This is a genomic window from Streptomyces sp. NPDC031445, from assembly GCF_055581365.1.
In genome coordinates, this window is sequence record NZ_JBVIJO010000004.1 from 153195 (window position 1) to 266158 (window position 112964).

The following is a 112964-nucleotide window of genomic DNA, read 5'->3' on the forward strand; positions in this document are numbered from 1 at the left end:
CTCGGACTCGTGCGCCCGGCGCGGTGGCGTGTCGGAGGGCGGCTGTTCCGGCGGGCGCTGCCGGGCGGGGCCGGTACCGGGGGTGCCGTCGTCGTGCGCGGCCGGAGCGGACGTCACGCGCCCTCCCCGGCCGTACCGCCGAGGTGGACGTCACCGGTGACCTGCCCGCCGGAGACGCCGTGCTGGTCGCCGGCGACGAGGCTGCCGCCGAACCGGGGCGAGCCGCCGCCGAAGTCGAAGACGACACCGCCCGCGGGAGCGGTGGGCCGGGGCCCGGACGCGGGTGCCGCGGGACCGGGCGCCGCCGGGGCCGGACGCGGTGCGGCCGGCGCCCCCGGTGCCGGGACGTCCCCCGACGTTCCCGGCACCGGGGTTTCCCCCGCCCCCGTGTCACCGTGGTCGTCGCCGGCGCGCGGGACCGGCCTGTGGAGCCAGCCGCGCAGCGGGCCGTTCTTGCTGGTCAGGGTCACCGGGTGGAAGTCGGCGGCCGGGACGCCGTGGTGGTCGTGGCGCACGATGCCGGTGTGCACGCTCTCCGAGACGCACAGCGCGAAGCCGTTGTCCCGCTCCCGCAGGGCGGCACGCAGGAGCGGGGCGTCGAGCAGCCGGCAGGCGTGGTTGAGGTCGGACCCGACCCAGCCGCCGTGCTCGTCGACGGCCACGTATCCGGTGGCGACCACACCGCGCAGCCGGATCTGGGCGGAGCTGGACGCCAGCCGGTTGTACCCGTGCAGCTGGGCGGGCACCTCGGTGAGCAGGGCGCGCAGGAGGGCCGGGACGGACGCGGCGGCGTCGATCAGCTCCATGACGGAGTCGCCGCGGTCCGCCCGGCGCCGCTGCGTCCCGTCGATGCCGGCGCGGGCCAGGGCACGGTCGGCGATGTCGTAGAGGACGCGCCGCAGGTACGCCTGCTCCACGTCGTCCCGGTCGCTGTACTTCTCGATGTCGAGCAGGAGCATCGTCCGGCTCACAGGGTCTTTCATGCTCGCCTCTCGGTTGGTCACCGTGGGGTCCGTCCGCTGTCAGCAGGGTGGCGCGGGGGACCCCGGGGGCGTGAGGACGGATGACGCACTCGGACTGTGACCGTGTGCACAGAGGGCGCGCGAGCCCGTCGCGGGCGTCGCGTGCGGGTCGTTCACTCCGTCGTCTCCGCCCGCGCGATCCGGCGCAGTACGTCCGGCCGCACGATCACCAGCTCCCGGCGGCCGGTGCGCACCACGTCGCGCTCCCGCAGTTCCTTCAGGAGGCGCTGCACCGCCTCCCGGGAGGCGCCCACCGAGCCGGCCAGTTCCTGTTTGCTCAGCGGCACGGAGAGTTCGACGCCCTCGCCGGTGGTGCGGCCGTGGGTGCGGGCGAGGTCGAGCAGCAGGGTCGCGAACCGTTCCCGGACGGTCATGGAGGCGAACTCCAGCCGGCGCCGGTCGGCGGCGCGGGTGCGGTCCGAGGTGAGCCCGAGCAGGGCGAAGGAGACGGCGGGGGAGTCGGTCAGGAACGCCGTGAAGCGCTCGCGGTGGACCGCCACGGCCCGTACGTCCTCCAGCGCGGTCACGGTCGCGGAGCGGGTCCGGCCGGTCAGCGCCGCCGACTCGCCGATGACGTCGCCCGGCCCGCGCAGGGCCAGCAACGCCTCGTAGCCGTTGGCGGCCGACGCGGTGACCTTCGTCCAGCCGCGCAGGACGAACAGCACGTGCGAGGAGGGCTCCCGCTGGCGCAGGAGCACCGCCCGGGGCGCGAAGTCCAGCTCGGAGCCCAGCGCGAGCAGCGCGGCCCGGTCCGGCTTCTCCAGCCGGGCCAGGAACGGCACCCGGTCGCCAAGCCCATCGTCCCCCGGTGTCTCGTCCGGCGTCTGCCGCGGTGACGTGTGCGGTGCGTCCCCCGTCATCCCATCCTCGCCCCCAAGCGCTACTGCGACCGCTCAACGTACCGACGTGACGGGCCGGCTGCGGGGCGTCGGACGGGATTCGCGCGGAATGGCCACGGACCCCGAACGGGGAACCGGGACAAGTCCGGCGTGTCGAAGCCCACCCCATTTGTTTTGACCGAAGTCCGTGAGGTAGGTACGCTCAGACCTTGTGCCTGGGGTGTGCCCTGGCTCCTGTGCGTGCCTGCAAACCGCATGGCGAGCTGTCAGCGGCCACCGTGATCTGCGCCCTTCCCGCCTTGCGGTGGGAGTCTGGCGGATTCGACACACCCGACCGCGTGGGTCGGCGACGTTCCAGGTTAGCTGTACCCATCGGCACACAGAAACCGGAGAAGTAGTGCCTACGATCCAGCAGCTGGTCCGTAAGGGCCGGCAGGACAAGGTCGAGAAGAACAAGACGCCCGCACTCGAGGGTTCCCCTCAGCGTCGTGGCGTCTGCACGCGTGTGTTCACGACCACCCCGAAGAAGCCGAACTCGGCCCTCCGCAAGGTCGCGCGTGTGCGTCTGACCAGCGGCATCGAGGTCACCGCTTACATTCCGGGTGAGGGACACAACCTGCAGGAGCACTCCATCGTGCTCGTGCGCGGCGGCCGTGTGAAGGACCTGCCGGGTGTTCGCTACAAGATCATCCGCGGCTCGCTCGACACCCAGGGTGTCAAGAACCGCAAGCAGGCTCGCAGCCGTTACGGCGCCAAGAAGGAGAAGTAAGAATGCCTCGTAAGGGCCCCGCCCCGAAGCGCCCGGTCATCATCGACCCGGTCTACGGCTCTCCTCTGGTGACCTCCCTGATCAACAAGGTGCTGCTGAACGGCAAGCGCTCCACCGCCGAGCGCATCGTCTACGGCGCCATGGAGGGCCTGCGCGAGAAGACCGGCAACGACCCGGTCATCACGCTCAAGCGCGCTCTTGAGAACATCAAGCCGACCCTCGAGGTCAAGTCCCGCCGTGTCGGTGGCGCCACCTACCAGGTTCCGGTCGAGGTCAAGCCCGGCCGTGCCAACACCCTGGCGCTGCGCTGGCTGGTCGGTTACTCCCGCGCCCGTCGCGAGAAGACCATGACCGAGCGTCTCCTCAACGAGCTTCTCGACGCCTCCAACGGCCTCGGTGCGGCCGTGAAGAAGCGCGAGGACACCCACAAGATGGCCGAGTCCAACAAGGCCTTCGCGCACTACCGCTGGTAGTCGCTACCCACATCGAGACCGAGAGAAGACTGAAGCCTTATGGCTACCACTTCACTTGACCTGGCCAGGGTCCGAAACATCGGGATCATGGCCCACATCGACGCGGGCAAGACGACCACCACCGAGCGGATCCTGTTCTACACCGGTGTGTCTTACAAGATCGGTGAGGTCCACGACGGCGCTGCCACCATGGACTGGATGGAGCAGGAGCAGGAGCGTGGCATCACGATCACCTCTGCTGCCACCACCTGTCACTGGTCGCTGGAGGACGTCGACCACACCATCAACATCATCGACACGCCGGGTCACGTCGACTTCACCGTCGAGGTGGAGCGTTCCCTGCGCGTGCTCGACGGTGCTGTGACGGTGTTCGACGGCGTCGCCGGCGTGGAGCCCCAGTCCGAGACGGTGTGGCGTCAGGCGGACCGCTACGGCGTTCCGCGTATCTGCTTCGTCAACAAGCTCGACCGCACCGGTGCCGAGTTCCACCGCTGTGTCGACATGATCTCCGACCGTCTGGGCGCGCAGCCGCTGGTCATGCAGCTGCCGATCGGTGCCGAGGCGGACTTCAAGGGCGTCGTCGACCTGGTGAAGATGAAGGCCCTGGTCTGGTCGGCCGAGGCGACCAAGGGCGAGATGTACGACACCGTCGACATCCCCGCCACGCACACCGAGGCCGCCGAGGAGTGGCGCGGCAAGCTGGTCGAGGCCGTCGCCGAGAACGACGAAGAGATCATGGAGCTGTACCTGGAGGGCGAGGAGCCCACCGAGGAGCAGCTGTACGCCGCGATCCGTCGTATCACCATCGCGTCCGGCAAGGGCACCGGCACCACCGTCACCCCGGTGTTCTGCGGTACCGCGTTCAAGAACAAGGGCGTCCAGCCCCTGCTCGACGCGGTCGTGCGCTACCTGCCGTCCCCGGTCGACATCGAGGCCATCGAGGGCCACGACGTCAAGGACCCGGAGACGGTCATCAAGCGCAAGCCGTCCGACGACGAGCCGCTGTCCGCGCTGGCGTTCAAGATCATGAGCGACCCGCACCTGGGCAAGCTCACCTTCGTCCGCGTGTACTCCGGCCGCCTGGAGTCCGGCACCTCCGTGCTGAACTCCGTCAAGGGCAAGAAGGAGCGCATCGGCAAGATCTACCGCATGCACGCCAACAAGCGTGAGGAGATCGAGTCGGTGGGCGCCGGCGACATCGTCGCCGTCATGGGCCTGAAGCAGACCACCACCGGTGAGACGCTGTCCGACGACAAGCAGCCGGTGATCCTGGAGTCCATGGACTTCCCGGCGCCGGTCATCCAGGTCGCCATCGAGCCCAAGTCGAAGGGCGACCAGGAGAAGCTGGGCGTCGCGATCCAGCGCCTGGCCGAGGAGGACCCGTCCTTCCAGGTCCACTCGGACGAGGAGACCGGCCAGACCATCATCGGCGGCATGGGCGAGCTGCACCTCGAGGTGCTCGTCGACCGTATGCGCCGTGAGTTCAAGGTCGAGGCCAACGTCGGCAAGCCGCAGGTCGCGTACCGCGAGACCATCCGCAAGGCGGTCGAGAAGGTCGAGTACACCCACAAGAAGCAGACGGGTGGTACCGGTCAGTTCGCCCGCGTCATCATCGCGATCGAGCCGATCGAGAGCGGCGACGCCTCGTACGAGTTCGTCAACAAGGTGACCGGTGGCCGCGTGCCGAAGGAGTACATCCCTTCGGTCGACGCCGGTGCGCAGGAGGCCATGCAGTTCGGCATCCTCGCCGGTTACGAGATGACCGGTGTCCGCGTCACGCTGCTCGACGGTGCCTACCACGAGGTGGACTCCTCCGAGCTGGCGTTCAAGATCGCCGGTTCGCAGGCCTTCAAGGAGGCCGCGCGCAAGGCCAGCCCTGTGCTCCTTGAGCCGATGATGGCCGTCGAGGTCACCACGCCCGAGGACTACATGGGTGAGGTCATCGGCGACATCAACTCCCGCCGTGGCCAGATCCAGGCCATGGAGGAGCGGGCTGGTGCCCGCGTCGTGAAGGGCCTCGTGCCCCTGTCGGAGATGTTCGGCTACGTCGGCGACCTCCGCAGCAAGACGTCGGGTCGCGCAAGCTACTCGATGCAGTTCGACTCCTACGCCGAGGTTCCGCGGAACGTCGCCGAGGAGATCATCGCGAAGGCCAAGGGCGAGTAACGCACCGCGTTCACACGCCGTAGGCTTGACTCCGGAGCCTCCAGGGGCAAACGTCCGCAATCGTGAGCGTTTGCCCCGGGTTCCGGGCCTTTACAGCAAAGATCACCTGGCGCCGATGAAGTAAGGCGTACAGAACCACTCCACAGGAGGACCCCAGTGGCGAAGGCGAAGTTCGAGCGGACTAAGCCGCACGTCAACATCGGCACCATCGGTCACATCGACCACGGTAAGACGACCCTCACGGCCGCCATTACCAAGGTGCTGCACGACGCGTACCCGGACCTGAACGAGGCCACCCCGTTCGACAACATCGACAAGGCTCCTGAGGAGCGTCAGCGCGGTATCACCATCTCCATCGCGCACGTCGAGTACCAGACCGAGGCGCGTCACTACGCCCACGTCGACTGCCCGGGTCACGCGGACTACATCAAGAACATGATCACCGGTGCCGCGCAGATGGACGGCGCGATCCTGGTGGTCGCCGCCACCGACGGCCCGATGCCGCAGACCAAGGAGCACGTGCTCCTGGCCCGCCAGGTCGGCGTTCCGTACATCGTCGTCGCCCTGAACAAGGCCGACATGGTGGACGACGAGGAGATCCTGGAGCTCGTCGAGCTCGAGGTCCGTGAGCTCCTCTCCGAGTACGAGTTCCCCGGCGACGACGTTCCGGTCGTCAAGGTCTCCGCGCTCAAGGCCCTCGAGGGCGAGCAGGAGTGGGTGGACTCCGTCCTCAACCTGATGAAGGCCGTCGACGAGTCGATCCCGCAGCCGGAGCGCGACGTCGACAAGCCGTTCCTCATGCCGATCGAGGACGTCTTCACGATCACCGGTCGCGGTACGGTCGTCACCGGCCGTATCGAGCGTGGTGTCCTGAAGGTCAACGAGACCGTCGACATCATCGGCATCAAGACCGAGAAGACCACCACCACGGTCACCGGCATCGAGATGTTCCGCAAGCTGCTCGACGAGGGCCAGGCCGGTGAGAACGTCGGTCTGCTCCTCCGTGGCATCAAGCGCGAGGACGTCGAGCGCGGCCAGGTCATCATCAAGCCGGGCTCGGTCACCCCGCACACCGAGTTCGAGGCGCAGGCCTACATCCTCTCCAAGGACGAGGGTGGCCGCCACACGCCGTTCTTCAACAACTACCGTCCGCAGTTCTACTTCCGCACGACGGACGTGACCGGCGTGGTGACCCTCCCCGAGGGCACCGAGATGGTCATGCCGGGTGACAACACCGAGATGAAGGTGGAGCTCATCCAGCCCGTCGCCATGGAAGAGGGCCTGAAGTTCGCCATCCGTGAGGGTGGCCGCACCGTGGGCGCCGGCCAGGTCACCAAGATCGTCAAGTAAGTCCGCTTGCTTGAGGCTTGACGGCCCGAGGGTCAGTACTTGACCCGAAGGTCTCGACCTGCGAGAGGCCCGTACGACTCCGGTCGTACGGGCCTCTTCGCGTGTCCGCCCCTTACGGCGGCCGGTGCGGTGCCAAGGGCTGCCACCACCGCCCACCGCCGGCTACGGAAGCCGTCCCGCGCCCCTGGCCGCTTTCACCGTCGGCCTACTGTTCGCCCCCGGGTCTGAAGGGGTCGCTGGAGCCGTCGCGGACCCTGAGCGATGAGGGCGTCGCCGTGGAGACAGAGGGCTTTCGGGGGCTGGTCGGCGGAGCGCACGGCCTGCCGGTCACCTGGGCCACGCCGCGAGGTGCGGCACCGGGGACACCGGGTGTCCGTGCCGCTGGAGGCGCTGTGCCCCGGACCGGACGCGAAGACCGTGGTGCACGGGATCCAGCCGCCGGTCGCCTCCTCGAACACCATCACCGGGCAGCCGGCCTGCACCCTGACGGTGTCGGTGCGCGACCCGGGGGTGGTCAGGGGCGGCGCAGCACGATCGGCCTCCCGCCGGGCGGCAACCTGCTCCGGGCGAACAACCCGGTGCTGGAAGACGGCCTCCTGTTCGCGGGCGCGGCCCACTGACGGCTCCGAAAGTATTCGGCGTGTACGACCCGTTCCCCCCGCCCCCGCCTCCCCCCACTATTTGTCATGCCGATGAGCAAATAGATGCGGAAGCGGCTGGAGGGGTGAGGTATGTCGTCTGCGCACGTCAGCCGTAGGACGGTGCTCGGCGGGACGGTCCTGGGCGCGGGGCTGGCCGCGATGCCCGTGGGGGCGTCGGGGACGGCGGCCGCCACCCCGGGGGACGGGCTCCGGGTGACGGAGCCGGGGGCGTACATCTCGTTCACGGGCGGGGTGTTCTCGCTGGTCGGCGCGCCCGTGGTGGTGAGCGCGGAGGACCACCCGGGGGTCGTACGGGTGGCCGGGGACCTCCGGGACGACCTGGCGCGGGTGACCGGCGTGCGCCCGGGCACGACGATCGGCCGCTTCCCGGTCCTGCTCGGCACGATCGGCCGCAGCCCGCTGATCGACGGCCTGATCCGGTCCGGGAAGCTGGACGTCACGGGCGTGCGAGGCAGGTGGGAGACCTCGCTCCAGACGGTCGTGGAGCACCCCATGCCGGGTGTGGAGCGGGCGTTCGTCATCGCGGGCAGCGACCCGCGGGGCACGATCTTCGGGGCCTACGACGTCTCGTACGGCATCGGCGTCTCACCCTGGCACTGGTGGGACGACGTACCGCCGGCCCGGCGCGACGCGGTCTGGGTGACGGCCGGACGCTTCACCCAGGGCACCCCGGTGGTGAAGTACCGGGGCGTCTTCATCAACGACGAGAACCCGGCGCTCGGCACCTGGGCACCGGCGTACTTCGGCGAGGGGAAGGCACCGGGGTACCCCGGCGGCTTCACCGCCGACTTCTACGCGAGGGTCTTCGAGGTCCTGCTGCGCCTGAAGGGCAACTACCTGTGGCCGGCGGTCTGGGGCCGGGCGTTCGCGGAGGACGACCCGGACAACCACCGCCGGGCGGCGGAGTACGGCATCGTCATGGGCACGTCCCACGAGGCGCCGATGATGCGGGGCATCGAGGAGTGGAACCGGCACGCCGGCTCCGGGACCGACCCCTACGGGGGCACGGGCGAGTGGTCGTACCGCCGCAACCCCGAGGCGATCCGCGCGTACTGGCGCGCCGGCATCCAGCGCATGGCCGACCAGGGCTTCGAGGGCGTCGTCACCCTCGGCATGCGCGGCAACGGCGACACCAGCCTGCCCGACGGCGACGGCATCGAACTGATGCAGCAGATCATCGCCGACCAGCGCCGCATCATCGAGGAGGTGACCGGCAGACCGGCGGCCGAGACCCCCCAGGTCTGGACCCTCTACAAGGAGGTCCAGCGCTACTGGGACCGCGGCCTGCGCGCCCCCGACGACGTCACCGTGGTCCTCACGGACGACAACTGGGGCAACATCCGCAAGCACCCGGACAGCCCGCGCACCGGCGGCTACGGCCTGTACTACCACTTCGACTACGTCGGTGCCGGCCGCAACTACAAGTGGGTCGACACCGCGAACCTCAGGAACGTCTGGGACCAGCTCCACCAGGCGCACGCCTACGGCAACCACGGCCTGTGGGTGGCCAACGTCGGCGACCTGAAGGGCAACGAGCTGCCGACGGAGTTCTTCCTCTCCTACGCCTGGAACCCCGACGCCTGGCCGCTGGAGCGCCTCGGCGCCTGGGAGGAGCGCTACGCCCGCCAGAACTTCGGCGAGGCCCAGGCGAAGGAGATCGCCTCCCTGCTGGCGGACTACGGCCGGCTCCAGGGCCGCCGCAAGCCGGAACTGCTGAACCGCCGGATCACTCTCGTGGGCGACCAGGTCGTGTACGACGACCGGCAGAGCCCCTACTACTTCGCGCACCGGGAGCTGGAACGGGTCACCGAGGAGTGGCGCGCGCTGGGCCGCCGCGCGGAACGCGTCGAGCGCAGACTGCCGGAGCGGCTGCGGGACGCGTGGTTCGAACTGGCCGGCTACGCGGTCACGGCGACCGCGAACCTGTACGCGCTGCGGGAGGCGGAGTTCACGAGCCTGCTGTACGCGGCACAGGGCCGGGCCGCGGCGAACGACCTCGCCGCGCGGGCGGAAGCCGCACTCGGCCGGGACTTCGCCCTGGCGGACCGTTTCGGCTCCGGTGTCGCCGGCGGCAAGTGGCGGGGCTTCCAGACCCAGCCCCACATCGACTACGGCGACGTCGACCGCTACGGACCCAACGCGGGCTGGCAGCAGCCGGAGAAGGACAACGTGGCGCTGCCGGACGTGCTGTTCCCCGCGGTGCGGCGCGTCGAGGTGCCCTCGGGCGCGGAGCTGGGCGTGTCGGTGGACGGCGCGGAGGACGCGGGGGAGTGGTGGCCGGGCGGCTCCTCCTCGGCCGCGTCCCTGCCGCCGTTCAGCCCGTACCAGTCCCGCCCCCGGCAGTACGTGGAGATCTTCAACCGGGGCCGTACGCCCTTCCCGTACGAGGTGTCGGTCTCGGCGCCGTGGCTGCGGGTGGACCGCCCGCGCGGCCGGGTGGACCAGCAGGTCCGCCTGGAGGTGGAGGTGGACTGGTCACGCCTGCCCGCCGGCCGCGCGGAGGCGACCCTGACGGTGCGCGGCGCGGGGGCGTCGGTGCCGGTGCGGTGCGTGGCGGAGCGACCGTCGGGCGTGCGGGCGCGCGGCTTCGTGGAGGCCGGCGGCTACGTGGCGATCGACGCCGGGCACTACGACCGGGCGGTCGGCCAGTGGCGCCGCATCGACGGCATCGGACGGACCGGGGCGGGCGTGACACCGTGGCCGGTGACGTCCCCGAGCCGGACCCCCGGCGGCTCCTCCCCGCACCTGGAGTACGAGGTGACACTGCTGTCCGCCCCCGGCGAGGTGACGGTGTGGGCCCACCTGTCCCCGCGCAACCCGGCCCTCCCCGGCGTCCCGGGCCTGCGCTACGGCATCTCGCTGGACGACGGCCCGGTCCGGACCGTCGACATCACCGCGGGCGCGGACGACGGCGCCCTGAACACGGTCTGGGCCCGCCACACCTCGGACAACGTCAACGCGACGGCGACCACGCACACCGTGACCGAGCCGGGCGTCCACCGACTCAGGTTCTGGATGGTGGACCCGACGGTGGTGGTGCAGCGCCTGCTGATCGACACGGGGGGCCTGCCGGCGCTGTACCTGGGGCCGGTGGAGAGCCGTCGGGCGGAGGAGGGCCGGCCGTAGAGCGGCATAAGCTCTGGTACGACTGCACGTGAACGACTGGCGGCGGGCCGTGGCCGGTCATCGTTGGACGGTTCGTGAGGGCTGCTGCTTAGCTGGACGCCAGGACGAGCCGGGCCGGAGCGAGTGAGAGAGGTGCGCGCGGTGGAAACCCCCCGCCTGGAGGAGGTGCGCCTGACCTCTTTCAAGAGCTTCACGGGCCAGCGTCTGCCGTTGCAGGACCTCACGGTGCTGATCGGACGCAACGGCAGTGGCAAGTCCAACGCCCTGGACGGACTGATGGTGCTGTCCCGCCTGGCGCTGGGCGAGCCGGTGCGGGATGCGCTGGACGGGCCGAGAACCGGCACCGAGGAGCCCATCCGGGGCGGGGCCGAGGGGTGCGCGCCCCTGGGGAACGACAGCTTCCAGCTCGGTTGCCGCGTCCGCTCGGGCCAGGCGGTCTTCGATCTGGACGTGGAGATCGCGGTACAGCCCGAGGTGCGGATCCTGAGGGAGGAACTGACGGCGGTCGAAGGCGTCCCCTACGGGGGGCGCAGGCTCGCAGCGGGCCGTTCGCTCCTGGCCAGCGACCCGGCGGACCCGCGCCGCAGCGATCTCAAGGTCCGGTACTTCAACGGGCGCCGGGGCCTGGACCCGGGTATTCCGTTCGCCGCCGACCGCCTGCTGACCAGCCAGGTGCCGGTACGTCTGCCCGCGACCACGGAAGCGACCAAGCTGGTGCACAGGGCGGCACAGGACGTCCTGGCCGTACTGCGTGAGGTCTTCCTGCTGGACCCGGTGCCTCACCTCATGAGGCAGTACGTCAACGCGCGCGACACGGAACTCCGGCGCAGCGCCGACAATCTGAGCGCGGCGGTCGAGGGGTTGCGGGAGACCGACCCCGCTGCCTTCGCGCAGCTCACGGAGCTTGTGGCGGGCATGCCCGAGTATCCGGTGAGAGACATCAGCACGGTCGACACCCGGCTCGGTGACGTGCAGCTCGTACTGCGCGAGTCGGGCTACCACGGTACTGACCACGACGTGCCGGCACGGCTCCTCAGCGACGGCATGCTGCGCTTCCTGGCCTTCGGCACGGCCCTGCTCAGCGCCCCGGTCTCCGACGGGGACGACGGGCCCCTCCGGGCCCAGCGGCACCTGGTGATCGAAGAGGTGGAGAACGGCCTGTACCCCACGCAGGCCGCGCGGGTGCTGCGCCTGATGAAAGCGGAGTCCGAACGGCGCAGCATCGACGTGCTGTTCACCACGCACAGTCCCGCGCTGCTCAATTCCCTTGAGGCGCAAGACCATTCGGGGGTCGTCGTGTGCAGCAGGGACCCGGAGTCGGGGGAGAGCGTGCTGGCTCGCCTCACAGAGCTCCCCGGCTATGTGGACCTGCTGGCCGCGGGAGACCTGGGTGACGCGGTGACGAAGAACCGCCTGCCGGATGCCGTGCGCCCCCGGCACACGGGCGTGGCCAGCGTCGAGGACTTCCTGAGGAGCCTGTGAGTCTTGAGCAGACAGCACCGCTCGGGGCTCCGGCTCCCTGTCGTCGACTTCCTCGACACGTCGGTCTTCGTCGAGATCCTCGATGTGCCTCACATGAACGGTCACCGTCCGCGGATCCTCGCGGAGATGGACGACCGGCTCAAGGCGAGGGTCCGGTTCGTGCTGCCCACCGCGACGGTGGTGGAGACCGGCAACCACGTGTTCCAGATCAAGGACGGTGCGGCACGCCGCACCTGTGCGGGGACCTTCCTGAGCATGCTGCGCAAGACCGCGGCGGGTGAGGCTCCCTGGGTGCTGCACGAGCGCACCTGGGACGGAGCGTTCCTCGGCTCGTTGTGCGACGGCGGTACGACGGGGATGGATCTGGCCGAGCACGCCGTACGCCAGCAGCTCGGCACCGGTGATCTGAGCATCGTCGCCGAGCGGGATCTGTACGCGGCGCGCGTCCTAGCGGAGGTCCGGATCTGGACCCTGGAGGCGACGATGGGGACGTGGGCCGAGCTGCCGTGAGTGATGCGCTGGGGAGCTTGCCGACTCGACCGCCTTCGTCGGGTACGCCGCACGCGCCTCGGTTTGACCTACGTCACCTTCGGGGTAATCTCTTCGGCTAGATTGGCGGTCTGCCTGCCCCATATGGCAGACTGTCCGAGTTGCTCGGTCGAGTGTTGATGCTGCGCGCCTCCCGCCGGGAGGACCGGAAGCGAGTCCCACAGTACTCGTCGTCCTAACTGCCCCAGGGCAGCACTGGGACGGACGTACGGGAATCTTCCGGGAAGCGTGGGCGCGGCACCGGCCAGGCGCCCGGTGGGCCCGAGGTCCCCGGTCCGCGGTTCCGGAAGGGCCGTGTCAATCCCGCAGGGATGTTCGAACAAGGGACATCTGTGTCAGCGGGAGTACGACACGCCCGACCGCGTGGGTCGGAGAACGAGGGAATGCAGGAACCACCGGGTTCCAGAGCGTGAGAAGAGACAGGACTACTGAGTAGCCATGGCGGGACAGAAGATCCGCATTCGGCTCAAGGCCTACGACCACGAGGTCATCGACTCCTCGGCGAAGAAGATCGTCGAGACGGTGACCCGTACCGGTGCGTCGGTCGCGGGCCCGGTGCCGCTGCCCACTGAGAAGAACGTGTACTGCGTCATCAAGTCGCCGCACAAGTACAAGGACTCGCGCGAGCACTTCGAGATGCGCACGCACAAGCGCCTGATCGACATCCTCGACCCGACCCCCAAGACCGTTGACTCTCTGATGCGACTCGACCTCCCGGCCGGTGTCGACATCGAGATCAAGCTCTGAGGCTGGTGGGCTGAGAATGGCTAAGCAGATCAAGGGCATCCTGGGCGAGAAGCTCGGCATGACGCAGGTGTGGGACGAGAACAACCGTGTTGTTCCGGTCACCGTCGTCAAGGCCGGCCCCAACGTCGTCACCCAGGTCCGTACGAACGACGTCGACGGCTACGAGTCCGTCCAGATCGCGTTCGGCGAGATCGACCCGCGCAAGGTGAACAAGCCCCTCAAGGGCCACTTCGCCAAGGCCGACGTCACCCCCCGTCGCCACCTCGTCGAGATCCGCACCGCGGACGCCTCCGAGTACACGCTGGGCCAGGAGATCACCGCTGAGGTGTTCGAGGCCGGCGTGAAGGTCGACGTGACCGGCAAGAGCAAGGGCAAGGGCTTCGCCGGTGTCATGAAGCGTCACAACTTCAAGGGCCTCGGCGCCGGACACGGCACCCAGCGCAAGCACCGCTCCCCCGGTTCCATCGGTGGCTGCGCCACCCCGGGCCGTGTGTTCAAGGGCCTCCGCATGGCGGGTCGCATGGGCAACGAGCGGGTCACCACCCAGAACCTGACCGTCCACGCCGTTGACGCGGAGAAGGGTCTGCTGCTCATCAAGGGCGCGGTTCCCGGTCCGAACGGCGGCCTCGTCCTGGTCCGCACCGCGGCCAAGGGGGCCTGAGGTAACCGATGAGCACTGTTGACATCCTTTCGCCGGCGGGCGAGAAGGCCGGTTCCGTCGAGCTCCCCGCGGAGATCTTCGACGCCAAGGTCAGCGTTCCGCTGATCCACCAGGTCGTCGTCGCGCAGCTGGCCGCTGCCCGCCAGGGCACGCACAAGACCAAGACCCGCGGTGAAGTCCGTGGTGGCGGCAAGAAGCCGTACCGCCAGAAGGGCACCGGTCGCGCCCGCCAGGGTTCGACCCGCGCGCCGCAGTTCGCCGGTGGTGGCGTCGTGCACGGTCCCGTGCCGCGCGACTACTCGCAGCGCACCCCGAAGAAGATGAAGGCCGCCGCCCTGCGCGGTGCCCTCACCGACCGGGCGCGCCACAACCGCATCCACGTCGTCTCCGGCGTGGTCGAGGGCGGGAACGCCAGCACCAAGGCCGCCAGGTCGCTGTTCGGCAAGATCTCGGAGCGCAAGAACCTGCTCCTGGTCGTCGACCGCGCCGACGAGGCCGCGTGGCTGTCCGCCCGCAACCTGCCCCAGGTCCACATCCTGGAGCCGGGCCAGCTGAACACGTACGACGTTCTCGTCTCGGACGACGTGGTCTTCACCCAGGCCGCTTTCGAGTCCTTCGTCGCCGGCCCGAACAAGGCCAACGACACCGAAGGGAGCGAGGTCTGATGGCCATCCGTCACCCCGCCATTGCCTCGAAGGCCGCCAAGGCCGCCAAGGCCGCGCGCGTCGCCAAGGCGCGCCGCCACGCCACCGAGGGCAAGAACACCGTCGAGACCCCGCTGAGCAAGTCGTACACGGACCCCCGTGACGTCCTGCTCAAGCCGGTCGTCTCCGAGAAGAGCTACGCGCTCCTCGACGAGAACAAGTACACGTTCATCGTCGACCCGAACGCCAACAAGACCCAGATCAAGCAGGCCGTCCAGGCGGTCTTCGACGTCAAGGTCACCGGGGTCAACACGATCAACCGCCAGGGCAAGCGCAAGCGGACCCGCACCGGCTTCGGCCAGCGCGCGGGCACCAAGCGCGCGATCGTGACCCTCGCCGAGGGCGACCGTATCGACATCTTCGGCGGTCCGACCGCGTAAGCGGGTCGGATCGTCCGATATCGGACGAGGACTGAGAAATGGGAATCCGCAAGTACAAGCCGACTACGCCGGGCCGTCGTGGCGCCAGCGTCGCCGACTTCGTCGAGGTCACGCGGTCCACGCCGGAGAAGTCGCTGGTCCGTCCCCTGCACAGCAAGGGCGGCCGTAACAACGCCGGTCGTGTGACCGTTCGCCACCAGGGTGGCGGACACAAGCGCGCCTACCGTGTGATCGACTTCCGTCGTCACGACAAGGACGGCGTGCCGGCGAAGGTCGCGCACATCGAGTACGACCCCAACCGCACCGCGCGCATCGCGCTGCTGCACTACGCCGACGGCGAGAAGCGCTACATCCTCGCCCCGCGCAACCTGCAGCAGGGCGACACCGTGGAGAACGGTCCCGGGGCCGACATCAAGCCGGGCAACAACCTGGCCCTCCGCAACATCCCGGTCGGTACCACGATCCACGCGATCGAGCTCCGTCCCGGTGGCGGCGCCAAGTTCGCCCGCTCCGCGGGTGCCTCGGTGCAGCTGCTCGCCCGTGAGGGCGCCATGGCGACCCTCCGCATGCCGTCCGGTGAGATCCGCATGGTGGACGCGCGCTGCCGCGCCACCGTCGGTGAGGTCGGCAACGCCGAGCAGAGCAACATCAACTGGGGCAAGGCGGGCCGCAAGCGGTGGCTGGGCGTTCGCCCGACCGTCCGTGGTGTGGTCATGAACCCGGTTGACCACCCGCACGGTGGTGGTGAGGGCCGGACCTCCGGTGGTCGCCACCCTGTGTCCCCGTGGGGCAAGAAGGAAGGCCGTACTCGTTCGCCCAAGAAGGCGTCGAACAAGTACATCGTCCGCCGCCGCAAGACGAACAAGAAGCGCTAAGGACGGGTTGAGATGCCTCGTAGCTTGAAGAAGGGGCCCTTCGTCGACGACCACCTCATCAAGAAGGTGGACTCGCAGAACGAAGCCGGCACCAAGAACGTCATCAAGACCTGGTCCCGTCGCTCGATGATCGTCCCGGCGATGCTGGGCCACACGATCGCGGTGCACAACGGCAAGACCCACATCCCGGTGTTCGTCACCGAGTCGATGGTCGGCCACAAGCTCGGCGAGTTCTCGCCGACGCGCACCTTCCGGGGTCACGTCAAGGAAGACCGGAAGTCGAAGCGCCGCTAGCAGCGGATCGCATTCAGACACGTAAGTAACTGAAGGGACAACCATGGAAGCCAGGGCCCAGGCGCGGTACATCCGCGTCACGCCCATGAAGGCCCGCCGCGTGGTGGACCTCATCCGTGGCATGGACGCCACGGAGGCCCAGGCCGTCCTGCGATTCGCTCCGCAGGCCGCCTCGGTGCCGGTGGGCAAGGTGCTGGACAGCGCCATCGCCAACGCCGCGCACAACTACGACCACACCGATGTCGACAGCCTCTTCATTTCCGAGGCCTACGTCGACGAGGGCCCGACCCTGAAGCGGTTCCGTCCGCGTGCCCAGGGCCGTGCCTACCGGATCCGCAAGCGGACCAGCCACATCACCGTGGTCGTCAGCAGCAAGGAAGGAACCCGGTAATGGGCCAGAAGGTAAACCCGCACGGGTTCCGGCTCGGTGTCACGACCGACTTCAAGTCGCGTTGGTACGCCGACAAGCTGTACAAGGACTACGTCAAGGAAGACGTCGCCATCCGTCGGATGATGACGTCCGGCATGGAGCGCGCCGGCATCTCCAAGGTCGAGATCGAGCGCACCCGTGACCGCGTGCGTGTGGACATCCACACCGCTCGTCCGGGCATCGTCATCGGCCGCCGTGGCGCCGAGGCCGACCGCATCCGCGGTGACCTCGAGAAGCTCACGGGCAAGCAGGTCCAGCTGAACATCCTCGAGGTCAAGAACCCCGAGACCGACGCTCAGCTCGTGGCCCAGGCCGTCGCCGAGCAGCTCTCCTCCCGCGTCTCCTTCCGTCGGGCCATGCGCAAGAGCATGCAGTCCGCCATGAAGGCCGGCGCCAAGGGCATCAAGATCCAGTGCGGTGGCCGCCTCGGCGGCGCCGAGATGTCCCGCTCGGAGTTCTACCGCGAGGGCCGCGTGCCCCTGCACACGCTCCGCGCGAACGTGGACTACGGCTTCTTCGAGGCCAAGACGACCTTCGGCCGCATCGGTGTGAAGGTCTGGATCTACAAGGGCGACGTCAAGAACATCGCCGAGGTCCGCGCCGAGAACGCTGCCGCCCGTGCGGGTAACCGCCCGGCCCGCGGTGGCGCCGACCGCCCGGCCCGTGGTGGCCGCGGTGGCGAGCGGCGCGGTCGCAAGCCGCAGCAGGCTGCCGGTGCCGAGGCCCCCAAGGCCGAGGCCCCCGCCGCCGCTCCGGCTGAGAGCACCGGAACGGAGGCCTGACCGTCATGCTGATCCCCCGTAGGGTCAAGCACCGCAAGCAGCACCACCCGAAGCGCAACGGTATGTCCAAGGGTGGGACGCAGGTTGCGTTCGGCGAGTACGGCATCCAGGCGCTGACCCCGGCCTACGTGACGAACCGCCAGATCGAGGCGGCTCGTATCGCGATGACCCGCCACATCAAGCGTGGCGGCAAGGTCTGGATCAACATCTACCCGGACCGTCCCCTCACCAAGAAGCCGGCCGAGACCCGCATGGGTTCCGGTAAGGGTTCCCCGGAGTGGTGGATCGCCAACGTCAAGCCCGGACGTGTGATGTTCGAGCTGTCGTACCCCAACGAGAAGATCGCCCGTGAGGCGCTGACGCGTGCGGCCCACAAGCTGCCGATGAAGTGCCGGATCGTCAAGCGCGAGGCAGGTGAAGCGTGATGTCGGCCGGTACCAAGGCGTCCGAGCTGCGCGAGCTGGGCAACGAGGAGCTTCTGGCGAAGCTCCGCGAGGCCAAGGAAGAGCTGTTCAACCTCCGCTTCCAGGCGGCGACGGGTCAGCTCGAGAACCACGGTCGGCTGAAGGCCGTCCGCAAGGACATCGCGCGGATCTACACCCTGATGCGTGAGCGCGAGCTGGGCATCGAGACGGTGGAGAGCGCCTGATGAGCGAGAGCAACGTGACTGAGCAGAACACCGAAGCCCGAGGCTTCCGCAAGACCCGTGAGGGTCTGGTCGTCAGCGACAAGATGGACAAGACCGTCGTCGTCGCCGTCGAGGACCGTGTGAAGCACGCGCTGTACGGCAAGGTCATCCGCCGTACGAACAAGCTCAAGGCCCACGACGAGCAGAACGCCGCGGGTGTCGGCGACCGCGTCCTCCTCATGGAGACCCGGCCGCTGTCCGCGACGAAGCGCTGGCGCGTCGTCGAGATCCTCGAGAAGGCCAAGTAATTCTCCTGCGGGGCGCCCCTCGCAGGACAGTTCCGCCAGGCTCCGGGGGCCGCTCGCCGAGCGGCCCCCGGGGAACCGGCAGACGATCAGGAGATAGACGTGATCCAGCAGGAGTCGCGACTGCGTGTCGCCGACAACACTGGTGCGAAGGAGATCCTTTGCATCCGTGTGCTCGGTGGCTCCGGTCGCCGCTACGCGGGCATCGGTGACGTCATCGTCGCCACCGTCAAGGACGCGATCCCCGGTGGCAACGTGAAGAAGGGTGACGTCGTCAAGGCGGTCATCGTTCGCACCGTCAAGGAGCGCCGCCGTCCGGACGGCTCGTACATCCGCTTCGACGAGAACGCCGCCGTCATTCTGAAGAACGACGGCGACCCTCGCGGCACCCGCATCTTCGGCCCGGTCGGGCGTGAGCTGCGCGAGAAGAAGTTCATGAAGATCATCTCGCTGGCTCCGGAGGTGCTGTAAGCATGAAGATCAAGAAGGGCGACCTGGTCCAGGTCATCACCGGCAAGGACAAGGGCAAGCAGGGCAAGGTCATTGCCGCTTACCCGCGCGAGGAGCGCGTCCTGGTCGAGGGTGTCAACCGGGTCAAGAAGCACACCAAGGCCGGTCCGACCGCCACCGGTTCCCAGGCCGGCGGCATCGTGACCACCGAGGCGCCGATCCACGTCTCCAACGTCCAGCTGGTCGTGGAGAAGGACGGCCAGAAGGTCGTCACGCGTGTCGGCTACCGCTTCGACGAAGAGGGCAACAAGATCCGCGTTGCCAAGCGGACGGGTGAGGACATCTGATGGCTACCACCACCACTCCGCGTCTGAAGCAGAAGTACCGCGAGGAGATCGCGGGCAAGCTGCGTGACGAGTTCAAGTACGAGAACGTCATGCAGGTCCCGGGCCTCGTCAAGATCGTGGTCAACATGGGTGTGGGCGACGCCGCCCGCGACTCCAAGCTGATCGAGGGCGCCATCCGCGACCTCACCACGATCACCGGTCAGAAGCCGGCCGTCACCAAGGCCCGCAAGTCCATCGCGCAGTTCAAGCTGCGTGAGGGTCAGCCGATCGGCGCCCACGTCACGCTCCGTGGCGACCGCATGTGGGAGTTCCTGGACCGCACCCTGTCGCTCGCGCTGCCGCGCATCCGCGACTTCCGCGGCCTGTCCCCCAAGCAGTTCGACGGCCGTGGCAACTACACCTTCGGTCTCACGGAGCAGGTCATGTTCCACGAGATCGACCAGGACAAGATCGACCGTGTCCGGGGTATGGACATCACCGTGGTCACCACGGCGACCAACGACGAAGAGGGCCGTGCCCTTCTCCGTCACCTCGGCTTCCCGTTCAAGGAGGCGTGAGCGAGATGGCGAAGAAGGCTCTCATCGCGAAGGCTGCTCGCAAGCCCAAGTTCGGTGTGCGTGGCTACACCCGCTGCCAGCGCTGCGGCCGTCCCCACTCCGTGTACCGCAAGTTCGGCCTCTGCCGCGTGTGCCTTCGTGAGATGGCTCACCGTGGCGAGCTGCCGGGCGTGACCAAGAGCTCCTGGTAATCCCGACTTTTAGGGATTCCTGGACCTCTCGGTAAGCAACCGGGACGGCAGGGGCGCCTGCCCTCATGGCTTAGGCTAGGAGGGTTGGGCCTCTGCCGCCCTGAACGCCCGCGGACAGAGTCCGCTAACGATTGCTTACTACGCCGTAGGTCCCCGCACCGCACCCGTCCCGTCCATGTACGGGGAGAGGGATGGCGCATATAGGAAACCCCGGCGAGAAAGGCCACAGGCCAATTCATGACCATGACTGATCCGATCGCAGACATGCTGACGCGTCTGCGGAACGCGAACTCGGCGTACCACGACTCGGTGTCGATGCCGCACTCCAAGATCAAGTCTCACATCGCGGAGATCCTCCAGCAGGAGGGCTTCATCACGGGCTGGAAGGTCGAGGACGCCGAGGTCGGCAAGAACCTCGTCCTGGAGCTGAAGTTCGGCCCCAACCGTGAGCGCTCCATCGCGGGCATCAAGCGGATCTCCAAGCCCGGTCTCCGGGTGTACGCGAAGTCCACCAACCTGCCGAAGGTGCTCGGCGGCCTCGGCGTGGCGATCATCTCCACGTCGCACGGGCTCCTCACCGACAAGCAGGCCGGCAAGAAGGGCGTGGGTGGGGAAGTCCTCGCCTACGTCTGGTAGCAGAAGGGAACGGAGGAAACAGCTATGTCGCGCATCGGCAAGCTCCCCATCGCGGTTCCCGCCGGCGTGGACGTCACCATCGACGGCCGGACGGTCTCGGTCAAGGGCCCCAAGGGCTCGCTGACCCACACCGTTGCCGCGCCGATCGACATCGCTAAGGGCGAGGACGGCACCCTCCAGGTGACCCGCCCGAACGACGAGCGTCAGAGCAAGGCCCTGCACGGCCTCTCCCGCACGCTGGTGGCGAACATGATCACCGGCGTGACCCAGGGTTACGTGAAGAAGCTCGAGATCAGCGGTGTCGGTTACCGAGTGACCGCCAAGGGTTCGAACCTGGAGTTCGCTCTCGGTTACAGCCACCCGATCCTGGTCGAGGCCCCCGAGGGCATCACCTTCAAGGTGGAGACCCCGACCCGTTTCTCGGTCGAGGGCATCGACAAGCAGAAGGTCGGCGAGGTTGCGGCCAACATCCGCAAGCTGCGCAAGCCCGACCCGTACAAGGCCAAGGGCGTCAAGTACGAGGGCGAAGTCATCCGCCGCAAGGTCGGAAAGGCGGGTAAGTAAGCCATGGCATACGGGCAGAAGATCCTCAAGGGCGACGCCTACAAGCGCGCCGCGATCAAGCGCCGTCACATCCGGATCCGCAAGCGGATCGCCGGTACGGCGGAGCGCCCCCGTCTGGTCGTGACCCGCTCCAACCGCCACATCGTGGCGCAGGTGATCGACGACCTGAAGGGCCACACCCTGGCGTCGGCGTCCACCCTGGACGCGTCGATCCGTGGCGGCGAGGCCGACAAGTCCGCGCAGGCCAAGCAGGTCGGCGCCCTGGTCGCCGAGCGTGCCAAGGCCGCCGGTGTCGAGGCCGTCGTGTTCGACCGTGGTGGCAACCAGTACGCCGGGCGCATCGCCGCCCTGGCGGACGCCGCCCGCGAAGCCGGGCTCAAGTTCTGAGCCGCTTGTAGCTAGCGGAAAGAGAGAGGTAATCCAATGGCTGGACCCCAGCGCCGCGGAAGCGGTGCCGGTGGCGGCGAGCGGCGGGACCGGAAGGGCCGTGACGGCGGCGCTGCTGCCGCCGAGAAGACCGCGTACGTCGAGCGCGTCGTCGCGATCAACCGCGTCGCCAAGGTTGTGAAGGGTGGTCGTCGCTTCAGCTTCACCGCGCTGGTCGTGGTGGGCGACGGTGACGGCACCGTGGGTGTCGGTTACGGCAAGGCCAAGGAGGTGCCGGCCGCCATCGCCAAGGGTGTTGAGGAGGCCAAGAAGCACTTCTTCAAGGTCCCCCGGATCCAGGGCACCATCCCGCACCCCATCCAGGGTGAGAAGGCTGCCGGCGTCGTGCTGCTCAAGCCCGCGTCCCCGGGTACCGGTGTGATCGCCGGTGGTCCGGTGCGTGCCGTGCTCGAGTGCGCCGGTATCCACGACGTGCTGTCGAAGTCGCTCGGCTCCGACAACGCCATCAACATCGTGCACGCGACCGTGGAGGCCCTGAAGGGCCTGCAGCGTCCCGAGGAGATCGCGGCCCGCCGTGGTCTGCCGCTCGAGGACGTCGCCCCCGCGGCCCTGCTGCGTGCGCGTGCCGGGGTGGGTGCGTAATCATGGCGCAGCTCAAGATCACGCAGGTCAAGTCCTACATCGGCAGCAAGCAGAACCACCGTGACACCCTGCGCTCCCTTGGTCTCAAGGGCATCAACACGCAGGTCGTCAAGGAGGACCGCCCCGAGTTCCGCGGCATGGTGCACACCGTCCGCCACCTCGTGACGGTCGAGGAGGTCGACTGATCATGGCGGAGCAGAACCCGCTCAAGATCCACAACCTCCGTCCCGCCCCGGGCGCCAAGACCGCCAAGACCCGTGTCGGTCGTGGTGAGGCGTCGAAGGGTAAGACGGCCGGTCGTGGTACCAAGGGCACCAAGGCCCGCTACCAGGTTCCGGAGAGCTTCGAGGGCGGCCAGATGCCGCTCCACATGCGCCTCCCGAAGCTGAAGGGCTTCAAGAACCCGTTCAAGACCGAGTACCAGGTCGTGAACCTCGACAAGCTGGCCGCGCTCTACCCCGAGGGTGGCGAGGTCACGGTCGAGGGTCTGGTGGCCAAGGGTGCCGTTCGCAAGAACAGCCTCGTCAAGGTCCTCGGCCAGGGCGAGATCTCCGTGGCGCTGCAGGTGACGGTCGACGCCGTCTCCGGCTCCGCCAAGGAGAAGATCACCGCCGCCGGCGGCACGGTCACCGAGCTCGTCTGAGTCCCTCGGACGACGCCTCGATGACGTAAACGATCCCGACCGGGGATACCTCACAATGAGGTATCCCCGGTTGGTCGTTCCTAGGGGGCAGTGTCGCCGGTATGGTGGCCTGCACTGTTCTTTTTCGTATTCGTCGAACCTCAGACCGTCACCCTTGACGCAGTTGCGCGGGGGTCGCAGGAGGCACCGTGCTCACCGCGTTCGCCCGGGCGTTCAGGACGCCCGACCTGCGCAAGAAGCTGCTCTTCACGCTGGGCATCATCGTGGTCTACCGGGTCGGTACCCACATCCCGATCCCCGGCGTGAACTACAAGGCAGTCCAGACCTGTGTGAACGAGGCCCAGGGCAACCAGGGCCTGTTCGGCCTCGTGAACATGTTCAGCGGTGGCGCGCTGCTGCAGATCACGGTCTTCGCGCTCGGCATCATGCCGTACATCACGGCCAGCATCATCCTTCAGCTGCTGACCGTGGTCATCCCGCGCCTGGAAGCCCTGAAGAAGGAGGGCCAGGCCGGCACGGCGAAGATCACGCAGTACACCCGCTACCTCACCGTGGCGCTCGCCATCCTCCAGGGCACCGGCCTGGTCGCCACCGCCCGCAGCGGCGCGCTCTTCAGCGGCTGCTCGGTCGCCACGAGCATCGTCCCGGACCAGGCGATCTTCACCACGATCACCATGGTCATCTGCATGACCGCGGGTACGGCGGTCGTGATGTGGCTCGGTGAGCTGGTCACCGACCGCGGCATCGGCAACGGCATGTCGATCCTGATGTTCATCTCGATCGCCGCGACCTTCCCGTCCGCGCTGTGGGCCATCAAGAAGCAGGGCACGCTGGCCGGCGGCTGGATCGAGTTCGGCACCGTCATCGCGGTGGGCCTGATCATGGTCGCGCTCGTCGTCTTCGTCGAGCAGGCCCAGCGCCGCATCCCGGTGCAGTACGCGAAGCGCATGATCGGACGCCGTTCCTACGGCGGCACGTCCACGTACATCCCGCTCAAGGTGAACCAGGCGGGTGTGATTCCCGTCATCTTCGCCTCCTCGCTGCTCTACATCCCGGCGCTCGTGGCGCAGTTCGCGGGGGGCAAGTCGGGCTGGAAGACCTGGGTCGAGCAGAACCTCACCAAGGGCGATCACCCGATTTACATCGCTTCGTACTTCCTGCTCATCGTTTTCTTCGCGTTCTTCTACGTGGCGATCTCCTTCAACCCCGAAGAAGTAGCCGACAACATGAAGAAGTATGGTGGCTTCATCCCGGGCATCCGGGCTGGCCGACCGACCGCTGAGTACCTGAGCTACGTGCTCAACCGGATCACCTGGCCGGGCTCGCTGTATCTGGGTCTGATCGCTCTCGTACCGACAGTGGCGTTGGTGGGCTTCGGGGCAAGCCAGAACTTCCCCTTCGGCGGGACCAGCATCCTCATCATCGTGGGTGTCGGCCTCGAGACGGTGAAGCAGATCGAGAGCCAGCTCCAGCAGCGCAATTACGAAGGGTTCCTCCGCTGATGCGTATCGTCCTCGTCGGGCCGCCGGGTGCCGGTAAGGGAACGCAGGCCGTCCGGCTCGCAGAGAAGCTGGGCGTCCCGCACATCTCCACGGGCGACCTGTTCCGGGCCAACATCAGTCGGCAGACGGATCTGGGCAAGCTCGCGAAGTCCTACATGGACGCCGGCAACCTCGTTCCCGACGAGGTGACGATCGCGATGGCCAAGGACCGCATGGAGCAGCCCGACGCGGAGAACGGCTTCCTGCTGGACGGCTTCCCGCGGAACGTCTCGCAGGCCGAGGCCCTGGACGAGCTGCTGCAGACCGAGGGCATCACGCTGGACGCGGTGCTGGACCTGGAGGTCCCCGAGGACGAGGTCGTCAAGCGCATCGCCGGCCGGCGCATCTGCCGCAACGACTCCTCCCACGTCTTCCACGTGACGTACAGCCCGCCGAAGCAGGAGGGCGTCTGCGACGTCTGCGGCGGCGAGCTGTACCAGCGCGACGACGACTCCGAGGAGACCGTCCGCAAGCGGCTGGAGGTCTACCACACGCAGACCGAGCCGATCATCGACTACTACAAGGCGCAGGGCCTGGTCGTCACGATCTCCTCCCTGGGCCCGGTGGACGAGATCACGCGGCGGGCGCTGGAGGCCCTCAAGCGCGAGAAGGCCGAGAAGTAGCTCCCGGCCCTTCCGGCCGCGGTGCCCTCCCCGGGGCGCCGCGGCCGTACTGTTGTACAGGTATCCCCAGCCGATCTGAGTGACGGAGAGCGCAGGCCCCCATGGTGCAGATCAAGACCCCCGAGCAGATCGCGAAGATGCGGGCGGCGGGCCTGGTCGTAGCCGCCATCCACGCGGCGACGCGCGAGGCCGCGGTGCCGGGCGCCACCACCAAGGACCTGGACGAGGTGGCCCGCAAGGTGCTCGCCGAGCACGGCGCGAAGTCGAACTTCCTGGGCTACGGCGGCTTCCCCGCGACCATCTGCACCTCCGTGAACGACGTGGTCGTCCACGGCATCCCCTCCGACGACGTCGTCCTGAAGGACGGCGACATCATCTCCGTCGACTGCGGCGCGATCGTCGACGGCTGGCACGGCGACGCGGCCTACACCGCGTTCGTGGGCTCCGGTCACGCCCCGGAGCTGATCGAGCTGTCCCGGGTGACCGAAGAGTCGATGTGGGCCGGTATCGCGGCCATGAAGCAGGGCAACCGCCTGGTCGACGTCTCCCGGGCGATCGAGACGTACATCCGCCGCCAGCCCAAGCCGGGCGGCGGCCGGTACGGGATCATCGAGGACTACGGCGGCCACGGCATCGGCACCGAGATGCACATGGACCCGCACCTGCTGAACTACGTCGACCGCCGGCGCGGCAAGGGCCCCAAGCTGGTCCCGGGCTTCTGCCTCGCGATCGAGCCGATGGTGTCGCTGGGCACCCCGCGCACCGAGGTCCTGTCGGACGACTGGACGGTCATCACCACGGACGGCACCTGGTCCTCCCACTGGGAGCACTCCGTCGCCCTGACGGAGCAGGGCCCGCTGGTGCTCACCGCCCCCGACGGAGGCAGGGCCAAGCTCGCCGAGCACGGCGTCACCGCGGCACCGGACCCGCTTGCTTAACGATCTCCCCCGTAGGGCAGACTTCCTCGATTCGCCTTTCGGAGTGCGCCGACGTAGACTGACTCGTCGGCTCTCGTGCACCCGCATGTCCGCATGCTCCCGCAAGGGGATCCCAGGGATCGCCTGAGAGTCGATCAAGGTAGTCGATTCGAAGGGCGAAGCGTGGCCAAGAAGCAAGGTGCCATCGAGATCGAGGGCACTGTCGTCGAGTCTCTGCCGAACGCCATGTTCAAGGTCGAGCTCCAGAACGGCCACCAGGTCCTGGCACACATCAGCGGCAAGATGCGTATGCACTACATCCGCATCCTCCCTGACGACCGGGTCGTGGTGGAGCTGTCTCCGTACGACCTGACGCGTGGCCGGATCGTCTACCGGTACAAGTAGATCTTGCCCGCGCCCCGGGCCCGCCCGGTGCGATGGCACTGACCCGGAGAACCTCACCCCATGAAGGTCAAGCCGAGCGTCAAGAAGATCTGCGACAAGTGCAGGGTGATCCGCCGTCACGGCCGGGTCATGGTCATCTGCGAGAACCCGCGCCACAAGCAGCGCCAGGGCTGACGCACGACCATCACCCTCTGCACCTCTATCGCAGAGTCTTCGCGCGACGCGAGCTGAATATGTTCATACGCAGAGCCCGAGCCCACCAGCTCGACACCCCCGGTTCGGAGGCCGGGGACCCGGTTCGTACCTAGTACGGCGGCCGGGAGCCGGTTCTGTGGAAGACCTCCGAAGAGTCACCAGGAGCCATTGAATGGCACGCGTTTCCGGTGTCGACATCCCGCGCGACAAGCGCGTGGAGATCGCCCTCACCTACGTGTTCGGCATCGGCCGGACCCTCTCGAAGGAGACGCTGGCTGCGACCGGCGTCGACCCGAACACCCGCGTCCGCGACCTGACCGAAGAGCAGCTGGTCGCGATCCGCGAGTACGTCGACAACAACATCAAGACCGAGGGTGACCTCCGTCGCGAGATCCAGGCCGACATCCGCCGCAAGGTCGAGATCGGTACCTACCAGGGTCTCCGTCACCGTCGCGGTCTGCCCGTCCGCGGTCAGCGCACCAGCACCAACGCCCGCACCCGCAAGGGCCCGCGTCGCGCCATCGCCGGCAAGAAGAAGCCGGGCAAGAAGTAGTCCGCAGCGGACACCTGTCCACGGTCTTCGCTGTAGGACCGACCACCTCCCTCTAGGAGTTTGTAGATGCCCCCCAAGGGACGTCAGGGCGCTGCCAAGAAGGTGCGCCGCAAGGAAAAGAAGAACGTCGCTCACGGCCACGCGCACATCAAGAGCACGTTCAACAACACGATCGTGTCGATCACGGACCCGTCCGGCAACGTGATCTCCTGGGCCTCCGCCGGCCACGTCGGCTTCAAGGGCTCCCGGAAGTCCACGCCGTTCGCCGCGCAGATGGCCGCCGAGTCGGCCGCCCGCCGCGCCCAGGAGCACGGCATGCGCAAGGTCGACGTGTTCGTCAAGGGCCCGGGTTCCGGTCGTGAGACCGCGATCCGCTCCCTCCAGGCCACGGGCCTCGAGGTCGGCTCCATCCAGGACGTCACCCCGACCCCGCACAACGGCTGCCGTCCGCCGAAGCGTCGTCGCGTCTGACGCTTCCCGGGTCGCTGGTCGCGGGCGGTACGGCTCCTTCGGGTCGTGCCGCCCGTACCCTTGCAGTACCCGCGCTTTACCCGGGCGCGGATTCCGTCGGGCGTCAAATAGCGGGCGTCCACGAAAGAAGGATCTGATCCACACATGCTGATCGCTCAGCGTCCCTCGTTGACCGAAGAGGTCGTCGACGAGTTCCGCTCCCGGTTCGTGATCGAGCCGCTGGAGCCGGGCTTCGGCTACACCCTCGGCAACTCCCTGCGCCGTACCCTCCTGTCCTCGATCCCGGGTGCCGCCGTCACCTCGATCCGGATCGACGGCGTGCTGCACGAGTTCACCACCGTGCCGGGCGTCAAGGAGGACGTCACCGACCTGATCCTCAACATCAAGCAGCTGGTCGTCTCCTCGGAGCACGACGAGCCGGTCGTGATGTACCTGCGCAAGCAGGGCCCGGGTCTGGTCACCGCCGCCGACATCGCGCCCCCGGCCGGTGTCGAGGTGCACAACCCCGACCTGGTCCTCGCCACGCTCAACGGCAAGGGCAAGCTGGAGATGGAGCTGACGGTCGAGCGCGGCCGCGGTTACGTCTCCGCCGTGCAGAACAAGCAGGTGGGCCAGGAGATCGGCCGCATCCCGGTCGACTCCATCTACTCGCCGGTTCTCAAGGTCACGTACAAGGTCGAGGCCACGCGTGTCGAGCAGCGCACCGACTTCGACAAGCTGATCGTCGACGTCGAGACCAAGCAGGCGATGCGTCCGCGTGACGCCATGGCCTCCGCCGGCAAGACGCTGGTCGAGCTGTTCGGTCTCGCCCGCGAGCTGAACATCGACGCCGAGGGCATCGACATGGGTCCGTCCCCGACGGACGCCGCGCTCGCCGCCGACCTGGCGCTGCCGATCGAGGAGCTGGAGCTCACCGTTCGGTCGTACAACTGCCTCAAGCGCGAGGGCATCCACTCCGTGGGTGAGCTGGTCGCGCGCTCCGAGGCCGACCTGCTGGACATCCGCAACTTCGGTGCGAAGTCCATCGACGAGGTCAAGGCGAAGCTGGCCGGCATGGGCCTGGCCCTGAAGGACAGCCCGCCCGGATTCGACCCGACCGCCGCGGCGGACGCGTTCGGTGCCGATGACGACGCCGACGCCGGTTTCGTGGAGACCGAGCAGTACTGATTCGGCCGCCGGTCCGTTGCGGCCGGTCGCGCAGTTCCCCGCGCCCCTTCGGGGCGCGGACCCTCCGGGGCGCCTGAAAAGGTGCCCCGGATCTCCGACAGGCGACCGCCTGCTCGGATACTGACCCCGGTACCTGATACGGCCGGGGCAGACACACAGGAGAAAGAACATGCCGAAGCCCACCAAGGGTGCCCGTCTGGGCGGCAGCGCCGCGCACGAGAAGCTGCTCCTCGCGAACCTGGCGAAGAGCCTCTTCGAGCACGGCCGCATCACCACCACCGAGGCGAAGGCGCGCCGTCTGCGTCCGTACGCCGAGCGTCTGATCACCAAGGCGAAGAAGGGCGACCTTCACAACCGCCGCCAGGTGCTTCAGGTCATCACGGACAAGAGCATCGTCCACACGCTCTTCACCGAGATCGGCCCGCGGTACGAGAACCGCCCCGGTGGCTACACCCGCATCACCAAGATCGGTAACCGTCGTGGCGACAACGCGCCCATGGCCGTCATCGAGCTGGTCGAGGCGCTGACGGTCGCCCAGCAGGCGACCGGTGAGGCCGAGGCCGCCACCAAGCGTGCGGTCAAGGAGGCCGAGGAGGCGAAGGCCGAGGAGACCAAGGTCGAGGAGACCGAGGCCGCCGAGGCTCCCGCCGAGGAGTCCAAGGACGCCTGAGGCTCCGCCTGACGCGGGAAGCGGGTTCGCCCTTCGGGGCGGGCCCGCTTTCGCGTACCTGAGAGGATCCGTACGTGAGTGACGAAGTACAGCCCGGCCACGTCCGTCTCCGTCTCGACCTGTCCTACGACGGCACCGGTTTCCACGGCTGGGCCAAGCAGGCCGGTGGCAGGCGGACCGTGCAGGGGGAGATCGAGGACGCCCTGCGGACGGTGACCCGGTCCCGGGAGACCTATGAGCTGACGGTCGCCGGGCGCACCGACGCCGGGGTGCACGCGCGGGGGCAGGTGGCCCACGTGGACCTGCCCGAGGGCGTGTGGCGTGAGCATCACGAGAAGCTGCTCAAGCGGCTCGCCGGCCGGCTGCCGAGGGACGTGCGGGTGTGGGCGCTCAGGGAGGCGCCGAGCGGTTTCAACGCGCGGTTCTCGGCCGTCTGGCGGCGGTACGCCTACCGGGTGACCGACAACCCGGGCGGTGTGGACCCGCTGCTGCGCGGCCACGTGCTGTGGCACGACTGGCCGCTCGACGTGGACGCCATGAACGAGGCCGCCCGCGCGCTGCTCGGGGAGCACGACTTCGCCGCCTACTGCAAGAAGCGGGAGGGGGCGACCACCATCCGCACGCTCCAGGAGCTGAGCCTGGTCCGGGGGGACGACGGGATCATCACCGCCACCGTGCGCGCGGACGCCTTCTGCCACAACATGGTGCGGTCGCTGATCGGCGCGCTGCTGTTCGTGGGGGACGGGCACCGGGGGCCGGAGTGGCCCGGGAAGGTGCTGGCGGCCCGGGTCCGGGACTCCGCCGTGCACGTCGTACGGCCGCACGGGCTGACGCTGGAGGAGGTCGGCTATCCGGCCGACGAGCTGCTGGCGGCCCGGAGCAGGGAGGCACGGAACAAGCGGTCGCTGCCCGGAGCGTCGGGCTGCGAGACCTGTTAGCCGCGTCGCATGCCGCCGGCGCCCGCAGGGGAGGGACAGTGATGGCACAGGACGAGCTGCCGGTCACCGTGGTGATGCCGACGTACAACGAGGCGGCGAACCTGCCCGGGATGGCCGAGGCGGTGCTCGGGCTGCCGCTGGACGGGCTGCGCCTGAAGGTCGTCGACGACTCCAGCCCGGACGGGACCGGGCGGATCGCCGAGGAGCTGGCGGCGGAGTACAACAGCGGCGGGCGGCGCCGGATGAGCGTGCTGCACCGCACCGAGAAGGACGGGCTGGGACGGGCGTACGCGGCCGGGATGTCCGCCGCGCTGGCGGAGGGCGCCGCGTACGTCGTCCAGATGGACGCCGACGGCAGCCACCCGGTGGAGGCCGTGCCCCGCATGCTGGAGGCGGCCCTCGCCTCCGGCGCCGGTCTCGTCGTGGGCAGCCGGTACGTCGAGGGCGGCTCGCTGGACGAGCGGTGGGGCGCGCACCGGGTGCTGCTGTCCCGCTTCGCCAACCGGTACGCCCGCGCCGTCCTCGGCACCGACATCCGGGACATCACGGCCGGCTTCAGTCTGTGGTCGGCGGCGACCCTCCGGGACGTGGACCTGTCGTCCCTGGACAGCGCGGGCTACAGCTTCCAGGTGGAGCTGAAGTACAAGGCCGTACGCGCCGGGCACACGGCGGTGGAGATCCCGATCCGGTTCGCCGAGCGCACGGAGGGCGCCTCCAAGATGACCCTGCGCGCCCAGTTGGAGTCGGCCGTGGTGCCGCTGCGGCTCCGGCTGAAGCGGCAGTAGGCGCGCGGCGGGCTACCGGGCGGCGGCCGAGGCCTGGACCTGGCCGCGGCGGTGGATCTGGTTCGCGGTGAACTGGGCGAGGTCGTTGCCGGCGCCGAACACCTTGGTGTCCTTGGTGGTGACGTCCTTGCCGCTGGTGAAGCCGGAGATCGTGAAGTAGGCGTAGCGGCCGTAGGAGTTCCTGGTCGAGCGGCAGAACGCGCCGTCGCAGAAGGGCTTGACGCCCTTGCCGAACAGCGAGCGCACGATGCTGCGGTCGTCGGTCTGGCCCTTGGCCTTGGCGGCCGTGTCCGCGTCGTCGAAGACGGCGACGCCGACGGTGACCGCGATGCCGCCGTTCGTGTAGGTGACGCGCATCAGGCGGGTGCAGCCGTTGCCGCTGAGGATCTTGGGGAGGGAGCCGCCCGCGGCGGTGGCACAGCTCTTGGTGTCGGCCGTCGGGCCCTTCTTGTACACCGTCCCGTCCATGGTCAGCCGCGTGCCCGGGAACAGGGTGTCCGGGCTCAGCGGGGCGGTGTCCTTCTCGGCGCTGGATATGAAGTCCGTGGGATCCAGCGGCGGCGGCGCGCTGGTGGGCGCGAAGGACGGCGTGGCGGTGCCCGTGCCGGGCAGCGATCCGCTGGCGGGCAGGTTGCTGGGACCGGCCTGCGGGTCACCCCCGTTCGCGGAGACGACGGCCATGGCGACCGCGGTGCCTATCGCGACGGTGGCGAGCACGCCGCCGGCTATGAACAGCAGCTTGCGGCGCTTGTTCCGCGTCTCCGATGCCTCGGCGAGCGCGGCCCAGTCCGGCGTCCCGTCGTCGGATCCGCCGTTCCACGGCTGCTGGGAATTCGGTTTCCAGGGATCCCACTGAGACTGGGGTCCCCCCTGCCCGTAACTCATGGGGCGCATCTTAGACGGGGGGCCGGGGGTGCGGGGTCCCTCTGACGGCCTGCCTCGTTTTGACCCGTCCGGGGACCGCCCGGTAAGCTACCTCTTCGTTGTGTATTGGCTTGCTCATTCTCACGGGACGGGCCCTTACACCGGTCCACCGGGCCGATGACCAGCGACCCCACGCACGCGGTTTGCGTCGCCGCCGTGGATCAAGGCTGTCGTGATCGTTTCGGTGACCTTGTTTAGGACCATTCACTCGAAGCGAAGGCTACGAACCGTGCGTACGTACAGCCCCAAGCCCGGCGATGTGACGCGCCAGTGGCACGTCATCGACGCCCAGGACGTTGTCCTGGGCCGTCTCGCCACCACTGCTGCGACCCTCCTGCGGGGCAAGCACAAGCCGATCTACGCGCCGCACGTCGACGCTGGTGACTTCGTCATCATCATCAACGCCGACAAGGTGCACCTGTCCGGCAACAAGCGGACCCAGAAGATGGCGTACCGCCACTCCGGCTACCCGGGTGGTCTGCGCTCCGTCCGCTACGACGAGCTGCTCGACAAGAACCCCGAGAAGGCCATCGAGAAGGCCGTCAAGGGCATGCTCCCCAAGAACTCCCTGGGCCGTCAGATGCTCTCGAAGCTGAAGGTCTACAAGGGTGACCAGCACCCGCACGCCGCCCAGCAGCCGGTGCCGTTCGAGATCACCCAGGTCGCGCAGTAAGTCCGGCCACCCCCTAAGACTGAAGAGAATCTGAGGAGAATCGTGGCCGAGACCACTGCCGAGCAGCCGCTCGAAGAGCTTGACATCGACAGCTACACCACCGAGTCCGAGGTTCCCGTCGAGGGCGAGTACACCTCGGAGTCCCTGGCCTCCCGCTTCGGCGAGCCGCAGCCGGCCGCCGGCCTGGGCCGCCGCAAGAACGCCATCGCCCGCGTCCGGATCGTCCCGGGCACCGGCAAGTGGAAGATCAACGGTCGCACCCTCGAGGACTACTTCCCGAACAAGGTGCACCAGCAGGAAGTCAACGAGCCGTTCAAGGTCCTGGAGCTCGAGGGCCGTTACGACGTCATCGCCCGCATCGCGGGTGGCGGTGTCTCCGGTCAGGCCGGTGCGCTCCGTCTCGGTGTCGCCCGCGCGCTGAACGAGGCCGACGTCGACAACAACCGCGGCCCGCTGAAGAAGGCCGGCTTCCTGCGCCGCGACGACCGCGCGGTCGAGCGGAAGAAGGCCGGTCTGAAGAAGGCCCGCAAGGCCCCGCAGTACAGCAAGCGCTAATCAGCAGCTGCCTGCTCGTACTCCGAACGCCCCGGCGGCACGCCACGTGTGCCGTCGGGGCGTTCGTTTATCCCAGCCAAGGGCGTATAACGACACAAGACGCTCAAAGGCTTGTGTGATCGGATGTGATGGCGTCTGCCATCATCCCGGCAGCAAGGACGCTTCCTCAGGAGGACAAGTGGGACGACTCTTCGGCACGGACGGCGTGCGCGGTGTCGCCAACGCGGATCTGACGGCCGAGATGGCGCTCGGCCTCTCCGTCGCCGCGGCGCACGTGCTGGCCGAGGCGGGCACCTTCGAGGGCCACAAGCCGACGGCGGTGGTCGGACGGGACCCGCGCGCGTCCGGGGAGTTCCTGGAAGCCGCGGTGGTCGCCGGTCTGGCCAGCGCGGGCGTGGACGTCCTGCGCGTCGGCGTGCTGCCGACGCCCGCGGTGGCACACCTGACCGGAGCGCTCGGCGCCGACCTCGGCGTGATGCTCTCCGCCAGCCACAACGCCATGCCGGACAACGGCATCAAGTTCTTCGCCCGCGGCGGCCACAAACTCGCCGACGAGCTGGAGGACCGGATCGAGGCGGTCTACCACGCGCACCGGCACGGCGAGCCGTGGGAGCGTCCGACGGGTGCCGGGGTCGGGCGCGTGCGCTCGCACGAGGAGGGCTTCGAGCAGTACGTCGCCCATCTGCTCGCGGTGCTGCCCAACCGGCTCGACGGGTTGAAGATCGTCCTGGACGAAGCGCACGGCGCGGCCTCGGGGGTCTCGCCGGAGGCGTTCGCCCGGGCCGGCGCCCAGGTCGTCACGATCGGCGCCGAGCCGGACGGCCTCAACATCAACGACGGCTGCGGCTCGACCCACCTGGACAAGCTCAAGGCCGCGGTCGTCGAGCACGGCGCGGACCTCGGCATCGCGCACGACGGCGACGCCGACCGCTGCCTGGCCGTGGACCACACCGGTGAGGAGGTCGACGGCGACCAGATCCTCGCCGTGCTCGCGCTGGCGATGCGGGAGCGTTCAGCGCTGCGCTCCGACACCGTCGTCGCGACCGTGATGTCCAACCTCGGCTTCAAGCTGGCCATGGAGCGCGAGGGCATCCGGCTCGTGCAGACCGCCGTCGGCGACCGGTACGTCCTGGAGGAGATGAAGGAGCACGGCTACGCCCTCGGCGGCGAGCAGTCCGGGCACGTCATCATCCTCGACCACGCGACCACCGGGGACGGCACGCTGACCGGCCTGCTGCTGGCGGCGCGGGTCGCCGAGAGCGGCCGTACGCTGCGGGACCTGGCGTCCGTCATGGAGCGGCTGCCGCAGGTGCTGGTCAACGTGCCCGACGTGGACAAGTCGCGGGTGCGCACGTCGGCCGACCTCGCCGCCGCCGTGTCCGAGGCCGAGCGGGAACTCGGGGAGACCGGGCGGGTGCTGCTGCGTCCCTCGGGTACCGAGCCGCTGGTGCGGGTGATGGTCGAGGCCGCCGACATCGAGCAGGCCCGCTCCGTCGCCGGACGGCTCGCCGACGCGGTGAAGTCGGCGCTCGGATAGTTCCGGGGCCGGCTGCCCTCAGCGGGGGCGCCGCCGTTGTCTCGTCCAGAAGTACTTCTGCGCGAGCAGGGTGAGCGTTCCCGCCAGGATGATGCCCAGCAGGTTCAGCAGGAGCTGGGCCGTCGACCCGCTCGTCTGGGACGTGTCGCCGTAGGCCAGTGCCACCGCCGCGTTGGCGGCGGCCGGGACCGTGGTCACCGAGATGGCGACACCCACCAGCGCGCCCGACTTGGCGGAGGTCAGGGACAGCGTGCCGGCGATGCCGGCGAGGACCGCCACGATGAGCGAGAAGGCGTCGGGGGCGTACACGAAGGCCGTGTTGGGGCGCTCGCCCTCCAGGTCGGACCGGTGGAAGAGCCCGATGGCGTCCATGAGCAGGGTGAAGCCGACCGTCACCGCCATCGCCAGCGCGAAGCCCACCAGCAGCGCGGTCAGCGAGCGCCGTGCCAGGCGCGGACGGCGTCGCACGAGGGCCGTGCAGACACCGGCCAGCGGGCCGAACTCCGGCCCCACCGCCATCGCGCCCACGATCAGGATCGCGTTGTCCAGCACGACACCGCAGGCTGCGATCATCGTGGCCAGGGTGATGAAGGCCGCGTAGGTGACCGACAGCGTCGACTCCTCGTGGGTGGCCTCGGTCAGGCCCTCCCACAGCACGGCGTCCGCGCCCTCTCCCGGCGCCTCCTCCTCGGCCTCCTCGGCCCGCCGGGACAGGGAGAGGTCGATGGTCTCCACGGCGATCGAGCCGGTGTCGTCCAGGCCGAGGCGCCGTAGCCCGGCGATGAGTTCGTCGCCCGCCTCGCGGGCCACGTCGCACAGCACGACGTCGCCGGCGGGGTCGCGGGCGGCGCCGGGCAGGACCACGAGGTGGGTGGTGCCGACCGTCGCCCCGATCAGGCGGACCACCTCGTCGGTCCGCTCCGCGGGGGTGATCAGGCGCAGATGCAGCATGTGCCCATCCAACAGGTACCGCTACAGCTTGCGGAGCCTGAGGCGCTGGACCTTGTGGTCCTGGCCCTTGCGGAGGATCAGGGTGGCCCGGCCCCGGGTGGGGGCGATGTTCTCCACCAGGTTGGGCTTGTTGATGGTCCGCCAGAGCGTGCGGGCGTAGTCCAGGGCCTCCTCCTCGGAGACCTGGGTGTACTTGCGGAAGTACGAGTTCGGGTTCTGGAACGCCGTCTGGCGCAGCTTCTTGAAGCGGCTGAGGTACCAGCTCTCGATGTCGTCGGCGCTCGCGTCCACGTACACGCTGAAGTCGAAGTAGTCGGCGAGACCGACCCGGGTGCGGCCGTCCTTGCCGGGCAGGGCGGGCTGGAGGACGTTCAGGCCCTCCACGATCAGGATGTCCGGGCGGCGGACGGTGAGCTGCTCGCCGGGCACGATGTCGTAGATGAGGTGCGAGTAGACCGGCGCGGACACCTCGTCCTTGCCTGCCTTGATGCCGGCGACGAAACGGGTGAGGGCCCGGCGGTCGTAGGACTCGGGGAAGCCCTTGCGCGACATCAGGCCCCGGGCCTCCAACTCCCGGGTGGGCAGCAGGAATCCGTCCGTCGTGACCAGCTCCACGCGCGGGTGCTCGGGCCAGCGGGAGAGCAGGGCCTGGAGCAGGCGGGCGACCGTGGACTTCCCCACGGCGACCGAGCCGGCGACCCCTATGACGAACGGGGTGCCGGACTGGGAGCCCTTCTCCCCGAGGAAGGTGTTCAGCGCGCCCCGGAGGCCGTCCGTGGCGCCGACGTAGAGATTGAGGAGCCGGGAGAGCGGGAGGTAGATGTCCCGCACCTCGTCCAGGTCGATGACGTCGCCGAGGCCACGGAGCTTCTCCACCTCCTCGGCGGTGAGCGGCAGCGGCGTCTTGTCGCGCAGCGCGCTCCACTCGGCACGGGTGAGGTCGACGTAAGGAGTCGCCTCCGGCCTGTGCCGGTGGGCGCTCCGGGGCATCGAGGAGACCGGTGAGATCACAGTCCATTGTTAACGGAGTCTGAACGGCACGGCGGGTGGGGTCCGTCACGCGGTGCGTTCCGGCCACGACCGGCCTTCGTACGACGGTGGGAATTTCCGATTTCGGGCAGGCGGAGGCGGTTTTTGATCGTTGTCGGCCCGTAGGCTGCCGCCCATGTGCGGAATCGTGGGATACGTAGGGTCGCAGTCGGCGCTCGACGTCGTGATGGCCGGGCTGAAGCGGCTGGAGTACCGGGGTTACGACTCGGCCGGTGTCGCCGTACTGGCGGACGGCGGGCTGGCCGCCGCGAAGAAGGCCGGGAAGCTGGTCAACCTGGAGAAGGAACTGGTCGAACGGCCGCTGCCGGCCGGCACGACCGGCATCGGGCACACGCGCTGGGCCACGCACGGCGGCCCCACGGACGTCAACGCGCACCCCCACCTGGACAACGCGGGCCGGGTCGCGGTGGTCCACAACGGCATCATCGAGAACTTCGCCGTGCTGCGCGCCGAACTGGCCGAGCGCGGCCACGAGCTGAACTCCGAGACGGACACCGAGGTCGTCGCCCATCTGCTGGCCGAGGAGTTCTCGGCGACCGCCGACCTGGCCGAGGCGATGCGGCTGGTGTGCCGGCGGCTGGAGGGCGCGTTCACGCTGGTCGCGGTGCACGCCGACGATCCGGACGTGGTGGTCGGCGCCCGCCGGAACTCCCCGCTGGTGGTGGGGGTCGCGGAGGGCGAGGCGTTCCTCGCCTCCGACGTCGCCGCGTTCATCGCCCACACGCGCTCGGCGATCGAGCTCGGCCAGGACCAGGTGGTGGAACTGCGGCGCGACGGCGTCACGGTCACCGGCTTCGACGGCCGCCCGGCCGAGGTCCGCTCCTACCACGTGGACTGGGACGCCTCGGCGGCCGAGAAGGGTGGCTACGACTACTTCATGCTCAAGGAGATCGCCGAACAGCCCAAGGCGGTCGCCGACACGCTGCTCGGGCGCATCGACCCGTCCGGCTCGCTGACCCTGGACGAGGTGCGGATCAGCCCCTCCGAGCTGCGCGAGATCGACAAGGTCGTCATCGTGGCGTGCGGTACGGCCTTCCACGCGGGCCTGATCGCCAAGTACGCCATCGAGCACTGGACGCGCATCCCGTGCGAGGTGGAGCTGGCCAGCGAGTTCCGCTACCGCGACCCGATCCTGGACGGGCGGTCGCTGGTGATCGCCATCTCCCAGTCCGGCGAGACCATGGACACCCTGATGGCGCTGCGGCACGCCCGCGAACAGGGCTCGAAGGTGCTGGCGATCTGCAACACCAACGGCTCGACGATCCCGCGCGAGTCGGACGCGGTGCTGTACACGCACGCGGGTCCCGAGGTCGCCGTCGCCTCCACCAAGGCGTTCCTCACCCAGCTTGTCGCCTGCTACCTGGTCGCGCTCTACCTGGGCCAGGTCCGGGGCACCAAGTGGGGCGACGAGATCCAGGCCGTGATCAAGGACCTGTCCCGCATCTCCGAGGAGGTCGAGCGGGTCCTGGAGACCATGGAGCCGGTACGGGCGCTGGCGCGGACGCTGGCCGACAAGGACACGGTGCTCTTCCTCGGCCGGCACGTGGGCTACCCGGTGGCCCTCGAGGGCGCGCTCAAGCTGAAGGAGCTGGCCTACATGCACGCCGAGGGCTTCGCCGCCGGCGAGCTGAAGCACGGACCGATCGCGCTGATCGAGGAGGACGTGCCGGTGGTCGTCGTCGTCCCGTCCCCGCGCGGCCGGTCGGTCCTGCACGACAAGATCGTCTCCAACATCCAGGAGATCAGGGCGCGGGGCGCGCGGACGATCGTGATCGCGGAGGAGGGCGACGAGGCGGTCGTCCCCTACGCCGACCACCTGATCCGCATCCCGGCCACGCCCACCCTGCTGCAACCGCTGGTGGCCACGGTCCCGCTCCAGGTCTTCGCCTGCGAGCTGGCCACGGCCCGGGGCAACGAGGTGGACCAGCCCCGCAACCTGGCCAAGTCGGTCACGGTGGAGTGAGGGGGCGGGGCGGCCTCGTCGGGCGGGGCTTCGTCCAGTGTCGCTCCGTCGAGTGCTGCTCCGTCCAGTGCTGCTCCGTCGAGTGACGCTTCGTCAGTGGACGGAGAAGCCGCCGTCCACGTGGATCGACTGGCCCGTGATGTAGGCGGAGGCGCGGCCGGCCAGGAACACGGCCGCGCCCGCGAAGTCCTCGGCGAGGCCGTTGCGGCCGGCCATTGTGCGCGCGGCCAGAGCCGCCACCTTCCCGGGGTCGGACTGCAGCCGCCTGTTGAGCGGGGTCAGCACGAAACCCGGCACCAGGGTGTTGCAGGTGACGCCGTGCGGCGACCACGCCTCGGCCTGGGAGCGGGCCAGGGACTCCAGGCCGCCCTTGGAGACGCCGTACGCGCCGCTCTGCACGAAGGCGCGGTGCGCCTGCTGGGAGGTGACGTGGATGATCCGCCCGAAGCCGCGCTTCGCCATCCCGGGGCCGAACCGCTGCCCGAGCAGGAACGGGGCCTCCAGGTTCACCGCCATGGTGGTGTCCCAGACCTCCTCGCCCAGCTCGTCCATCGGCGGACGGAGGTTGATCCCGGCGGAGTTGACGAGGATGTCGGGCTCACCGAAGACGGCCGCGGCCTCCTCGGCCGCCGCGCGCACCCCGTCGCGGGTGCCCAGGTCACCGCTGACCCAGGCGGCCCGGCAGCCGTCCGCCGTCAGCTCCCGCACGGTGGCGTCCAGTTCCGTCTTCCGCCGTGCCACGATCACCACCTTCGCCCCGGCCCGGGCCAGCGCCCCGGCGATGGCCCGCCCGATGCCGGAACTGCCTCCGGTCACCACGGCGACCCGGCCGTCCAGGGAGAAGAGGTCGGAGAGATAGGCACGCGAGGACGTCATGCCGGAAGCGTAGAGCCCGGGTTGCGGCGGCCGTACGGCGCCCGGGGTCCGACGTGGTGTCGCCGCGCCGCCCGTCACCGGGGTCGTAGGGTGCTCGGCATGAGCATCATCGGGGTGGGCATCGACGTCGCCGAGATCGACCGGTTCCGGGCGTCCCTGGAGCGGACGCCGGGCCTGGCCGACCGGCTGTTCGTGGAGCGGGAGCTGCTGCTGCCCAGCGGGGACAGGCGCGGCATCGCCTCGCTCGCGGCCCGGTTCGCGGCCAAGGAGGCGCTGGCGAAGGCGCTGGGCGCGCCGCCGGGACTGCAGTGGACCGATGCCGAGGTGTACGTGGAGGACACCGGACAGCCACGGCTGCGGGTGAAGGGGACCGTGGCCGCGCGGGCCGCCGAGCTGGGCGTGCGCGCCTGGCACGTGTCGCTCAGTCATGACGCGGGCGTGGCCTCGGCCGTGGTGGTCGCCGAGGGCTGACCGGTCCCGTGCCGGGTGTGGACGGCGGGGGTTACGGGGCAGACTCGGTGCCATGCGTACTGCGTACAGCGTGGAGACGGTAAGGGCCGCCGAGCGGGCGTTGATGGCACGGCTGCCGGAGGGCGCGCTGATGCAGCGGGCCGCCGCCGGGCTGGCCGCCGCCTGCGCCGAACTGCTCGGGCGGGTGTACGGCAGCCGGGTGGTGCTGCTCGTCGGCAGCGGGGACAACGGCGGGGACGCCCTGTACGCGGGGGCCCGGCTGGCCCGGCGCGGCGCCGGGGTGACGGCCGTCCTGCTGACGCCCGGCCGGGCCCACGGCGGGGGGCTGGCGGCCTTGCGGCGGGCGGGCGGCACGGTGGCCGCCGCGGACTCCGCCGCCGCGGACGAACTGCTCCTGCGGGCCGACCTGGTGGTGGACGGGATCGTCGGCATCGGGGGCCGGGGCGGGCTGCGGCCGGAGGCCGAGCGGCTCGCCGGGGTGGTGGCGCGGTCCCGGGCCGCCGTCGTGGCCGTGGACCTGCCCAGCGGCGTCGACGCGGACACCGGGGAGGTGCGGGGGGCCGCGCTCCGGGCCGACCTGACCGTCACCTTCGGCGCGTACAAGCCGGGGCTTCTGGTGGATCCCGCGCGGGAGTACGCGGGAGTGGTGCGGCTCGTCGGCATCGGCCTGGAACCGCCGCCCGCCGACGCCGTGCTGGAGTCCCTGCAACACGCCGACGTGGCACGGCTGCTGCCGCTGCCGACGGGGGAGAGCGACAAGTACCGGCGCGGGGTGGTCGGCATCGCCGCCGGGTCGGCCCGCTATCCCGGTGCGGCCGTGCTCGCGGTGTCGGGCGCGCTGCGGGGCGGGGCCGGGGCCGTGCGGTACGTCGGGCCGGCCGGGGACGCGGTCATCGCGCGCTTCCCGGAGACCCTCGTCTCCGACGCCGGGCCCGCGAAGGCCGGGCGGGTGCAGGCGTGGGTGGTCGGGCCGGGCGCCGGGGACGACGCGGCCGCCGTCGCCGAGGTGCTGGACGCGGACGTGCCGGTGCTGCTGGACGCGGACGGGCTGCGGCTGGCCGACCGGGACGCGGTGCGCGGGCGTACGGCGCCGACGCTGATGACCCCGCACGCGGGGGAGGCCGCCGCGCTGCTGGGGGTGCGGCGCGAGGAGGTCGAGACGGCCCGGCTCTCCGCGGTACGGGAGCTGGCGGCGGTGTACCGGGCGACCGTGCTGCTGAAGGGGTCGACGACACTGGTCGCCGACTTCGCGGGCGGACCGGTGCGGGTGAACGCCACCGGGACGCCGTGGCTGGCCACGGCCGGGAGCGGGGACGTGCTGTCCGGGCTGGCGGGTTCCCTGCTGGCGGCGGGCCTGCGGGCGGCGGACGCCGGGAGCGTGGCGGCGTACCTCCACGGCCTGGCGGGCCGCTTCGCCGCGCAGGGCGCGCCCACGGGCGCCCATGACGTGGCGTCACACATCCCGGAGGCATGGAGGGACGTACGAAACTGACCGGCCCACCGCGGCCCGACCGAAGGCGGCGCGACTTCATTGGGGCGCGGGGAACTGTGCGTTCAGCCCCTGCGGGTCCGCGGCCGGGTGACGGCCGGAGTCGGGTGGTGGGTTCGGCCGGGCGGTGCGGTGTGGCGGGCGGTGGTGCAACTGCCTGGGGGCGGGGGGAACTGTGCGTTCAGCCCGCGCGGGTCCGCGGCTGGGTGACGGCCGGAGTCGGGTGGTGGGTTCGGCCGGGCGGTGCGGTGGGGCGGGCGGTGGTGCAACTGCCTGGGGGCGGGGGGAACTGTGCGTTCAGCCCGCGCGGGTCCGCGGCCGGGTGATGGCCGGAGTCGGGTGGTGGGTTCGGCCGGGCGGTGCGGTGTGGCGGGCGGTGGCGCGAGTCCGCAGGGGCGCGCCCAGCCCGCACGCACCCGCGGCCGGGTGACGGCCGGAGCCCGGCGGTGGGTCCGCGCGCCCGGCCCGGACCCCGGTGACCGCCGGAGGCGCAACCGCGGGACCCGGCCCGCCTCCCGTGGAGGGCGGCTCTGAGAGACTGGGGGTGCCATGAGTGAGACACCAGCTGTGCCGACCGCCGCCCTGCGCGCCCGCGCCGAGATCGATCTGGGCGCCCTGCGCGCCAACGTGCGGGCCCTGCGCGCCCGGGCCGGGAGCGCCGCCGTGATGGCCGTCGTCAAGTCCGACGGATACGGCCACGGCGCGGTGCCGTGCGCCCGCGCCGCCCTCGCGGCGGGCGCGAGCTGGCTCGGCACGGCCACGGCCGAAGAGGCCCTCGCGCTGCGCGCGGCCGGGCTGCCCGGCCGCATCCTGTGCTGGCTGTGGGTGCCCGGCGGGCCCTGGCGGCAGGCGATCGAGGCCGACGTCGACGTCTCGTTGAGCGGCATGTGGGCCCTGCGGGAGGTCGTCGAGGCCGCCCGCTCGGCGGGCCGCCCCGCGCGCGTGCAGCTCAAGGCCGACACCGGACTCGGCCGCAACGGCTGCCAGCCGGGGGAGGACTGGTCCGAGCTGGTCGGTGCCGCCCTGCGCGCGGAGGCCGAGGGGCTGGTCCGCGTCACCGGGGTGTGGTCGCACTTCGCGTGCGCCGACGAGCCGGGGCACCCGTCCATCGCCGCCCAGCTCACCCGGTTCCGCGAGATGCTGGCGTACGCCGAGGACCTCGGCGTACGGCCCGAGGTGCGGCACATCGCCAACTCGCCGGCCACCCTCACCGTGCCCGAGTCCCACTTCGACCTGGTCCGCACGGGCATCGCCCTGTACGGCGTCTCGCCCAGCCCGGAACTGGGCACCCCGGCGGACTTCGGGCTGCGCCCGGTGATGACGCTCAGCGCCTCGCTGGCCCTGGTCAAGCACACCCCGGCCGGACACGGCGTCAGCTACGGCCACCACTACGTCACGCCCGGCGACACCACGCTCGGCCTGGTGCCCGTCGGCTACGCGGACGGCATCCCGCGGCACGCCTCGGGCACCGGCCCGGTGCTGGTCGGCGGCAAGTGGCGGACGATCGCCGGGCGGGTCGCCATGGACCAGTTCGTGGTGGACCTGGGCGGTGACGAGCCCCCGGTGGGCAGCGAGGCCGTGCTGTTCGGGCCCGGTGACCGCGGTGAGCCCACGGCCGAGGACTGGGCGCAGGCCTGCGGCACGATCGCGTACGAGATCGTCACACGCATCGGAACGCGCGTTCCCCGCGTCTATGTCAACGCGTCGCGGTGAGCGTGCCCACCTGAACGCGTCCACCGCGTCCGGCCGGGCGCCTTCATGTGAACGCGCGAGAACTCGGGTAACCCGTTCCGCGGCGGCACCCACCCAGGCGAACTGCAGTACGGCGAAGAGGAGCGGTACGTGACCGAGAGCAGCGCGGAGCTCGTGGCGGACGTCGTCGCCTCGGCGGCCGCCGCCTCCGCGGCGGGGGCGGCCGGGAGCTGGCGCAGGGCGACCGGCATCGCCGGCGCCGCGATAGGCGTGCTCGCCGCGGGAGCGGCGGCCGGTGTCGCCGTCGAACGGATGACGGTGGGGCGCGGAATGCGCCGCAGGGCCCGGCTGGCGCTGGACGCGGCGGGCCCCTACGGCACCCTGCGCGGCACCCCGGGCAAGGCGTACGCCGACGACGGCACCGAGCTGTACTACGAGGTCGACGAGGCCGAGCCCGACACCGGCCCGAACGTCTCGCCGCGCCGGCGCCGGCTCTTCGGCCGCAAGGCCCCCGCCCCGGTCACCGTCGTCTTCTGCCACGGCTACTGCCTCAGCCAGGACTCCTGGCACTTCCAGCGCGCGGCCCTGCGCGGGGTCGTACGGACGGTGCACTGGGACCAGCGCAGTCACGGGCGGTCCGGGCGGGGCGTGGCCCAGACCCGGGACCGGGAGCCCCTCACCATCGACCAGCTCGGCCGCGATCTGAAGGCCGTGCTCGACGCCGCCGCACCGGACGGGCCCCTGGTGCTGGTCGGTCACTCGATGGGCGGCATGACCATGATGGCCCTCGCCGCGCAGTACCCCGAGCTGATCCGGGACCGGGTCGTGGCCACCGCCTTCGTCGGGACGTCGTCCGGGCGGCTCGGCGAGGTCAACTTCGGGCTGCCGGTGGCCGGCGTCAACGCGGTCCGCCGGATCCTCCCCGGAGTGCTCAAGGCGCTCGGACAGCAGGCGGAGTGGGTGGAGAAGGGGCGCCGGGCCACCGCCGACCTGTTCGCCGGGATCATCAAGCGGTACTCGTTCGCGGGCCGGGACGTCGACCCGGCCGTGGAGCGCTTCGCAGAGCGGATGATCGAGTCCACCCCGATCGACGTGGTCGCCGAGTTCTACCCGGCCTTCACCGACCACGACAAGACCGGGGCGCTCGTCTGCTTCCGCGACATGCCGGTGCTGGTGCTGGCCGGCGTCCAGGACCTGGTCACGCCCAGCGAGCACAGCGAGGCCATCGCCGACCTGCTGCCCGACGCCGAGCTGGTGCTCGTGCCGGACGCGGGGCACCTGGTGATGCTGGAGCACCCGGAAGTGGTCACCGACCGCCTCGCCGACCTGCTGACCCGTGCGGGTGCGGTGCCCGCAGGGGCTACCGTAAGTGGCTATGGAAGCACCAGCAGCACCGCACAACCCCGCTGAGACCCAGCTGACCGTCACCTCCCCGGAGCAGATGCGCGAGCTGGGCCGCCGACTGGCCAAGCTGCTGCGCGCGGGCGACCTGGTGATGCTCTCCGGCGAGCTGGGCGCGGGCAAGACCACGCTGACCCGCGGGCTCGGTGAGGGCCTGGGCGTGCGCGGCGCGGTCACCTCGCCGACCTTCGTGATCGCCCGGGTGCACCCGTCCCTCGGCGACGGGCCGCCCCTGGTGCACGTCGACGCCTACCGGCTCTCCGGCGGCCTGGACGAGATGGAGGACCTGGACCTCGACGTCTCGCTGCCCGACTCGGTGATCGTCGTGGAATGGGGCGAGGGCAAGGTCGAGGAGCTGACCGAGGACCGCCTCCAGGTGGTCATCCACCGCGCGGTCGGCGACACCACGGACGAGGTACGGCACGTGACCGTCACCGGCCTGGGCGAACGCTGGTCCGAGACGGACCTGGAAACGCTGTCCGGCTGAGACCGCCGACACATTCCGACAAGCCGTCGGCAAGATATTGCGCGGGACATCCCGGGCGTGGTCACATGGTACCCAGCCCGTACTTAGGTGTGCCTAAGTACGTCCGCCCCCGCAGCTCAGGAGGCGTCCATGCCCGCGGTGCAACCGGTGTCCATGCGTGATCTGCTGGCGGCCTGCGCTGCGGCGGACGCGATCTCCAGGCCGCCGCGGCCCGAACCCTGCGAAGCCGCGCGGGACGAGCAGGCGGCCGGCGCCCGGCCGCGCCCCGCCACGCCGTCCCCGCGGCCGCCGGGCGGCGGGTCCGGGCACCGCGCCTAGGGTCTTTCGTTCGGATCAGGCCGGACCCCCGCGAGCCCGGCATGATCCGAACGAGAGGCCCTAGCGGATCACCACGACCTTCACGCCGATCGTCGCGAAGTTCCACATCGCGTTCCCGTCCACCCGCGTCTCCCGGATGCCGCCCGTCTTCACGCCGGGGTCCGCCGCGGTCCCCTCCGTGCCGCCGTCCACGGCCGCGCTGAACCCGACGGTCACCCCGTCCACGCTGGTGAACCGCACCACGTGCTCGATGGGGACGCTGTCCGTGCCGGTGGCCGTGCTGGAGCGGGACGTGACCCAGTACGTGCCGGCCGGCGGGTCGACGCTGCCCGGCCGCACCGGGAAGGTCCGCTGCACCCGGTTGCCGGGGGCGACCAGCCAGACCCGGTCGTCGTCCAGCGAGTACACGACCCGCTCACCCGTTCCGGAGCCGCTCGGCAGGGCGGACGGGTGGTGCCGGTCCCGGGGCGCCTTGGAGGTGGGGGTGGCGTGCACCGCCGGTGCCGCGCCCAGGGCCGCCGGGACGGTCGCCTGGGCCCGGTAGGCGAGGAACCCGACCGTTCCCAGCGCCGCCGCGGTGAGGGCGGCCACGATCCCCGAGCTGGTCCCTGCCACCTGCGCCACCTCTGCCTAGTGCCGTCATCCGGTGTAAATGTCGTACTTCCTACAGACCGTAGCAGTCGGTGACCGTCCGTCCCGGACGACCCTGCGGGCGGCGCGAGCGCCGTAGGCTGTTCGCGTGCTCTTGCTCGCTCTGGATACCGCCACACCCGCCGTCACCGTCGCCCTGCACGACGGCACCGGCGTCATCGCCTCGTCGAGCCAGGTGGACGCGCGCCGGCACGGAGAGCTGCTGCTGCCGGCCGTCGACCGGGTCCTCACCGGGGCCGGACTGAAGCTGGAGGCCGTCACCGGGATCGTCGTCGGCACCGGGCCCGGCCCCTACACCGGTCTGCGCGTCGGCCTGATGACCGCCGACACCTTCGGCCTCGCGCTCGGCGTCCCCGTGCACGGCCTGTGCACGCTGGACGGCCTCGCCTACGCCGCCGACATCGAACAGGGCCCCTTCGTCGTGGCGACCGACGCCCGGCGCAAGGAGGTCTACTGGGCCACCTACGCCGACTCCCGGACCCGGCTGACCGGCCCGGCCGTCGACCGCCCGGCCGACATCGCCGAGCGGGTCGCGGGCCTCCCCGCGGTCGGCGCCGGCGCGCTGCTCTACCCGGACACGTTCCCGCGCGCCCACGAGCCCGAGCACGTGTCCGCCGCGGCCCTGGCCTCGCTCGCCGCGGAGAAGCTGGCCGCGGGCGAGGAGCTCACGGCCCCCCGGCCGCTGTACCTGCGCCGGCCGGACGCCCAGGTCCCCAAGAACTACAAGGTGGTCACCCCCAAGTGACACAGCCGGCACCCCCCCGACTGCGCGAGATGCGCTGGTGGGACCTCGACCCGGTCCTGGGGCTCGAACGGGACCTGTTCCCCGAGGACGCCTGGTCCCGGGGCATGTTCTGGTCCGAGCTGGCCCACTCCCGGGGCCCCGAGGCCACCCGGTGCTATCTCGTCGCCGAGTCCGCCGACGGCCGGATCGTCGGATACGCGGGCCTGGCCGCCGCCGGCGACCTGGCCGACGTGCAGACCATCGCCGTCGCCCGCGACCACCAGGGCACCGGCCTCGGCGCCCGCCTGCTGACCGAGCTGCTGCGCGCGGCGACCGCGTTCGAGTGCCACGAGGTGATGCTCGAATGCCGGGTGGACAACCTCCCCGCGCAGAAGCTCTACGAGCGCTTCGGCTTCACCCCCATCGGCTTCCGGCGCGGCTACTACCAGCCGGGCAACGTCGACGCCCTGGTGATGCGCCTGACCACGGAACCCGGCAGCGGCGCGGCCGCGGGCTCCGCCTCAGTACAAGGAACCGATATCAATGACTGACTCACGCGACGAGCCTCTCGTACTCGGCATCGAGACCTCCTGCGACGAGACCGGCGTCGGCATCGTCCGCGGCACCACCCTGCTGGCGGACGCCGTCGCCTCCAGCGTCGACGAGCACGCCCGCTTCGGCGGTGTCGTGCCGGAGGTGGCGTCCCGGGCGCACCTGGAGGCGATGGTCCCCACCATCGACCGCGCGCTGAAGGAGGCGGGGGTCGGCGCCAAGGACCTGGACGGCATCGCGGTCACCGCGGGCCCCGGACTCGCGGGCGCCCTGCTCGTCGGCGTCTCGGCGGCCAAGGCGTACGCCTACGCGCTCGGCAAGCCGCTGTACGGCGTCAACCACCTCGCCTCCCACATCTGCGTGGACCAGCTGGAGCACGGCCCGCTGCCCGAGCCGACGATGGCCCTGCTGGTGTCCGGCGGCCACTCCTCGCTGCTGCTCTCGACGGACATCACCTCGGACGTCCGGCCGATGGGCTCGACCATCGACGACGCGGCCGGCGAGGCCTTCGACAAGATCGCGCGCGTGCTGAACCTGGGCTTCCCCGGCGGCCCGGTCATCGACCGGTACGCCAGGGAGGGCGACCCGCGGGCCATCGCCTTCCCGCGCGGCCTGACCGGCCCGCGCGACCCGGCCTACGACTTCTCCTTCTCGGGCCTGAAGACCGCCGTGGCCCGCTGGATCGAGGCCAGGCGCGCGGCCGGCGAGGAGGTCCCGGTCCGCGACGTGGCCGCCTCCTTCCAGGAGGCCGTGGTCGACGTGCTGACCCGCAAGGCCGTCCGCGCCTGCAAGGACGAGGGCGTGGACCACCTGATGATCGGCGGCGGTGTGGCGGCCAACTCCCGGCTGCGCGCCCTCGCCCAGGAGCGCTGCGAGGCGGCCGGCATCCGGCTGCGCGTACCGCGTCCCAAGCTGTGCACGGACAACGGCGCGATGGTGGCCGCGCTCGGCGCCGAGATGGTCGCCCGCAACCGGGCCGCGTCCGGCTGGGACCTGTCGGCCGACTCCTCCCTGCCGGTGACCGACCCGCACGTGCCCGGCCACGACCACGTGCACGAGGTCAGCAAGGAGAACCTCTACTCGTGACCGTCGCCCTGATGTGGGAGGCCCGGGCCGCCGCGGGCCGGGGCGCGGACCTGCTGGCCTGGGTGCGCGAACAGCCCCTCGCCGCCGAGCCGTTGCGCCGCGAGACCTTCCGCGCGCCGCAGGACCGGGTGCTGGTCGTCACGTGGTGGGACGCGCCGTACGACGCCCCGCTGCCCGAACTGCCGGAACCCGACCCGGAGTTGGTGACCCGGTCGGTGCACCGGTGGCGGTTCGAGGCGGTGGCCGAGGGCTGAGTTGGGGAAACCGCCCCGACTGCGCTATGATCATCACACAGCGAACGGCCGGAACTCCGGTACGGACGCAGTGCGTTGGTGGTCCAAGGAAAGACGCCCCGCTTCCTGCGGGGAGATGCAGGTGCAAGGCCTGCCCGGCGCTCCACTCGACACCCCGCCCCCGGGTTCCCGGCGGCGGGGTGTTCGCGTTGCGCGGACAGGTGACGGACGTGTGCTCGAATGTTTCGTCCGATCTTCCGAAAGTTCCGACGGCCTCCGGTGGTTCCGAGGGCTTCGTCAAGCGGTCCGGCGGAGATACGATCGCGGGCATGAAGCCCTCGAAGCCCGCAGGAACGCAGACGGCGACCCTCGCCGAGATCGCCCGTGAGGCGGGGGTCTCCGCTCCGACTGTTTCGAAGGTCCTCAACGGCCGGGCCGACGTCTCTCCTGCCACCCGCACCCGCGTCGAGGAGCTGCTGCGCGCCTACGGCTACCGGCGCCGCCGCGCCGAGGCCTCCCGCTCGCCGCTGATCGACGTGGTCTTCCACGAGCTGGAGAGCGCCTGGGCGATGGAGGTCATCCGGGGCGTGGAGAACGTCGCCCGGGACGCCGGGCTGAGCGTGGTCCTGTCCGAGTCGGCCGGCCGGCTCACCCCCGGCCGCACCTGGGCCGACCAGGTCGCCGCCCGCCGCCCGCACGGCGTGGTGCTGGTGCTCTCCGAACTCGACGAGTCCCAGCGGGCGCTGCTGACCAGCCGCTCCATCCCGTTCGTGGTGATGGACCCGGCCGGCGACCCGGGCCCCGACGTGCCGTCGATCGGCGCCACCAACTGGCAGGGCGGTCTCGCCGCCACCCGCCACCTGGTGGAACTCGGCCACACCCGGATCGGCGCCATCAGCGGCCCGTCCCGGATGATGTGCAGCCGGGCCCGGGTCGACGGCTACCGGGCGGCCCTGGAGACGGCCGGACTGCCCGTCGACCCCTCCCTCGTCGTGGCCGGCGACTTCCACCACGATGCGGGCTACCGCCTGGGCCTGGAGCTGCTGCGCCGCCCGGACCGGCCGACCGCCGTCTTCGCGGGCAACGACCTTCAGGCGCTCGGCTTGTACGAGGCCGCCCGTGAGCTGGGTCTGCGCGTTCCGGAGGACCTCAGCGTGGTCGGCTTCGACGATCTGCCGGTGGCCCGCTGGGTGGGCCCGCCGCTGACGACCGTACGGCAGCCGCTCACCGAGATGGCCGAGGCCGCGGCCCGGCTGGTGCTGGAGCTGGGGAGCGAGCGGGAGGAGCGGGCGGCGACCCGGGTGGAGCTGGCGACGAGCCTGGTGGTGCGGTCGAGCACGGACGCGCCTCCGGCCGCCTAGCGGTCCGCGCGGGGCGCCCCCTTTGCCAGGTCGCGCGAACGGGCGTTCGCTGCCGCGTGGATGAGAATTTCACAAGAAAACCGGCTCTGGCGGCTTCCGCTAACAGTCCCCTAATAATTCGGACTTATGTTCCTGTCGTGACGCGACACGAGGAGCAAGGCGGCGACGCGGGCAGACGGGTGGGCCGGCGCTCGAGAGCGGTGAAGATCGTCGGCCTCGCTCTGGCGGGCACCCTGGTCCTGGGCCTGGCGGCGGCCGGCTGGGCCTACCGGCACCTCGACCGCAACATCACGAGCGTCGACATCGACGGCGCACTCGGCGACGACCGTCCGGCCAGGGCCGTGGCCGCCCCCTCCGCGACCGCCCCGGCGGACGCCTCCCCGCTGCCCACCGGCTCCCTCAACATCCTGGTCCTCGGCTCGGACTCGCGCAGCGGCAAGGACAACCAGGAGCTGGGCGGCGGCGACAGCGGCGGAGCCCGGTCCGACACCGCGATGGTCGTGCACATCGACGCGGGCCGCACGCGGGCCACCGTCGTCAGCATCCCGCGCGACACCCTCGTCACCCGCCCGTCCTGCCCGCTCACCTCCGGAGGCAGCACGGCACCGGTGTACGGCGCCATGTTCAACAGCGCCTACGCGGTGGGCGGCCCGGTGTGCGCGGTGAAGACCGCCGAGACCCTCACCGGCGTCCGCATGGACCACTACCTGGAGATCGACTTCTCCGGCTTCGCCAAGCTGGTCGACGCGCTCGGCGGGGTCGACGTCACCACCGGCCAGGACATCGACGACGACAAGAGCCACCTGCACCTGAAGGCCGGCGCCCACCACCTCGGCGGCAAGCAGGCCCTCGCCCTCGCCCGCACCCGGCACGGCATAGGCGACGGCAGCGACCTGGGCCGGATAGGGCTCCAGCAGACGCTGGTCAAGGCCCTGCTGGAGCGGATCTCCGGCGCCGGCCTGCTGACCGACCCGGCCCGGCTGTACCGGGTCGCCGACGCCGTCACCGCCAGCATCACCACCGACACCGGCCTGAACTCCCTGAACGAGCTGGTGAGCCTCGGCCGGAGCCTGAAGGGGCTGACCGCCGACCGGGTGCGGACGGTGACCATGCCGGTCGTCACGGCGCCCTCCGACCCCAACCGGGTCGTCGCCCGGGAACCGGCGGCGAAGGACCTCTGGGCCTCCCTGCGCTGAGCCGGTGCCGCCCGGCCGCCGGGACGCTGGAGAAGATCCCGGAAATTCTTTCCGCGAGCGTGTCGATCCTGATGTCCCCCGTTCGACGCAAGGGGTGAGCGGCGGGAACGGACCCGCCGCCCCGACCGGAGGAGTCACCATGCCCCGCTACCTGTCGCTCGTGCGCGTCGACGAGTCCGCCGCCCCCGCCGGGGGCCCCAGCGCGGAGCTGATGCGGCGGATGGGTGAGCTGATCGAGGAGATGACCAAGGCCGGTGTGCTGCTCGACACCGCCGGGCTCACCCCCTCCGCCGAGGCGGCCCGGATGGACTGGAACGGCGAGAAGGTCTCCGTGACCGACGGCCCGTTCACCGAGTCCAAGGAGGTCGTCGGCGGCTACGCGCTCATGCAGTGCAAGGACCGGGCCGAGGCCCTGGAGTGGACGCAGCGCTTCCTGAAGATCCACGGCCCGGAGTGGCGGCTGGCCTGCGAGCTGCGGGAGATCGCCGAGGGCTGAGGCCGTTTGGCCCGCCGCCGTCCAGGGTGTTGCATGGTGGGCTGTGGAGACACAGCCCGCCACGGCGCACGCCATCGAGACCGTCTTCCGCCTGGAGTCGCCGCGGGTGATCGCCGGCGTCGCCCGGATCGTCCGGGACGTCGGCATCGCCGAGGAACTGGCCCAGGACGCCCTGGTCGCCGCCCTGGAGCGGTGGCCGCGGGACGGGGTGCCGGACAACCCCGGCGCCTGGCTCATGGCCACCGCCCGGCACCGGGCCGTCGACCTGGTCCGGCGCCGCGAGACCTACGCCCGCAAACTCGCCGAGCTCGGCCGCGACCTGGCCGCGGCCCCGCCCTCGTACGACGCACCGGCCGACCCGGACGACATCGACGACGACCTGCTCCGGCTGGTCTTCACCGCCTGCCACCCGGTGCTGTCGCCGGAGGCCCGCACCGCGCTCACGCTGCGCCTGCTCGGCGGCCTGAGCACGGCCGAGATCGCCCGTGCCTGCCTGGTGCCCGAGCCGACGGTCGCCCAGCGGATCGTCCGCGCCAAGCGCACCCTGGCGAAGCGGAACGTCGCCTTCGAGGTGCCGTACGGCCCCGACCGCGAGGCCCGCCTCGGCTCCGTGCTGGACGTCATCTACCTGATCTTCAACGAGGGGTACGCGGCCACCGCCGGCGACGACCTGCTGCGTCCCGGCCTGTGCGAGGACGCGCTGCGGCTGGCTCGGGTGCTGTCCGCGCTGATGCCCGAGGAGCCCGAGGTGCACGGCCTGACCGCGCTGCTGGAGTTCCAGGCGTCCCGCGCCGCCGCCCGCACCGGCCCCGACGGCACACCGGTGCTGCTGGAGGACCAGGACCGCCGCCGCTGGAACCGCATGCTCATCGCCCGTGGCATCCGCGCCCTCGACCGCGCCGGGGCCACCGCGAGCGGCCCCCCGGGCCCGTACACCCTCCAGGCGGCCATCGCCGCGTGCCACGCACGCGCGTACACCTACGAGGAGACGGACTGGCACGCCATCGCCACCCTGTACGGCCTGCTGGCCGTCCGCGCGCCGTCCCCGGTGGTCGAGCTGAACCGCGCGGTCGCCGTGTCGATGGCCGACGGCCCGGCGGCGGGCCTGGAGCTGGTGGACGCCGTGGCCGCCGCGCCCGCGCTGCGCGACTACCACCTGCTGCCCAGTGTCCGCGGTGATCTCCTGGCCCGCCTCGGCCGCGCCGCCGAGGCCCGTGAGGAGTTCCTGCGGGCGGCGGCGCTGACCCGCAACGAGAGGGAGCGGCGGCTGCTGCGGGACCGGGCGCGCGCCTCCCGCTGAGCGTCAGCCGAGCGGGCGGCCGATCAGCATCGTCGGCGCCCCGGCGACACGGGTGAGGAAGACGGTGGCCGCGTTCGGCCCCTGCGGTCTCACCTTCCGGCGCAGCTCCTCCGGCTCGACCGCCGAGCCGCGCTTCTTCACGGTCAGCGTGCCGACCTCGCGCTCCCGCAGCAGGGCCTTGAGCCTCTTGACGTTGAACGGGAGCTGGTCGGTGATCTCGTAACCGGTGGCGTACGGCGTGGGCCGGGCCTCGTCGGCGGTGACGTACGCGATGGTGGGGTCCAGGAGCCCCCCACCGACCTCCTCGGCCACCTCCGCGACCAGGTGCGCGCGGATCACGGCGCCGTCCGGCTCGTACAGGTACCGCCCCACCGGCCGGACTCCCGGATCGGGCAGCCCGCGGCCGAGCAGCGTGCGCGGACCCGGCAGCAGCGTGGCCCGCACCGCGCCCGGCGCCCCGGTCCCGAACCACAGCACCGCCTCCTTCACGTCGCCGCCGTCGGAGATCCACTCGGCCTCGGCCGCGGCCGGGACCACCTCGTGCGGGATGCCCGGGGCGATCTTCAGTGCGGCGCGGGGTGCCGTGAGGGCCGTCCCGACCGCCCAGGACAGCGGCGGCGAGTACGCCTCCGGATCGAAGAGCCGGCCGCGCGCGCCCCGGCGCGCCGGGTCCACGAACACCGCGTCGTACCCGGCGGTGTCCACCTCCGTCACATCGGCCTCGCGCACCTCGATCAGGCCCGCCAGCCCCAGCGCCTCCGCGTTCGCCCGTGCCACCGCCGCCGTCAGCGGGTCCCGGTCCACGGCCAGCACCCGGATTCCGGCCCGCGCCAGCGCGATGGCGTCCCCGCCGATCCCGCAGCACAGGTCGGCGACGGAGGCCACGCCCAGCTCCTTCAGCCGCCCGGCCCGGTACGCCGCCACGGAGGCCCGCGTCGACTGCTCGACCCCGTTGGGCGTGAAGAACATGCGCCCGGCGTCCCCGGCCCCGAACTTCGCCACCGCCCGCTGCCGCAGCCGGGCCTGGCCGAGCGCCGCCGACACCAGCTCGGCCGGGTGGTCGCGGCGCAGCCGGGTGGCCACGGCCAGCTCCTGTGCGGGCTCGGTGTCGCGCACCTCGTCGAGGAGGGCGCGGCCTTCGGGGGTGAGGAGCAGAGCGAGGTCGTTCACCGGGACATTGTGGGCCAGTCGGTGGATGGTGCGCCTCCGGCGGCGGTGTCGCCCGGGGTCGCGGGCCGGGGCCTGGGAGGATCCGGCACCATGCGAGCAGTAGTACAAAATGACAAAAGTCGGACTCATTTCCGGCGGCTGGCCCTCGGCGGCGGAGCCGCCACGCTGGCCGCCGCCGCCCTGCTCTCCGGCTGCGCCGGACCCGAGTCCGTGCGCACCGCGTCCGGTCACGGTGGCCCCGCCCAGCCCCAGCCCCAGGACCCGGCGGCGCGCCGGGCCGCCGAACACGCCCGGCTGGCCGCCGCCGCCCGGCGCTGGGGGCTGGACCAGGTCCCGCTCACGCCCCCGCCGCCCCCCGCGGCCAAGCCGAGGATCACCGCCCGCGACGGGTTCGAGGTGGACCACCAGGAGGACTGGCACCTGCCCCCCGTCTTCACCACGGTCCCCACCCGGGACAAGGTCGTGTTCCTGACGATCGACGACGGCGCCGAGAAGGACCCGCGGTTCCTCGCCATGATGCGCGAGCTCAAGGTCCCGTACACCGCGTTCCTCAGCGACTACCTGGTCAAGGACGACTACGCCTACTTCCGCAAGATGCGGTCCTACGGCAACACCCTCAACAACCACACCCTGCACCACCCCTACCTGCCGGGCCTGTCCTACGAGGAGCAGAAGGACGAGATCTGCGGCATGCAGGCCATCATGAAGAAGCAGTTCGGCAAGGCCCCCACCGTCTTCCGTCCCCCCTACGGCAACTACAACCAGGACACCCTGGTCGCCGCGAAGGAATGCGGCATCAAGTACGCGCCGATCTGGAACGAGGAGGTCTTCGTCGACCACTGGGAGTACCGCGAGGACGACCAGCGGCTGCGCCGCGGCGACATCGTCCTCACCCACTTCCGCGGCCGGGACGACTGGGACGGCACGATGGTGGACGACATGCGCCGCTTCCTGAACAAGGTCACGCGCGAGGGCTACGCCGTGGCCCGCCTGGAGGACTACCTGTGAGGCGGGCTCGGGGCCCGGCCGCGGTCCTCGCCGCGGCCCTGCTCCTGACGGGCTGCGCCCAGTCCGTCGACCCCATCGAACGCCTCGGCAAGAAGGCCGCCGAAGGGGTACGCCCGCACGGCACCGCCCCCGACCACCGCTACCGCGCCTGGGGGCTGACCCGGCCCCTCGCCCGCTCCCCGGTGCACCCGGCCCGCCCGCTCGCCGAGCGCACCGGGGCCGGCGCCCCGCTCCCCGTGGTCGACCGCGTCCCCACCCGCGACCCGGTCGTCTTCCTCACCTACGACGACGGCGCCGAGCGGGACCCCCGCTTCGTCGACATGGTCCGCGAACTGAGGCTCCCGGTCACCCTGTTCCTCACCGACAGCGTCGCCGCCCCCGGCTACCCGTACTTCGCCCGCCTGCGCGCCCTCGGCGCCGGCATCGCGAACCACACCGTCGACCACCGGGCCCCGGCCGGACTGCCGTCCGCCGGCCAGCGCGCCGAGATCTGCGGCCAGCAGGACCGCCTCCGCGCCGCCCTCGGCGTCCGCCCCCGGCTCTTCCGCCCGCCCTACGGCTCCTACGACCGCACCACCCTGCGCGCGGCGGCCGGCTGCGGCATCTCCGCGCTCGTCCTGTGGCGTGCCGCCCTGACCCCGGCCGGCCTCACCTACACCCACGGCGCCCACCACCTCCGCCCCGGCGACATCGTCCTGGTGGGCCCCGACGAGTCGAGGAGGCCGGCGCTGTGGGAACGGACGGTACGGGTGCTGACGGAGGCCCAGGGGAGAGGGCTGACGGCGGGCTTCCTGGAGGACTACGTGTGAGGTCCGGCCTGTCCGGCGCCGGACAGACGGCGGGTCCGGGGGCGGCGGCGACCCCCCGGGGCGGCGGCCCTCGCGTCGCGAATCCGGCCGACGCGCCGCGGGCAATTGGCACTCCGCTTGACCGAGTGCTAATCGCGGTCATAGTCTCGGGTCTGGCACTCCCCCCTGGAGAGTGCCAGACAAACGCGACGGGCAGGTCCGGCACCCGCGACGACGGATCGACCTGGTCGCCACCTCAGACAGTTAACCCCGTGAGATCTCCGAAGGGGGAGGTCGGATCGTGACGACCGCCAGCTCCAAGGTTGCCATCAAGCCGCTCGAGGACCGCATCGTGGTCCAGCCGCTGGACGCCGAGCAGACCACGGCCTCTGGCCTGGTCATCCCGGACACCGCGAAGGAGAAGCCCCAGGAGGGCGCCGTCCTCGCCGTGGGCCCGGGCCGGTTCGAGAACGGCGAGCGTCTGCCGCTCGACGTCAAGGTCGGCGACGTCGTCCTCTACAGCAAGTACGGCGGCACCGAGGTGAAGTACAACGGCGACGAGTACCTCGTCCTCTCGGCTCGCGACGTCCTCGCGATCATCGAGAAGTAATCACCTCAAGCGACTCTCTGCTTGAAGCTGCGCCCCTGGCCCCCCGCGATCGATATGAAGCCGGGCGCCCGGGGCGCGGCGTTTTCACCCACAGATTTCCGAGAGGGCTCCCGCTGCCATGGCGAAGATCCTGAAGTTCGACGAGGACGCCCGTCGCGCCCTTGAGCGCGGCGTCAACAAGCTTGCCGACACCGTCAAGGTGACGATCGGCCCCCGCGGCCGCAACGTCGTCATCGACAAGAAGTTCGGCGCCCCGACCATCACCAACGACGGTGTCACGATCGCCCGCGAGGTCGAGATCGAGGACCCGTACGAGAACCTCGGCGCGCAGCTGGTGAAGGAGGTGGCGACCAAGACCAACGACATCGCGGGTGACGGCACCACCACCGCCACCGTCCTCGCCCAGGCGCTGGTGCGCGAGGGCCTGAAGAACGTCGCCGCCGGCGCCTCCCCGGCCGCCCTGAAGAAGGGCATCGACGCCGCCGTCAAGGCCGTCTCCGAGGAGCTGCTCGCCTCGGCCCGCCCGATCGACGAGAAGTCCGACATCGCCGCCGTCGCCGCGCTGTCCGCCCAGGACCAGCAGGTCGGCGAGCTGATCGCCGAGGCCATGGACAAGGTCGGCAAGGACGGTGTCATCACCGTCGAGGAGTCCAACACCTTCGGTCTGGAGCTGGACTTCACCGAGGGCATGGCCTTCGACAAGGGCTACCTGTCGCCGTACTTCGTGACGGACCAGGAGCGCATGGAGGCCGTCCTGGAGGACCCGTACATCCTCATCAACCAGGGCAAGATCTCCGCCATCGCCGACCTGCTGCCGCTGCTGGAGAAGGTCATCCAGGCCGGCTCCTCCAAGCCGCTGCTGATCATCGCCGAGGACGTCGAGGGCGAGGCCCTGTCGACCCTGGTCGTCAACAAGATCCGCGGCACCTTCAACGCCGTCGCGGTGAAGGCCCCCGGCTTCGGCGACCGCCGCAAGGCGATGCTCCAGGACATGGCCGTCCTCACCGGCGCCACCGTCATCTCCGAGGAGGTCGGCCTCAAGCTCGACCAGGTCGGCACCGACGTGCTCGGCTCCGCCCGCCGCGTCACCGTCACCAAGGACGACACCACGATCGTCGACGGCGCCGGCAAGTCCGAGGACGTGCAGGGCCGCATCGCCCAGATCAAGGCCGAGATCGAGACCACCGACTCCGACTGGGACCGCGAGAAGCTCCAGGAGCGCCTCGCGAAGCTGGCCGGCGGCGTGTGCGTGATCAAGGTCGGCGCCGCCACCGAGGTGGAGCTGAAGGAGAAGAAGCACCGTCTGGAGGACGCCATCTCCGCGACCCGCGCCGCGGTCGAGGAGGGCATCGTCTCCGGTGGTGGCTCCGCCCTGGTCCACGCCTCCAAGGTGCTCGACGGCAACCTCGACAAGTCCGGCGACGAGGCCACCGGTGTCGCCGTGGTCCGCAACGCCGTGGTCGAGCCGCTGCGCTGGATCGGCGAGAACGCCGGCCAGGAGGGCTACGTCATCGTGTCCAAGGTCAAGGACCTGGACAAGGGGCAGGGCTACAACGCCGCCACCGGCGAGTACGGCGACCTGATCAAGGCCGGCGTCATCGACCCGGTCAAGGTCACCCGCTCCGCCCTGGAGAACGCCGCCTCCATCGCCTCCCTGCTGCTCACGACCGAGACCCTGGTCGTCGAGAAGAAGGAAGAGGAGCCGGAGGCCGCGGGCCACGGCCACAGCCACGGCCACGCCCACTGAGCCCGGCGCTGAGCTGAACCACGTGCCCGGTACCCCCTCGGGGGGTGCCGGGCACCGTGCGTCGCGGCGGCAGGGCGGACCGGCCGGTATCGGCGCCGCCCCCGCCCCCTCCTCTACATGCCCCGCTCGTCCTCACACACGTGGGTGAAGCCGCGGGGCAGCTCGTGCGGCCCGGCCAGACCGGCCCTCGCGTGGTCCTCCCCGGAGACCGCCCATCCGCCGGCCGCCACGGCACCGGTGGCGCAGGCCAGGACGCGCCACTCGCGGGGAGTCCAGGCGAAGACCGCGTCCTGGCCGAAGCGGCGGCCGAGGTCGCGCGCCGCGGTGTCGCTCAGGCCGACGACGGCCACGCTCTCCTCGCGGTGCGGGCCGCGTACGTCGCCTCCCTGCGCGGGCCACCAGGTGAGCCTCCGCCGGCGGACGTCGTCGAGCAGCAGGCGCTGGGCGCGGGCGTTGGCGTCGGCCGGCGCGGTACGGCCGAGGGGATTCCACGCGGTGATCACATGAATGGTGGCGCCGTGGGCCGGTGCCGGGAAGCGACCCTCGACCGTGCCCGAAGGACGCGGTCGCACGCGGAGGGTGCGGTCCCCGAAACGGATGTCGACCACTGCCGTGCGGTAAAGGTCCCAGTTGAGGGGCGTACCGGCTGCGTCACCGCTGTGCACAAGGGCCTCCTGGAACGAAGACCCCCTTACACGTCGTGCAGGGAGATCGGGGCTCGCCCCCACACGGAAGCGGGGGCAGGATGCGCAAGATGCCATGATCCGCGCTCCGGGGCAAGGGGCTGCGACGGCCGGGGAACGCCTACTGCTCCAACGCGTCGAGCGCCCCCAGCTGCTGCATCAGCCCCAGCTGGTCGTGCTGCCACCACAGCTCGGCGATCTTGCCGCCGTCGCCGAACCGGAACAGCGTCATCCCGGTCATGGTGACCTGGTTGCCGGTCGGCGCGATCCCCAGGAAATCGCCCTGGTGCGCGGCGTACCAGGTCCACCGCGCGCAGGACCGGTCGCCCTGGCTGAGCACGTCCTCCACCGTGAACGCGAAGTCGAAGGCGCCGCGCCACATCCGGAACTCGGCGCGGACGTTGTCCAGCCCGATGGTGTCCTGCGGGTTCATCGGGTCGTGGCTGTGGACGTCCTCTTCCAGCAGGTCGTTGAGCGGCGGCAGGTCACCCTCGGCGCACAGCGCCTCGAAGAACCCGCGCACCACGCCCTCGGGCAGGCTCTCGTCCCGCACGACGTCCAGGTCGACGAACGTCGGCATCTCGTCGCACAGGGCCACCAGCCCCCGGAAGATCCGGTCCGTCTCCGGGAGGTTCGAGTTCCGCATCGCGTCCTCGTACGACGGGAACTCCAGCACTTCGACGACGTGCGACGCGTCCGACCGGTCCGTGCCGACCACCGCGTGCGTCGCCGTCCGCTTCCCCTTGGTCTGCTGGACCCAGTCGTCCATGAGCCGGTTCATCTCGTCCAGCCGGCTCGTCCTGCACTCGATGAGCTGTACGAAGGTCATGCGCCGCCTCCGGCCCCCCTGGTCCGGTACCGTCCTGCCCATCTTCCCACCGGGACGGCGGCGCCACCCGCCCGCTACCGCGGCCCGTACCTGCGCCCCGTCCGGGAGCTGATCCCGCCCATCAGCCCGCGCGGCGCCACCTTCACCAGGCCCATCAGCGCCTTGTAGCGGGGATCGGGGATGGACACGGTCTTGCCGCGCGCGAGGTCGGACAGCGCCGCCGCGACCAGCTTGTCGGCGTCCAGCCACAGCCAGCCCGGAATGTTGTCCGTGCCCATCCCGGCCCGCTCGTGGAACTCGGTGCGCACGAACCCCGGGCACAGCGCCATCAGCCGGACCCCGCTGCCGGCCAGGTCCTTGGCCGCGCCCTGGGTGAACTGCACGACCCACGCCTTGGACGCGCCGTACGTACCGCGCGGGACGAACGCGGCCACCGAGGCGACGTTCACCACCCCGCCCCGGCCGCGTTCGCGCATCGCCCCGGCCGCCGCCGAGGTCAGCCGGAGCACCGCCTCGCAGTGCACCTTGAGCATCCGCAGCTCGTCCGCCATCGGCACGTCCAGATAGCGGCCCTTGTTGCCGAAGCCGGCGTTGTTGACCAGCAGGTCGACCGGGTTCTTCCGGTCGCCGAGCCGGTCGGCCACCGCCTCGATGCCCTTGTCCTGCGCCAGGTCGGCGGTCAGCACCTCCACCTCGATGCCGTGCCGGTCGTGCAGTTCCGTCGCCTGCTCGCGCAGCCGCTTGGTGTCCCGCGCGACCAGGACGAGGTCGTGCCCGTCAGCCGCCAGCCGCCGCGCGAACGCGGCACCGATCCCCGCGGTCGATCCCGTAATCAGAGCCGTTGTCATGGCCCAAGCGTAGTGACCCGGAGCGACAGCCTCCGTGGTCCGCGCGCCGTGCCCGCCGCGCCGCCGGCGGGTTACCCCTCTCCGTGCTCGGCCACGTACGCGCGGGCCTTGGCCAGCGTCTCGGTGTGCAGCGCCGTGCCCGCCGCGAGCAGCCGGGGCAGCAGCTCCCGCTCGGTGGTGACCGCGCGGAACTGCATCGCCGCCGTCACGCCGTGGTCCGGCCGGTGCACGATCTCGACCGGGTCGCCCGCACGGATCTCGCCCGGCTCGATCACCCGGAGGTAGGCGCCCGTCGCGCCCATCCGCGTGAATCTCCTGACCCAGCCGCGCTCGCCCAGATGGCCCTGGAACGTGGCGCACGGAATGCGGCCGGACGTCACCTCCAGCACGACGGCGGGACCGATCCGCCAGCGCTCCCCGATCAGCGCGCCGGAGACGTCCAGACCGTCCGTCGTCAGGTTCTCGCCGAAGCACCCGTGGGCCAGCGGCCTGCCGAGTTCACGCTCCCAGGCGTCGAGGTCCTCCCGGGCGTACGCGTACACCGCCTGGTCGTCCCCGCCGTGGTGGCGGGTGTCGCACACAGCGTCCCCGGCGAGCCCGCTCGCGCCGACGCCCTTGGGGCCGGGCGCCGCCACCCGCACCGGGCCGTCGGCCGGCTGCTTGTCTATGCCGGTCAGGCCGTCCGGCTGGCTCGTGTAGGGCACCTGCCGGGGCCGGCCCAGATTGACCGAGAGAAGCTTCATGCCGGCACGGTAAGCGATCCGGGCCCAAAGCGTCGACGCATTATCGTCGGCCCCGCCCAAGGCTGCCTTATGCTCAACGCGTGATCGAGGCCCGTCATCTCCGCGTCCTGCGCGCCGTCGCCACCACCGGTTCCTTCTCGGCGGCCGGACGCCAGCTGGGCTGCACCCAGCCCGCCGTCAGCCAGCAGATGAAGGCCCTGGAAGCCTCGGTCGGCACCCCGCTGCTGGTCCGCACCGGGCGCGAGATGCGCCTCACCCAGGCCGGCGAGGCCCTGGTCCGGCACGCCTCCGGCATCCTCGCCGGGCTCACCGCGGCCGAGGAGGAGGTCGCCGCCATCGCCGGCCTGCGCGCGGGCCGCGTCCGGCTGGTCTCCTTCCCCAGCGGCAGCTCCACCCTGGTCCCCACCGCCCTGGCCGCCCTGCGCGCGGCCCACCCGGGCACCCGCGTCTCGCTGGAGGAGGCCGAACCGCCGAGGTCCGTGGAACTGCTCCGCGAAGGCGACTGCGACCTGGCCCTGGCCTTCCGCTACGAGGGGGCGGCGGTCGCCGAGGACTGGGACGACCTCGTCCTGCGGCCCCTGCTGACGGACCGCCTGGTCGCCCTGGTGCCCGAACGGCACCGGCTCGCGCGCGCGGACACCGTCGCCATCGGCGAGCTGGCGAACGAGCCCTGGATCGCGGGCTGCCCGCGCTGCCGCGGCCAGCTGGTCGAGGTGTGCGAGGGGGCCGGCTTCACCCCGCGCATCGACTTCGCCACCGACGACTACCCGGCCGTGGTCGGCCTGGTCGGCGCCGGCCTCGGCGTCGCCGTCCTGCCCCAGCTGGCCGTGGAGTCGGTACGGCCGCGGGGCGTGCGCACGGTACGGCTGGAACCGGCGGTACGGCGGGAGATCGTCGCCCTCACCCTGCCCGACCTGGCCCAGGTGCCGGCGGTGTCGGCCACGCTGGAGCAACTGGCGCGGGCGGCGCGGGCGGCGGGACGCGGCCAGGCGTAGCCGGGGGGGCACGGAGGTCACCGAAGGAGCAGGGGTCACCGAAGACGGCGCGGAGGTCACCGAAGGAGCAGGGGTCACGGAGACGAGGGGGCCGCCCGGACGAGGCACGGGCACGCGCGTGCGTGCCCGGTAAGGAAACGGATGCTTTGCCGATGGTGGTGCAGAAACGTTCCTTCAGTGATCCGAAGCGGTGTCCCCGCTGGTGGTGGAGGCCGCCACCAGGCGGTTGCGTGCCCGCCCCATCAACTCCTCACGCTCGTCCTCGGTCAGGCCGCCCCAGACGCCGTACGGCTCGCGCACCGCCAGTGCGTGTGCCGCGCACTCCGCACGGACCGGGCACCTCATGCAGACCTCTTTGGCCGAGTTCTCGCGAGCGCTCCGAGCCGCCCCGCGCTCGCCCTCCGGGTGGAAGAAGAGCGAGCTGTCCACCCCGCGGCAGGCAGCCAGCAGCTGCCAGTCCCACAGGTCCGCGTTCGGTCCGGGAAGGCGGGAGAAATCTGCCATTACGTGACCCCTTGTCGCCGTTCTGGGCGGATACGGTGCCAACGACCGTACATCTCCGGTCTAAGGAGATGAAAATATGACTCATTGCGAATCTAGCCCCGGACACTGCGAAACGGGAAGAAAAAGGGCCGAATGGGGCATAGGTTGTGATGAAAAGTTGTGGGTCCGTCGAGCATGTCTGCACCGTGTCGACGCCCTCACGTAGAGTGCCGAAGACGGCACGCGGGCCCGTAACTCTTTCGAGTGACCGTCGTTGAGAGTGCGGATGCGGTTGAGAAAACAAGCGCTCGGGCAGGCGTCCGAGACGGTCGACCGCACAGGTGACGATTCCGTACCAGCCTGGAGGCTCAAGGTGACGCGCATCAGCTGCGGAGGGCGGTCATGACATCCGTCCTCGTCTGCGACGACTCCCCGCTTGCCCGAGAAGCGCTCCGCCGCGCGGTCGCGACCGTGCCCGGTGTCGAGCGCGTGACGACGGCGGCCAACGGCGAGGAAGTCCTCCGCCGCTGGGGCGCCGACCGCTCCGACCTCATCCTGATGGATGTCCGCATGCCCGGCCTGGGCGGCGTCGAGACCGTGCGCCGGCTGCTGTCCGCCGACCCGGGCGCGCGCATCATCATGCTCACCGTCGCCGAGGACCTCGACGGGGTGGCCCTCGCCGTCGCCGCCGGTGCCCGGGGGTACCTGCACAAGGACGCCTCGCGCGCGGAGCTGCGGGCCACGGTGACCCAGGCGCTGGCCGACCCCACGTGGCGACTCGCGCCGCGCCGGCTGCGCTCGGCGGAGATGGGCGCCGCGCCCACGCTCACCGCGCGTGAGATCCAGGTCCTGGAGGGCATGAGTCACGGCCGCTCCAACGCCGAGATCGGGCGGGAGCTGTTCCTCTCCGAGGACACCGTCAAGACGCACGCCCGGCGCCTGTTCAAGAAGCTCGGCGCCTCGGACCGGGCGCACGCGGTGGCCCTCGGCTTCCGCTGGGGACTGGTCCGCTAGCGAGTGTGGAGCCGGGCGGGCCGCTCGGCGCCGGGGCACATCCCGGTGCCGTCCGCGCCCGCGGCCCCTGTGCGGGCGGCCCGGCTCGAGCTCCGGTCCCCGGGTGCCGCCGGTACCCGGGTTCCGCGGTGGCGCGGCGGGCCGTCGTGCCGTCGCCGTGCCGTTCGGTGGACGGGGCCGTCCGGGTGATTCCGGTCGTCCCGGTCCACCCTGGTCACCCCCGCTGTCCCGGCCGTCCGGGCCCCGCGCCCGACGGGCGAACCGTCGCAGCGGCCGGCGGCCCAGCCGGACGCGCGCTGCTCGTTTCGGCGCGGATGCCGCATCCTTGGAGGTGTGGAGTCTCTCGGGGACGAGTCGGTCGAGCGGAAGGGGAGGGCGCAGGGAATGAGTGCCGGCGCACCTGCTCATAACGCTTCGGTGCACAACCACGAGCACGATGCGACGGACCGGACGGCCGCAGGGCACCATGGACCGATGCGCGACGACGAGGCGGGCACGGCCCACGGGGCGATCGGTGCGCTCGTGCATCGTGCCGTCGACGGGGACGAGCAGGCCACGCACGATCTGCTCGCCCATGTCCACCCCCTGGCGCTGCGCTACTGCCGCACCCGCCTGTCCCGGCTGCCCGGCGACGCGCGCCACTTCGTGGAGGACCTCGCCCAGGAGGTCTGTGTGGCGGTCCTCCTCGCCCTGCCCCGCTACCGCGACACCGGCCGCCCCTTCGAGGCGTTCGTCTTCGCCATCGCCTCCCACAAGGTCGCCGACCTCCAGCGGGCCGCGATGCGCCACCCGGGATCGACCGCGGTGCCGTCCGACGAGATGCCCGAGCGGCCCGACGACTCCCTCGGCCCCGAGGAGCGCGCGCTGCTCAGCAGCGACGCCGAGTGGGCCAAGAAACTGCTGGCCAACCTCCCCGAGAACCAGCGCGAACTGCTCCTGCTGCGCATCGCCGTGGGCTTGACCGCGGAGGAGACGGGGCAGATGTTGGGAATGTCACCCGGTGCGGTCCGCGTGGCCCAGCACCGGGCCCTGAGCCGCCTGAGGGCGCTCGCCGAACAGTGAACCCCCCTGCGCGCAGCCCGAAGTGGCTCCCGCGCCGAACGGGCACGCCGCCGTTTCCGTATGAACATACGAAGCCCGGAGCGACCCCGTACCGTGGAATTTGCTAGCGACGCTTCCCGTTAGCATGGACATCCGCACCGATCAAGGCCATTTGGGGAAGGTGTCATGACTGCGAACGTCGACGGAGTGCCCGGTAAATTCGCGACACTCGGGCTGACCTACGACGACGTGCTGCTGCTGCCGGGCGCATCCGAGGTGCTCCCCAACGCGGTCGACACCTCGTCCCGCATCTCCCGCAACGTCCGGGTGAACATCCCGCTGCTGTCGGCCGCCATGGACAAGGTGACCGAGTCCCGCATGGCGATCGCGATGGCCCGGCTGGGCGGCGTCGGCGTCCTGCACCGCAACCTCTCCATCGAGGACCAGGCCAACCAGGTCGACCTGGTCAAGCGGTCGGAGTCCGGCATGGTCACCGACCCGATCACGGTGCACCCGGAGGCCACGCTCGCCGAGGCGGACGCCCTGTGCGCGAAGTTCCGCATCAGCGGCGTCCCGGTCACCGATCCGGCCGGCAAGCTCCTCGGCATCGTGACCAACCGGGACATGGCCTTCGAGAGCGACCGCACCCGGCGCGTGCACGAGGTCATGACCCCGATGCCGCTGGTCACCGGGAAGGTGGGCATCTCCGGCCCCGAGGCCATGGAGCTGCTGCGCAAGCACAAGATCGAGAAGCTGCCGCTGGTGGACGACGAGGGCGTCCTCAAGGGCCTGATCACGGTCAAGGACTTCGTCAAGGCCGAGAAGTACCCCAACGCCGCGAAGGACGCCGAGGGCCGGCTGCTCGTCGGTGCCGCGGTCGGCGCCAGCCCGGAGGCGCTGGAGCGCGCCCAGGCGCTCGCCGCCGCCGGTGTGGACTTCCTGGTCGTCGACACCTCGCACGGCCACAACAGCAACGCCCTGAGCTGGATGTCGAAGATCAAGTCGAGCGTCGACGTCGACGTGGTCGGCGGCAACGTCGCCACGCGTGACGGCGCCCAGGCGCTGATCGACGCCGGTGTGGACGGCATCAAGGTGGGCGTGGGCCCGGGCTCCATCTGCACCACCCGTGTCGTCGCCGGTATCGGTGTCCCGCAGGTCACCGCCATCTACGAGGCGTCCCTCGCGGCCCGTGCCGCCGGCGTCCCGCTGATCGGCGACGGCGGCCTGCAGTACTCCGGCGACATCGGCAAGGCGCTGGCCGCCGGCGCCGACACGGTGATGCTGGGCAGCCTCCTCGCCGGCTGTGAGGAGTCCCCGGGCGAACTGCTCTTCATCAACGGCAAGCAGTTCAAGTCGTACCGCGGCATGGGCTCGCTGGGCGCCATGCAGTCGCGCGGCCAGGGCAAGTCGTACTCGAAGGACCGCTACTTCCAGGCCGACGTCACCGCCGACGAGAAGCTCGTGCCCGAGGGCGTCGAGGGCCAGGTGCCCTACCGCGGTCCGCTCGCCAACGTGCTGCACCAGCTCGTCGGCGGCCTGCGCCAGACCATGGGCTACGTCGGCGCCGCCACCATCGAGGAGATGGAGTCCAAGGGCCGGTTCGTGCGGATCACCTCGGCGGGCCTGAAGGAGAGCCACCCGCACGACATCCAGATGACGGTCGAGGCGCCGAACTACAGCAACAAGAAGTAAGCCAAGAAGCAAGCACAGCGGCGGGAAGCGACGCCCCCGCGCGCGTGAGGCTCGCGCCACGGCGGTCCCGGAGCATCCGGGGCCGCCGTCGCCGTGCCCGTCGGCGATACTGGAAGGCGCTGCAACGCATAGGGAAAGGCCACCAACGTGACTGAGATCGAGATCGGGCGCGGCAAGCGCGGCCGCCGGGCGTACGCCTTCGACGACATCGCCGTCGTCCCCAGCCGCCGTACGCGGGACCCGAAGGAGGTCTCGATCGCCTGGCAGATCGACGCCTACCGCTTCGAGCTGCCGTTCCTGGCCGCCCCCATGGACTCCGTGGTCTCCCCGGCCACCGCGATCCGCATCGGCGAGCTGGGCGGCCTCGGCGTGCTCAACCTGGAAGGGCTGTGGACGCGGTACGAGGACCCGCAGCCGCTGCTGGACGAGATCGCCGAGCTGCCCGCCGAGCAGTCGACCCGCCGGCTCCAGGAGATCTACGCGGCGCCGATCAAGGAGGAGCTGATCGGCGCCCGCATCAAGGAGGTGCGCGACTCCGGCGTGGTCACCGCCGCCGCGCTCTCCCCGCAGCGCACCGCCCAGTTCTCCAAGGCGGTCGTGGACGCGGGCGTGGACATCTTCGTCATCCGCGGTACGACGGTCTCGGCGGAGCACGTGTCGTCCTCGCACGAGCCGCTGAACCTGAAGCAGTTCATCTACGAGCTGGACGTCCCGGTGATCGTCGGCGGCTGCGCCACGTACACGGCGGCCCTGCACCTGATGCGCACGGGCGCCGCGGGTGTCCTCGTCGGTTTCGGCGGCGGCGCCGCGCACACCACGCGCAACGTGCTCGGCATCCAGGTCCCGATGGCCACGGCCGTCGCCGACGTGGCCGCGGCCCGCCGGGACTACATGGACGAGTCCGGCGGCCGGTACGTGCACGTGATCGCGGACGGCGGTGTCGGCTGGTCCGGCGACCTGCCCAAGGCGATCGCCTGCGGCGCCGACGCGGTGATGATGGGCTCCCCGCTGGCCCGGGGCACCGACGCGCCCGGCAAGGGCCACCACTGGGGCATGGAGGCGGTCAACGAGGAGCTGCCCCGCGGCAAGAAGGTCGACCTCGGCACGGTCGGCACGGTCGAGGAGATCCTCACCGGCCCGTCCCACACCCCGGACGGCTCGATGAACTTCTTCGGCGCCCTGCGCCGCGCCATGGCCACCACCGGCTACAGCGAGCTGAAGGAGTTCCAGCGGGTCGAGGTGACGGTGGCGGACAGCCAGCACCGTCGCTAGTCGCCGAAGCGGTCACCACGACGCCGGAAGGGCCGGTCATCCCACCGGATGACCGGCCCTTCCGCATGCCCAGGCATGGTCACGTGCGCATGAAGGGGGGCGCGTCACGCGAAAGGGGGCGTGCGGTTGCGTTCACGGGTGGGCTCCACCTGGTCCCAAGGTACCGGCGCCGAATCCCGTCACAACCGGTGCGCCGCTCCCGTGGGGGTGGCGCCGCGTGTGTCCAGCAGCAGCTGGGCCTTCACCGAGAGGCCCTGCAGGTCGTACGTCCGGTGCTGCTGGAGCAGGATCGTGAGGTCGGCGTCGGCCGCGGCCTCGTACAGGGAGTCCGCGCGCGGGACGGGCCGGTCCAGGACGCTCCACTCGGGCACGTAGGGGTCGTGGTAGCTGACGGCCGCGCCGAGGCCCATGAGCCGTACGGCGATCTCCTGGGCCGGGGTGCCCTGCTGGTCGGCGAGGTCGGGCTTGTAGGTGACGCCGAGGAGCAGCACGCGGGCCCCGCGCGCGGACTTGCCGTGTTCGTTCAGGAGCGTGGCCGCGCGCTGGACGACGTACCGGGGCATCCGGTTGTTGACCTGCTGGGCCAGCTCGACCATGCGCAGGGTGCGGGTCGCGTGCCCGGTCAGGTCCAGCGGGACCCCGTGCCCGCCGACGCCCGGACCCGGGCGGAACGCCTGGAAGCCGAAGGGTTTGGTCTCCGCGCACCGGATGACGTCCCACAGGTCGACGCCCAGCTCGTGGCAGAGGACGGCCATCTCGTTGACGAGCGCGATGTTGACGTGCCGGTAGTTGGTCTCCAGCAGCTGCACGGTCTCCGCCTCGCGCAGCCCACGCGCGCGTACCACCTTGTCGGTGAGCCGGCCGTAGAACGCGGCGGCCGACTCGGTGCAGGCGGGGGTGAGGCCGCCGATGACCTTGGGGGTGCTCGCGGGGGTGTGGGCGCGGCTGCCGGGGTCGACCCGGCTGGGGGAGTAGGCGAGGTGGAAGTCGCGGCCGGCGCGCAGCCCCGAGCCGTCCTCCAGCAGCGGGCGCAGGAACTCCTCCGTGGTGCCGGGGAGCACCGGTGACTCCAGGATGACCGTGGTGTGCGGGCGCAGCCGCGCGGCCAGGGTGCGGGCGGCCGCCTCGACCTGACCGAGGTCGAGTCCGCCGTCGGCGCCGCGCGGGGTGGGCGCGCAGATCACCGCGGTGCGCACCCGGCCGAGCTGGGCGGGGTCGGTGACGGGGCGGAATCCGGCGGCGTGCATCCGGCGCAGCTCCGCGGGGCTGAGCGAGCCGGCCTCGGGGCCGGTGGCATAGCCGACGGTGGGGATACCGGAGGCGACGGCGGCCTGGGCGAGCGGCAGGCCGTAGGGACCGAGTCCGATGACGGCGAGGTCTGCGGGCATGGCGTGGGCCGTCCTTCCAGTAGCCGAAGCGGGACAGGTGCGCAACCGCTGTGGAGAAGACGAGCGAGTGCACTGTCAGACTAGGTACATATATGACCGTTATGCGTGATTGTGTTTGTGTGTCTTCCAAGCGTTGTGCGCAAGTTGTCCACAGGCCGGGATCCCGTGGTGGCTGAAGTCGGGCAGCCCGGTCAGAATTTGGGCATGAGGAGGGGATGAACCGGGCTTCGCCCACCGGGTGCGGCCGACGCGAGCGAGTCTGCTACAGCGGGAGGCAGCGGTGAGGACAGCGACTCTGGGGCCGGCGCAGCGCGCCGGGGCACTGGCGGCGATGGCGGAGCGCGAGCTGGACGTGCTGGTGGTCGGCGGCGGAGTGGTGGGCGCGGGCACCGCGCTGGACGCCGTCACACGCGGCCTGTCCACCGGCCTGGTCGAGGCCCGCGACTGGGCGTCCGGCACCTCCAGCCGGTCCAGCAAGCTGATACACGGCGGTCTGCGCTATCTGGAGATGCTCGACTTCGCCCTGGTCCGCGAGGCCCTGAAGGAGCGCGGTCTGCTGCTGGAGCGCCTCGCCCCGCACCTGGTCAAGCCGGTCCCGTTCCTCTACCCGCTCCAGCACAAGGGCTGGGAGCGGCTGTACGCGGGCTCGGGCGTCGCCCTGTACGACGCGATGTCCATGGCCCGCGGCCACGGCCGCGGCCTGCCCGTGCACCGCCACCTCACCCGCCGCCACGCCCTGCGCGTGGCCCCCTGCCTGAAGAAGGACGCCCTGGTCGGCGCCCTGCAGTACTACGACGCCCAGATGGACGACGCCCGCTTCGTCGCCACCCTGGTGCGCACGGCCGCGTCCTACGGCGCGAAGGTGGCCAACCGCGCGCGCGTGACCGGGTTCCTGCGCGAGGGGGAGCGGGTCGTCGGCGCCCGGGTGCAGGACGTGGAGGCCGGCGGGGAGTACGAGATCCACGCCCAGCAGGTCGTCAACGCCACCGGTGTGTGGACCGACGACACGCAGGCCATGGTCGGCGAGCGCGGCCGGTTCCACGTCCGCGCCTCCAAGGGCATCCACCTGGTCGTGCCCAAGGACCGCGTCCACTCCACCACCGGTCTGATCCTGCGCACCGAGAAGTCCGTCCTGTTCGTCATCCCCTGGGGCCGGCACTGGATCATCGGCACCACCGACACCGACTGGGACCTGGACAAGGCCCACCCGGCCGCGTCCAGCGCCGACATCGACTACCTGCTGGAGCGCGTCAACTCGGTGCTGGCCGTGCCGCTCGGCCGCGACGACGTACAGGGGGTGTACGCGGGGCTGCGCCCGCTGCTGGCCGGCGAGTCCGACGCCACCAGCAAGCTGTCCCGCGAGCACACGGTCGCCCACCCGGTGCCGGGACTGGTGGTCGTGGCGGGCGGCAAGTACACGACGTACCGGGTGATGGCCAAGGACGCCGTCGACGAGGCCGTGCATGGGCTCGACATGCGCGTGGCCGACTGCGTCACGGAGGAGACCCCGCTGCTCGGCGCGGAGGGCTACCAGGCGCTGTGGAACGCGCGAGCGCGGACAGCCGCGCGCACCGGACTGCACGTGGTCCGCGTGGAGCACCTGCTGAACCGGTACGGCTCGCTGGCCGAGGAGGTCCTGGACCTCATCGCCGCCGACCCCTCGCTCGGCGAGCCGCTGCACGCCGCCGACGACTACCTGCGCGCCGAGGTGGTGTACGCCGCCTCGCACGAGGGCGCCCGGCACCTGGACGACGTCCTCACCCGCCGCACCCGCATCTCCATCGAGACCTTCGACCGCGGCACCCGCAGCGCCCGCGAGGCGGCCGAGCTGATGGCGCCCGTCCTCGGCTGGGACGAGGACCAGATCGCCCGCGAGGTCGAGCACTACGAGAAGCGGGTGGAGGCGGAGCGGGAGTCCCAGGTCCAGCCGGACGACCAGACCGCGGACGCCGCGAGGCTGGGCGCGCCGGACATCGTGCCGCTGTAACGGCGGCCGACGTTCACTCGAACGAGTGGCCGTTTCCGGGATCTCCGCTCGAATCGCGGCCGTTGTACCCGGTGAGAGGGGACAACTCGGCGGCGGGTGGCGTGGGTTCGAGGCGGGGGGCGTCGTCGCCGACGAGCGGTGGCGGTGTCAGGGTCACCGGTATGGACAGGACTGTCCGAAGCGCCGGCGTGCCGGTTCCGCCCTTCTTACGACCCATCATCCCGGTAAGCGGAACACCTGCTTCAGGTGGGCTTCCGGGGTGGCGGGGGCGGGCCACGGCCCGGGGCACCCTGGGCGTCGGGCACTTGTCGGGTGAGGGACAATGGAGGCTCTGTCAGGGCGGGTTGTATGAGGGGACGCATGTCGGAGGCGGAGCGGGCGGGTACACCTCGTCAGGAGACTCGTCAGGACAAGAACGAGCGGCGTCTCCTCGCGGGGCGGTACCGGCTGGGAGACGTGCTGGGCCGTGGCGGTATGGGCACGGTCTGGCGCGCCGAGGACGAGACCCTGGGCCGGACGGTCGCCGTGAAGGAACTGCGGTTCCCGTCGAACATCGACGAGGAGGAGAAGCGGCGCCTGATCACGCGCACCCTGCGCGAGGCCAAGGCGATCGCCCGGATCCGCAACAACAGCGCGGTGACGGTCTTCGACGTGGTCGACGAGGACGACCGGCCCTGGATCGTCATGGAGCTGGTCGAGGGCAAGTCCCTCGCCGAGGTCATCCGAGAGGACGGCGTGCTGGAGCCCAGGCGCGCCGCCGAGGTGGGCCTCGCCGTCCTCGACGTGCTGCGTTCCGCGCACCGGGAGGGCATCCTGCACCGGGACGTGAAGCCGTCCAACGTGCTCATCGCCGAGGACGGCCGGGTCGTGCTCACCGACTTCGGCATCGCCCAGGTCGAGGGCGACCCGTCCATCACCTCCACCGGCATGCTCGTCGGCGCCCCCTCCTACATCTCCCCGGAGCGGGCCCGCGGCCACAAGCCGGGACCGGCGGCCGACCTCTGGTCCCTCGGCGGCCTGCTGTACGCGGCGGTCGAAGGCACCCCGCCCTACGACAAGGGTTCGGCGATCGCCACGCTCACCGCGGTGATGACCGAGTCCCTGGAGGAGCCGAAGAACGCCGGACCGCTGCGGGACGTCATCTACGGCCTGCTGACCAAGGACCCGGCCAAGCGGCTGGACGACGCCGGGGCCCGAGCCATGCTCAACGCCGTCATCCGGGCGCCCGAGCCGAAGCCGCTGGACGCCACGCAGGTGGTCCCGCTGCCCGCCCAGTCCGGCGGGCCCGCGGGCAAGCGGGGCGAGGAGGGCGGCGAGAAGCTGCGCGGCGCCCTGCGGTCGGTCCGCAAGGCGGCCGGGGCGGCCGGGGCGGCGGCCGCGCGGACCAAGAGCGCGAGCGAGCCGTCCGCGCCGGGGACGGGCGGCGCGGTGGGTGCCGGGGGCGCGGCTCCCGGTGGGACGCGGCCCGGGTTCTCCGCCGGGCCGGGGGCCGTACCCGCCGCGAGGCCGGGCGGTGCGGCGCCGGGTGCCGCCGGCGTGCCGAACTCCAGCACGAACAAGCAGGGTTCCGGCTGGCCCGTGGTGCCGCCGCCGGACCTGGACCTGCCGACGCGGCCGGTGCCGCGGGCCCCGCTGACCGACGTGGTGTCGAAGCGGACGCTGCTGATCATCGCCGTGGTGGTCGTGCTCGCCGTGCTCGGGACAGTGCTGGCCTTCGCCCTGGGCGGCGACGACGGCAAGGACGACAAGAGCGGCGGGGCCAGGGCCGCGGCCAGTCCCGGCGCGTCCGCCGAGCGGGACAAGGGCACGGGCGGCGGCACGGCCACCGGGCCCCGGACGGACGGGGCGGGTTCGGCCTCCGCGAGCACCGGGCCGACGACGGGCACCGGGGCGAGCCCGTCCGCCGGCACCGGTTCCGGCTCCTCCGACGACGACTCCTCCGACGACGACTCCTCCGGGTCGAAGAAGCAGGACGGGAGCGCTCCGGTGGTCTCCACCCGCAAGGGCGGCCAGGGGTACTCGATCGGGCTGCCCAAGGGGTGGAAGTACCAGTCCAGCGGGGCAGCCGGTGACCGCTACACCGGGCCCGACGGGCAGAAGCTGCTCGTCGCCTGGACCAGCACGCCCAAGGACGACCCGGTGGCCGACTGGAAGAACCAGGAGGGCTCCATGGTGCGCTCCCAGTACCACAAGATCCGCATCGAGAAGGTGGACTACCGCGACTGGAACACCGCCGACTGGGAGTTCACCTATGTCGAGGGCGGCACCGGGTACCGCACGATCGACCGGGGCTTCGTGGTGAACGACCACCTCGGTTACGCGCTGATGTACACCGCGAAGGGCGCCGACTGGCACGGCGAACTGCGCAAGGACACCTGGAAGACGTTGACGAGGTCCTTCGAACCCAAGTCATAGGCGCCGTGCGCCGGTTTGGTACGTGAGAATCCGTCATCCTCTCAATGCGGGTTGCCTCCGGCACGTATCGTGAAGGGTCGCGGACCGTACGCGGCCGGACGCGTGTACGAAACGGGCCGCGGGGCGAACGGATGTGACCAACCGGGCGGCCGGGGGAGACAAAGTGGACGACTACGCGGGTCGGGTGCTCGCCGACCGCTACCGCCTGCCACTGCCGCCGTCCGACGAGTACGAACTCACCGAGACCCGCGCCTTCGACACCTACAGCGGTCAGGAAGTCCTCGTCCGGCAGGTGCCGTTGCCTGAGGTCGTCGAGGCCGAGGTGCTCGACGCGGAGGGGCTGCCCGCCGGGTTCACCGCACGGGAGCGCGCGTCCCGCCGGGCGCCGGAGGCGAGGACCGCCACCCGGCGGCCCGCCGATCCGGCGGTGCGGCGCGCCGTCGAGGCCGCGCAGGCGGCGGCCGGCATCCCCGACCACCCCCGGCTGGACCAGGTCTTCGACGTGTTCGCCGAGGGCGGGTCCCTGTGGATCGTCAGCGAGCTGGTGAACGCGCGTCCGCTGGCCGCCCTGCTGGCCGAGCGGCCGCTGACGCCGTACCGGGCGGCCGAGGTCGCCTCCGACGTGCTCATGGCGCTCCGGGTGCTGCACGCCCATGGCTGGGTGCACCGCAACATCACCGTCCGCACGGTCCTCGTCTGCGAAGACGGCCGCGTGATGCTGACGGGTCTCGCGGCCGGCGCGGCGGAGGAGGCGCTGTGCGGATACGACCCGGTGCCGGCCCCCGATGACCAGGACGGCGACACGGGGGAGGGGTTCCGCGCCGAGCAGGGCTCCGTCGGCGGCGTGACCAGGGGCGTCGGCCCCGGCACGGGAGGCGGCGAGGTCTCCGCGGGATCCGGGGGCCGTAGCGGCGGGGCGGGCGGGGGACCGGCCGGGGACGTCGATCCCGAGGCCGCGCGGCGGGCCGCCATCCAGGCGCGGGCGGCCGGAGGGCTCCCGGCGCCGGGGGCGGACGGCGCCTCCGGCGCGGTGGGTCAGCCGGCTCTGGAGAGCGGTGCCGACATCCGGGCCGCCCGGGCCGGGGCCATCGCCGCGTACCGGGCGGGCGCCCGGGCCGCCGCCCGGGTGCAGGAGGCCCAGCAGGGCGAACGCGCGGCCCTGCCCGGCGCGCGGCCACCCGCCGACGACACCGGCACCGGCGCGGCACCGTCGTACCCCTCCGGCGCGTCCGGCGAGGGCACCGGCACCACGCTGCCGCCCGGCCGGATAGCCGACCCCTACGGGGTGCGCGGCGCCCCCTGGCACGGCGCCGCACCGCGCCCCCTTCCCGGCGGCACACCCCCGACCCCGGAGGACGGGGCCCACCGGCCGGGCCTGCCACCGGCCGACCCCGCCACCGGGCAGGCGTCCGTGCCGGGTCAGGGCTCCGGGCCCGGGCGGCAGGCGCCGGCGCCGGGCCGAAGCCACGGTCCGGGGCACGCGTCCGCGCCCGGTGGGGAGCGCGGCCGGCAGGCGCGGGAGGTGACCGAGCCCGGCTACGCGGGGGCCACCCCGCCGTACTCCGCACTCGAACCCGCACCCGCGTCCGGCACCGCCCCCGCGCACGGCGGTGTCCCCGCAGCCGCCTCCGGCGCCGGTCGCCCCGGGGCGCAGGGCGGTGGCTGGGACCAGCCCGGCGGTGTGCGCCGCGGGCCCGGGACCGCGCTCGCCGCCGAGCGGGCGCGGCAGGTGCGGATGACCGTGGTGGGGCCGGTGACCGAGCGCTGGGCACCGGAGCAGGCCGGGCCCGTGCACGAGAACTGGCAGCTGGCGGCGCCCATCGGCCCGGCCACCGATCTGTGGGCGCTGGGCGCGCTGCTGTTCCGTGCGGTGCAGGGGCACGCGCCGTACCCGGAGGAGTCCACGGCCGAGCTGGTGCAGCTGGTGTGCGCCGAGCCGCCCGCCTTCGCCGAGGAGTGCGGGCCGCTGCGGCCGGTCGTGGAGTCGTTGCTGCGCCAGGACCCCACCGAGCGGCCGGACGTCGAGGAGCTGAGCGGCTGGCTGCGGTCGCTGGTGCGGTCCGCGCCCGAGCCGGACGCCGGCGCCCATGTCGTCCCCACGCCGCCCGCCGACCCGAGCCGGCTGCCGATCGTCCGGCGCCGTGGCGAACTGGTGCGCCGGCGGCGCGCCAAACTGCCCGCCAACCACCCGCACGGCCGGCACAAGCGGGCCCGGGACGGCGCGGGTTCGCCGCGCAGCCTCGGCCGGACCCTGCTCCTGCTGGTCCTGCTCCTGCTGGCCGGTGCGATCGCCTACGCGATGCTCTTCATGCCGAAACAGGGTGAGAGCGGCGCGGCGGGCGACGACCGCACCGGCGGCGCCGGGCAGAGCGGTCCCGCGCCCTCGCACACCCCGAGCCCCTCCGCCGGGCAGAGCACGCCGGGCGGCGACGCCTCCGCCTCCGCGCCCGCGACCGAGACACAGACGGGCGGGGACCCCGCCGTCCCCGACGGGTTCACCCTGCGCAAGGACCCGGACGGCTTCAAGGTCGCCGTCGCCAAGGGCTGGGCGCGCACCCCGAAGAACGGCAGCGGCCAAGTGGTCTACGCGCACGGGAACTTCGAGCTGATCGTCGTACCGGGACGGGACGGGACGTCCGCCTACGGCAGCGATCCGATGGTCTACCAGCGGGACAAGGAGCGCGAACTCCAGCCGTACCGCGACTCCAGCTGGGCCACGGCCACCGGGCTGCGGACCATCGAGGTGGGTGGACGGACCATGGCCGAGGGGCAGTTCACCTGGACCGACGGGCAGGGCCGGGACCTGTTCGTGCGGAACATGGCGCTGTTGCTCAACGGCCGTTACCACGTCGTCCAGGTGCGCGGTCCGGAGGCGCAGCGGGACGAGGTGACGCGCCTGTACGAGCAGGCTACCGCGACGTATCGCTACACCGGTTGAGCGGCGCGTGCCCGGGGCCGTGCGGTGCCGGTGCGGTTCCCTCTCTCGCGCGGAAATGACCATCGTCACAGTGCGGTGTCCTTGGCACCCCGCTGGTTCCCTGGGGGCAGGCCGGTCCTTAGTCTGAGCCTGTCAAGAGCATTGCGGGGCAACGTGAATCAGATGCAGGGCCTGCTCATAGCGGGCCGCTACCGGCTCGCCGACTCCATCGGCAGCGGCGGCATGGGCCGGGTGTGGCGCGCCCACGACGAGGTGCTGCACCGGAAGGTCGCCGTCAAGGAGTTGACCGCCGCGCTCTACGTCTCCGACAGCGACCGGGGCGTGCTGCTCGCCCGGACCAGGGCCGAGGCCCGGGCCGCCGCGCGGATCAACCACTCGGCCGTCGTCACCGTGCACGACGTCCTGGAACACGACGGCCGCCCGTGGATCGTGATGGAGCTGGTCGAGGGCGCCTCGCTGGCCGACACGGTCAAGGAGCGGGGGCGCGTGGAGCCGGCGGAGGCCGCGCGGATCGGGCTGTGGGTGCTGCGGGCGCTGCGCGCCGCGCACTCCGCCGGGGTCCTGCACCGGGACGTCAAGCCCGGCAACGTCCTCCTCGGCGCGGACGGCCGGGTCCTGCTCACCGACTTCGGCATCGCCCAGATCGAGGGCGACACCACCATCACCCGCACCGGGGAGGTCGTCGGCTCGGTCGACTACCTGGCCCCCGAGCGGGTGCGCGGCCACGACCCCGGTCCGGCCTCCGACCTGTGGGCGCTCGGCGCCACGCTGTACACGGCGGTCGAGGGGCGTTCGCCGTTCCGGCGGACCTCGCCGCTGAGCACCATGCAGGCCGTCGTCGAGGAGGAGGCCGACGAGCCGCGCCACGCCGGTGTGCTCACCCCGGTCATCGCCGCGCTGCTGCGCAAGGACCCGGCCCGGCGGCCCGGCGCGGACGAGGCCGAGCAGATGCTCGCCGAGGCGGCGGAGAACCGCCGGCCGCGCGCCGCGCAGGCGTTCGTCCCGACCCAGGGCTCGGGCTTCCCCACAGCCACCGGCCGTCACCAGAACCCGGGCACGCCCCCGCCCGGCCACGGCGCCGGCCCGAGGGGCGGCGGCTACGGCTCGGGCATGTCGGCCGAGGGCTACGGCTCCAGGACCCCGGCTTCCGGCTACGGTCCGGGCGCCCCGGGTGAGGGCTACGGTCCGGACCCCTCCGCCCAGGGCTACGGCGCGAACCCCTCCGGCCAGGGTCACCGCACCGGCGGCCCGACGGCCCCGTACGGTTCCGGCTCCGCCACCTCCCCGTACGAGCCCGCGTCCATTGCGCCCGCGCCCGTGCGGCCCCGCCGGCGGCTGCGCACCCTCGCGGTGGTCGTCGCGCTGGCCGCGGTGCTCGGCGGTGCCGGGGCGGTGGCGATCCAGCAGTGGGGCGGGCAGGACACCGGCTCCGGCGGCGAGGTGAGCCCGGCGCCCGCCGAGAGCGACACGGCCGCGGCCGACGGCGCGATACCCGACGGCTGGACGACGTACCACGACCCGCTGGGCTTCAGCCTCTCCCTGCCCGAGGGCTGGAAGCGCAAGGTGTACGGCATCCAGGGCGACCTCAAGCAGATCGACTACACGCCCGACGACGGCAAGCACTTCGTCCGCATCGCCATCGACGGCTCACCGGACTTCGCCGACCCCCTCTCCCACCAGCAGGACCTGGAGCAGCAGCTCCAGCGGCTGGTCGACTACCGGCGCGTGACGATGAAGGAGAACGTCTACCGCGACCGCAAGGGCGCCCGGTGGGAGTACACCTGGACCGCGCTGAAGAAGGACCCGCCGTACGTCCCCGGGCCGCGGCACGCGGTCGAGGAGACGTACTTCTCCCGCCAGGGCACCGAGTACGCCCTCTACATGTCCTCGCCGGCCGAGGACTGGGCCACGACCAGCGAGCAGTTCACCTGGGTGCTGCGCGGCTGGCAGCAGCCGGACGAGGGCTGAACCGGCCCCGGCGGTCGCCGAGTCGGCCGAAAATGGCAGGCTGACCGGTGTGTCTTGGCCGGTCGGTGTCCCGGGGGGCACGGGTCCCGTGCGGCATGATGGGCCCATGGGGACCGAGGGAGCCGGCTTCCGGCTGATCGCGGGCCGTTACCGCCTGGAGGAACGCGTCGGGCGCGGCGGCATGGGCGTCGTGTGGCGCGCGAGCGACCAGGTGCTGGGCCGTCAGGTGGCGGTCAAGGAGCTCCTGCCCGACGACGCGCTCCCGGACGACGACGCGCGCCGCCGCCGGGACCGTACGCTCCGCGAGGCCCGCGCGGTCTGCCAGTTGCGCCACCCGCACATCATCGTCGTGCACGACGTGGTGGAGCAGGACGAACGGCCCTACCTCGTCATGGAGTTGGTCGACGGCGGTTCGCTCGCCGACCGGATCGACCGGCACGGTCCGGTCGACGCCTCCGAGGCTGCGCGGATCGGCATCGCCCTGCTGAGCGCGGTGCGCACCGCGCACGAGGCGGGGGTGCTGCACCGGGACATCAAACCCGCGAACGTGCTGATCGAGTCGGGCACCGACCGGGTCGTCCTCACCGACTTCGGCATCGCGCAGGTCGAGGGCGCCACCACGCTCACCGAGACCGGCTCGTTCGTCGGCTCGCCCGAGTACACCGCGCCGGAGCGGATGTCCGGGCTGCGCACCGGGCCGGAGTCCGATCTGTGGTCGCTGGGCGCGCTGCTGTGCACGGCGCTGAGCGGCGAGTCGCCGTTCCGGCGCGACTCGCTCGGCGGCATCCTGCACGCCGTCGTCTCCGACGACATCCGCCCGCCTGCCGAGGCGGAGCCGCTGCTGCCGGTCGTGCTGGGGCTGCTGGAGCGCGACCCGGACCGGCGGCTGGGCGCGGCGGACGCCGAGCGGATGCTGTGGACGTACCTCCAGACCGGCCGGACGCCGCCCGCGCCGGGCGATCCGGGCCCGGCGGGGGCGCACGGCGGCGGGCTCATCCACCGGATCGGCGGCAGCCTCACGCCGAAGTCCCCGGCACCGCACCCGCCGGCGCAGCGGGACCTGCCCCACGGCGGACCGCCCACGGGCGGCCCGGCCCGGCCGCCGCTCGAACCGCCCCCGGCGCGTTCCTCCCCGCGCGGCACGCTGGTCGCGGCCCTGCTCGTCGCCGCGCTGGCCGGGGCCGGCGTGTCGGCCGCGGCGCTGCTGCTGCACGGGAGCGGGGACGGGGGCGGCGGCACGCCGGGCGGTACCGCGACGAGCCCGGCGACCGGTACCGGCACGACAGGCACGACGGCATCCCCGTCACCGACCGGGAAGGGCACGGGGGGCACGGCCGTCTCCCCGTCGCCGACCGGGACCGCACCGGCACCGCCGCCCAAGCCCAGCGCCGACTCGCGCACCGCGCCCTCCGGTTACCGCACGGCCCGTGACCCGGCCGGCTTCTCCCTCGCCGTACCGGAGGACTTCACCCGCAGCCCGGAGGGCACCCGCGTCTTCTACCTCTCGCCGGGCGGAGCCTTCCGGCTGGGCATCCGGGTCGGCGGGCCCCAGCCGGGCGGCCCCGAGGCGGCGATGAACCGCTCCGCCGCCGACGGCCCCTCCACCAACCCCGGCTACCACGACGGACGGGTCGTCCGGATGACGCACCACGGGCACCCGGCCGCGCTCTGGGAGTTTAGCTGGGACGGCTTCAGCGCGGCGGAGGGCCCGCGCCACACCTACGACCTGTGCTGGGAGGAGAACGGCCGGCTGTACGACGTGTGGGTGTCGGCGCCGGTCGGGCAGGTGCACGAGGCGCGCGAGTACTTCGACGTGGCGGTCGACACGTTCTCGGCCACAGGGGTGTGACCGGCTCGCCGGCGCCGGCGGCGCGCGTCGCGCCCGTGCACCGGGCCGGGCGGGCGGTGGTCCGGCAGGGCACCTGCCGGATCGACGGGCACCTCGTGCGGGAGGCCGCCCCGGGCACACGCCCCTCAGCCGTCCTGTGGGTCGGGTCGTGCGGCGCGGACCCGGCAACGGGTACCGCAACGGACGGCGCGGGAGCGGGCGTTGGCCGTCCCGGCGCGCTCCGGCGGGGCCGGGGCGGTGGAGGTGCGCGAGGCCGCCCACGGCTTCAGCCCGTACCGGTGGGCCGTGCGACCGGCCGCCCCGGTTCCCGGGTCCCGTTTCCGGCCTCCCGCTTCGACAACGGCATGGTGCACACGGTACTCATGTGACATGACCGAAGACGGCGAACACCCGCCCGACGCACGGCTGATCGGCGGTCGCTACCGGCTGACCGGACGCCTCGGCTCCGGGCCGTCCGGGACCGTGTGGCGCGCCCGGGACGAACAGGGGGAGGCGCTGGTCGCCGTCAAGGAACCCCTCCTGCCCGGCGACCCGGCCGCCGACGAGGAAAGCCGCCGTGTCGCGCACCGGCTCCACCACGAGGCCCGCGCCGCGACCCGGGTGCGGCACCCCTCGGCCGTGACGGTGTACGACGTCGTCACCGAGGACGGCGTCCCCTGGATCGTCATGGAGCTGGTGGCCGGCGAGTCCCTGCGGGAGGTGCTGCGCCGGGGCCCGCTCCCCGTGGAGGAGGCCGCGCGCGTCGGGCTCGCCGTGCTCGGCGCGCTGCGCGCCGCCCACGCCGTCGGGATCGTGCACCGGGACCTCAAACCGGCCAACGTGCTGCTGGAGACCGGGACCGGGCGGGTCGTCCTCACCGACTTCGGCATCGGCGACGGGCACGCGGAGGACGCGCCCGCCGGTTTCGTCGCGCCCGAGCGGGCGGCGGGGCCCGGCGCCGGCCCGGCCTCCGACCTGTGGTCCCTGGGCGCCCTGCTCCGCGCCACCCTGGGCGACGCGGACCCCGGGCCGCTGGGCCCGCTGCTGGACCGGCTGCACGCCGTGGAGCCGGCGGCGCGGCCGGACGCGGCGGAGGCCGAGGCCGCGCTCCGCGAGTGCCTGGGGCTCACCGCCGTACCGGAACCGGCGCGGGAACCCCGCCCGCCGGCCGCCGCCCCGGCCCCCGGACCCGAGCCGGCAGCCGGGCCCGCCCAGGCGCCCGGGCCCACGCCGGTCCCCGAACCCGAGCCGGCGCCCCGCCGCACCCCCCTCACCGCCCTCGGTCTGCTCCTCGCGAGAAGGGGCGAGGCCGACTGATCCTGCGGCCCCAACGCCCTGATCAGCACATTCGCTGCCAGTGATCACTGGCAGCGTGTGAGCAGTCGGTGAATCCCCGTTACCGACGGGTACACAAAGCCTCCGCCGCGGCATACCCTGCGCGTCATGACGGACACGCAGGCCCCGGAAACCGCCGGTACCAACCCGCTCGCGCCCGCGCCCGAAGGCGCCCGCACCGCCGCCGACGTGGTCACGCCGGAGTTGGTGGCCCAGCTCACCAAGGGCGTCGCCGGCTCCGGCCGCACCGCCAACCACACCCCGTTCACCGGCGAGAAGCTGGCCGACCTGCCCGAGTCCACGCCGGAGGACGTCGGCAAGGCCTTCGAGGCGGCCCGCGCCGCCCAGGCCGTGTGGGCGAGGGTCCCGGTCCGGCAGCGGGCCGCCGTCCTGCTCCGCTTCCACGACCTGCTCCTGGAGCGGCAGGCGGAGGTCCTCGACCTGGTCCAGCTGGAGACCGGCAAGGCCCGGCTGCACGCGCACGAGGAGGTGCAGGCCGTCGCCGTCGCGGCCCGCCACTACGGCCGCCGGGCCGCCGCGTACCTGAAGCCCAAGCGGCACGCGGGCGCCGTGCCGACGCTGACCAAGGTCACCGAACTGCGCCACCCGCGCGGGGTGGTGGGCCAGATCGCCCCGTGGAACTACCCGCTGGAGCTGTCCGTCGGCGACGCGCTGCCCGCCTTCGCCGCGGGCAACGCCGTCGTGATGAAGCCGGACACCGAGACCTGCCTCACCGCGCTGTGGGCCCGTGACCTGCTCATCGAGGCCGGCCTGCCCGAGGGCGTCTTCCAGGTGGTCCTCGGCGAGGGCCCGGTCGTCGGTCCGGAGCTGGTCAGGCGCGCCGACTACGTCTCCTTCACCGGCTCCACCCGCACCGGCCGCGAGGTCGCCGTCGGCGCCGCCTCCCGGCTGGTCGGCGTCTCCCTCGAACTCGGCGGCAAGAACGCCATGCTGGTGCTGGAGGACGCCGACATCGACAAGGCCGCCGCCGGAGCCGTACGCGCCTGCTTCTCCTCCGCCGGCCAGCTGTGCATCTCCATCGAGCGGCTGTACGTCCACCAGTCCGTCGCCGACGCCTTCCTGGAGCGGTTCGCCGCCCGCACCCGGGCCATGCGGCTCGGCACCTCCCTCGCCTACGGCGCCGACATGGGCTCGCTGGTCGGCGAACGCCAGTTGGAGACCGTGCGGCGGCACGTCGAGGAGGCCGTCGCGAAGGGCGCGAAGGTGATCGCCGGCGGGGTGGCCCGCCCCGACATCGGCCCCTACTTCTTCGAGCCCACCATCCTCGACGGCGTCGACAGCTCCATGGCCGTCTGCGAGGAGGAGACCTTCGGCCCGGTCGTCTCGGTCTACCGGTTCACGAGCGACGACGAGGCCGTCGAACGCGCCAACGCCACGCCGTACGGCCTGAACGCCTCCGTGTGGACGACCGACGCCCGCCGCGGCCGGGACGTCGCAGCCCGCCTGCGCACCGGCACGGTCAACGTCAACGAGGGCTACGCCCCGGCCTACGGCAGCGTCCAGTCCCCGATGGGCGGCATGAAGGACTCCGGCCTGGGCCGCCGCCACGGCTCCGAGGGCATCCTCAAGTACACGGAGGCCCAGACCGTCGCCCAGCAGCGGCTGCTGCCGATGGCGCCCTCGCTGGGGATGGACGACGAGTCCTACGCCCGCTTCATGAGCACGAGCCTGAAGCTGATGAAGGCATTCCGGTTCCGCTGACCGACCCGGCGCGCGGGGAGCCGCGCCCGGCCACGAACGACCCGCAGCCGCAACTCGACGAGGAGTACACGTGCCGCAAGACGCCTACGACTACGACGTCCTGATCGTCGGCTCCGGCTTCGGCGGCTCGGTGTCCGCCCTCCGGCTCACCGAGAAGGGGTACAAGGTCGGGGTACTGGAAGCCGGACGCCGCTTCACCCGCGCCACGCTGCCGAAGAACTCCTGGGACCTGAGGAACTACCTCTGGGCCCCGAGGCTCGGCATGTTCGGCATCCAGCGCATCCACCTGCTGGGCAATGTGATGGTGCTGGCCGGCGCGGGCGTCGGCGGCGGCTCCCTCAACTACGCCAACACCCTCTACGTGCCGCCGCGGCCCTTCTTCGACGATCCCCAGTGGCGGCACATCACCGACTGGCAGGAGGAGCTGAAGCCGTACTACGACCAGGCCCGGCGCATGCTCGGGGTGCGGCTGAACCCCACCATGACCCCCTCCGACGTCCACCTGAAGGCGGCGGCCGAGCGGATGGGCGTCGGCGACACCTTCCACCTCGCCCCGGTGGGCGTGTTCTTCGGCGACGGCGAGGACGCCGACGGCAAGGCGAGGGCCCGGCCCGGCGAGCGGGTGAACGACCCGTACTTCGGCGGGGCCGGACCCGACCGCAAGGCCTGCACCGAGTGCGGCGAGTGCATGACCGGCTGCCGGCACGGCGCGAAGAACACCCTCAACGAGAACTACCTGTACCTCGCCGAGAAGGCCGGCGCGGTCGTGCACCCCATGACGACGGTCGTGTCGGTCACGGACGACTCGCGCGGCGGCTACGCGGTGGCGACCCTGCCGACGGACCGGAGGAAGAAGGGCGAGGGCCGGCTCTTCACCGCCCGCAAGGTGGTCCTCGCGGCCGGCACCTACGGCACCCAGACCCTGCTGCACCGCATGAGGGCCGGCGGTCAGCTGCCGTACCTCTCCGCCCGGCTCGGCGACCTGACCCGCACCAACTCCGAGGCCCTGGTCGGCGCCCAGACCGACGACCGGCGCTACCGCAGGGCCACCGGCGCGCCGCGTGCCGACTTCACGCGGGGCGTCGCCATCACGTCCTCGATCCACCCCGACGAGAACACCCACATCGAACCGGTCCGCTACGGCAGGGGCTCCAACTCGATGGGCGGCCTGTCCATCCTCCAGGTGCCCTACGCCGAGGGCTCCTCGCGCGTGTTCGCCTGGCTGGCGAACGCGGCCCGGCACCCGATGCTGGTCGCCCGTTCCCTGTCCAACCGGCGCTGGTCGGAGCGGACCATCATCGGCCTGGTCATGCAGTCCCTGGACAACTCGCTGACCACGTACCTGAAGCCCGGCGGCGTCGGCAAGGGCCTGCTCACCGCGCGGCAGGGGCACGGCGCGCCGAACCCCAAGCAGATCAGGGCCGCGACCGAGGCCGCCTCCGCGCTCGCCGCCGAGATCAACGGCTTCCCCGGCAGCAACGTCGGCGAGCTGATGGGCACCCCGCTCACCGCGCACTTCCTCGGCGGCTGCCCCATCGGCGACTCACCGGAGACGGGCGTGATCGACCCGTACCACCGGCTCTACGGCCACCCCGGCATCTCGGTCGTGGACGGCGCCGCGGTCTCGGCGAACCTGGGGGTGAACCCCTCGCTGACGATCACCGCGCAGGCCGAGCGGGCGATGTCGTTCTGGCCGAACAAGGGGGAGGAGGACCCGCGGCCGGCGCCCGGAGCGGCGTACGAGCGGCTGAAGCCGGTGGAGCCGCAGGCCCCGGTGGTCCCGGCGGACGCGTTCGGCGCGCTGCGGCTGCCGTTCCTCGGGATGCCGGCGGTACCGCCGAAGAAGTGACCGGAAAGGGCCGGGAGCGCCCCGCGGGAGCCGCCTCGACGGCACAGAGGGACCTGCATCCCCCTCCGAAGGCAGGTCCCTCTCACCGTTTTCTTGATCCGCACGTTTGATCGGCGGAAAGAGTGAAGGGTTGCTCCGGAGAACCGGGATTCTTTTGTGATCCGAGTCACACTGTGGAGTGCAGGCATGACGAAGGGCCCCGCGGGACGGAGAGGCCGCGGGGCCCTTCTTCCAGTCAGCACCGGCGTCAGGGCAAGCGCCGGTGCCAGGGAGCGGCGCCGGGGGCCGCGCCGCTTGTCCCTGTGGCCTGTGGCCTGTCTGCAGTTGTCGGGTTCCGCCGGCCGGCCCCGGGCGTCCCCGGAGCCGGCCGTTCTCTTGGGTGACCGGGCTGCTGTCCCCTGCCGTCCGGTCACGTCCCGGAGCGAGGTCCCACGGCGTACGGCACGACCCGTACGCCTCATCGCTCCAACGAGCCACGCGTGGTTCTTTCGGGCCCGCCCCTGGCTGGCACGGACACCCCCCTCAACGAAGCGGTGCGCGGGCCGGTCACGCGCCGTACGGGTGAGAGCGGCACCGAACTCAGATACGACCCCGGCTCAGCTCGAGCAGCGTCATGGCGAGAGCGGTGCCCGGCTTGCCGAGCGCGTCCCGGTAGCGGCCGAGGATCTCCATCTCGCGGGACAGGTGCACCCGCCGCCCGCCGGAGGAAATACGGGTCTGCTGGACGACGGCGGAGACGGCCATCCGCTCCTGCACGAGACCGATGATCCGGTCGTCGAGCGCGTCGATGCGGTCACGGGCGTCGGCGATGATCGCCTCCGGGGTGGCGTCCGGTGCGGTGGTGGTCATGTCGGGCTCCTCGCTGGGATGAGTGCCCCGGAACGACACGGCCCGGAGAAACGACAGGCGCCCCGGGCCTTGTCGGCCCGGGGCGCCTGGGAAGTCGCTTGGCGTCAGCTCAAGCAGCACGACCATGGCAGCCGGCGGGCCGGGTGCCATAGGTAAAGACGAAGGTCGAGTGCTTGTGCATACGGTCAGTATGCCATGGCGGCTTCCCTCGGAAGGTCCCCCGGCCGCCCCGTTAGAATCGGAAGCACAGACCCCCGCCCGACCACCAGAAGGCACCCCGTGTCATCAGCGACCCAGTCTGCCGCCACCCCCGACACCGTCCTGGTCGTCGACTTCGGCGCGCAGTACGCCCAGCTCATCGCCCGACGCGTCCGCGAGGCGCGGGTCTACAGCGAGATCGTGCCGAGCACCATGCCGGTCGCCGAGATGCTCGCCAAGAACCCCGCGGCGATCATCCTCTCCGGCGGCCCCTCGTCCGTGTACGAGGAGGGCGCCCCCACCCTCGACCGCGCGATCTTCGAGGCCGGCGTCCCCGTCTTCGGCATGTGCTACGGCTTCCAGCTCATGGCGCAGGCCCTCGGCGGCACGGTCGACAACACCGGCGCCCGCGAGTACGGCCGTACCGACCTGCACGTGGCCAAGAACTCCTCCACCCTCTTCGAGGGCACCCCGGCCGAGCAGCACGTGTGGATGTCCCACGGCGACGCCTGCTCCGCCGCTCCCGAGGGCTTCGCGGTCACGGCCTCCACGGACGTCGTCCCGGTCGCCGCGTTCGAGAACGACGACAAGAAGCTCTACGGCGTCCAGTACCACCCCGAGGTCATGCACTCCACGCACGGCCAGCAGGTGCTGGAGCACTTCCTGTACCGCGGTGCCGGCCTGGAGCCGAACTGGACCACCGGCAACGTGATCGAGGAGCAGGTCGAGGCCATCCGTGAGCTGGTCGGCGACAAGCGCGCGATCTGCGGCCTGTCCGGCGGCGTGGACTCCGCCGTCGCCGCGGCCCTCGTCCAGAAGGCCATCGGCTCCCAGCTGACCTGCGTGTACGTCGACCACGGCCTGATGCGCAAGGGCGAGACCGAGCAGGTCGAGAAGGACTTCGTCGCCGCCACCGGCGTCCAGCTGAAGGTCGTCGACGCCGAGGAGCGCTTCCTCAAGGCGCTGGCCGGGGTCAGCGACCCCGAGGAGAAGCGGAAGATCATCGGCCGGGAGTTCATCCGCGTCTTCGAGCAGGCGCAGGCCGAGATCATCGCCGACGAGGGCCCGGCCGTGGAGTTCCTGGTCCAGGGCACCCTCTACCCGGACGTGGTGGAGTCCGGCGGCGGCACCGGCACCGCGAACATCAAGTCGCACCACAACGTCGGCGGCCTGCCCGAGGACCTCGAGTTCAAGCTCATCGAGCCGCTGCGCAAGCTGTTCAAGGACGAGGTCCGCATGGTCGGCCAGGAGCTGGGCCTGCCGGAGGAGATCGTCCAGCGCCAGCCCTTCCCGGGCCCGGGCCTCGGCATCCGCATCGTCGGCGAGGTCACCAAGGAGCGGCTGGACCTGCTGCGCGAGGCCGACGCCATCGCCCGCGAGGAACTGACCGCGGCCGGCCTGGACCGCGACATCTGGCAGTGCCCGGTGGTCCTGCTCGCCGACGTCCGCAGCGTGGGCGTCCAGGGTGACGGCCGCACCTACGGCCACCCGGTCGTCCTGCGCCCGGTCTCCTCCGAGGACGCGATGACGGCCGACTGGTCGCGGCTGCCCTACGACGTGCTGGCGAAGATCTCCACCCGCATCACCAACGAGGTCCGTGACGTCAACCGGGTCGTCCTCGACGTGACGAGCAAGCCCCCGGGCACCATCGAGTGGGAGTAGGCCCTACGCGCGCTTCAGCGTGCGCAGGGACTCACCGGGCCTCCAGAGCTGGGTGACCAGATACGTGTCGTCCTCGACGCAGGTCCGTACGACCTCCGTCAGCTCGGTGCGGAAGAGGTGGAACGGCTGCGGCGGTTCCACCTCTTCCACGTACGCGGCCCTGGCCCGGCCGTCCTCGACCTCATGCGCCCGACCGCCGATCCGGACGTCGCCGCCGCCCATGTCCGCGCCCGCGCCCGGATTGGCCTGGAGGGCGAACCGGGGGTCGCGGCGCAGGTCGAGGGCCTTCACCGAACCCGGCATCATGCCGAGCCACAGCTCCCCGCCCAGGAAGCGGACCTCGATCCCGCAGGTGCGGGGCGAGCCGTCCTTGCGGAGGGTCGCGAGGACATGGTGGCGGTGGGCGCCGAAGCGCTCCTCGGCGGTCCGCGCCAGATCGGGTACGGCGGTGCTGAAGGCTGCCCAGTTCATACGGGCCAGTCTCAGCGTCAATCCCGACATCTCCTGTCGGGTTTGCGCGGCATCTTCACAGCACGGCTCTGCCCTTTCGCGCCGGCCGACGGTACCTTCCGGCCCGTTACCGCAATCCCCGTACGGGAGGATCCATGCACGGGCCCACCCCGCCCCTGCCGTTGCCCACCGACCGGCTGCAGTTCGCCATGCCGCCGATGCACGGCTCGGCCGAGGACGAGCGCCGGCACCGCAAGGAGCGGCTCGCGGGCGCCCTGCGGATCTTCGGGCGGGCCGGCTTCGAGGACGGGGTGTCGGGACACATCACGGCCCGGGACCCCGAGTTCTCCGACTGCTTCTGGGTCAACCCCTTCGGGATGCCGTTCCGGCACGTCACCGTCGGCGATCTCGTCCTCGTCAACAAGGAGGGGCAGGTCGTCGAGGGCCGCTACCACGTCAACCAGGCCGCGTTCACCGTGCACGCCCAGGTGCACGCCGCCCGCCCCGACGTCGTCGCCGTCGCGCACTGCCACTCCGTGCACGGCCGCGCCCTCGCCGCCCTCGGTGACCTGATCGACCCCATCACCCAGGAGAGCTGCGCTTTCTACGAGGACCTCGCCCTGTACGACACCTACACCGGCGTCACCGTGGACGCCGAGGAGGGCCGCCGGATCGCCGCCGCGCTCGGCTCCCGCAAGGCCCTGGTGCTGCGCAACCACGGGCTGCTCACCGTCGGCGACTCGGTCGACGCGGCGGCCTGGTGGTTCCTGTCCCTGGACCGGTCCTGCCAGGTGCAGCTGCTGGCCAGGGCGGCGGGCCGCCCGGTGCTCATCGACCACGAACTCGCCGTCGCCACCCGCGAACAGCTCGGCGGCGACCTCGTGGCCTGGATCAACTACCAGCCCCTGTGGCAGGACATCAGCCGCAGCGAACCGGACCTGCTCGGCTGACGCACCGGGCCGCCCGCCGACCCGCCGGATCCGCCCGGCCGACGTACCGGAGCGGTGCGCTCCGCGGGCGATCCGCCGCCGGGTCAACACGGCGGTACCGGCTTCACCCCCGGTGACCCGGCCCCGGCGCGCCACAGGGCCCGGCGTAGGGCACAATTCGCTTCCGACACAGGGGAGTTGCCCGGCCGTCGTGCCCGCCACGGGTGCCGCCGGCCGGATCGGCAGGTCACGGGGAAGGCGGGCGTCGGGCGTGGCGGTGCAGGAGGCGAGAGGGCACACGGACGCCGACGGCGTCCACCAGGGCGGTTGCACCTGCGGGGACTGCCCGCACGGCGCCCGGGAGGGACACCGGCGGGCCGTCGCCGCGTTCCTGCGCCGGCGCGACGAGTTCGCCGCCGGCCGGGGACTGCCGGCGGCCGTGGCCCACTCGGCCTCCGCGTCCCGCCAGTGGGTCTCCGAGGAGCTGACCGAGCGGGCCGAGGCCGTCGCCGAACGGAGCCGGGCCGAGGGCGCGGCCCGGCTCGCCCGGCTGTGGCTGCGGACGGTGTACGCGGTCTGGGGCGCGCTCACCGCGCTGCTGCTGGCCGAGGCGCTCACCGCGGTCGGCGCGGGCTGGACCGGCGCCCGCACCGCGGCCCTGCTCGCCGCGCTCGTCGTCGCCGCCGTACTCACCGCCGCCTGCTTCCTGCACCGCGCGCGCGGCGGGGCGCTCGCACCGGTGATCGGCGAGGACAACCGCCTCTCCACCTCCCGTACCGTCGCCGCCTGCTGGGTCCTGTTCGTCGCGTACGCCGTCCTGCTGCTCGCCGCCCGCCTGGCCGCCGCCTCCGACCACGCCGGACGCGACGCGCTGCTCTCCGGCCTCGGCCTGGCGCGCGGCGCGGGCATGGTCACCGTCCTCGCCGTGGTCTGCGGCGTCGCCGTCCTGGTCCGCCGGGTGGTGGGCCTGCGCATCCTCGCCCAACGGCTGCAGAAGGTGCCCGCCCACCGTCCGCGCGCCGCCGACCTGCTCACCGACGACTCCGGCCGGGGCGCGTTCACCGACATCCAGTACGTCGCCATCAGCGCAGTCGCCCTGCTGTTCGCCGCCGTACGACTGGCCCGCCGCCCCGACCAGCTGCCCGACCTGCCCTGGGGCCTGGGCGTGATCGTGCTGATCTCGGCCGCGACCTACCTGGCCGGCAAGTACGCCGAGGGCGGCCGGCCGGTCATCCTCTCGGTGGTCCGCGCCCGCGAACCCGGCGACCTCGACGGCCCGATCCGCACCGGCGACGACATCGAGATCCGCGGCAGCGGCTTCGTCCCGCCCGGCGCCCAGGACGCCGACCGGCTCTCCCGCACGGTCGTCCGCATCGGCGCCGTCGACGTGCACGTCCCCCTCGTCCCGGTCACGGGCGGCTTCCGCAATCCCACGGACACCGTCCTGACCGTGCCCGTACCGGCCGAGGTGGAGCCCGGCGCGGTGGAGGTGCAGGTGGTGACCGCGGCCGGCGTGGCGACCAACCGGTGCGTCGTCCAGGTGACGGAGTGAACGCCCCGGCACAGACCGAATTTCATACGATCGCCCGACTCCTGCCGTGATCCTCGCTACAGTTACCGCCAACCGCGGCCGGCGACACGGACGCGGTGGGGGGTACGGGGATGCGGGAGCCGAGCGCGCGGATACGGGATGCCATCCATGCGGCGATGGCCGAGCCGGACACGCTGAGGCTGTGGTCGTTCGTCGAGCCGGAGGCGGTGCTCTCGTCGGAGACCCACCGCAACATCGCCCGCGGCGTGTACGAGCACCGCGACCGGCTCACCCCGGCGCACGCCGCCGCGGACCCGGACGTCCTCGACGCCGTCTACCTGGCGGGCACCTACTACCTGGAACGGCTCCAGCACCTGCCCGAAGGCCAGGTCTGGGACCATCACGCGTACACCCTCCTCCTGCGGATCGTGCACGCGGTCCGGCCCGCCTCGGTACCGCAGCCGCTGCGCGACGGCTTCGCCGAACATCCGCCCGGGGACGTGCCGGCGTACGAGACCGTGCACGCCGTCGGCAGGGCGCTGCTCGCCGCCGGCACCGGCGCGAGGGACCCGGAGGCGGTCCTGGTGGCCGGAGCGCTCCTGGGGCACGCCTTCACGGAGGCCCGCGGCCGGGAGTCCGGGCCGCACATCGCCTTCGGCTTCGCCATCGGCCTTCAGGCGATGGCCGACCTCGGCGTCGGACCCGAGGACGCCAGGGCGCGCGGGATCACCCTCATGCGCCAGGCCCTCGCCGAGCTGCCCGCCGACGACCAGTTCCGTGACGCGATGCTGGCCGAACTCGCGTCGGCACTGGCCAAGGCACCGCCTCAGCGGCCGGCCGAGGGCAGCCCCGCGGCCGAGGTGGGCGCCTACATGCGGGACGGCGGCCTGGAACGCCTCGACGACGCCGTCGACCGGCTGCGCACCGCCCTGGCCACGTCCGCGACCGCGGAACCGGAGCGCAGCCTGCGCCGCGCCGAGCTGGGACAAGTCCTGCGGATGCGGTTCGAGACGACGGGTGAACTGACGGACCTCGACGCCTCGGTCACCGAGCTGCGGGCCGCGCTCGCCGGCGGGGCACTGGACGCCGAGCGCCGCGCGTCGGTCGCCTCCTTCTTGGGTCTGGCGCACCTCGACCGGTACGTCCACACCCAGGACCCCGCCGACCTGGAGGCGGCCACCAGCGCCGTCCGGGACGGCTGCGACCCCGCCGTGGCCGCCTCCCCGGCCCACCCCCAGCGGCTGACCAACCTGGCCGCCGTCCTCACCGCGCGCTACGACCTGTACGAACGGCAGGCCGACCTCGACGAGGCCGTCGAGCACCTCGCCTTCGCCGTGGCCGCCACACCACCGGCCCAGCACGACCACCCGGTGATGGCGGTCAAGCTGGCCGTCGCACTGGGCAGACGCGGCACCCACCGGCGAGAGGCCGAGGACCTGCGCCGGGCCGAGGCGATCCTGCGCCAGGTCGCGGACGGCTCCCCGGGCGCCGGCCCCATCCGGCAGCTCGCGCGCATGGAGCTGGCCGAGCTGCTCGCGGACCGGGGCGCGCTCTTCGGCGACGACCGGGCCATCGCCGAGGCCGTCGAGCAGTACGGCGCCACCGCCCTCACGCCCACCGAGGACATCCGCACCCGGCTGCGCTCCGCCTACGCCTGGGGCGTCCACGCGGCCAGTCTCGGCGCCCTGGACCTCGCCCGGGAGGGCTTCCGCGTGGCGCTCACCGAGCTGCTGCCCAAGCTGACCGGTCCGGCGCTGGGCCGGGAGTCGCAGGAGACCAGGCTGCGCGAGGTGTCCTCGCTGGCCACCGTCGCCGCGACCGCCTCCGTCATGGCCGGGCGGCCCCAGGAGGCACTCGTCCGGCTGGAACAGGGGCGCGGTGTCCTGCTGGCCCAGGCCCTGCGGCTGCGCGGCCGGCACGACGACCTCGCCGCCGTCTCGCGCCCACTCGCCGAACGGTTCGAGCGGGTCTGCGCCGAGCTGGTCGCGCGTCAGCGCGGACCCGAGGAACGCAAGGCGGCAGCCGCCGAGTACGACCAGGTGGTCAGGGACATCCGCGCCCTGGAGGACTGGGAGGACTTCCAGCGGCCGCTCGGCTGGGACCGCTTGAGCGAGGCCGCGGCGGACGGTCCCGTCGCCGTGATCAACGTGTCCGCGTGGGACTGTTCCGTGCTGCTCGTGACCCGGCCGCCCGGTGGACCCGGCCGTGTGGACAGGCTGCCGCTCGACGTCACCGAGGACGAGATCGGCCGGCGCGCCGAGGTCTTCCGCACCGCCGTGACCCGGCTCGGCGGGGCGACGGGCCGCGAGCGACTGCGGGCCGACAAGGAGCTGAAGGACACGCTGCGCTGGCTCGGGACCCGCATCGTGCGTCCCGTCCTCGCCCACCTGGACCTGGCCGGACCGCCGGAGCCCGGCGCGTCCCCGCCACGCCTGTGGTGGTGCCCGACCGGGGTGCTGTCCCTCCTCCCGCTGCACGCCGCGGTGCTGGAGGACGGCCCCGACGGGCCCGTCCACACCCACGACCGGGTCGTCTCCTCGTTCACCCCGACCCTGGGCGCCCTGCTGCACGCACGCTCCCTGCCGGTCACCGGCGAGGAGCCCGCCTCCCTCCTGGCCGTGGCCGTGGACGCCCGCGGCGCGCACCCCCCGCTGGCCGCCCTGGACGACGAACTGGCCGCCATCGGCGCGGCGCCGGGCCGCCGGGACGTGCTGCGCGGCACCGAGGCCACGCCACGGGCGGTGCTGGCCGCACTGCGCGGACACACCCACGCCCACCTGGCCTGCCACGGCGTACGGGACCCCGGGGACCCCGCGCGCAGCCGGCTGCTCCTGCACGGCGGGGAACTCACCCTGCGCGAACTGGCGGGGGAGCGGCTGACGGACGCCCGGTTCGCCTACCTCTCCGCCTGCCACAGCGCCGCACCCGGCGAGGAACTGGCCGACGAGGTCATCTCCGTGGCCTCCGCCTTCCAGCTCTGCGGCTACCGGCAGGTGATCGGCAGCCTGTGGACCGTCGACGACCGGATGGGCCCCCTGCTCGCCCGAGAGGTGTACCGCCATCTCGCCGCCCCCGGCACCCCGCCCGCCGCGGTCGCCCTGCACCGGGCCATCGGCGTGCTGCGCGCACACCCCCGCTACCGCGATCCGCTGTTCTGGGGCTCGGTCATTCACCACGGACTGTGAGGAGCTGCCCGGTGGACGACGAACGCACACTCCGCGCCGGCTTCTGCGCGGCGCTCGAATGGCTGCCCGAGGAGCAGGAGGGAGCCGCCCTCCGCGCCGCCGTGCGGTCCGTGCTCGACGGTACGGCCACCGTGCGGCAGGCGATCGACGCCCTGGGCGTGCCCGAACACGTCCTGACCGGCCCGGACGGCGCGGTACGCGGATGGGAACCGGGTGACTCCCTCCTCCCCGGTGCCGTGCCCCGCGCCGGCGGTGAGGTCTACCGCTGCCCCGAGGGCTGGTGCGCTCTGAACGAGCCCCGCCGGCCGAGCGGCACCATCCCGGCCGGCGGACGCTGCTGGCTGCACGACAGACCGCTGCGCGTCGTGGAGGCATGACCGGTGGCCCCGGTCCTCGACGGACTCGGCGAGAAGCTGGCCGAGAAGTGGCTGACCGCGCTGGCGGCCCCCGGCCTGCTGTTCGTGGGGGCCACCGCCACCGCCGCCGTCCTCGGCCACGCCCACGCCCTCGACTGGTCGCTGCTGCGAAGGCGGCTCGGCCACTGGGCGACGACAGCGGGGCACTGGCCCACCGGCGAGCAACTCGTCGCCGCGGCGGCCCTCGTCCTCGCCGCCGTGGCCGTCGCGACGCTGGTACGGACGTGCGGCGACGGCGCCGTACGGATCTGGACCGGAGACTGGGCCGGCCCGCTCCGGCAGCCGGCCCACCGGCTGACCGCCCGCCGTGCGCGGCACTGGGACGATCTCCGGGAAGACATCGACCGGCTGCGCGCCGCCCGTCCGGCCCGCGACCGGACGGCGGAAGCCCGCCAGGAGATCGACGCGCTGACCGCCCGCCGCGACCGCATCGCGCTCGCGCGGCCGACGCGCCCCACCTGCACCGGCGACCGGCTCGCGGCCACCGTCGTCCGCCTGGACACCCAGTACGGCATCGACCTCGCCGCCTGCTGGCCCCGGCTGTGGATGGTGCTGCCGGACGACGTGCGGACCGAGCTGCGCACCCTGCGGACCCGCTTCGACACCGCCGTCATGGGCTCCGTCTGGGCCGTCTGCTATGCCGTGCTGGGGTGCTTCTGGTGGCCGGCCGCCGTGGCCGCCGTCGTGACGGGGCTCCTGGCGCGGCAGCGGGTGCCGCGGGCGGCGGCGGCACTCGCCGAGCACGTGGAGTCCGCGGTCGACGTCCACCTGCGACGACTGGCGGAGGAGATCGGGCTCACCGGACTGACCGACGGGCCGCCCGACCGCCGCCTGGGTCTCGCCCTGAACCGCATCGCCCGCAAGGCCGCGTGAGGCACCCCCTGTTCACGCCGACACCCGAAATCCGGAAAATCGTTCAGGAAAGGATTGAACGGGCTCCCTTCGTCATACGTATGGTCACGTGAGGGGTGCTACGGAGGGCGAGAGGCGGCGGGCGGCGATGACTCACGGGATGCGGACGGACATGCACACCACCCGGCTGGACGGCCACCGCACCTGGCGGGAGACCGCCGGCCACTACGCCCTGCTGCCCCTGCGGATCTTCCTGGGCGTCACCTTCGTCTACGCCGGTCTGGACAAGCTCACCGACAGCGCGTTCCTGAAGTCCGGCGGCACCGGCTCCATCGGCGACACCATGCGCTCGGCCCGCGACTCCGCCGCCATTCCGGCCCTGGTCGACCTTGCCCTGAAGAGCCCGGTCGGCTTCGGCTACGCCATGGCCCTCGGTGAACTGGCCGTCGGCATCGGCGTCCTGATCGGCCTGTTCGGCCGGCTGGCCGCACTCGGCGGCGCGCTGATCTCCCTCAGCCTCTGGCTGACGGTGAGCTGGGCGACCACCCCCTACTACTACGGCAACGACCTCGCCTATCTGATGGCCTGGCTCCCCCTGGTCCTCGCCGGCACCCCCTACCTCTCCCTCGACGCCGCCTGGCGGGCCCGCCGCCGAAGGACCGGCGGCTACCGCTGACCGCCCTCGGCGCCGCCCCGTCTGCGTATCCCCCGGGTCAGCGCCGCCGTGACGCCGGCCAGGCAGAGCCCGCCCACGACCAGCGGGACGACCGCGAACCACGGTGTCTCCCACAGACCGCCCGCGTCCCCCGCGAAGGCCACGGCGGTGGCGGTCAGGAACAGCCCGGTGACCAGCTTTCCCGGCTGGAACTCATGACGCAGCACGGCTGACCTCCACCTGTCCCACTCCGACGCCGAGCGTCAGATCCAGCGTGCCGCCCTTCCCGGAGCCCTTGGCGGGCGCCAGCGTCACCTCCTGGTGTCTGCCGGGCCGCACGTCCACGTCCTTTCCGCTGTCCCCGGGCAGCCGGATGTCGCCCACCCCCACGTCGACGCTCAGCCGCACCGCCGCATCCGCCGGCACGATCACCTTCAGCTGTCCCGCGCCCACCCGGGCGTCCGTCGCGACCGTCTGCCCGCCGGCCGGGTGCACCCGGGTCAGGTCCAGGGTGCCCCGCCCGGTGCCGAGGTCGTACCCGGACCGCACCTGGGCCGCCGCCACCGGCTTCCACGACGTCTCCCGCCAGTGGGTGGTGATGTCCCGGGGCAGTGCCGACGCCCCCGCGAGCAGCCCCGCCGTGACCAGCGCCAGGAACACCGTGCCGGCCCCGGTGCGGCCCAGGAACGCGCTGAGCGCGATGCCCAGCCCGAACACCGCGAGCGCGCACGCCAGTCCGGTCTGCAGGCTGGTGCCCAGCGGGTGCGTGTCCCAGCTGAGCCTCGTGCCCAGGCCGCCCGCCAGCAGGGCGAGCAGGAACACCCAGCCGCCGATCCAGCGTGGGCCGCGCGGTCTCGGGGGAGCGGCGCGCGGCGTCCGTATCGCCCCGGGGTGTGTCCAGGGATCGGGTACGCCGACGTCCACGACCGAGGTCAGATCACGCTCGCGGGCGTCGCCCGGCCCCCACAGATAGCCGGTGCCGCCGACATGGGTGCCGTCCTTGACGATCGGGTCCCGCCACCAGGAGGGGTAGGTGGTGACGACCGGCGGCGCCTGGGCCTCCGGCGGCGCGTCAGCCGCGGCCTGCGCGGCCAGGGGGTCGGGGTCGGGAGCGCCGCGGCGCCGCGACCAGTACCCGGCGCCGGCGAGCAGCAACGAGAGCACCGTCGCGAACGCCAGGACCCCGCCGTTCCTCAGCATCGTCAGGAAGACCCCGCAGCCGACCAGGGCGAACAGCACGGCGGCCAGCGCCTGGCCGTCCACCCGGCCCGTGAGGAGCTTGCGCAGCTCGTTCTCCTCCTCGTCCTCGTAGGGCACCAGGAGCCAGGCAAAGCCGTAGAAGATGAGGCCGAGACCACCGGTCGCGGAGAGCACGGCCAACGTGATCCGGAAGATGACGGGGTCCATGTCGGTCTGCCGGCCGAGTCCCGCGCACACGCCCGCGATCATCTTGTGCCGGCGGTCGCGCCGGAACCGGTCTGGCACCTCGGCGCCCTCCTTCCGTTCCGGCTCGTGCGTGGGGGAGTGCGGGCCGGCGCCGGCCGCTCCCGTCTCGTCCGTCGCGGCGGGCGCGGCATCCGTCGGCCCGGTGCCCGGGGCCGGGCGCGGGCCGGGGCCGGGTCCCGGACCCGTCGCGGCGTGCTCGTGATCCGTCATGCGTCCATGGTGACGGCCCGGCCGCCGCGACGGCAGTCGGGACGACCCTGGGCCAACCCTGAAATCGGCCCTGAGACGGGATGGGGAAGCGTTCGAGCGGCACCGGGCGCCGCGCGACACCCGCCGGACCGCCCGCCCGGACGCCTCCGACGGAAGATCAGGGGCGTCTCGGGGGCCGACCCTGATGCTCCCTCTCGCCGCTCGTGTGACCATCATTGGCATGCCGGAAGCCGCAAGCCTGCCACTCGACGACCCGCGGCCCCCGCGCAAGCTCTACCGCAGCAGCGACGGACGCTGGCTCGGCGGAGTGGCGCGGGGCCTCGCCGGGCACCTCGGGCTGCCCGTCGTGTGGGTGCGGCTCGTCTTCGTCGGCCTGTTCATGGCCGACGGACTCGGAGCGCTGCTGTACGCCGCGTTCTGGTTCTTCGTGCCGCTCGGCATCGGCGGCGTCGGCGACCAGAAGCCGTCGCTGGTGGGCACGGCGACCTCGCCGGACGGCCGCCGCAAACTGGTGGCCCGCAAGCCGGACCGGGGACAGATCGTCGCGCTGCTCCTCATGGTCATCGTGTCCGTGGTCTTCGTCGGCAGCGTGAACCTGGGCAGCGCCACCAAGGCGTACCTGGTGCCCGCCGTGCTCGTCGCCGCCGGTGTCGCCCTGGTCTGGCGCCAGGCGGACAACGCCCGCCGGGCCCGCTGGGCCGAGGCCGGCCGCCGGCGCCGCACCCTCACCCTGCTCCGCGCGGCCGGCGGCGTCCTGCTCGTCACGGCCGGTGTCACCGCCATCTTCGTCCTCCAGGGCTCGACCGCCCACCTCGGCGCCGTCCTCCAGGCCGCGCTCGCCGTCCTCGTCGGCATCACCCTGCTCGCCGGCCCCTACCTGGTCCGCATGACCCAGGACCTGTCCGAGGAGCGGCTGATGCGCATCCGTGCCCAGGAACGCGCCGAAGTCGCCGCCCACGTCCACGACTCCGTGCTGCACACCCTCACCCTGATCCAGCGCAACGCCGACAACGCGGGCGAGGTGCGCCGCCTCGCCCGCGCCCAGGAGCGCGACCTGCGGACCTGGCTCTACAAGCCGGAGGGCACCGGCAAGGACGAGGCCGACGAACCGGACACGGTCGCCGAGGCCGTGCGCCGCAACGCAGCCGAGGTGGAGGACAAGCACGGGGTGCCCATCGAGGTCGTGATAGTCGGCGACTGCCCGCTCGACGAGAAGACCGGTGCGCAGATGCAGGCCGCGCGCGAAGCGATGGTGAACGCCGCCAAGTACGGTGGCGAGGGCGGTGCCGTACAGGTCTACGCCGAAGTCGAGGGAAAGACGGTCTTCGTGTCCGTGCGGGACCGCGGCCCCGGCTTCGACCTCGACGCGATACCCGCCGACCGCATGGGTGTCAGAGAATCGATCATCGGCCGCATGGAGCGCTACGGCGGCACGGCCCGGCTGCGGGCGGTGCCGGACGGCGGCACCGAGGTCGAGCTGGAGATGGAGAGGGCGGAGAAGACGTCATGAGCGACGCGACCGAGGGGAACGGCACGGCGGGGGCGGCGGAGCCGGCCGAGACCGACCGGACCGGCGGCGGCGCGGGCGGACGGCACGTGCGGGTGGTGCTGGTGGACGACCACCGCATGTTCCGTACCGGCGTCCAGGCCGAGATCGGCCAGACCGCCGAGACCGGGGTCGAGGTGGTCGGCGAGGCCGCGGACGTCGACCAGGCGGTCGCGGTCATCACCGCCACCCGGCCCGAGGTGGTCCTGCTCGACGTCCACCTGCCGGGCGGCGGCGGGGTCGAAGTGCTGCGCCGGTGCGCCGCGTTGATGGCGGACGCCGAGCGGCCGGTCCGCTTCCTCGCGCTGTCCGTGTCGGACGCGGCGGAGGACGTGATCGGGGTGATCCGCGGCGGCGCCCGCGGCTATGTCACCAAGACCATCACCGGCACCGACCTGGTCGACTCGATCTTCCGCGTCCAGGAGGGCGACGCCGTCTTCTCCCCGCGGCTGGCCGGGTTCGTCCTGGACGCCTTCGCCTCCACCGACGCCCCTCCGGTGGACGAGGACCTGGACCGCCTCACCCAGCGGGAACGCGAGGTGCTGCGCCTGATCGCCCGGGGCTACGCCTACAAGGAGATCGCCAAGCAGCTGTTCATCTCCGTGAAGACGGTCGAGTCCCACGTCTCGGCGGTTTTGCGCAAGCTCCAGTTGTCCAACCGGCACGAACTGACCCGCTGGGCGACCGCGCGCCGGCTGGTCTGACCCCCTGCGGGCCCGCCCCCGGGGCAGCCGCGCGGCTGCCCCTCACTCCACCCTTGTCGCTCCCGCGAACGGCATCTGGTCGATCGGGGCGAGACGGACCGGTGCCGACGGGTTGGGGGCGTGGATCATCTGGCCGCCGCCCACATAGATGCCGACGTGGCTGATCCCTGAGTAGAAGAACACCAGGTCACCCGGCCGGAGTTCGGAGCGGGAGACTCGCCGGCCCGCGCTGATCTGGGCGTAGGTGGTGCGGGGCAGGGAGATGCCGGCGGAGCGGTAGGCGGCCTGCACCAGACCGGAGCAGTCGAAGGCGTTCGGTCCGGTGGCGCCCCACACATAGGGGCTGCCGAGCTTGCTGTAGGCGTAGGCGAGGGCCGCCGCCGCGTGGGAGGCAGGGGCGGCGGACCCGGGCCGTTCCAGCGGCTGCCGCGCGCCGGTGCCCGACCGGGAGACACGGGCGCCCGTGCCGCCGGCACCGGTGACCTCGGCCCGCTGCGGCGGAGTCAGCCGTGCCAGCAGCCGCCGGGCCTCGTCCAGCTTGCCGGTGACGGTCCTCTTCTGCCGTCTCAGCTCTGCCTGCCGCGACCGCAGCGACCTCACCTCGACGCGCGCGGCGCCGCGCAACCGCTCGATCTCCCGCAGTTGTTGACGCACCCGGGAGACGGCGGCGGCCTGCCGGTCACCGGCCCGCTCCGCGAACGCGGCACCGTCCAGATACCGGTCGGGGTCGCTGGAGAGGGCCAGTTGCCAGGCCGGGTCGATGCCACCGTCCCGGTACTGCGCCGCGGCGATCGAGCCCAGCGCCTCCCGCGCCGAGTTGAGCCGCGTCTGCTTGCGGGCGGTCTCGTCCTGCAGCGCGCTCAGCCGCCGCTGGCGGGCGTCCGCCTCCTCCTTCGCCCCGTCGTACTTCTCGGTGGCGGCCTCGGCCTCCCGGTACAGCGTCTCCACCCTGGCCTTCACCTGCGCCGGCGTCGGCTGCGGTTCGGCGTGCCCCGTCCCGTCGAAGGCGGTCGCGGTGGCCGCGCCCGCCAGGGCGAGCGTGGCGGCCGTCCGGGCCGTATGACCGCTGAGCGGGCGTTGGGGGCGCTTGCGGTGCGCTGCCACCTGGACCGTCACGTCCTTCCGTACGACTCACACGACCGAGCGGTCGGTACGCCCCGCGGCGGCCCGCACAGGGAGCGGGCCGCCGCCGGGCCTCTTCCGGCGGTGGTGGCCGACTGCCGCCCCTGGTCCGGGCGGCGGTGGGGAGCCGGTCACCTGGGGGAGGACGCTAGGCCGGACGGTGACGAGAAGGTAACGCGGTGTACGGAACTGGTTCGCATGGACCGGGACGTGACCGTATGTGACCGTGCGGGCTCGCTGGAGCCGTCGCCTTAACGGAGCGTGCTGACCGAAGAGCGGAAAGAGGGACTGCCGGTGGCTGTGAGGTGCTATGGGGCGCATATATGCGAGACCGCACGGGCCGGGCCGCCGGATCGCCGGGCTCGCGGGAGGGCGTGGTGACGGAAGGTCGCCGGGGGCCGTGACAGAGGGTCGCCGGGGGCGGTGACGGGGGCGCCGGGACGGTCATGGAGGGTCGTCGGCTCAGGAAGGGGGCTTGAGGAGGGGGTCCGGTGGGTGGTGGGCCGGAGGGGGCTGGTTAGGCTCCGGCTCCATGGACGTACTCATCCATCTCTTCGTCGGCCTGCACATCATCGGCATCGCCGCGCTGCTCGGCGGTTTCCTCACCCAGATGAAGGCGATGGGCCAGGGCACGGCCCGGTTCGTGCCCGGGATGCTGCACGGCGCGCTGACCATGCTGGTCACCGGCGTGGCCCTGGTCGGCCTCAACCAGGCCGACGACCACCACGTCAACACCATCAAGATCGGCGTGAAGCTCGCCCTGCTGATCGTGATCCTCGGCCTGGTCTACGTGAAGCGCGACGAGGAGCGGATCGACAAGGGCCTCTTCGGGCTGGTCGGCCTGCTGACCACGGCCAACATCTTCATCGCCGTCCTGTGGACCTGATCATCGTCCTGTGGGCTCGACCGACGTCCTGGAGACCTGATCGTCGTCCTCTGGGCTCGATCGCCGTTCCCGTGGGCTTGATCGCGGTTCCCCGGACATGAACCTCGGCGCGCTTCTGAGTCAGCCCGGCCGCACCACGCTGTGGACGGCCGCCTCGATGCCGGAGACCGGTTCCTCGAGGACGTACGCGCCCGGCCTGGGGGCGTGGATCATCATGCCGTCGCCTGTGCAGAGTCCGACGTGGCCGGCGTCGTCACCGAAGAAGACGAGGTCTCCGGGGCGGGCGTCGGCCGGTGCGACCGGGGTGCCGACGCCGGCCTGCTCGCGCGCGGTACGCGGGAGGGTGACGCCGGCGGACTTCCAGGCGGCCTGCGTGAGCCCCGCGCAGTCGTAGGAGCCGGGGCCCGCGGCGCCCCACACGCACGGCTTCCCGACCTGGGCACGGGCGAAGGCGATGGCCTTCCTGGCCTTGGTGGCGTAGGTGCCGGGCGCTGCGGCGGCGGCTGCGGCCTGGGTGGCTGCCGGCGCGACGGTGGCAGCCGTGACCGGGGAAGCCGTGGCCGTGGAGGCGGAGGCGGAGGCGGTGGCGGGCGTTCCGGTGGTCCGTGTCGTTCGCTGGGACAGCAGCACGCGCGCGTGGGCGAGCTTTTTCTGGACGGTCGCCTTGGCCGCCCTCGGGCCGCTCACGGCCACCTCCGCCCGGCGGTCCGCCGTGCTTCCGAGGGGTGCGGGAACGGCCGTGTGCCCAACCGGACCGGCGACGGCGGTGTCCCCGGCGGGCGGCGGCGTCACGCCCGTACCCCGGACACCGATCGTGCCGCGCTGGGCCGGGACCGTACCGCGCTGGGCCGGGATCATGGCCCGCTGGGGCGGCACAGTGCCGTCCTGCGCGGGAATCACGGGCTGCCCGGTCGGAACGGTGCCGCCCTGAGCCGGAATCACGGCCTGCGCGGTGGGGAGGGCCCTGTCCTGGCCGGGGTTCACGGCCCGCTGTACGGCGCGGCCCCGGCGCTGGGCACGGCGGGCGACCTCGTCCCGGAGCCGCTGGAGGTTGTCGGCGGTCCGTCGTGCGGCCGCGGCCGGCTCGACCAGCTCGCCGCCCTCGGCCCGCTGGGACCACCCGGCCCGTGCGGCCCGCCCGGAGCCCCGTCCGGTCCGCCTGGTTTCCTGATCGGCACTTCCGGTACCGGGCTCGGTCCACCCGGTCCCTTGTCCGGCCCACCCGGCCGCCCGGTAGGCGCCTCCGGCCCCGGCGTCGGCGTCCCTGTCCCCACGATCGGCCCGCCCGGCGTCCCGCGCGGCCCGTCCGGCGTCCCGGTCGGCCCGCCCGGCCCGCCAGCCGCCCCGGCCCCCGTCGCCTGCCGCGACCGGCGTCTCCGCCGCCGATTCCGCTCGGCGGTAGAAGTCCTCGATCTTGCGTGCGATCTCCTCCTGGCTCGGCCGGCCCGGGGCGGGCGAGGGTGCGGCCCCGGCCGTCTGGGAGAGCACGGCCACGGAGGTGAGGGCGGCGGTGGCGAGGGCGGGTGTGCGGGCGCCCTCTCCCTGGGTTCCGCCGGGGCGCGTCTTGCGGTGCGACGCCAAGGGAGGCGACTCCTTCCGTACTGCCGCCTGCCGGGGTCAGCGGTGGGGGTACCCCAGGTCTTCCCTCGGGGGAAGGGTTCGGGCGGGTGCTCGGAAGGGTCGCCCTACGGCGTCGTCCCGGGCGGGAGTCGGCCGATTCACCCCAGGATCGTGGGTCCCCGGCTCCGGGCACCGTGCGGGGGCGCGCCGGATTCGGCGGTGGCCGCGCGGCCCGGCGAGGTTCGCCGGAGGGGGGTCGTGCGGCCTGACGGAAACCTAGCCAACTCGTGTGTCTTCTGTGAAGGTTGGTGTGCGCTTTGTCCGATACATTTCCGTGACCTTTGCCCTGGAGGCGCAAAGGTTCACGCGCGTGTGACCAGGCGCTTCCGATGCGTGAGCGACCGGCGTACCCGGTCCTCGCGAGGACCGACCCGCGCCGGGAGCCGTCATCTTCCGGGGACCGCGACCGGTTGTCGGTGCAGCGCCCTAGACTCGTAGAGCGATGAGCAGCCTCTTTGACGACAGCTTCCTGGCGGACCTCCAGACCCCTCGTGGGCACGAGGAGGAACCTCCGCCGCCGCCCGAGGACGATCATGCCCCGGAGCCGCTTCCGGACGATCTGTTCGGCGGGAAGTTCGACGTGCCTCCGGACCGATGGGGGTCCCCCCGCGCGAGCGAAGGCGAGAGCGGGGGAGGCTACTACCGCGACGGCGCCCCGCGCCCCGTCCTGGACGCGGCGGCACTGCTGGAGGGGCTGAACGAGAACCAGCGCGCCGCGGTCGTGCACGCCGGCTCCCCGCTGCTCATCGTCGCCGGTGCCGGCTCGGGCAAGACCCGCGTGCTGACCCACCGCATCGCCTACCTGCTCGCCGAGCGGAACGTCCACCCGGGCCAGATCCTCGCGATCACCTTCACCAACAAGGCCGCGGGCGAGATGAAGGAACGCGTCGAGCAGCTCGTCGGCCCGCGCGCCAACGCGATGTGGGTGATGACCTTCCACAGCGCGTGCGTGCGCATCCTGCGGCGCGAGAGCAAGAAGCTCGGCTTCACCTCGTCGTTCTCGATCTACGACGCCGCCGACAGCAAGCGCCTGATGGCGCTGGTCTGCCGCGACCTGGAGCTCGACCCCAAGCGCTTCCCGCCGAAGTCCTTCAGCGCCAAGATCAGCAACCTGAAGAACGAGCTGATCGACGAGGAGGACTTCGCCGCCCAGGCCACCGACGGCTTCGAGAAGACCCTGGCGCAGGCCTACGCCCTGTACCAGTCGCGGCTGCGCGAGGCGAACGCGCTGGACTTCGACGACCTGATCATGACGACGGTCAACCTGCTGCGCGCCTTCCCCGACGTCGCCGAGCACTACCGCCGCCGCTTCCGGCACGTCCTGGTGGACGAGTACCAGGACACCAACCACGCCCAGTACGCGCTCGTGCGGGAGCTCGTCGGTACCGGGGAGCACGACGAGGACACCCCGCCCGGCGAGCACGACGTCCCGCCCGCCGAACTCTGCGTCGTGGGCGACGCGGACCAGTCGATCTACGCCTTCCGGGGTGCGACGATCCGCAACATCCTCCAGTTCGAGGAGGACTACCCGGACGCGACGACGATCCTGCTGGAGCAGAACTACCGCTCCACGCAGACCATCCTGTCCGCCGCCAACGCGGTCATCGAGCGCAACGAGTCCCGCCGCCCGAAGAACCTGTGGACCAACGCCGGGCAGGGCGCCCGGATCGTCGGCTACGTCGCCGACACCGAGCACGACGAGGCCCAGTTCGTCGCCGAGGAGATAGACCGCCTGGTCGACGCGGGCCACGCGCGCGCGGGAGACGTCGCCGTCTTCTACCGCACCAACGCCCAGTCCCGTGTCTTCGAGGAGATCTTCATCCGCGTCGGCCTGCCCTACAAGGTCGTCGGCGGAGTCCGCTTCTACGAGCGCAAGGAGGTCCGGGACGTCCTCGCCTACCTGCGGGTCCTCGCCAACCCCGAGGACGCGGTGCCGCTGCGCCGCATCCTCAACGTGCCCAAGCGGGGCATCGGCGAGCGCGCGGAGGCGATGGTCGACGCCCTCGCCCAGCGCGAGAAGATCAGCTTCCCGCAGGCCCTGAAGCGCGTGGACGAGGCGTACGGCATGGCCGCGCGCTCCACCAACGCGGTCAAGCGGTTCAACACGCTGATGGAGGACCTGCGGACGATCGTCGAGTCCGGCGCCGGACCGGCCACGGTGCTGGAAGCCGTCCTCGAACGCACCGGCTACCTGGCCGAGTTGCAGGCTTCCACCGACCCGCAGGACGAGACCCGGATCGAGAACCTCCAGGAACTCGCGGCCGTGGCCATGGAGTTCGAGCAGGAGCGGGGCGAGGGTGAGCAGGGGACCCTGGCCGACTTCCTGGAGCAGGTCGCCCTGGTCGCCGACTCCGACCAGATCCCGGACGAGGAGGACGGCGACGGCGTCATCACGCTGATGACCCTGCACACCGCCAAGGGCCTGGAGTTCCCGGTCGTGTTCCTGACCGGCATGGAGGACGGCGTCTTCCCGCACATGCGCGCCCTCGGCGAGACCAAGGAGCTGGAGGAGGAGCGGCGCCTGGCGTACGTCGGCATCACGCGCGCGCGGGAGCGGCTCTACCTCACGCGGTCGGCGTTGCGCAGCGCCTGGGGCCAGCCGTCGTACAACCCGCCCTCCCGCTTCCTGGAGGAGATCCCGCCCGCCCATGTGGAGTGGAAGCGGACCGGCGCGGCGGCGCCCGTGGCCTCCGGACCGGCGTCCGGGATCGCCGCCTCGCTGTCCTCGACCCGTTCGCGCTCCTCGGCGTCGGGCGCGTCCGGGTTCGCCACGCGGCGCACGTCGGAGAAGCCGGTGGTCGCGCTGACCGTGGGGGACCGGGTCACCCACGACCAGTTCGGGCTCGGCACGGTCGTCGCCGTGAAGGGGACGGGCTCGAACGCGGAGGCGACGATCGACTTCGGCGACGCCAAGCCGAAGCGACTGCTGCTGCGGTACGCGCCGGTGGAGAAGCTGTAGCAGGCAGAGCAAGCCGGGAAAGCCGGAAGGGCCCCGCTGAAGAGCGGGGCCCTGGTGTCTACGTGGGATCCAGCCCGTGGCTGCGCAGCCACGGCAGCGGGTCTATGGCCGCCCCGCCCGCCGGCCGTACCTCGAAGTGCAGGTGCGGACCGGTGGAGTTGCCGGAGTTGCCGGAGTGGCCGATCGGCTGGCCGGCCTTGACGGTCGTCCCGGAGGCGACGCTGTAGCTGGAGAGGTGGCAGTACCAGGTCTCCGTGCCGTCCTTCGCCGTCACGATCATCATGTTGCCGTAGGCGCTGTTCCACTTGGTGGTGACGGTGCCGTCGGTGGCGGCCATGACCGTCGTGCCGTAGGAGACCGGGAAGTCGATGCCGGTGTGCACCGACATCCAGTTGATGCCCGCCTGGCCGAAGTAGGCGCTGAGTCCGTGCTGCGTGACCGGCAGCGCGAACTTGGGCCGCAGCCGCTCCTTGAGCGCGGCCTCCGCGGCAGCCTTCTTCTTCTCCAGCTCCTGCTGCGCCTTGAGGTCGATCCGCTCCTGGGTGCGGCTCGCCCGGTCGGCGAAGTCGTCGGCGCCCGCGGAGAGCGTCTTGAGCTGGCTGTCCAGTTTGCTGTTGGCGACGGACGGCTTGACCGGCTGCGCGTCCGAGGCGGTGGTGGCGGTGTCCTTGGAGTCGTCGGTCAGCGCGCCGACCGAGGCGACGGCGATCCCGGCCACCCCCATCACACAGGCCGACGGCACGGCGACGGTCAGCAGCGCGGAGCGCTTGGCGGGCGTACGGCGCCGGGAGCGCGCCCCGCCGCGCGAGCCGGCGCGGGTCGCGGGCGCCGGGGCGACCTCTTCCTGTCCGTCCAGCAGATCGGTCACGGCCGGCAGTTCGCCGGTGGAGTCCGACTCGCCGTCGGCGGCGTGCTGTTCGTCGAAGTCGGCGTCCTCGTACGGTGCCTGCTCGAAGGTCGCGGTGGCCTGCTGATCGAACGGTTCGCCACCCGGCTCGGACTGCGCCGGCACGCTCTGTTCCGCGGAGTTCCACTGCGTGGCGTCGTACGCGCCCGTGTCGAAGGTCTGGGTGCCCCACTCCCACTGCTGGGCGGGGTCGGTGCCGCCGGACGAGTCCGGCTGCGACCAGGCGCCGGCGTCCCACTGGCCGCTGACGTCGTTCCCGGTGGGCTGCCCGGGGACGGCCCAGGCGGTGCTGTCGTAGACACCGGAGTCATAGGCGGCGTACTGCTGCGCCGCGTACGGGTCGTAGGCCGGGGTCTGGGCGGTGCCGGTCTGCCAGTGCGTGGTGTCGTACGCGCCGGTGGCCTGCTCGCCGCCGCCCGGGAGGCTGCCGAAGAGCGGGTCGGTGTGGAAGCCCGTGGTGCTCCCGGGGTCACCTGCGAAATGGGTGGCGTCGTAACCGCCGTACGTGGTGAGGTCGTCGTAGGGGGCTTCTTGTGCCCCATACGGCGCGTAGTGCGCGGTGGAGGCGTCGGAAGCCGGGGCCGGGGTGGTCATGGTCCCCGACGGGTGACGGTCGTTCACCAACTTCTCTTTCGCCTCGACAACAGGGGCTGCCAGAGCAGTGCGGCGACTGTACCCGGCGGTACCTGGGCGCGACAATCTTCGGCCTGTTTCGCGTGGGCCGGAAACGGGCATTCGGCCGTGTTTCGGGGTTCCAGGACCCGACCTTGGCTTTGCGTTCGAAGAATGTTCGATGTCGAGTGGCGAAGTGAGGGCTGTGCGTCGGCGATGCGCCGGCTGTGCGCGGGCTCTGCGGGGGCTCTGCGCTCCGGCCGTAACCGGGACCGGGCTCAGGCCACTGTCAGGCCGTCGGCGGCCCGGTCCCCGGAGTCCGGGGTGTCCAGGGCCTCGCGTATCCCGGCCGCCACGGCGGGGTGCACGGGCAGGGCGAGGTGGCCGATGCCGGTCACCCGGACGTTCTGCGCGTCCAGGTCCGGGTGCTCGAGGCAGGCCGTCTCCAGCGGGTCCATCAGCGAGTCCAGGTCGCTCCAGAAGCTCACGAAGCGGGTCCGGCAGCCGGGGGCGGGCCGCGCCAGCTCCTCGATCACCGCGGAGCCCGGCCGCATCTGCCGCACGATCGGGTGCGCGTCCGCCAGCGGCGCCACCCGGGTCCCCGAGTGCGGGGTGCCGAGGGTGACCAGCGTGCGTACCCGCAGGTCACCACCCAGGCACTGGGTGTAGTAGCGCGCTATCAGGCCCCCGAGGCTGTGCCCGACGATATCGACCCGGGCACTGCCGGTGCGCTCGCAGATCTCCTCGATGTGCCGGCCGAGCAGCTCGGCCGCGATGCGGATGTCGCAGGTCAGCGGCGAGTAGTTGAGTGATTCCACCCGGTGCCTGCCGTGCTGGGCGAGGGTGCGGCGGAGCAGGACGAACACCGAACGGTTGTCGATGAAGCCGTGCAGCAGGACGACAGGTGGCGCGGGGCGGACCGGCAGCCGCGCGGTGCCGTCCGGGGCGGGCAGGGCGCCGGAGCGCCGCTCCTGGATCAGGCCGGTCGGGTACAGCAGGAGGTGACCCGCGAGGATCGCCGCCTCCAGGGCCGTCGCCCGCAGCAGCGTCATGGACAGTCCGGCGAGTCTGCCGGGCCACATACGGCGGCAGAGCGGGAGGAAGAGCGGCAAAACCCCGGTGACCTTCATGGGCACCTCCTGTCGGCACACCGGGGGGCGGCTCGACCCCCGTGTGCCCTCATGTCCCACCATGTGATTTCCCCCTCGCCGCGCACCGTAAAACTGCCGCTTGCGGGATGCTGGAGATAACGTTCGTTCACTTCGCGACGGTGGCGGAACGCGCCAAAAGTGCGGTACTTGTCGATACGGACGGAAGCGATCGCTTCCGTGGTCGCTTGATGGAGGCAGTGATGGGTGTGGCAGCCGGTCCGATCCGCGTGGTGGTCGCCAAGCCAGGGCTCGACGGCCACGATCGTGGGGCCAAGGTCATCGCGCGGGCCCTGCGCGACGCCGGTATGGAGGTCATCTACACCGGGCTCCACCAGACGCCGGAGCAGATCGTCGACACCGCGATCCAGGAGGACGCCGACGCGATCGGCCTCTCCATCCTCTCGGGCGCCCACAACACGCTGTTCGCCGCCGTCATCGGCCTGCTCAAGGAGCGGGAGGCCGAGGACATCCTCGTCTTCGGCGGCGGCATCATCCCCGACGAGGACATCCCGCCGCTGAAGGAGAAGGGTGTCGCGGAGATCTTCACCCCCGGGGCGACGACCGCGTCGATCGTGGAGTGGGTCCGCGCGAACGTCCGCCAGCCGGCGGCATCGGGCGGCTGACCGGTTGATCGGCTGACCGGCTGTCTCCGGCGGCTGTTTCCTGGCGGCGCGGCTGTCTCCGAGCGGCGTTGCTTCCAGGGTTGCGCGGCTGGATCGCTCCTGGTGGTTGGGGGTCTCCTCCCGTCGGGCAGGCGGCTGCTCCGGGCCGTTCCGCGGCTGCTCGCGCGCGGTGGACGGCTGTCTCCGGCCGTCACGCGACGGTCCCCCGTCCAGCCCGTCCAGCCCGTCCCAAGGCCGGTCCGCAGCCGCGCCTGGCGGTTCCGCGGCTGCTCGCGCGGGCCAGGCGGCTGGCCTCGGCCGTCGCGCGGTCGCCGCCGGTGGCCGGGCGGTCCCTTCGCGGGTTACGCGGCTGCCTCCCGTGGTGGTGCGGGTGTCTCCGGTGGTTGCGCGGGTGTGCCCGGCGCAGGCGCGGTCTGGGCGGGCGGGGTCAGCTCCCGGGCCATCGCCGCCCGCAGCCGCAAGGTCGTGACCAGGCGCTGGAAGGCCTCCGCCCAGTACCCGCCGGCCCCCGGCGACGCGTCCTCCCGCTCGTCGGGAACCGCCAGCAGCGCCTCCAGCCGGACCGCCTCCGCCGGGTCCAGGCAGCGCTCCGCCAGGCCCATCACCCCGCTGAAGCTCCACGGGTAACTGCCCGCGTCCCGGGCGATGTTCAGGGCGTCCACGACCGCCTGGCCCAGCGGGGGAGCCCAGGGGACCGCGCATACCCCGAGCAACTGGAACGCCTCCGACAGGCCGTGCGTGGCGATGAACCCGGCGACCCACACGGCCCGTTCCGCCGGATCCAGCGCGGCCAGCAGCTTCGCCCGCTCCGCCAGGGACACCGCGCCCGGCCCACCCGCCTCGGGCGCCGAGGGCGAGCCGAGGAGCGCCCTCGACCACCCGGCATCCCGCTGCCGTACCGCCGCCCGGCACCAGGCCGCGTGCAGCTCACCCTGCCAGCCGTCCGCCACCGGCAGCGCGACGATCTCCTCAGGCGTGCGTCCGCCCAGCCGCCCCGGCCAGGCGCCGAGCGGGGCGGCCTCCACCAACTGGCCCAGCCACCAGGACCGTTCTCCCCGCCCCGCGGGCGGTGCGGCCACGACACCGTCCCGTTCCATGGCCGCGTCGCATTCGAGCGGCGCCTCCACCGCGATCGCCGGCGCGCTCCCCGTACGGTCCAGGGCCACGCACGCCGAGGCCCGTACGGCCATCCGCGCGGCGAGCGCCGAGCCCGGCAGCGCCGACAGCAGTTCCGCCGCCGTCGCCCGGACATTGCGGCTGCGGTCGCCCAGCGCCTGCTCCAGGAACGGCTCGTCGGCGTCCGACAGGCCCGTACGCAGCGAGTCGAGGAACATCAGCCGGTCCTCCGCCCGCTCCGTCGCCCATGTCGACGCCAGCAAGTCGCGGCCCAGCGCGGGCGTGTGGACGCGCAGGGCCCCCAGCAGTGCCGCCCGCTCGGCGAACAGCCCCTCCTGCCACAACCGGCGCACCGCCTCGGTGTCCGCCGGATCGGGCAGTGCCGCGCCGCCGCCGGGGGCCGCGCGCAGGGCGAACCGCCAGTCCGCGTTCAGCCGGGCCAGCCAGAGTGCGCGCGGGCCGGCGAAGGCCAGCGCCGCCGGACGCAGGTCCGTGCGGCCCCGGGCCGCGTCCAGCAGGGCGGGCAGCAGCTGCGGGGGTGCGGCGTACCCGTGCGCGTTGGCCGCCGCGAGCCACTGGGGGAGCAGCTCCATGAGGTCCGGGGAGCTGCCCCGCCGGCCGCCGGCCGCGCCGCCGGACCGGTCGGCCAGCAGGGTGGTGAGTCTGCGGGCCGCCGGTGCGGGCAGGGCGGGGCGTGGATCGGCGGGCGCCGGACCGGGCCGCCGTGCCGCCCGCGCGGGCCGCAGCCCGGCCCGCCGCCGTACGGTCGCCACGGCCGCCGCGTCGAGCAGGGCCACCGGCGCCGGACGGCCCGGTACGACGTGCGCCGGGGCACGCCGGTCGGTACCGAGGAGCGCGGTGGTGACCAGGTCCTCCCAGGAGGCGGCCGGGGCCGGCGGGGAGGGGGCCGCGGTCGTTCGGGAGGCCGCCGGGGCCTGTACGGGGTGCGCGGAGGAGCCGACCGAGTGGCGCTCGGTGTTCGCCGGACTCCCCCAGGAGTCCGCCGGATCGGTCGCCTCCCCGCCGGCCCGTGTCCCGCCGCTGGGCGGTGTCCCGTTCATCACGTTCCCTTCCCCTCCCTCTTCCGTTTCGTCTTCTTCCCTTCCGCGTTCGCCCGCCAGGGTCAGCACAGCGGTACCGCCTCGCCCTCTCCCTCCGCCCACGCCGTGAGCGGGGTGAAGCCGCGGTGGCCGCACTCGCCGAAGACCGTGACGGGGGCGCCGCCGGACAGGGCGACCAGCCGCCACAGGCCGGGCCGGGAGCGGGCGGCCCGGCTCACCGGCAGGGCCGTGTCCGTGTCGGCGTCGGCCAGTTGCCATCCGTCGCCGTCCGGGACCGGCGTCACCCGGTCCAGGGTGACGGGGACCGCGTCCAGCCACGGGTCGTCGCGCAGCGCCTCGCCGTACCGGGACACCGCCTCGGCGGTCGACACACCCGGCGGCCGGAACGCGGCCGGGGCCGGCGGGGCGAACCGCTCGCCCAGGGCGGCCCGGGACCGGCCGGAGCCCGGGTACGCCGTCAGCTCCGCCTCCAGGGCGAGGCCCACCGGCAGCGACAGCTCCGGCGCCCGGCCCGCCGCGCCGTAGGACACCAGCAGCCGGGTACCGCCGGACCCCGCGCCGTGCAGCCATATGCGGCGGGTCGTCAGTTTCGGGTCCACCGTGTCGTACTGGGCGAGCACCAGCCAGCGGTCGCGCGCCGGCGGGCCGTCCGGCGCGGCGGGCAGGCCGAGCCGGGAGCGGACCGTGGCCGCGAGGCCGTCCGGCAGCCGGTCGCGGTGCAGCCAGCCCTGGTCGAGCAGATGCAGCAGCGCGCACTCCTCCAGCAGCCGCGCCGGCCAGCCCGGACCGGACGCCGGGATCGCCCCCAGTTCCCGGACGCGGGCGGCCAGTCCCGGCGCCTGCGCGTCGACCATGCGGGCCGCCGTCTCGTCCCACAGGCCGTACCCCGCGTGTTCGGCCGCGGCCAGGCCGCCGCGCAGCAGATCGGCCAGGCGCTGCTCCAGCTCGCTCGCGCCCGCCGTGACCCGCTCGGCCCGGCGCTCGGCCCGCCGCCGGGCCGCCTCCGGAT

The 112964-nt window shown here is 72.0% G+C and carries 110 protein-coding genes (2 of these 110 cut by a window edge); 85 read left to right on the forward strand and 25 right to left on the reverse strand.

What is annotated here, in order from left to right:
* From ACZ5DC_RS13405 to ACZ5DC_RS13415, 3 genes are all read right to left on the reverse strand, one after another.
* A protein-coding gene (locus ACZ5DC_RS13405; RefSeq protein ID WP_468652297.1) for a hypothetical protein crosses the window boundary here: on the reverse strand, positions 1–117 show its 5' end (the start). 2076 nt of this gene lie to the left of the window's left edge; only the first 117 of its 2193 coding nucleotides appear in the window; its start codon is at positions 115–117; the stop codon falls past the left edge of the window.
* Entirely contained in the window at positions 114–983 is an 870-nt protein-coding gene (locus ACZ5DC_RS13410; protein ID WP_468652299.1) for a hypothetical protein, read from the reverse strand. The genes ACZ5DC_RS13405 and ACZ5DC_RS13410 overlap by 4 nt, the downstream gene beginning before the upstream one ends.
* A 152-nt stretch (positions 984–1135) precedes the next feature.
* Positions 1136–1882 (reverse strand): Crp/Fnr family transcriptional regulator, encoded by a 747-nt coding sequence (locus tag ACZ5DC_RS13415; RefSeq protein WP_468652301.1) that lies wholly within the window; start codon positions 1880–1882, stop codon positions 1136–1138.
* A gap of 376 nt (positions 1883–2258) precedes the next feature.
* Between ACZ5DC_RS13415 and rpsL the strand changes: the two genes are divergently transcribed.
* The 39 genes from rpsL (at position 2259) to ACZ5DC_RS13610 (ending at position 30926) form a co-directional block, all read left to right on the forward strand.
* A complete protein-coding gene (gene rpsL / locus ACZ5DC_RS13420; protein ID WP_003948652.1) occupies positions 2259–2630 on the forward strand; it encodes a 30S ribosomal protein S12 in 372 nt (123 codons plus the stop codon).
* A gap of 2 nt (positions 2631–2632) precedes the next feature.
* Positions 2633–3103, forward strand: a complete 471-nt coding sequence (gene rpsG, locus ACZ5DC_RS13425) for a 30S ribosomal protein S7 (RefSeq protein ID WP_003998848.1) — start codon at positions 2633–2635, stop codon at positions 3101–3103.
* A gap of 39 nt (positions 3104–3142) precedes the next feature.
* Positions 3143–5269 carry an elongation factor G gene (gene fusA, locus ACZ5DC_RS13430; protein WP_366748557.1) on the forward strand — a complete coding sequence of 709 codons (2127 nt, stop codon included), beginning with the start codon at positions 3143–3145 and terminating at the stop codon, positions 5267–5269.
* A 156-nt stretch (positions 5270–5425) separates the two neighbouring features.
* Entirely contained in the window at positions 5426–6619 is a 1194-nt protein-coding gene (gene tuf / locus ACZ5DC_RS13435) for an elongation factor Tu (protein ID WP_014674366.1), read from the forward strand.
* Between the two features lie 731 nt (positions 6620–7350).
* Positions 7351–10407, forward strand: a complete 3057-nt coding sequence (locus ACZ5DC_RS13440) for a glycosyl hydrolase 115 family protein (protein WP_468652305.1) — start codon at positions 7351–7353, stop codon at positions 10405–10407.
* Between the two features lie 141 nt (positions 10408–10548).
* Positions 10549–11889, forward strand: coding sequence for an AAA family ATPase (locus ACZ5DC_RS13445; RefSeq protein WP_468652307.1), 1341 nt, complete (start codon positions 10549–10551; stop codon positions 11887–11889).
* Positions 11890–11892: 3 nt separating this feature from the next.
* Complete coding sequence (locus ACZ5DC_RS13450) at positions 11893–12399, forward strand: hypothetical protein (RefSeq protein ID WP_468652309.1); 507 nt, start codon at positions 11893–11895, stop codon at positions 12397–12399.
* 477 nt (positions 12400–12876) lie between these two features.
* The gene (gene rpsJ / locus ACZ5DC_RS13455) at positions 12877–13185 is read left to right on the forward strand and encodes a 30S ribosomal protein S10 (RefSeq protein WP_003948644.1); all 309 of its coding nucleotides are present in this window, start codon (positions 12877–12879) and stop codon (positions 13183–13185) included.
* Between the two features lie 16 nt (positions 13186–13201).
* Positions 13202–13846 carry a 50S ribosomal protein L3 gene (rplC, locus tag ACZ5DC_RS13460; protein ID WP_129307396.1) on the forward strand — a complete coding sequence of 215 codons (645 nt, stop codon included), beginning with the start codon at positions 13202–13204 and terminating at the stop codon, positions 13844–13846.
* Between the two features lie 8 nt (positions 13847–13854).
* Positions 13855–14511: a 50S ribosomal protein L4 gene (gene rplD, locus ACZ5DC_RS13465; protein WP_366748560.1), complete on the forward strand. Its 657-nt coding sequence runs from the start codon at positions 13855–13857 to the stop codon at positions 14509–14511.
* Positions 14511–14930 (forward strand): 50S ribosomal protein L23, encoded by a 420-nt coding sequence (gene rplW / locus ACZ5DC_RS13470; protein ID WP_069779216.1) that lies wholly within the window; start codon positions 14511–14513, stop codon positions 14928–14930. The genes rplD and rplW overlap by 1 nt, the downstream gene beginning before the upstream one ends.
* Before the next feature lie 38 nt (positions 14931–14968).
* Positions 14969–15805, forward strand: coding sequence for a 50S ribosomal protein L2 (gene rplB / locus ACZ5DC_RS13475; RefSeq protein ID WP_041665436.1), 837 nt, complete (start codon positions 14969–14971; stop codon positions 15803–15805).
* A 12-nt stretch (positions 15806–15817) separates the two neighbouring features.
* On the forward strand, positions 15818–16099 hold the full coding sequence (gene rpsS / locus ACZ5DC_RS13480; RefSeq protein WP_041665437.1) for a 30S ribosomal protein S19: 282 nt from the start codon (positions 15818–15820) through the stop codon (positions 16097–16099).
* Between the two features lie 43 nt (positions 16100–16142).
* Positions 16143–16490 (forward strand): 50S ribosomal protein L22, encoded by a 348-nt coding sequence (gene rplV / locus ACZ5DC_RS13485; protein ID WP_006130776.1) that lies wholly within the window; start codon positions 16143–16145, stop codon positions 16488–16490.
* Positions 16490–17311, forward strand: coding sequence for a 30S ribosomal protein S3 (gene rpsC / locus ACZ5DC_RS13490; protein ID WP_014674374.1), 822 nt, complete (start codon positions 16490–16492; stop codon positions 17309–17311). Before rplV ends, rpsC begins: the two co-directional genes overlap by 1 nt.
* Positions 17312–17316: 5 nt before the next feature.
* Complete coding sequence (rplP, locus tag ACZ5DC_RS13495; RefSeq protein ID WP_009190136.1) at positions 17317–17736, forward strand: 50S ribosomal protein L16; 420 nt, start codon at positions 17317–17319, stop codon at positions 17734–17736.
* Positions 17736–17960 (forward strand): 50S ribosomal protein L29, encoded by a 225-nt coding sequence (gene rpmC / locus ACZ5DC_RS13500; protein ID WP_003974259.1) that lies wholly within the window; start codon positions 17736–17738, stop codon positions 17958–17960. Before rplP ends, rpmC begins: the two co-directional genes overlap by 1 nt.
* A complete protein-coding gene (rpsQ, locus tag ACZ5DC_RS13505; protein WP_030641193.1) occupies positions 17960–18247 on the forward strand; it encodes a 30S ribosomal protein S17 in 288 nt (95 codons plus the stop codon). The genes rpmC and rpsQ overlap by 1 nt, the downstream gene beginning before the upstream one ends.
* Positions 18248–18346: 99 nt before the next feature.
* On the forward strand, positions 18347–18715 hold the full coding sequence (gene rplN / locus ACZ5DC_RS13510; RefSeq protein WP_003998823.1) for a 50S ribosomal protein L14: 369 nt from the start codon (positions 18347–18349) through the stop codon (positions 18713–18715).
* Positions 18716–18717: 2 nt separating this feature from the next.
* A complete protein-coding gene (gene rplX / locus ACZ5DC_RS13515; protein ID WP_171153674.1) occupies positions 18718–19041 on the forward strand; it encodes a 50S ribosomal protein L24 in 324 nt (107 codons plus the stop codon).
* Positions 19041–19598 (forward strand): 50S ribosomal protein L5, encoded by a 558-nt coding sequence (rplE, locus tag ACZ5DC_RS13520; protein WP_030345436.1) that lies wholly within the window; start codon positions 19041–19043, stop codon positions 19596–19598. Before rplX ends, rplE begins: the two co-directional genes overlap by 1 nt.
* A 5-nt stretch (positions 19599–19603) precedes the next feature.
* Positions 19604–19789: a type Z 30S ribosomal protein S14 gene (locus tag ACZ5DC_RS13525; RefSeq protein ID WP_003948630.1), complete on the forward strand. Its 186-nt coding sequence runs from the start codon at positions 19604–19606 to the stop codon at positions 19787–19789.
* Between the two features lie 237 nt (positions 19790–20026).
* Positions 20027–20425, forward strand: coding sequence for a 30S ribosomal protein S8 (rpsH, locus tag ACZ5DC_RS13530; RefSeq protein ID WP_014674378.1), 399 nt, complete (start codon positions 20027–20029; stop codon positions 20423–20425).
* Between the two features lie 24 nt (positions 20426–20449).
* Positions 20450–20989 (forward strand): 50S ribosomal protein L6, encoded by a 540-nt coding sequence (gene rplF, locus ACZ5DC_RS13535; RefSeq protein WP_014674379.1) that lies wholly within the window; start codon positions 20450–20452, stop codon positions 20987–20989.
* Positions 20990–20992: 3 nt separating this feature from the next.
* Complete coding sequence (rplR, locus tag ACZ5DC_RS13540; protein ID WP_030641198.1) at positions 20993–21376, forward strand: 50S ribosomal protein L18; 384 nt, start codon at positions 20993–20995, stop codon at positions 21374–21376.
* A 36-nt stretch (positions 21377–21412) separates the two neighbouring features.
* A complete protein-coding gene (rpsE, locus tag ACZ5DC_RS13545; protein WP_014674381.1) occupies positions 21413–22018 on the forward strand; it encodes a 30S ribosomal protein S5 in 606 nt (201 codons plus the stop codon).
* Between the two features lie 2 nt (positions 22019–22020).
* On the forward strand, positions 22021–22203 hold the full coding sequence (rpmD, locus tag ACZ5DC_RS13550) for a 50S ribosomal protein L30 (protein ID WP_003974250.1): 183 nt from the start codon (positions 22021–22023) through the stop codon (positions 22201–22203).
* A gap of 2 nt (positions 22204–22205) precedes the next feature.
* The gene (gene rplO / locus ACZ5DC_RS13555; protein WP_004984514.1) at positions 22206–22661 is read left to right on the forward strand and encodes a 50S ribosomal protein L15; all 456 of its coding nucleotides are present in this window, start codon (positions 22206–22208) and stop codon (positions 22659–22661) included.
* 188 nt (positions 22662–22849) lie between these two features.
* Positions 22850–24163 carry a preprotein translocase subunit SecY gene (gene secY / locus ACZ5DC_RS13560; RefSeq protein WP_189816459.1) on the forward strand — a complete coding sequence of 438 codons (1314 nt, stop codon included), beginning with the start codon at positions 22850–22852 and terminating at the stop codon, positions 24161–24163.
* Positions 24163–24825, forward strand: a complete 663-nt coding sequence (locus tag ACZ5DC_RS13565; protein WP_468652318.1) for an adenylate kinase — start codon at positions 24163–24165, stop codon at positions 24823–24825. Before secY ends, ACZ5DC_RS13565 begins: the two co-directional genes overlap by 1 nt.
* Positions 24826–24926: 101 nt before the next feature.
* Positions 24927–25763, forward strand: coding sequence for a type I methionyl aminopeptidase (gene map, locus ACZ5DC_RS13570; RefSeq protein WP_366748564.1), 837 nt, complete (start codon positions 24927–24929; stop codon positions 25761–25763).
* A 162-nt stretch (positions 25764–25925) separates the two neighbouring features.
* Positions 25926–26147 (forward strand): translation initiation factor IF-1, encoded by a 222-nt coding sequence (infA, locus tag ACZ5DC_RS13575; protein ID WP_003948620.1) that lies wholly within the window; start codon positions 25926–25928, stop codon positions 26145–26147.
* Positions 26148–26207: 60 nt separating this feature from the next.
* Positions 26208–26321 carry a 50S ribosomal protein L36 gene (gene rpmJ / locus ACZ5DC_RS13580; RefSeq protein ID WP_003998809.1) on the forward strand — a complete coding sequence of 38 codons (114 nt, stop codon included), beginning with the start codon at positions 26208–26210 and terminating at the stop codon, positions 26319–26321.
* A gap of 193 nt (positions 26322–26514) precedes the next feature.
* Entirely contained in the window at positions 26515–26895 is a 381-nt protein-coding gene (gene rpsM, locus ACZ5DC_RS13585; RefSeq protein WP_030641206.1) for a 30S ribosomal protein S13, read from the forward strand.
* 66 nt (positions 26896–26961) lie between these two features.
* Positions 26962–27366, forward strand: a complete 405-nt coding sequence (rpsK, locus tag ACZ5DC_RS13590) for a 30S ribosomal protein S11 (protein WP_003956432.1) — start codon at positions 26962–26964, stop codon at positions 27364–27366.
* A 144-nt stretch (positions 27367–27510) separates the two neighbouring features.
* The gene (locus ACZ5DC_RS13595) at positions 27511–28533 is read left to right on the forward strand and encodes a DNA-directed RNA polymerase subunit alpha (RefSeq protein WP_003966937.1); all 1023 of its coding nucleotides are present in this window, start codon (positions 27511–27513) and stop codon (positions 28531–28533) included.
* Between the two features lie 169 nt (positions 28534–28702).
* Positions 28703–29203 (forward strand): 50S ribosomal protein L17, encoded by a 501-nt coding sequence (rplQ, locus tag ACZ5DC_RS13600; protein WP_366759668.1) that lies wholly within the window; start codon positions 28703–28705, stop codon positions 29201–29203.
* A gap of 74 nt (positions 29204–29277) precedes the next feature.
* Complete coding sequence (gene truA, locus ACZ5DC_RS13605) at positions 29278–30141, forward strand: tRNA pseudouridine(38-40) synthase TruA (RefSeq protein ID WP_468652321.1); 864 nt, start codon at positions 29278–29280, stop codon at positions 30139–30141.
* A 41-nt stretch (positions 30142–30182) separates the two neighbouring features.
* Positions 30183–30926, forward strand: coding sequence for a polyprenol monophosphomannose synthase (locus tag ACZ5DC_RS13610; protein WP_468652323.1), 744 nt, complete (start codon positions 30183–30185; stop codon positions 30924–30926).
* A gap of 12 nt (positions 30927–30938) precedes the next feature.
* Here ACZ5DC_RS13610 and ACZ5DC_RS13615 read toward each other — a convergent pair whose 3' ends face one another.
* On the reverse strand, positions 30939–31811 hold the full coding sequence (locus ACZ5DC_RS13615) for a hypothetical protein (RefSeq protein WP_468652325.1): 873 nt from the start codon (positions 31809–31811) through the stop codon (positions 30939–30941).
* A gap of 268 nt (positions 31812–32079) precedes the next feature.
* On the opposite strand from ACZ5DC_RS13615, the gene rplM reads away from it, so the two are divergent.
* The 3 genes from rplM (at position 32080) to glmM (ending at position 34615) form a co-directional block, all read left to right on the forward strand.
* Entirely contained in the window at positions 32080–32523 is a 444-nt protein-coding gene (gene rplM, locus ACZ5DC_RS13620) for a 50S ribosomal protein L13 (protein ID WP_014674395.1), read from the forward strand.
* A 42-nt stretch (positions 32524–32565) separates the two neighbouring features.
* Positions 32566–33078: a 30S ribosomal protein S9 gene (gene rpsI, locus ACZ5DC_RS13625; protein ID WP_003998795.1), complete on the forward strand. Its 513-nt coding sequence runs from the start codon at positions 32566–32568 to the stop codon at positions 33076–33078.
* Between the two features lie 178 nt (positions 33079–33256).
* Entirely contained in the window at positions 33257–34615 is a 1359-nt protein-coding gene (gene glmM, locus ACZ5DC_RS13630) for a phosphoglucosamine mutase (protein WP_468652327.1), read from the forward strand.
* Between the two features lie 18 nt (positions 34616–34633).
* Here the strand turns inward: glmM and ACZ5DC_RS13635 are convergent, their stop codons facing one another.
* Together ACZ5DC_RS13635 and coaA are read right to left on the reverse strand one after the other, a co-directional pair.
* A complete protein-coding gene (locus ACZ5DC_RS13635) occupies positions 34634–35566 on the reverse strand; it encodes a DUF389 domain-containing protein (RefSeq protein WP_468652329.1) in 933 nt (310 codons plus the stop codon).
* A 21-nt stretch (positions 35567–35587) separates the two neighbouring features.
* Complete coding sequence (gene coaA, locus ACZ5DC_RS13640; RefSeq protein ID WP_468652799.1) at positions 35588–36556, reverse strand: type I pantothenate kinase; 969 nt, start codon at positions 36554–36556, stop codon at positions 35588–35590.
* A gap of 175 nt (positions 36557–36731) precedes the next feature.
* Here coaA and glmS point away from each other — a divergent pair, with 175 nt between their 5' ends.
* Complete coding sequence (gene glmS / locus ACZ5DC_RS13645) at positions 36732–38579, forward strand: glutamine--fructose-6-phosphate transaminase (isomerizing) (RefSeq protein ID WP_468652331.1); 1848 nt, start codon at positions 36732–36734, stop codon at positions 38577–38579.
* Positions 38580–38672: 93 nt separating this feature from the next.
* Here the strand turns inward: glmS and ACZ5DC_RS13650 are convergent, their stop codons facing one another.
* Positions 38673–39455, reverse strand: a complete 783-nt coding sequence (locus tag ACZ5DC_RS13650) for an SDR family NAD(P)-dependent oxidoreductase (protein ID WP_366748572.1) — start codon at positions 39453–39455, stop codon at positions 38673–38675.
* Positions 39456–39554: 99 nt separating this feature from the next.
* Here ACZ5DC_RS13650 and ACZ5DC_RS13655 point away from each other — a divergent pair, with 99 nt between their 5' ends.
* From ACZ5DC_RS13655 to tsaE, 5 genes are all read left to right on the forward strand, one after another.
* Positions 39555–39926, forward strand: coding sequence for a holo-ACP synthase (locus ACZ5DC_RS13655; protein WP_103812811.1), 372 nt, complete (start codon positions 39555–39557; stop codon positions 39924–39926).
* 52 nt (positions 39927–39978) lie between these two features.
* Positions 39979–41418 (forward strand): NAD(P)H-hydrate dehydratase, encoded by a 1440-nt coding sequence (locus tag ACZ5DC_RS13660; protein WP_468652334.1) that lies wholly within the window; start codon positions 39979–39981, stop codon positions 41416–41418.
* Positions 41419–41964: 546 nt separating this feature from the next.
* Positions 41965–43128 carry an alanine racemase gene (gene alr / locus ACZ5DC_RS13665; protein WP_468652336.1) on the forward strand — a complete coding sequence of 388 codons (1164 nt, stop codon included), beginning with the start codon at positions 41965–41967 and terminating at the stop codon, positions 43126–43128.
* Between the two features lie 129 nt (positions 43129–43257).
* Positions 43258–44517: an alpha/beta fold hydrolase gene (locus ACZ5DC_RS13670; protein ID WP_366748575.1), complete on the forward strand. Its 1260-nt coding sequence runs from the start codon at positions 43258–43260 to the stop codon at positions 44515–44517.
* Complete coding sequence (tsaE, locus tag ACZ5DC_RS13675; RefSeq protein ID WP_171153649.1) at positions 44483–44995, forward strand: tRNA (adenosine(37)-N6)-threonylcarbamoyltransferase complex ATPase subunit type 1 TsaE; 513 nt, start codon at positions 44483–44485, stop codon at positions 44993–44995. Before ACZ5DC_RS13670 ends, tsaE begins: the two co-directional genes overlap by 35 nt.
* 378 nt (positions 44996–45373) lie before the next feature.
* On the opposite strand, the gene ACZ5DC_RS13680 is transcribed toward tsaE, so the two are convergent.
* The gene (locus ACZ5DC_RS13680; RefSeq protein WP_468652339.1) at positions 45374–45928 is read right to left on the reverse strand and encodes a hypothetical protein; all 555 of its coding nucleotides are present in this window, start codon (positions 45926–45928) and stop codon (positions 45374–45376) included.
* A gap of 124 nt (positions 45929–46052) precedes the next feature.
* Here ACZ5DC_RS13680 and tsaB point away from each other — a divergent pair, with 124 nt between their 5' ends.
* From tsaB to ACZ5DC_RS13720, 8 genes are all read left to right on the forward strand, one after another.
* The gene (tsaB, locus tag ACZ5DC_RS13685) at positions 46053–46709 is read left to right on the forward strand and encodes a tRNA (adenosine(37)-N6)-threonylcarbamoyltransferase complex dimerization subunit type 1 TsaB (RefSeq protein ID WP_468652341.1); all 657 of its coding nucleotides are present in this window, start codon (positions 46053–46055) and stop codon (positions 46707–46709) included.
* Between the two features lie 29 nt (positions 46710–46738).
* Entirely contained in the window at positions 46739–47239 is a 501-nt protein-coding gene (gene rimI, locus ACZ5DC_RS13690; protein WP_366748794.1) for a ribosomal protein S18-alanine N-acetyltransferase, read from the forward strand.
* Positions 47232–48326 carry a tRNA (adenosine(37)-N6)-threonylcarbamoyltransferase complex transferase subunit TsaD gene (gene tsaD, locus ACZ5DC_RS13695; protein WP_468652343.1) on the forward strand — a complete coding sequence of 365 codons (1095 nt, stop codon included), beginning with the start codon at positions 47232–47234 and terminating at the stop codon, positions 48324–48326. Before rimI ends, tsaD begins: the two co-directional genes overlap by 8 nt.
* Positions 48323–48580 carry a hypothetical protein gene (locus ACZ5DC_RS13700; protein WP_468652345.1) on the forward strand — a complete coding sequence of 86 codons (258 nt, stop codon included), beginning with the start codon at positions 48323–48325 and terminating at the stop codon, positions 48578–48580. Before tsaD ends, ACZ5DC_RS13700 begins: the two co-directional genes overlap by 4 nt.
* 308 nt (positions 48581–48888) lie before the next feature.
* Positions 48889–49920 carry a LacI family DNA-binding transcriptional regulator gene (locus tag ACZ5DC_RS13705; protein WP_366759649.1) on the forward strand — a complete coding sequence of 344 codons (1032 nt, stop codon included), beginning with the start codon at positions 48889–48891 and terminating at the stop codon, positions 49918–49920.
* A 137-nt stretch (positions 49921–50057) separates the two neighbouring features.
* Complete coding sequence (locus tag ACZ5DC_RS13710; RefSeq protein WP_468652347.1) at positions 50058–51116, forward strand: LCP family protein; 1059 nt, start codon at positions 50058–50060, stop codon at positions 51114–51116.
* Positions 51117–51255: 139 nt separating this feature from the next.
* A complete protein-coding gene (locus ACZ5DC_RS13715; RefSeq protein ID WP_366748584.1) occupies positions 51256–51612 on the forward strand; it encodes a YciI family protein in 357 nt (118 codons plus the stop codon).
* A gap of 43 nt (positions 51613–51655) precedes the next feature.
* The gene (locus ACZ5DC_RS13720; RefSeq protein WP_468652350.1) at positions 51656–52912 is read left to right on the forward strand and encodes an RNA polymerase sigma factor; all 1257 of its coding nucleotides are present in this window, start codon (positions 51656–51658) and stop codon (positions 52910–52912) included.
* A gap of 3 nt (positions 52913–52915) precedes the next feature.
* Here the strand turns inward: ACZ5DC_RS13720 and ACZ5DC_RS13725 are convergent, their stop codons facing one another.
* Positions 52916–54082: a THUMP-like domain-containing protein gene (locus tag ACZ5DC_RS13725; protein ID WP_468652352.1), complete on the reverse strand. Its 1167-nt coding sequence runs from the start codon at positions 54080–54082 to the stop codon at positions 52916–52918.
* Positions 54083–54172: 90 nt separating this feature from the next.
* On the opposite strand from ACZ5DC_RS13725, the gene ACZ5DC_RS13730 reads away from it, so the two are divergent.
* The 4 genes from ACZ5DC_RS13730 (at position 54173) to groL (ending at position 58235) form a co-directional block, all read left to right on the forward strand.
* On the forward strand, positions 54173–55090 hold the full coding sequence (locus ACZ5DC_RS13730; RefSeq protein ID WP_468652354.1) for a polysaccharide deacetylase family protein: 918 nt from the start codon (positions 54173–54175) through the stop codon (positions 55088–55090).
* Complete coding sequence (locus ACZ5DC_RS13735) at positions 55087–55899, forward strand: polysaccharide deacetylase family protein (RefSeq protein ID WP_468652356.1); 813 nt, start codon at positions 55087–55089, stop codon at positions 55897–55899. The genes ACZ5DC_RS13730 and ACZ5DC_RS13735 overlap by 4 nt, the downstream gene beginning before the upstream one ends.
* A 280-nt stretch (positions 55900–56179) precedes the next feature.
* Positions 56180–56488, forward strand: a complete 309-nt coding sequence (gene groES / locus ACZ5DC_RS13740; protein WP_004955293.1) for a co-chaperone GroES — start codon at positions 56180–56182, stop codon at positions 56486–56488.
* A gap of 118 nt (positions 56489–56606) precedes the next feature.
* Positions 56607–58235 (forward strand): chaperonin GroEL, encoded by a 1629-nt coding sequence (groL, locus tag ACZ5DC_RS13745; protein WP_468652359.1) that lies wholly within the window; start codon positions 56607–56609, stop codon positions 58233–58235.
* A 113-nt stretch (positions 58236–58348) separates the two neighbouring features.
* On the opposite strand, the gene ACZ5DC_RS13750 is transcribed toward groL, so the two are convergent.
* From ACZ5DC_RS13750 to ACZ5DC_RS13765, 4 genes are all read right to left on the reverse strand, one after another.
* Positions 58349–58900, reverse strand: a complete 552-nt coding sequence (locus ACZ5DC_RS13750; protein ID WP_468652361.1) for a DUF3293 domain-containing protein — start codon at positions 58898–58900, stop codon at positions 58349–58351.
* 139 nt (positions 58901–59039) lie between these two features.
* Positions 59040–59747, reverse strand: a complete 708-nt coding sequence (locus ACZ5DC_RS13755) for an ester cyclase (protein ID WP_468652363.1) — start codon at positions 59745–59747, stop codon at positions 59040–59042.
* Between the two features lie 74 nt (positions 59748–59821).
* The gene (locus ACZ5DC_RS13760; RefSeq protein ID WP_468652365.1) at positions 59822–60595 is read right to left on the reverse strand and encodes an SDR family NAD(P)-dependent oxidoreductase; all 774 of its coding nucleotides are present in this window, start codon (positions 60593–60595) and stop codon (positions 59822–59824) included.
* Positions 60596–60666: 71 nt separating this feature from the next.
* Positions 60667–61338, reverse strand: a complete 672-nt coding sequence (locus ACZ5DC_RS13765; protein WP_468652367.1) for an MOSC domain-containing protein — start codon at positions 61336–61338, stop codon at positions 60667–60669.
* Positions 61339–61418: 80 nt separating this feature from the next.
* Between ACZ5DC_RS13765 and ACZ5DC_RS13770 the strand changes: the two genes are divergently transcribed.
* Positions 61419–62333, forward strand: a complete 915-nt coding sequence (locus ACZ5DC_RS13770) for a LysR family transcriptional regulator (RefSeq protein WP_366748594.1) — start codon at positions 61419–61421, stop codon at positions 62331–62333.
* Positions 62334–62507: 174 nt separating this feature from the next.
* On the opposite strand, the gene ACZ5DC_RS13775 is transcribed toward ACZ5DC_RS13770, so the two are convergent.
* Positions 62508–62837 carry a WhiB family transcriptional regulator gene (locus ACZ5DC_RS13775; protein ID WP_030641276.1) on the reverse strand — a complete coding sequence of 110 codons (330 nt, stop codon included), beginning with the start codon at positions 62835–62837 and terminating at the stop codon, positions 62508–62510.
* Between the two features lie 381 nt (positions 62838–63218).
* On the opposite strand from ACZ5DC_RS13775, the gene ACZ5DC_RS13780 reads away from it, so the two are divergent.
* The 4 genes from ACZ5DC_RS13780 (at position 63219) to ACZ5DC_RS13795 (ending at position 67835) form a co-directional block, all read left to right on the forward strand.
* Positions 63219–63830 (forward strand): response regulator transcription factor, encoded by a 612-nt coding sequence (locus ACZ5DC_RS13780; RefSeq protein WP_003948568.1) that lies wholly within the window; start codon positions 63219–63221, stop codon positions 63828–63830.
* Between the two features lie 474 nt (positions 63831–64304).
* A complete protein-coding gene (locus ACZ5DC_RS13785; protein WP_030641278.1) occupies positions 64305–64892 on the forward strand; it encodes a sigma-70 family RNA polymerase sigma factor in 588 nt (195 codons plus the stop codon).
* Positions 64893–65057: 165 nt separating this feature from the next.
* Positions 65058–66563 (forward strand): IMP dehydrogenase, encoded by a 1506-nt coding sequence (guaB, locus tag ACZ5DC_RS13790; RefSeq protein ID WP_468652369.1) that lies wholly within the window; start codon positions 65058–65060, stop codon positions 66561–66563.
* Between the two features lie 147 nt (positions 66564–66710).
* Complete coding sequence (locus ACZ5DC_RS13795) at positions 66711–67835, forward strand: GuaB3 family IMP dehydrogenase-related protein (protein WP_468652371.1); 1125 nt, start codon at positions 66711–66713, stop codon at positions 67833–67835.
* 179 nt (positions 67836–68014) lie between these two features.
* On the opposite strand, the gene ACZ5DC_RS13800 is transcribed toward ACZ5DC_RS13795, so the two are convergent.
* Positions 68015–69223, reverse strand: a complete 1209-nt coding sequence (locus ACZ5DC_RS13800) for a nucleotide sugar dehydrogenase (RefSeq protein ID WP_468652373.1) — start codon at positions 69221–69223, stop codon at positions 68015–68017.
* Between the two features lie 280 nt (positions 69224–69503).
* On the opposite strand from ACZ5DC_RS13800, the gene ACZ5DC_RS13805 reads away from it, so the two are divergent.
* From ACZ5DC_RS13805 to ACZ5DC_RS13840, 8 genes are all read left to right on the forward strand, one after another.
* Positions 69504–71210 carry a glycerol-3-phosphate dehydrogenase/oxidase gene (locus ACZ5DC_RS13805; RefSeq protein ID WP_468652375.1) on the forward strand — a complete coding sequence of 569 codons (1707 nt, stop codon included), beginning with the start codon at positions 69504–69506 and terminating at the stop codon, positions 71208–71210.
* Between the two features lie 360 nt (positions 71211–71570).
* Positions 71571–73625 (forward strand): serine/threonine-protein kinase, encoded by a 2055-nt coding sequence (locus ACZ5DC_RS13810; protein WP_468652377.1) that lies wholly within the window; start codon positions 71571–71573, stop codon positions 73623–73625.
* Positions 73626–73788: 163 nt separating this feature from the next.
* A complete protein-coding gene (locus ACZ5DC_RS13815) occupies positions 73789–76563 on the forward strand; it encodes a protein kinase (protein WP_468652379.1) in 2775 nt (924 codons plus the stop codon).
* Positions 76564–76725: 162 nt separating this feature from the next.
* Positions 76726–78531: a serine/threonine-protein kinase gene (locus ACZ5DC_RS13820; RefSeq protein WP_468652381.1), complete on the forward strand. Its 1806-nt coding sequence runs from the start codon at positions 76726–76728 to the stop codon at positions 78529–78531.
* A gap of 106 nt (positions 78532–78637) precedes the next feature.
* On the forward strand, positions 78638–80380 hold the full coding sequence (locus tag ACZ5DC_RS13825; protein ID WP_468652383.1) for a protein kinase domain-containing protein: 1743 nt from the start codon (positions 78638–78640) through the stop codon (positions 80378–80380).
* A gap of 369 nt (positions 80381–80749) precedes the next feature.
* Positions 80750–81676 carry a serine/threonine-protein kinase gene (locus ACZ5DC_RS13830; protein ID WP_468652385.1) on the forward strand — a complete coding sequence of 309 codons (927 nt, stop codon included), beginning with the start codon at positions 80750–80752 and terminating at the stop codon, positions 81674–81676.
* A gap of 126 nt (positions 81677–81802) precedes the next feature.
* Positions 81803–83416, forward strand: a complete 1614-nt coding sequence (locus tag ACZ5DC_RS13835; protein WP_468652387.1) for a succinic semialdehyde dehydrogenase — start codon at positions 81803–81805, stop codon at positions 83414–83416.
* 70 nt (positions 83417–83486) lie between these two features.
* Positions 83487–85265, forward strand: a complete 1779-nt coding sequence (locus tag ACZ5DC_RS13840) for a GMC oxidoreductase (RefSeq protein WP_468652389.1) — start codon at positions 83487–83489, stop codon at positions 85263–85265.
* A 579-nt stretch (positions 85266–85844) separates the two neighbouring features.
* Here ACZ5DC_RS13840 and ACZ5DC_RS13845 read toward each other — a convergent pair.
* Positions 85845–86114, reverse strand: coding sequence for a chorismate mutase (locus tag ACZ5DC_RS13845; protein WP_468652391.1), 270 nt, complete (start codon positions 86112–86114; stop codon positions 85845–85847).
* Between the two features lie 279 nt (positions 86115–86393).
* Between ACZ5DC_RS13845 and guaA the strand changes: the two genes are divergently transcribed.
* The gene (guaA, locus tag ACZ5DC_RS13850) at positions 86394–87974 is read left to right on the forward strand and encodes a glutamine-hydrolyzing GMP synthase (RefSeq protein WP_468652393.1); all 1581 of its coding nucleotides are present in this window, start codon (positions 86394–86396) and stop codon (positions 87972–87974) included.
* Between the two features lie 3 nt (positions 87975–87977).
* Here guaA and ACZ5DC_RS13855 read toward each other — a convergent pair whose 3' ends face one another.
* Positions 87978–88445, reverse strand: a complete 468-nt coding sequence (locus ACZ5DC_RS13855; protein WP_468652395.1) for a pyridoxamine 5'-phosphate oxidase family protein — start codon at positions 88443–88445, stop codon at positions 87978–87980.
* A gap of 134 nt (positions 88446–88579) precedes the next feature.
* Here ACZ5DC_RS13855 and ACZ5DC_RS13860 point away from each other — a divergent pair, with 134 nt between their 5' ends.
* The 6 genes from ACZ5DC_RS13860 to ACZ5DC_RS13885 all read left to right on the forward strand — a co-directional run bounded on the left by ACZ5DC_RS13860 (position 88580) and on the right by ACZ5DC_RS13885 (position 96013).
* On the forward strand, positions 88580–89374 hold the full coding sequence (locus tag ACZ5DC_RS13860; protein ID WP_468652397.1) for a class II aldolase/adducin family protein: 795 nt from the start codon (positions 88580–88582) through the stop codon (positions 89372–89374).
* Between the two features lie 250 nt (positions 89375–89624).
* On the forward strand, positions 89625–90905 hold the full coding sequence (locus ACZ5DC_RS13865) for a hypothetical protein (RefSeq protein WP_468652399.1): 1281 nt from the start codon (positions 89625–89627) through the stop codon (positions 90903–90905).
* A gap of 155 nt (positions 90906–91060) precedes the next feature.
* Positions 91061–94069, forward strand: a complete 3009-nt coding sequence (locus ACZ5DC_RS13870; protein ID WP_468652401.1) for a CHAT domain-containing protein — start codon at positions 91061–91063, stop codon at positions 94067–94069.
* A gap of 11 nt (positions 94070–94080) precedes the next feature.
* Positions 94081–94446 carry a hypothetical protein gene (locus ACZ5DC_RS13875; RefSeq protein WP_468652403.1) on the forward strand — a complete coding sequence of 122 codons (366 nt, stop codon included), beginning with the start codon at positions 94081–94083 and terminating at the stop codon, positions 94444–94446.
* Positions 94447–94449: 3 nt separating this feature from the next.
* Positions 94450–95358 carry a hypothetical protein gene (locus ACZ5DC_RS13880; protein WP_468652405.1) on the forward strand — a complete coding sequence of 303 codons (909 nt, stop codon included), beginning with the start codon at positions 94450–94452 and terminating at the stop codon, positions 95356–95358.
* Positions 95359–95485: 127 nt separating this feature from the next.
* Positions 95486–96013: a DoxX family protein gene (locus ACZ5DC_RS13885; protein ID WP_468652407.1), complete on the forward strand. Its 528-nt coding sequence runs from the start codon at positions 95486–95488 to the stop codon at positions 96011–96013.
* Here the strand turns inward: ACZ5DC_RS13885 and ACZ5DC_RS13890 are convergent.
* Positions 96004–96219 (reverse strand): hypothetical protein, encoded by a 216-nt coding sequence (locus ACZ5DC_RS13890; protein WP_468652409.1) that lies wholly within the window; start codon positions 96217–96219, stop codon positions 96004–96006. The two genes, ACZ5DC_RS13885 and ACZ5DC_RS13890, sit on opposite strands and share 10 nt — an antisense overlap.
* Positions 96206–97648, reverse strand: a complete 1443-nt coding sequence (locus ACZ5DC_RS13895; RefSeq protein WP_468652411.1) for a PspC domain-containing protein — start codon at positions 97646–97648, stop codon at positions 96206–96208. The genes ACZ5DC_RS13890 and ACZ5DC_RS13895 overlap by 14 nt, the downstream gene beginning before the upstream one ends.
* 220 nt (positions 97649–97868) lie before the next feature.
* Between ACZ5DC_RS13895 and ACZ5DC_RS13900 the strand changes: the two genes are divergently transcribed.
* Both ACZ5DC_RS13900 and ACZ5DC_RS13905 read left to right on the forward strand, forming a co-directional pair.
* Positions 97869–99158 (forward strand): ATP-binding protein, encoded by a 1290-nt coding sequence (locus ACZ5DC_RS13900; RefSeq protein WP_468652413.1) that lies wholly within the window; start codon positions 97869–97871, stop codon positions 99156–99158.
* A complete protein-coding gene (locus tag ACZ5DC_RS13905) occupies positions 99155–99898 on the forward strand; it encodes a LuxR C-terminal-related transcriptional regulator (RefSeq protein ID WP_468652415.1) in 744 nt (247 codons plus the stop codon). The genes ACZ5DC_RS13900 and ACZ5DC_RS13905 overlap by 4 nt, the downstream gene beginning before the upstream one ends.
* Before the next feature lie 42 nt (positions 99899–99940).
* Here the strand turns inward: ACZ5DC_RS13905 and ACZ5DC_RS13910 are convergent, their stop codons facing one another.
* Positions 99941–101002: a C40 family peptidase gene (locus tag ACZ5DC_RS13910; RefSeq protein WP_468652801.1), complete on the reverse strand. Its 1062-nt coding sequence runs from the start codon at positions 101000–101002 to the stop codon at positions 99941–99943.
* 550 nt (positions 101003–101552) lie between these two features.
* Here ACZ5DC_RS13910 and ACZ5DC_RS13915 point away from each other — a divergent pair.
* Complete coding sequence (locus ACZ5DC_RS13915; RefSeq protein ID WP_468652417.1) at positions 101553–101906, forward strand: hypothetical protein; 354 nt, start codon at positions 101553–101555, stop codon at positions 101904–101906.
* Positions 101907–102026: 120 nt separating this feature from the next.
* On the opposite strand, the gene ACZ5DC_RS13920 is transcribed toward ACZ5DC_RS13915, so the two are convergent.
* On the reverse strand, positions 102027–103487 hold the full coding sequence (locus ACZ5DC_RS13920; protein WP_468652419.1) for a C40 family peptidase: 1461 nt from the start codon (positions 103485–103487) through the stop codon (positions 102027–102029).
* A 481-nt stretch (positions 103488–103968) separates the two neighbouring features.
* Here ACZ5DC_RS13920 and pcrA point away from each other — a divergent pair, with 481 nt between their 5' ends.
* Positions 103969–106485, forward strand: a complete 2517-nt coding sequence (gene pcrA, locus ACZ5DC_RS13925; RefSeq protein ID WP_468652421.1) for a DNA helicase PcrA — start codon at positions 103969–103971, stop codon at positions 106483–106485.
* A gap of 58 nt (positions 106486–106543) precedes the next feature.
* Here the strand turns inward: pcrA and ACZ5DC_RS13930 are convergent, their stop codons facing one another.
* A complete protein-coding gene (locus ACZ5DC_RS13930; RefSeq protein WP_468652423.1) occupies positions 106544–108013 on the reverse strand; it encodes a M23 family metallopeptidase in 1470 nt (489 codons plus the stop codon).
* Between the two features lie 269 nt (positions 108014–108282).
* A complete protein-coding gene (locus ACZ5DC_RS13935) occupies positions 108283–109134 on the reverse strand; it encodes an esterase/lipase family protein (protein WP_468652425.1) in 852 nt (283 codons plus the stop codon).
* Between the two features lie 221 nt (positions 109135–109355).
* Between ACZ5DC_RS13935 and ACZ5DC_RS13940 the strand changes: the two genes are divergently transcribed.
* Positions 109356–109778, forward strand: a complete 423-nt coding sequence (locus ACZ5DC_RS13940) for a cobalamin B12-binding domain-containing protein (RefSeq protein WP_366748622.1) — start codon at positions 109356–109358, stop codon at positions 109776–109778.
* 341 nt (positions 109779–110119) lie between these two features.
* Here the strand turns inward: ACZ5DC_RS13940 and ACZ5DC_RS13945 are convergent, their stop codons facing one another.
* Positions 110120–111955 carry a DUF5691 domain-containing protein gene (locus tag ACZ5DC_RS13945; protein ID WP_468652427.1) on the reverse strand — a complete coding sequence of 612 codons (1836 nt, stop codon included), beginning with the start codon at positions 111953–111955 and terminating at the stop codon, positions 110120–110122.
* Positions 111956–112017: 62 nt separating this feature from the next.
* Positions 112018–112964, reverse strand: the 3' portion of a protein-coding gene (locus ACZ5DC_RS13950) for an SWIM zinc finger family protein (protein WP_468652429.1). Its footprint extends 409 nt past the window's final position; only the last 947 of its 1356 coding nucleotides appear in the window; its start codon lies off the right edge, out of view — the gene reads right to left on this strand; it ends in the stop codon at positions 112018–112020.

Coding starts and splice junctions, on each gene's coding strand:
- ACZ5DC_RS13410 (WP_468652299.1), bottom strand. CDS start 983: ATGAAAGACCCTGTGAGCCGGACGATGCTCCTGCTCGACATCGAGAAG.
- ACZ5DC_RS13415 (WP_468652301.1), bottom strand. CDS start 1,882: ATGACGGGGGACGCACCGCACACGTCACCGCGGCAGACGCCGGACGAG.
- rpsG (WP_003998848.1), top strand. CDS start 2,633: ATGCCTCGTAAGGGCCCCGCCCCGAAGCGCCCGGTCATCATCGACCCG.
- fusA (WP_366748557.1), top strand. CDS start 3,143: ATGGCTACCACTTCACTTGACCTGGCCAGGGTCCGAAACATCGGGATC.
- ACZ5DC_RS13440 (WP_468652305.1), top strand. CDS start 7,351: ATGTCGTCTGCGCACGTCAGCCGTAGGACGGTGCTCGGCGGGACGGTC.
- rpsJ (WP_003948644.1), top strand. CDS start 12,877: ATGGCGGGACAGAAGATCCGCATTCGGCTCAAGGCCTACGACCACGAG.
- rplC (WP_129307396.1), top strand. CDS start 13,202: ATGGCTAAGCAGATCAAGGGCATCCTGGGCGAGAAGCTCGGCATGACG.
- rplD (WP_366748560.1), top strand. CDS start 13,855: ATGAGCACTGTTGACATCCTTTCGCCGGCGGGCGAGAAGGCCGGTTCC.
- rplW (WP_069779216.1), top strand. CDS start 14,511: ATGGCCATCCGTCACCCCGCCATTGCCTCGAAGGCCGCCAAGGCCGCC.
- rplB (WP_041665436.1), top strand. CDS start 14,969: ATGGGAATCCGCAAGTACAAGCCGACTACGCCGGGCCGTCGTGGCGCC.
- rpsS (WP_041665437.1), top strand. CDS start 15,818: ATGCCTCGTAGCTTGAAGAAGGGGCCCTTCGTCGACGACCACCTCATC.
- rplV (WP_006130776.1), top strand. CDS start 16,143: ATGGAAGCCAGGGCCCAGGCGCGGTACATCCGCGTCACGCCCATGAAG.
- rpsC (WP_014674374.1), top strand. CDS start 16,490: ATGGGCCAGAAGGTAAACCCGCACGGGTTCCGGCTCGGTGTCACGACC.
- rplP (WP_009190136.1), top strand. CDS start 17,317: ATGCTGATCCCCCGTAGGGTCAAGCACCGCAAGCAGCACCACCCGAAG.
- rpmC (WP_003974259.1), top strand. CDS start 17,736: ATGTCGGCCGGTACCAAGGCGTCCGAGCTGCGCGAGCTGGGCAACGAG.
- rpsQ (WP_030641193.1), top strand. CDS start 17,960: ATGAGCGAGAGCAACGTGACTGAGCAGAACACCGAAGCCCGAGGCTTC.
- rplX (WP_171153674.1), top strand. CDS start 18,718: ATGAAGATCAAGAAGGGCGACCTGGTCCAGGTCATCACCGGCAAGGAC.
- rplE (WP_030345436.1), top strand. CDS start 19,041: ATGGCTACCACCACCACTCCGCGTCTGAAGCAGAAGTACCGCGAGGAG.
- ACZ5DC_RS13525 (WP_003948630.1), top strand. CDS start 19,604: ATGGCGAAGAAGGCTCTCATCGCGAAGGCTGCTCGCAAGCCCAAGTTC.
- rpsH (WP_014674378.1), top strand. CDS start 20,027: ATGACCATGACTGATCCGATCGCAGACATGCTGACGCGTCTGCGGAAC.
- rplF (WP_014674379.1), top strand. CDS start 20,450: ATGTCGCGCATCGGCAAGCTCCCCATCGCGGTTCCCGCCGGCGTGGAC.
- rplR (WP_030641198.1), top strand. CDS start 20,993: ATGGCATACGGGCAGAAGATCCTCAAGGGCGACGCCTACAAGCGCGCC.
- rpsE (WP_014674381.1), top strand. CDS start 21,413: ATGGCTGGACCCCAGCGCCGCGGAAGCGGTGCCGGTGGCGGCGAGCGG.
- rpmD (WP_003974250.1), top strand. CDS start 22,021: ATGGCGCAGCTCAAGATCACGCAGGTCAAGTCCTACATCGGCAGCAAG.
- rplO (WP_004984514.1), top strand. CDS start 22,206: ATGGCGGAGCAGAACCCGCTCAAGATCCACAACCTCCGTCCCGCCCCG.
- ACZ5DC_RS13565 (WP_468652318.1), top strand. CDS start 24,163: ATGCGTATCGTCCTCGTCGGGCCGCCGGGTGCCGGTAAGGGAACGCAG.
- map (WP_366748564.1), top strand. CDS start 24,927: ATGGTGCAGATCAAGACCCCCGAGCAGATCGCGAAGATGCGGGCGGCG.
- rpmJ (WP_003998809.1), top strand. CDS start 26,208: ATGAAGGTCAAGCCGAGCGTCAAGAAGATCTGCGACAAGTGCAGGGTG.
- rpsM (WP_030641206.1), top strand. CDS start 26,515: ATGGCACGCGTTTCCGGTGTCGACATCCCGCGCGACAAGCGCGTGGAG.
- rpsK (WP_003956432.1), top strand. CDS start 26,962: ATGCCCCCCAAGGGACGTCAGGGCGCTGCCAAGAAGGTGCGCCGCAAG.
- ACZ5DC_RS13595 (WP_003966937.1), top strand. CDS start 27,511: ATGCTGATCGCTCAGCGTCCCTCGTTGACCGAAGAGGTCGTCGACGAG.
- rplQ (WP_366759668.1), top strand. CDS start 28,703: ATGCCGAAGCCCACCAAGGGTGCCCGTCTGGGCGGCAGCGCCGCGCAC.
- ACZ5DC_RS13610 (WP_468652323.1), top strand. CDS start 30,183: ATGGCACAGGACGAGCTGCCGGTCACCGTGGTGATGCCGACGTACAAC.
- ACZ5DC_RS13615 (WP_468652325.1), bottom strand. CDS start 31,811: ATGAGTTACGGGCAGGGGGGACCCCAGTCTCAGTGGGATCCCTGGAAA.
- ACZ5DC_RS13635 (WP_468652329.1), bottom strand. CDS start 35,566: ATGCTGCATCTGCGCCTGATCACCCCCGCGGAGCGGACCGACGAGGTG.
- coaA (WP_468652799.1), bottom strand. CDS start 36,556: ATGCCCCGGAGCGCCCACCGGCACAGGCCGGAGGCGACTCCTTACGTC.
- glmS (WP_468652331.1), top strand. CDS start 36,732: ATGTGCGGAATCGTGGGATACGTAGGGTCGCAGTCGGCGCTCGACGTC.
- ACZ5DC_RS13650 (WP_366748572.1), bottom strand. CDS start 39,455: ATGACGTCCTCGCGTGCCTATCTCTCCGACCTCTTCTCCCTGGACGGC.
- ACZ5DC_RS13655 (WP_103812811.1), top strand. CDS start 39,555: ATGAGCATCATCGGGGTGGGCATCGACGTCGCCGAGATCGACCGGTTC.
- ACZ5DC_RS13660 (WP_468652334.1), top strand. CDS start 39,979: ATGCGTACTGCGTACAGCGTGGAGACGGTAAGGGCCGCCGAGCGGGCG.
- alr (WP_468652336.1), top strand. CDS start 41,965: ATGAGTGAGACACCAGCTGTGCCGACCGCCGCCCTGCGCGCCCGCGCC.
- tsaE (WP_171153649.1), top strand. CDS start 44,483: ATGGAAGCACCAGCAGCACCGCACAACCCCGCTGAGACCCAGCTGACC.
- rimI (WP_366748794.1), top strand. CDS start 46,739: ATGCGCTGGTGGGACCTCGACCCGGTCCTGGGGCTCGAACGGGACCTG.
- tsaD (WP_468652343.1), top strand. CDS start 47,232: ATGACTGACTCACGCGACGAGCCTCTCGTACTCGGCATCGAGACCTCC.
- ACZ5DC_RS13705 (WP_366759649.1), top strand. CDS start 48,889: ATGAAGCCCTCGAAGCCCGCAGGAACGCAGACGGCGACCCTCGCCGAG.
- ACZ5DC_RS13715 (WP_366748584.1), top strand. CDS start 51,256: ATGCCCCGCTACCTGTCGCTCGTGCGCGTCGACGAGTCCGCCGCCCCC.
- ACZ5DC_RS13730 (WP_468652354.1), top strand. CDS start 54,173: ATGCGAGCAGTAGTACAAAATGACAAAAGTCGGACTCATTTCCGGCGG.
- groL (WP_468652359.1), top strand. CDS start 56,607: ATGGCGAAGATCCTGAAGTTCGACGAGGACGCCCGTCGCGCCCTTGAG.
- ACZ5DC_RS13755 (WP_468652363.1), bottom strand. CDS start 59,747: ATGACCTTCGTACAGCTCATCGAGTGCAGGACGAGCCGGCTGGACGAG.
- ACZ5DC_RS13760 (WP_468652365.1), bottom strand. CDS start 60,595: ATGACAACGGCTCTGATTACGGGATCGACCGCGGGGATCGGTGCCGCG.
- ACZ5DC_RS13765 (WP_468652367.1), bottom strand. CDS start 61,338: ATGAAGCTTCTCTCGGTCAATCTGGGCCGGCCCCGGCAGGTGCCCTAC.
- ACZ5DC_RS13775 (WP_030641276.1), bottom strand. CDS start 62,837: ATGGCAGATTTCTCCCGCCTTCCCGGACCGAACGCGGACCTGTGGGAC.
- ACZ5DC_RS13780 (WP_003948568.1), top strand. CDS start 63,219: ATGACATCCGTCCTCGTCTGCGACGACTCCCCGCTTGCCCGAGAAGCG.
- ACZ5DC_RS13785 (WP_030641278.1), top strand. CDS start 64,305: ATGCGCGACGACGAGGCGGGCACGGCCCACGGGGCGATCGGTGCGCTC.
- guaB (WP_468652369.1), top strand. CDS start 65,058: ATGACTGCGAACGTCGACGGAGTGCCCGGTAAATTCGCGACACTCGGG.
- ACZ5DC_RS13800 (WP_468652373.1), bottom strand. CDS start 69,223: ATGCCCGCAGACCTCGCCGTCATCGGACTCGGTCCCTACGGCCTGCCG.
- ACZ5DC_RS13810 (WP_468652377.1), top strand. CDS start 71,571: ATGTCGGAGGCGGAGCGGGCGGGTACACCTCGTCAGGAGACTCGTCAG.
- ACZ5DC_RS13820 (WP_468652381.1), top strand. CDS start 76,726: ATGCAGGGCCTGCTCATAGCGGGCCGCTACCGGCTCGCCGACTCCATC.
- ACZ5DC_RS13825 (WP_468652383.1), top strand. CDS start 78,638: ATGGGGACCGAGGGAGCCGGCTTCCGGCTGATCGCGGGCCGTTACCGC.
- ACZ5DC_RS13830 (WP_468652385.1), top strand. CDS start 80,750: ATGACCGAAGACGGCGAACACCCGCCCGACGCACGGCTGATCGGCGGT.
- ACZ5DC_RS13835 (WP_468652387.1), top strand. CDS start 81,803: ATGACGGACACGCAGGCCCCGGAAACCGCCGGTACCAACCCGCTCGCG.
- ACZ5DC_RS13845 (WP_468652391.1), bottom strand. CDS start 86,114: ATGACCACCACCGCACCGGACGCCACCCCGGAGGCGATCATCGCCGAC.
- ACZ5DC_RS13855 (WP_468652395.1), bottom strand. CDS start 88,445: ATGAACTGGGCAGCCTTCAGCACCGCCGTACCCGATCTGGCGCGGACC.
- ACZ5DC_RS13860 (WP_468652397.1), top strand. CDS start 88,580: ATGCACGGGCCCACCCCGCCCCTGCCGTTGCCCACCGACCGGCTGCAG.
- ACZ5DC_RS13870 (WP_468652401.1), top strand. CDS start 91,061: ATGGCCGAGCCGGACACGCTGAGGCTGTGGTCGTTCGTCGAGCCGGAG.
- ACZ5DC_RS13885 (WP_468652407.1), top strand. CDS start 95,486: ATGACTCACGGGATGCGGACGGACATGCACACCACCCGGCTGGACGGC.
- ACZ5DC_RS13895 (WP_468652411.1), bottom strand. CDS start 97,648: ATGACGGATCACGAGCACGCCGCGACGGGTCCGGGACCCGGCCCCGGC.
- ACZ5DC_RS13900 (WP_468652413.1), top strand. CDS start 97,869: ATGCCGGAAGCCGCAAGCCTGCCACTCGACGACCCGCGGCCCCCGCGC.
- ACZ5DC_RS13905 (WP_468652415.1), top strand. CDS start 99,155: ATGAGCGACGCGACCGAGGGGAACGGCACGGCGGGGGCGGCGGAGCCG.
- ACZ5DC_RS13915 (WP_468652417.1), top strand. CDS start 101,553: ATGGACGTACTCATCCATCTCTTCGTCGGCCTGCACATCATCGGCATC.
- pcrA (WP_468652421.1), top strand. CDS start 103,969: ATGAGCAGCCTCTTTGACGACAGCTTCCTGGCGGACCTCCAGACCCCT.
- ACZ5DC_RS13935 (WP_468652425.1), bottom strand. CDS start 109,134: ATGAAGGTCACCGGGGTTTTGCCGCTCTTCCTCCCGCTCTGCCGCCGT.
- ACZ5DC_RS13940 (WP_366748622.1), top strand. CDS start 109,356: ATGGGTGTGGCAGCCGGTCCGATCCGCGTGGTGGTCGCCAAGCCAGGG.
- ACZ5DC_RS13945 (WP_468652427.1), bottom strand. CDS start 111,955: ATGAACGGGACACCGCCCAGCGGCGGGACACGGGCCGGCGGGGAGGCG.